The sequence below is a fragment of the Dietzia sp. IBK-p2-15D genome (assembly GCF_057773105.1).
This window is the reverse complement of record NZ_JBYMTK010000009.1, coordinates 1-114,559: the sequence shown is the minus strand read 5'-3', so window position 1 is coordinate 114,559 and position 114,559 is coordinate 1. Positions and strand designations below refer to the sequence as shown.

The 114,559-nt window shown below is 71.4% G+C and carries 105 protein-coding genes, 3 tRNA genes and 1 other RNA gene (1 of these 109 cut by a window edge); 35 read left to right on the top strand and 74 right to left on the bottom strand.

All coding sequences use genetic code 11. From position 1 onward, the window contains the following. Window positions 1–1,129, top strand: the 3' portion of a protein-coding gene (locus AC3DEV_RS12895; RefSeq protein WP_067719869.1) for a sodium-dependent transporter. The gene continues 506 nt to the left of window position 1, outside the view; only the last 1,129 of its 1,635 coding nucleotides appear in the window; its start codon lies beyond the left edge, outside the window; its stop codon occupies window positions 1,127–1,129. Between the two features lie 3 nt (window positions 1,130–1,132). Then, on the top strand, window positions 1,133–1,279 hold the full coding sequence (locus AC3DEV_RS12890; RefSeq protein ID WP_120286360.1) for a methionine/alanine import family NSS transporter small subunit: 147 nt from the start codon (window positions 1,133–1,135) through the stop codon (window positions 1,277–1,279). A 54-nt stretch (window positions 1,280–1,333) separates the two neighbouring features. On the opposite strand, the gene AC3DEV_RS12885 is transcribed toward AC3DEV_RS12890, so the two are convergent. Then, the gene (locus tag AC3DEV_RS12885; protein ID WP_488372370.1) at window positions 1,334–2,719 is read right to left on the bottom strand and encodes a glucose-6-phosphate dehydrogenase; all 1,386 of its coding nucleotides are present in this window, start codon (window positions 2,717–2,719) and stop codon (window positions 1,334–1,336) included. A 45-nt stretch (window positions 2,720–2,764) separates the two neighbouring features. On the opposite strand from AC3DEV_RS12885, the gene AC3DEV_RS12880 reads away from it, so the two are divergent. Both AC3DEV_RS12880 and AC3DEV_RS12875 read left to right on the top strand, forming a co-directional pair. Continuing rightward, a complete protein-coding gene (locus AC3DEV_RS12880) occupies window positions 2,765–3,640 on the top strand; it encodes a maleylpyruvate isomerase family mycothiol-dependent enzyme (RefSeq protein WP_488372369.1) in 876 nt (291 codons plus the stop codon). 14 nt (window positions 3,641–3,654) lie between these two features. Then, window positions 3,655–4,161, top strand: coding sequence for a gluconokinase (locus AC3DEV_RS12875; RefSeq protein WP_488372368.1), 507 nt, complete (start codon window positions 3,655–3,657; stop codon window positions 4,159–4,161). A gap of 39 nt (window positions 4,162–4,200) precedes the next feature. Here the strand turns inward: AC3DEV_RS12875 and AC3DEV_RS12870 are convergent, their stop codons facing one another. The 3 genes from AC3DEV_RS12870 to AC3DEV_RS12860 all read right to left on the bottom strand — a co-directional run bounded on the left by AC3DEV_RS12870 (window position 4,201) and on the right by AC3DEV_RS12860 (window position 5,427). Further along, window positions 4,201–4,725, bottom strand: coding sequence for a DUF421 domain-containing protein (locus tag AC3DEV_RS12870; protein WP_206474624.1), 525 nt, complete (start codon window positions 4,723–4,725; stop codon window positions 4,201–4,203). Between the two features lie 31 nt (window positions 4,726–4,756). Further along, window positions 4,757–5,302: a CAP domain-containing protein gene (locus tag AC3DEV_RS12865; protein ID WP_206474623.1), complete on the bottom strand. Its 546-nt coding sequence runs from the start codon at window positions 5,300–5,302 to the stop codon at window positions 4,757–4,759. Window positions 5,303–5,345: 43 nt separating this feature from the next. After that, window positions 5,346–5,427, bottom strand: a tRNA-Leu gene (locus tag AC3DEV_RS12860). A 59-nt stretch (window positions 5,428–5,486) separates the two neighbouring features. Between AC3DEV_RS12860 and AC3DEV_RS12855 the strand changes: the two genes are divergently transcribed. The 5 genes from AC3DEV_RS12855 to AC3DEV_RS12835 all read left to right on the top strand — a co-directional run bounded on the left by AC3DEV_RS12855 (window position 5,487) and on the right by AC3DEV_RS12835 (window position 10,492). Beyond that, window positions 5,487–6,068 carry a hypothetical protein gene (locus AC3DEV_RS12855; protein ID WP_488372367.1) on the top strand — a complete coding sequence of 194 codons (582 nt, stop codon included), beginning with the start codon at window positions 5,487–5,489 and terminating at the stop codon, window positions 6,066–6,068. Then, window positions 6,065–6,439 (top strand): DUF3817 domain-containing protein, encoded by a 375-nt coding sequence (locus tag AC3DEV_RS12850; RefSeq protein WP_206474619.1) that lies wholly within the window; start codon window positions 6,065–6,067, stop codon window positions 6,437–6,439. The genes AC3DEV_RS12855 and AC3DEV_RS12850 overlap by 4 nt, the downstream gene beginning before the upstream one ends. Before the next feature lie 68 nt (window positions 6,440–6,507). After that, window positions 6,508–7,920: an SLC13 family permease gene (locus AC3DEV_RS12845; protein WP_488372366.1), complete on the top strand. Its 1,413-nt coding sequence runs from the start codon at window positions 6,508–6,510 to the stop codon at window positions 7,918–7,920. Further along, entirely contained in the window at window positions 7,917–9,974 is a 2,058-nt protein-coding gene (locus AC3DEV_RS12840; RefSeq protein ID WP_488372365.1) for a sensor histidine kinase, read from the top strand. Before AC3DEV_RS12845 ends, AC3DEV_RS12840 begins: the two co-directional genes overlap by 4 nt. Then, window positions 9,971–10,492, top strand: coding sequence for a response regulator (locus tag AC3DEV_RS12835; RefSeq protein WP_067719896.1), 522 nt, complete (start codon window positions 9,971–9,973; stop codon window positions 10,490–10,492). The genes AC3DEV_RS12840 and AC3DEV_RS12835 overlap by 4 nt, the downstream gene beginning before the upstream one ends. A gap of 58 nt (window positions 10,493–10,550) precedes the next feature. Here AC3DEV_RS12835 and AC3DEV_RS12830 read toward each other — a convergent pair whose 3' ends face one another. The 7 genes from AC3DEV_RS12830 to clpS form a co-directional block, all read right to left on the bottom strand. After that, window positions 10,551–11,204 (bottom strand): non-canonical purine NTP pyrophosphatase, encoded by a 654-nt coding sequence (locus AC3DEV_RS12830; RefSeq protein ID WP_488372364.1) that lies wholly within the window; start codon window positions 11,202–11,204, stop codon window positions 10,551–10,553. A 2-nt stretch (window positions 11,205–11,206) separates the two neighbouring features. Beyond that, entirely contained in the window at window positions 11,207–11,992 is a 786-nt protein-coding gene (gene rph, locus AC3DEV_RS12825; protein ID WP_096905846.1) for a ribonuclease PH, read from the bottom strand. A gap of 293 nt (window positions 11,993–12,285) precedes the next feature. Then, on the bottom strand, window positions 12,286–13,065 hold the full coding sequence (locus AC3DEV_RS12820) for an MBL fold metallo-hydrolase (protein WP_067719963.1): 780 nt from the start codon (window positions 13,063–13,065) through the stop codon (window positions 12,286–12,288). A 73-nt stretch (window positions 13,066–13,138) separates the two neighbouring features. After that, complete coding sequence (murI, locus tag AC3DEV_RS12815; protein ID WP_472981181.1) at window positions 13,139–13,954, bottom strand: glutamate racemase; 816 nt, start codon at window positions 13,952–13,954, stop codon at window positions 13,139–13,141. Beyond that, on the bottom strand, window positions 13,951–14,640 hold the full coding sequence (locus tag AC3DEV_RS12810; protein WP_120286377.1) for a rhomboid family intramembrane serine protease: 690 nt from the start codon (window positions 14,638–14,640) through the stop codon (window positions 13,951–13,953). The genes murI and AC3DEV_RS12810 overlap by 4 nt, the downstream gene beginning before the upstream one ends. Window positions 14,641–14,650: 10 nt before the next feature. Then, window positions 14,651–15,271 (bottom strand): DUF2017 domain-containing protein, encoded by a 621-nt coding sequence (locus AC3DEV_RS12805; RefSeq protein ID WP_120286378.1) that lies wholly within the window; start codon window positions 15,269–15,271, stop codon window positions 14,651–14,653. 4 nt (window positions 15,272–15,275) lie between these two features. Next, complete coding sequence (gene clpS, locus AC3DEV_RS12800; RefSeq protein ID WP_096907308.1) at window positions 15,276–15,620, bottom strand: ATP-dependent Clp protease adapter ClpS; 345 nt, start codon at window positions 15,618–15,620, stop codon at window positions 15,276–15,278. Window positions 15,621–15,673: 53 nt separating this feature from the next. Between clpS and AC3DEV_RS12795 the strand changes: the two genes are divergently transcribed. Then, window positions 15,674–17,023 carry a nicotinate phosphoribosyltransferase gene (locus AC3DEV_RS12795; protein ID WP_488372363.1) on the top strand — a complete coding sequence of 450 codons (1,350 nt, stop codon included), beginning with the start codon at window positions 15,674–15,676 and terminating at the stop codon, window positions 17,021–17,023. Window positions 17,024–17,160: 137 nt separating this feature from the next. Beyond that, on the top strand, window positions 17,161–19,269 hold the full coding sequence (locus AC3DEV_RS12790) for an ATP-dependent DNA helicase (RefSeq protein ID WP_488372362.1): 2,109 nt from the start codon (window positions 17,161–17,163) through the stop codon (window positions 19,267–19,269). Window positions 19,270–19,287: 18 nt separating this feature from the next. Here the strand turns inward: AC3DEV_RS12790 and AC3DEV_RS12785 are convergent, their stop codons facing one another. The 3 genes from AC3DEV_RS12785 to ctaD all read right to left on the bottom strand — a co-directional run bounded on the left by AC3DEV_RS12785 (window position 19,288) and on the right by ctaD (window position 23,208). Next, complete coding sequence (locus tag AC3DEV_RS12785) at window positions 19,288–20,088, bottom strand: peptidyl-tRNA hydrolase (RefSeq protein ID WP_488372361.1); 801 nt, start codon at window positions 20,086–20,088, stop codon at window positions 19,288–19,290. Further along, window positions 20,085–21,314, bottom strand: a complete 1,230-nt coding sequence (gene serB / locus AC3DEV_RS12780; RefSeq protein WP_488372359.1) for a phosphoserine phosphatase SerB — start codon at window positions 21,312–21,314, stop codon at window positions 20,085–20,087. The genes AC3DEV_RS12785 and serB overlap by 4 nt, the downstream gene beginning before the upstream one ends. A gap of 133 nt (window positions 21,315–21,447) precedes the next feature. Continuing rightward, window positions 21,448–23,208 carry an aa3-type cytochrome oxidase subunit I gene (ctaD, locus tag AC3DEV_RS12775; protein ID WP_488372358.1) on the bottom strand — a complete coding sequence of 587 codons (1,761 nt, stop codon included), beginning with the start codon at window positions 23,206–23,208 and terminating at the stop codon, window positions 21,448–21,450. Window positions 23,209–23,462: 254 nt separating this feature from the next. Between ctaD and AC3DEV_RS12770 the strand changes: the two genes are divergently transcribed. Continuing rightward, on the top strand, window positions 23,463–24,599 hold the full coding sequence (locus tag AC3DEV_RS12770) for an ABC transporter substrate-binding protein (RefSeq protein ID WP_488372357.1): 1,137 nt from the start codon (window positions 23,463–23,465) through the stop codon (window positions 24,597–24,599). A gap of 85 nt (window positions 24,600–24,684) precedes the next feature. Here the strand turns inward: AC3DEV_RS12770 and nrdF are convergent, their stop codons facing one another. The 5 genes from nrdF to ykgO form a co-directional block, all read right to left on the bottom strand. Continuing rightward, window positions 24,685–25,701, bottom strand: a complete 1,017-nt coding sequence (gene nrdF, locus AC3DEV_RS12765; RefSeq protein ID WP_488372356.1) for a class 1b ribonucleoside-diphosphate reductase subunit beta — start codon at window positions 25,699–25,701, stop codon at window positions 24,685–24,687. Between the two features lie 55 nt (window positions 25,702–25,756). Next, complete coding sequence (gene nrdE, locus AC3DEV_RS12760) at window positions 25,757–27,838, bottom strand: class 1b ribonucleoside-diphosphate reductase subunit alpha (protein ID WP_488372390.1); 2,082 nt, start codon at window positions 27,836–27,838, stop codon at window positions 25,757–25,759. A 68-nt stretch (window positions 27,839–27,906) separates the two neighbouring features. Beyond that, window positions 27,907–28,353, bottom strand: a complete 447-nt coding sequence (nrdI, locus tag AC3DEV_RS12755; RefSeq protein WP_067712422.1) for a class Ib ribonucleoside-diphosphate reductase assembly flavoprotein NrdI — start codon at window positions 28,351–28,353, stop codon at window positions 27,907–27,909. Window positions 28,354–28,413: 60 nt separating this feature from the next. Then, complete coding sequence (locus AC3DEV_RS12750; protein WP_067712419.1) at window positions 28,414–28,644, bottom strand: redoxin NrdH; 231 nt, start codon at window positions 28,642–28,644, stop codon at window positions 28,414–28,416. Between the two features lie 598 nt (window positions 28,645–29,242). Continuing rightward, window positions 29,243–29,365 carry a type B 50S ribosomal protein L36 gene (ykgO, locus tag AC3DEV_RS12745; protein WP_003852698.1) on the bottom strand — a complete coding sequence of 41 codons (123 nt, stop codon included), beginning with the start codon at window positions 29,363–29,365 and terminating at the stop codon, window positions 29,243–29,245. A 258-nt stretch (window positions 29,366–29,623) separates the two neighbouring features. On the opposite strand from ykgO, the gene nadE reads away from it, so the two are divergent. After that, a complete protein-coding gene (nadE, locus tag AC3DEV_RS12740; RefSeq protein ID WP_488372354.1) occupies window positions 29,624–30,493 on the top strand; it encodes an NAD(+) synthase in 870 nt (289 codons plus the stop codon). A 21-nt stretch (window positions 30,494–30,514) separates the two neighbouring features. Here the strand turns inward: nadE and AC3DEV_RS12735 are convergent, their stop codons facing one another. The 11 genes from AC3DEV_RS12735 to prfB all read right to left on the bottom strand — a co-directional run bounded on the left by AC3DEV_RS12735 (window position 30,515) and on the right by prfB (window position 39,070). Then, window positions 30,515–31,618, bottom strand: coding sequence for a serine hydrolase domain-containing protein (locus tag AC3DEV_RS12735; RefSeq protein ID WP_488372353.1), 1,104 nt, complete (start codon window positions 31,616–31,618; stop codon window positions 30,515–30,517). 94 nt (window positions 31,619–31,712) lie between these two features. Further along, window positions 31,713–31,785, bottom strand: a tRNA-Ala gene (locus AC3DEV_RS12730). Between the two features lie 158 nt (window positions 31,786–31,943). Then, a complete protein-coding gene (locus AC3DEV_RS12725; RefSeq protein ID WP_067712411.1) occupies window positions 31,944–32,681 on the bottom strand; it encodes a DsbA family protein in 738 nt (245 codons plus the stop codon). 159 nt (window positions 32,682–32,840) lie between these two features. Next, window positions 32,841–33,214, bottom strand: a transfer-messenger RNA (tmRNA) gene (gene ssrA / locus AC3DEV_RS12720). Window positions 33,215–33,332: 118 nt separating this feature from the next. Continuing rightward, window positions 33,333–34,181 carry an EamA family transporter gene (locus AC3DEV_RS12715; RefSeq protein ID WP_472981192.1) on the bottom strand — a complete coding sequence of 283 codons (849 nt, stop codon included), beginning with the start codon at window positions 34,179–34,181 and terminating at the stop codon, window positions 33,333–33,335. After that, entirely contained in the window at window positions 34,178–34,687 is a 510-nt protein-coding gene (gene smpB / locus AC3DEV_RS12710; RefSeq protein ID WP_472981193.1) for an SsrA-binding protein SmpB, read from the bottom strand. The genes AC3DEV_RS12715 and smpB overlap by 4 nt, the downstream gene beginning before the upstream one ends. A 72-nt stretch (window positions 34,688–34,759) precedes the next feature. Further along, on the bottom strand, window positions 34,760–35,662 hold the full coding sequence (gene ftsX / locus AC3DEV_RS12705) for a permease-like cell division protein FtsX (protein ID WP_488372352.1): 903 nt from the start codon (window positions 35,660–35,662) through the stop codon (window positions 34,760–34,762). Continuing rightward, window positions 35,662–36,351 (bottom strand): cell division ATP-binding protein FtsE, encoded by a 690-nt coding sequence (ftsE, locus tag AC3DEV_RS12700; protein ID WP_488372351.1) that lies wholly within the window; start codon window positions 36,349–36,351, stop codon window positions 35,662–35,664. The genes ftsX and ftsE overlap by 1 nt, the downstream gene beginning before the upstream one ends. Before the next feature lie 87 nt (window positions 36,352–36,438). Further along, window positions 36,439–37,068, bottom strand: coding sequence for a hypothetical protein (locus AC3DEV_RS12695; RefSeq protein ID WP_488372350.1), 630 nt, complete (start codon window positions 37,066–37,068; stop codon window positions 36,439–36,441). Then, entirely contained in the window at window positions 37,068–37,964 is an 897-nt protein-coding gene (locus AC3DEV_RS12690; protein ID WP_182634069.1) for a mechanosensitive ion channel family protein, read from the bottom strand. Before AC3DEV_RS12690 ends, AC3DEV_RS12695 begins: the two co-directional genes overlap by 1 nt. After that, window positions 37,964–39,070 (bottom strand): peptide chain release factor 2, encoded by a 1,107-nt coding sequence (gene prfB, locus AC3DEV_RS12685; RefSeq protein WP_154830266.1) that lies wholly within the window; start codon window positions 39,068–39,070, stop codon window positions 37,964–37,966. The genes AC3DEV_RS12690 and prfB overlap by 1 nt, the downstream gene beginning before the upstream one ends. Window positions 39,071–39,242: 172 nt before the next feature. Here prfB and AC3DEV_RS12680 point away from each other — a divergent pair, with 172 nt between their 5' ends. The 3 genes from AC3DEV_RS12680 (at window position 39,243) to AC3DEV_RS12670 (ending at window position 42,827) form a co-directional block, all read left to right on the top strand. Next, window positions 39,243–40,046, top strand: a complete 804-nt coding sequence (locus AC3DEV_RS12680) for an inositol monophosphatase family protein (protein ID WP_488372349.1) — start codon at window positions 39,243–39,245, stop codon at window positions 40,044–40,046. 119 nt (window positions 40,047–40,165) lie between these two features. Next, on the top strand, window positions 40,166–41,572 hold the full coding sequence (locus AC3DEV_RS12675) for an acyl-CoA dehydrogenase family protein (RefSeq protein ID WP_488372348.1): 1,407 nt from the start codon (window positions 40,166–40,168) through the stop codon (window positions 41,570–41,572). A 49-nt stretch (window positions 41,573–41,621) separates the two neighbouring features. Beyond that, window positions 41,622–42,827: an acyl-CoA dehydrogenase family protein gene (locus AC3DEV_RS12670; protein WP_488372347.1), complete on the top strand. Its 1,206-nt coding sequence runs from the start codon at window positions 41,622–41,624 to the stop codon at window positions 42,825–42,827. 81 nt (window positions 42,828–42,908) lie between these two features. On the opposite strand, the gene AC3DEV_RS12665 is transcribed toward AC3DEV_RS12670, so the two are convergent. From AC3DEV_RS12665 to AC3DEV_RS12655, 3 genes are all read right to left on the bottom strand, one after another. Then, window positions 42,909–43,088, bottom strand: coding sequence for a hypothetical protein (locus AC3DEV_RS12665; protein ID WP_146776238.1), 180 nt, complete (start codon window positions 43,086–43,088; stop codon window positions 42,909–42,911). Between the two features lie 106 nt (window positions 43,089–43,194). Further along, a complete protein-coding gene (locus AC3DEV_RS12660) occupies window positions 43,195–43,905 on the bottom strand; it encodes a chymotrypsin family serine protease (RefSeq protein ID WP_488372346.1) in 711 nt (236 codons plus the stop codon). A 155-nt stretch (window positions 43,906–44,060) separates the two neighbouring features. Then, a complete protein-coding gene (locus AC3DEV_RS12655) occupies window positions 44,061–44,675 on the bottom strand; it encodes a TetR/AcrR family transcriptional regulator (RefSeq protein WP_488372345.1) in 615 nt (204 codons plus the stop codon). Window positions 44,676–44,854: 179 nt separating this feature from the next. Here AC3DEV_RS12655 and AC3DEV_RS12650 point away from each other — a divergent pair, with 179 nt between their 5' ends. Continuing rightward, window positions 44,855–45,982, top strand: a complete 1,128-nt coding sequence (locus tag AC3DEV_RS12650) for an acyl-CoA dehydrogenase family protein (protein ID WP_488372344.1) — start codon at window positions 44,855–44,857, stop codon at window positions 45,980–45,982. A 16-nt stretch (window positions 45,983–45,998) separates the two neighbouring features. On the opposite strand, the gene AC3DEV_RS12645 is transcribed toward AC3DEV_RS12650, so the two are convergent. The 6 genes from AC3DEV_RS12645 to AC3DEV_RS12620 all read right to left on the bottom strand — a co-directional run bounded on the left by AC3DEV_RS12645 (window position 45,999) and on the right by AC3DEV_RS12620 (window position 54,072). Continuing rightward, the gene (locus AC3DEV_RS12645) at window positions 45,999–47,141 is read right to left on the bottom strand and encodes an FAD-dependent oxidoreductase (RefSeq protein ID WP_488372343.1); all 1,143 of its coding nucleotides are present in this window, start codon (window positions 47,139–47,141) and stop codon (window positions 45,999–46,001) included. A gap of 49 nt (window positions 47,142–47,190) precedes the next feature. Next, window positions 47,191–47,997, bottom strand: coding sequence for an enoyl-CoA hydratase/isomerase family protein (locus AC3DEV_RS12640; RefSeq protein ID WP_488372342.1), 807 nt, complete (start codon window positions 47,995–47,997; stop codon window positions 47,191–47,193). Between the two features lie 2 nt (window positions 47,998–47,999). Continuing rightward, window positions 48,000–49,454 carry an aldehyde dehydrogenase gene (locus AC3DEV_RS12635; RefSeq protein WP_488372341.1) on the bottom strand — a complete coding sequence of 485 codons (1,455 nt, stop codon included), beginning with the start codon at window positions 49,452–49,454 and terminating at the stop codon, window positions 48,000–48,002. A 237-nt stretch (window positions 49,455–49,691) separates the two neighbouring features. Continuing rightward, window positions 49,692–49,768: transfer RNA gene (locus tag AC3DEV_RS12630), tRNA-Met, on the bottom strand. A 113-nt stretch (window positions 49,769–49,881) separates the two neighbouring features. Then, window positions 49,882–52,944 carry a UPF0182 family protein gene (locus tag AC3DEV_RS12625; RefSeq protein ID WP_488372340.1) on the bottom strand — a complete coding sequence of 1,021 codons (3,063 nt, stop codon included), beginning with the start codon at window positions 52,942–52,944 and terminating at the stop codon, window positions 49,882–49,884. Window positions 52,945–53,010: 66 nt separating this feature from the next. Continuing rightward, window positions 53,011–54,072: a YlbL family protein gene (locus AC3DEV_RS12620; protein WP_488372339.1), complete on the bottom strand. Its 1,062-nt coding sequence runs from the start codon at window positions 54,070–54,072 to the stop codon at window positions 53,011–53,013. Window positions 54,073–54,150: 78 nt separating this feature from the next. On the opposite strand from AC3DEV_RS12620, the gene AC3DEV_RS12615 reads away from it, so the two are divergent. Then, a complete protein-coding gene (locus AC3DEV_RS12615; RefSeq protein WP_488372338.1) occupies window positions 54,151–55,563 on the top strand; it encodes a zinc-dependent metalloprotease in 1,413 nt (470 codons plus the stop codon). A gap of 95 nt (window positions 55,564–55,658) precedes the next feature. On the opposite strand, the gene AC3DEV_RS12610 is transcribed toward AC3DEV_RS12615, so the two are convergent. Then, on the bottom strand, window positions 55,659–56,207 hold the full coding sequence (locus tag AC3DEV_RS12610) for a M48 metallopeptidase family protein (RefSeq protein WP_413957859.1): 549 nt from the start codon (window positions 56,205–56,207) through the stop codon (window positions 55,659–55,661). A gap of 270 nt (window positions 56,208–56,477) precedes the next feature. Here AC3DEV_RS12610 and AC3DEV_RS12605 point away from each other — a divergent pair, with 270 nt between their 5' ends. Continuing rightward, on the top strand, window positions 56,478–57,536 hold the full coding sequence (locus AC3DEV_RS12605) for a hypothetical protein (protein WP_253003328.1): 1,059 nt from the start codon (window positions 56,478–56,480) through the stop codon (window positions 57,534–57,536). Between the two features lie 8 nt (window positions 57,537–57,544). Further along, the gene (locus tag AC3DEV_RS12600; protein WP_488372337.1) at window positions 57,545–58,861 is read left to right on the top strand and encodes an ABC1 kinase family protein; all 1,317 of its coding nucleotides are present in this window, start codon (window positions 57,545–57,547) and stop codon (window positions 58,859–58,861) included. A gap of 39 nt (window positions 58,862–58,900) precedes the next feature. Here AC3DEV_RS12600 and AC3DEV_RS12595 read toward each other — a convergent pair whose 3' ends face one another. Then, complete coding sequence (locus tag AC3DEV_RS12595; RefSeq protein ID WP_488372389.1) at window positions 58,901–61,042, bottom strand: ATP-dependent DNA helicase UvrD2; 2,142 nt, start codon at window positions 61,040–61,042, stop codon at window positions 58,901–58,903. A 96-nt stretch (window positions 61,043–61,138) separates the two neighbouring features. Between AC3DEV_RS12595 and AC3DEV_RS12590 the strand changes: the two genes are divergently transcribed. After that, window positions 61,139–61,417, top strand: coding sequence for a mycoredoxin (locus AC3DEV_RS12590; protein ID WP_067712346.1), 279 nt, complete (start codon window positions 61,139–61,141; stop codon window positions 61,415–61,417). Between the two features lie 44 nt (window positions 61,418–61,461). On the opposite strand, the gene nudC is transcribed toward AC3DEV_RS12590, so the two are convergent. The 8 genes from nudC to AC3DEV_RS12550 form a co-directional block, all read right to left on the bottom strand. Further along, entirely contained in the window at window positions 61,462–62,388 is a 927-nt protein-coding gene (gene nudC / locus AC3DEV_RS12585) for an NAD(+) diphosphatase (protein ID WP_268099431.1), read from the bottom strand. A gap of 81 nt (window positions 62,389–62,469) precedes the next feature. Beyond that, the gene (locus AC3DEV_RS12580) at window positions 62,470–63,549 is read right to left on the bottom strand and encodes a potassium channel family protein (protein WP_488372336.1); all 1,080 of its coding nucleotides are present in this window, start codon (window positions 63,547–63,549) and stop codon (window positions 62,470–62,472) included. Between the two features lie 63 nt (window positions 63,550–63,612). Next, entirely contained in the window at window positions 63,613–66,969 is a 3,357-nt protein-coding gene (locus AC3DEV_RS12575; protein ID WP_488372388.1) for an ATP-dependent DNA helicase, read from the bottom strand. A gap of 5 nt (window positions 66,970–66,974) precedes the next feature. Beyond that, a complete protein-coding gene (locus AC3DEV_RS12570) occupies window positions 66,975–70,244 on the bottom strand; it encodes a PD-(D/E)XK nuclease family protein (RefSeq protein ID WP_488372335.1) in 3,270 nt (1,089 codons plus the stop codon). Between the two features lie 124 nt (window positions 70,245–70,368). Continuing rightward, the gene (locus tag AC3DEV_RS12565) at window positions 70,369–71,649 is read right to left on the bottom strand and encodes an MFS transporter (RefSeq protein WP_488372334.1); all 1,281 of its coding nucleotides are present in this window, start codon (window positions 71,647–71,649) and stop codon (window positions 70,369–70,371) included. Beyond that, window positions 71,646–72,536: a TIGR02569 family protein gene (locus AC3DEV_RS12560; RefSeq protein ID WP_488372333.1), complete on the bottom strand. Its 891-nt coding sequence runs from the start codon at window positions 72,534–72,536 to the stop codon at window positions 71,646–71,648. Before AC3DEV_RS12560 ends, AC3DEV_RS12565 begins: the two co-directional genes overlap by 4 nt. Before the next feature lie 26 nt (window positions 72,537–72,562). Continuing rightward, complete coding sequence (locus tag AC3DEV_RS12555; protein WP_488372332.1) at window positions 72,563–73,792, bottom strand: ThiF family adenylyltransferase; 1,230 nt, start codon at window positions 73,790–73,792, stop codon at window positions 72,563–72,565. Further along, a complete protein-coding gene (locus tag AC3DEV_RS12550) occupies window positions 73,789–74,799 on the bottom strand; it encodes a DUF3152 domain-containing protein (protein ID WP_488372331.1) in 1,011 nt (336 codons plus the stop codon). The genes AC3DEV_RS12555 and AC3DEV_RS12550 overlap by 4 nt, the downstream gene beginning before the upstream one ends. 150 nt (window positions 74,800–74,949) lie before the next feature. On the opposite strand from AC3DEV_RS12550, the gene AC3DEV_RS12545 reads away from it, so the two are divergent. Next, window positions 74,950–75,615, top strand: a complete 666-nt coding sequence (locus AC3DEV_RS12545) for a TetR/AcrR family transcriptional regulator (protein ID WP_488372330.1) — start codon at window positions 74,950–74,952, stop codon at window positions 75,613–75,615. Between the two features lie 51 nt (window positions 75,616–75,666). Here AC3DEV_RS12545 and AC3DEV_RS12540 read toward each other — a convergent pair whose 3' ends face one another. Beyond that, window positions 75,667–75,894 (bottom strand): DUF3107 domain-containing protein, encoded by a 228-nt coding sequence (locus tag AC3DEV_RS12540; protein WP_067712332.1) that lies wholly within the window; start codon window positions 75,892–75,894, stop codon window positions 75,667–75,669. Window positions 75,895–76,112: 218 nt separating this feature from the next. On the opposite strand from AC3DEV_RS12540, the gene AC3DEV_RS12535 reads away from it, so the two are divergent. Both AC3DEV_RS12535 and AC3DEV_RS12530 read left to right on the top strand, forming a co-directional pair. Next, window positions 76,113–77,732 carry a DEAD/DEAH box helicase gene (locus tag AC3DEV_RS12535; RefSeq protein ID WP_386850695.1) on the top strand — a complete coding sequence of 540 codons (1,620 nt, stop codon included), beginning with the start codon at window positions 76,113–76,115 and terminating at the stop codon, window positions 77,730–77,732. A 29-nt stretch (window positions 77,733–77,761) separates the two neighbouring features. Further along, on the top strand, window positions 77,762–79,057 hold the full coding sequence (locus AC3DEV_RS12530; RefSeq protein WP_488372329.1) for an Rv3212 family protein: 1,296 nt from the start codon (window positions 77,762–77,764) through the stop codon (window positions 79,055–79,057). Window positions 79,058–79,116: 59 nt separating this feature from the next. Here AC3DEV_RS12530 and AC3DEV_RS12525 read toward each other — a convergent pair whose 3' ends face one another. After that, window positions 79,117–79,545 carry a hypothetical protein gene (locus AC3DEV_RS12525; RefSeq protein ID WP_488372328.1) on the bottom strand — a complete coding sequence of 143 codons (429 nt, stop codon included), beginning with the start codon at window positions 79,543–79,545 and terminating at the stop codon, window positions 79,117–79,119. 388 nt (window positions 79,546–79,933) lie between these two features. Here AC3DEV_RS12525 and AC3DEV_RS12520 point away from each other — a divergent pair, with 388 nt between their 5' ends. Further along, complete coding sequence (locus AC3DEV_RS12520) at window positions 79,934–80,182, top strand: WhiB family transcriptional regulator (RefSeq protein WP_067712327.1); 249 nt, start codon at window positions 79,934–79,936, stop codon at window positions 80,180–80,182. A 115-nt stretch (window positions 80,183–80,297) separates the two neighbouring features. On the opposite strand, the gene AC3DEV_RS12515 is transcribed toward AC3DEV_RS12520, so the two are convergent. Next, entirely contained in the window at window positions 80,298–80,513 is a 216-nt protein-coding gene (locus AC3DEV_RS12515; RefSeq protein ID WP_067712324.1) for a biotin/lipoyl-binding carrier protein, read from the bottom strand. A gap of 104 nt (window positions 80,514–80,617) precedes the next feature. Between AC3DEV_RS12515 and AC3DEV_RS12510 the strand changes: the two genes are divergently transcribed. After that, entirely contained in the window at window positions 80,618–80,692 is a 75-nt protein-coding gene (locus AC3DEV_RS12510; RefSeq protein WP_370452405.1) for a 50S ribosomal protein bL37, read from the top strand. A gap of 79 nt (window positions 80,693–80,771) precedes the next feature. Here AC3DEV_RS12510 and AC3DEV_RS12505 read toward each other — a convergent pair whose 3' ends face one another. Both AC3DEV_RS12505 and AC3DEV_RS12500 read right to left on the bottom strand, forming a co-directional pair. After that, window positions 80,772–81,098: a zf-HC2 domain-containing protein gene (locus AC3DEV_RS12505; RefSeq protein ID WP_067712322.1), complete on the bottom strand. Its 327-nt coding sequence runs from the start codon at window positions 81,096–81,098 to the stop codon at window positions 80,772–80,774. Next, a complete protein-coding gene (locus AC3DEV_RS12500; RefSeq protein WP_067712319.1) occupies window positions 81,098–81,775 on the bottom strand; it encodes a sigma-70 family RNA polymerase sigma factor in 678 nt (225 codons plus the stop codon). The genes AC3DEV_RS12505 and AC3DEV_RS12500 overlap by 1 nt, the downstream gene beginning before the upstream one ends. A 106-nt stretch (window positions 81,776–81,881) precedes the next feature. Here AC3DEV_RS12500 and AC3DEV_RS12495 point away from each other — a divergent pair, with 106 nt between their 5' ends. Next, window positions 81,882–82,412, top strand: coding sequence for an aminoacyl-tRNA deacylase (locus tag AC3DEV_RS12495; protein ID WP_488372327.1), 531 nt, complete (start codon window positions 81,882–81,884; stop codon window positions 82,410–82,412). Window positions 82,413–82,486: 74 nt separating this feature from the next. Here the strand turns inward: AC3DEV_RS12495 and AC3DEV_RS12490 are convergent, their stop codons facing one another. Further along, a complete protein-coding gene (locus AC3DEV_RS12490) occupies window positions 82,487–83,329 on the bottom strand; it encodes an SOS response-associated peptidase (protein ID WP_488372326.1) in 843 nt (280 codons plus the stop codon). Between AC3DEV_RS12490 and aroA the strand changes: the two genes are divergently transcribed. Together aroA and rsgA are read left to right on the top strand one after the other, a co-directional pair. Next, window positions 83,328–84,713 (top strand): 3-phosphoshikimate 1-carboxyvinyltransferase, encoded by a 1,386-nt coding sequence (gene aroA / locus AC3DEV_RS12485; RefSeq protein ID WP_488372325.1) that lies wholly within the window; start codon window positions 83,328–83,330, stop codon window positions 84,711–84,713. The genes AC3DEV_RS12490 and aroA overlap by 2 nt on opposite strands. Before the next feature lie 9 nt (window positions 84,714–84,722). Further along, the gene (rsgA, locus tag AC3DEV_RS12480; RefSeq protein ID WP_132063701.1) at window positions 84,723–85,772 is read left to right on the top strand and encodes a ribosome small subunit-dependent GTPase A; all 1,050 of its coding nucleotides are present in this window, start codon (window positions 84,723–84,725) and stop codon (window positions 85,770–85,772) included. A gap of 107 nt (window positions 85,773–85,879) precedes the next feature. Here the strand turns inward: rsgA and AC3DEV_RS12475 are convergent, their stop codons facing one another. The 4 genes from AC3DEV_RS12475 to AC3DEV_RS12460 form a co-directional block, all read right to left on the bottom strand. Next, window positions 85,880–86,998, bottom strand: a complete 1,119-nt coding sequence (locus tag AC3DEV_RS12475) for a ferredoxin reductase (RefSeq protein ID WP_067712304.1) — start codon at window positions 86,996–86,998, stop codon at window positions 85,880–85,882. 194 nt (window positions 86,999–87,192) lie between these two features. After that, a complete protein-coding gene (locus tag AC3DEV_RS12470) occupies window positions 87,193–87,714 on the bottom strand; it encodes a DUF6912 family protein (protein ID WP_067712302.1) in 522 nt (173 codons plus the stop codon). A 44-nt stretch (window positions 87,715–87,758) separates the two neighbouring features. Further along, window positions 87,759–89,156, bottom strand: a complete 1,398-nt coding sequence (locus AC3DEV_RS12465) for a wax ester/triacylglycerol synthase family O-acyltransferase (protein WP_488372324.1) — start codon at window positions 89,154–89,156, stop codon at window positions 87,759–87,761. Window positions 89,157–89,160: 4 nt separating this feature from the next. Further along, a complete protein-coding gene (locus tag AC3DEV_RS12460) occupies window positions 89,161–89,571 on the bottom strand; it encodes an HAD family hydrolase (protein ID WP_067712297.1) in 411 nt (136 codons plus the stop codon). Between the two features lie 368 nt (window positions 89,572–89,939). Here AC3DEV_RS12460 and AC3DEV_RS12455 point away from each other — a divergent pair, with 368 nt between their 5' ends. Further along, window positions 89,940–90,287, top strand: coding sequence for a hypothetical protein (locus AC3DEV_RS12455; RefSeq protein ID WP_488372323.1), 348 nt, complete (start codon window positions 89,940–89,942; stop codon window positions 90,285–90,287). 31 nt (window positions 90,288–90,318) lie between these two features. On the opposite strand, the gene secA is transcribed toward AC3DEV_RS12455, so the two are convergent. The 12 genes from secA to AC3DEV_RS12395 form a co-directional block, all read right to left on the bottom strand. Continuing rightward, a complete protein-coding gene (gene secA, locus AC3DEV_RS12450; RefSeq protein ID WP_067712293.1) occupies window positions 90,319–93,096 on the bottom strand; it encodes a preprotein translocase subunit SecA in 2,778 nt (925 codons plus the stop codon). Between the two features lie 165 nt (window positions 93,097–93,261). Next, a complete protein-coding gene (hpf, locus tag AC3DEV_RS12445) occupies window positions 93,262–93,960 on the bottom strand; it encodes a ribosome hibernation-promoting factor, HPF/YfiA family (protein WP_067712290.1) in 699 nt (232 codons plus the stop codon). Window positions 93,961–94,205: 245 nt separating this feature from the next. Next, window positions 94,206–94,976, bottom strand: coding sequence for a ComF family protein (locus AC3DEV_RS12440; protein WP_488372322.1), 771 nt, complete (start codon window positions 94,974–94,976; stop codon window positions 94,206–94,208). Between the two features lie 4 nt (window positions 94,977–94,980). Beyond that, window positions 94,981–96,726, bottom strand: a complete 1,746-nt coding sequence (locus tag AC3DEV_RS12435) for an LpqB family beta-propeller domain-containing protein (RefSeq protein WP_488372321.1) — start codon at window positions 96,724–96,726, stop codon at window positions 94,981–94,983. Beyond that, on the bottom strand, window positions 96,723–98,450 hold the full coding sequence (gene mtrB / locus AC3DEV_RS12430) for an MtrAB system histidine kinase MtrB (RefSeq protein WP_154830294.1): 1,728 nt from the start codon (window positions 98,448–98,450) through the stop codon (window positions 96,723–96,725). The genes AC3DEV_RS12435 and mtrB overlap by 4 nt, the downstream gene beginning before the upstream one ends. Continuing rightward, a complete protein-coding gene (mtrA, locus tag AC3DEV_RS12425) occupies window positions 98,447–99,127 on the bottom strand; it encodes an MtrAB system response regulator MtrA (RefSeq protein ID WP_069388702.1) in 681 nt (226 codons plus the stop codon). The genes mtrB and mtrA overlap by 4 nt, the downstream gene beginning before the upstream one ends. An 85-nt stretch (window positions 99,128–99,212) precedes the next feature. Beyond that, window positions 99,213–99,902: a dTMP kinase gene (locus AC3DEV_RS12420; protein WP_488372320.1), complete on the bottom strand. Its 690-nt coding sequence runs from the start codon at window positions 99,900–99,902 to the stop codon at window positions 99,213–99,215. 12 nt (window positions 99,903–99,914) lie between these two features. Then, window positions 99,915–101,381 carry an adenosylhomocysteinase gene (ahcY, locus tag AC3DEV_RS12415; RefSeq protein ID WP_069388700.1) on the bottom strand — a complete coding sequence of 489 codons (1,467 nt, stop codon included), beginning with the start codon at window positions 101,379–101,381 and terminating at the stop codon, window positions 99,915–99,917. An 81-nt stretch (window positions 101,382–101,462) separates the two neighbouring features. Further along, on the bottom strand, window positions 101,463–102,683 hold the full coding sequence (gene manA / locus AC3DEV_RS12410) for a mannose-6-phosphate isomerase, class I (protein ID WP_488372319.1): 1,221 nt from the start codon (window positions 102,681–102,683) through the stop codon (window positions 101,463–101,465). Window positions 102,684–102,687: 4 nt separating this feature from the next. Then, a complete protein-coding gene (locus tag AC3DEV_RS12405; protein ID WP_120286166.1) occupies window positions 102,688–103,782 on the bottom strand; it encodes a hypothetical protein in 1,095 nt (364 codons plus the stop codon). Next, window positions 103,775–105,151 (bottom strand): phosphomannomutase/phosphoglucomutase, encoded by a 1,377-nt coding sequence (locus tag AC3DEV_RS12400; protein WP_313313969.1) that lies wholly within the window; start codon window positions 105,149–105,151, stop codon window positions 103,775–103,777. The genes AC3DEV_RS12405 and AC3DEV_RS12400 overlap by 8 nt, the downstream gene beginning before the upstream one ends. Before the next feature lie 93 nt (window positions 105,152–105,244). Further along, window positions 105,245–105,757 (bottom strand): DUF3499 domain-containing protein, encoded by a 513-nt coding sequence (locus AC3DEV_RS12395; protein ID WP_069389313.1) that lies wholly within the window; start codon window positions 105,755–105,757, stop codon window positions 105,245–105,247. A 167-nt stretch (window positions 105,758–105,924) separates the two neighbouring features. Between AC3DEV_RS12395 and AC3DEV_RS12390 the strand changes: the two genes are divergently transcribed. After that, the gene (locus tag AC3DEV_RS12390; protein WP_307872458.1) at window positions 105,925–106,446 is read left to right on the top strand and encodes a metallopeptidase family protein; all 522 of its coding nucleotides are present in this window, start codon (window positions 105,925–105,927) and stop codon (window positions 106,444–106,446) included. Between the two features lie 83 nt (window positions 106,447–106,529). On the opposite strand, the gene AC3DEV_RS12385 is transcribed toward AC3DEV_RS12390, so the two are convergent. Next, window positions 106,530–106,841: a WhiB family transcriptional regulator gene (locus AC3DEV_RS12385; RefSeq protein WP_067712264.1), complete on the bottom strand. Its 312-nt coding sequence runs from the start codon at window positions 106,839–106,841 to the stop codon at window positions 106,530–106,532. Window positions 106,842–107,177: 336 nt separating this feature from the next. Here AC3DEV_RS12385 and AC3DEV_RS12380 point away from each other — a divergent pair, with 336 nt between their 5' ends. After that, window positions 107,178–108,257 carry a 2-phospho-L-lactate transferase CofD family protein gene (locus AC3DEV_RS12380; protein WP_488372318.1) on the top strand — a complete coding sequence of 360 codons (1,080 nt, stop codon included), beginning with the start codon at window positions 107,178–107,180 and terminating at the stop codon, window positions 108,255–108,257. Further along, complete coding sequence (locus AC3DEV_RS12375; protein ID WP_488372317.1) at window positions 108,254–109,711, top strand: coenzyme F420-0:L-glutamate ligase; 1,458 nt, start codon at window positions 108,254–108,256, stop codon at window positions 109,709–109,711. The genes AC3DEV_RS12380 and AC3DEV_RS12375 overlap by 4 nt, the downstream gene beginning before the upstream one ends. 98 nt (window positions 109,712–109,809) lie before the next feature. On the opposite strand, the gene manB is transcribed toward AC3DEV_RS12375, so the two are convergent. Both manB and AC3DEV_RS12365 read right to left on the bottom strand, forming a co-directional pair. Further along, on the bottom strand, window positions 109,810–110,925 hold the full coding sequence (gene manB, locus AC3DEV_RS12370; protein WP_488372316.1) for a mannose-1-phosphate guanylyltransferase: 1,116 nt from the start codon (window positions 110,923–110,925) through the stop codon (window positions 109,810–109,812). 95 nt (window positions 110,926–111,020) lie between these two features. Further along, on the bottom strand, window positions 111,021–111,899 hold the full coding sequence (locus AC3DEV_RS12365; RefSeq protein ID WP_488372315.1) for a glycosyltransferase family 2 protein: 879 nt from the start codon (window positions 111,897–111,899) through the stop codon (window positions 111,021–111,023). Between the two features lie 111 nt (window positions 111,900–112,010). Between AC3DEV_RS12365 and AC3DEV_RS12360 the strand changes: the two genes are divergently transcribed. Beyond that, window positions 112,011–113,585: an LCP family protein gene (locus AC3DEV_RS12360; RefSeq protein ID WP_488372314.1), complete on the top strand. Its 1,575-nt coding sequence runs from the start codon at window positions 112,011–112,013 to the stop codon at window positions 113,583–113,585. 59 nt (window positions 113,586–113,644) lie between these two features. Beyond that, complete coding sequence (locus AC3DEV_RS12355; protein WP_301162705.1) at window positions 113,645–114,331, top strand: TIGR03089 family protein; 687 nt, start codon at window positions 113,645–113,647, stop codon at window positions 114,329–114,331. Window positions 114,332–114,559: the final 228 nt, after the last annotated feature.

The following is a 114,559-nucleotide window of genomic DNA, read 5'->3' as shown; positions in this document are numbered from 1 at the left end:
CACCCTCGGCGTCCTCCTCGCCGGCGTGCAGAAGGGCATCGGACGAACCGCGATGTTCTTCGTCCCGCTCCTGGTCGCTCTGTTCGCGGCCCTGGTGGTCCGCTCCCTCTTCCTCGACGGCGCGCTCGAGGGTCTCAACAACTTCTTCACGCCCGACTGGGGCGTCCTCACGGAGCCGTCCGTGTGGATCGCCGCCTACGGTCAGATCTTCTTCTCCCTGTCGGTCGGCTTCGGCATCATGCTGACCTACTCGTCCTACCTCAAGCGCAAGACCAACCTCACCAGCTCCGGTCTGGTCGTGGGCTTCTCCAACTCGGCGTTCGAGGTCCTCGCGGGCATCGGCGTCTTCGCCACCCTCGGCTTCCTGGTGACCACGTCGGCGGGAGCCGGCTGGGACGATGTCGGGGGCGGCCCGGGCCTGGCGTTCATCGCCTTCCCCGCCCTCATCTCGCAGATGCCGGGCGGGCCGATCTGGGGCGTCGTGTTCTTCGTCTGCCTCATCCTGGCGGGCCTCACGTCCCTGATCTCCATCACCGAGGTGGTCATCTCGTCCTTCCAGGACAAGATCGGGTCCTCGCGCACCGCGGCCACGCTGGCGGTGGGTGTCCCGATGGCCGCCATCTCCCTGCTTCTCATGCCCACAGAGACCGGCCTGCAGAATCTCGACATCCTCGACAAGTTCGTCAACAGTCTGGGCATCGTCGGCATCTCGCTCATCGCGTTGGTCGTGGTGATCTTCGGCATGCGCCTCGCCCCGCAGTTGCGCGATCACCTCAACTCGGTGTCCTCGTGGAGGGTGGGCACGTTCTGGATCGTGTGCCTGGCCGTCATCACGCCGCTCGTGCTCGGCTACTCCCTCATCCGCGAGATCATGACCCTGATCTCCGAACCGTACGAGGGGTACGAGGCATCCGTCCTCGGCGTCTGGGGTTGGGGCATGATCGCCACGATCCTCGTGCTGTCGGTGGTCCTGTCCCTCCTGCCGTGGCGCGGGTCCCGTCAGCTCGACGGCCCCCCGACGGTCGACGACGATCCGAGCGACTTCGCCTACGAGGAGGGCCTCACCCCTCCCGCCGCCGACCGCCCGTCCGGTGCGACGGCGTCCCCCCGCAAGACCAAGGAGGCCTGAGCAATGGATGCTCCCGCGATCATCATGATGGTCCTGTTCCTGCTCGTGATCTGGGGCGGACTCGTCGCCAGCATCGTCCACTACGCGAGCCACCCCGACGGGGTCGACGAGGGTGCCGTCCGAGAAGCGGCGGAACGCGGCAGGGGCTGACCCCGCCCAACCGCAGCTCCCGGCCCCGGTTCCGCCCACGGACCCGGGGCCGGGTCATTCCCGGCGGTCGCCCACCGCCGGGCCGTCGGAACCCGCCTCGTACTCCTCGAGCGGGACCCCGCCGGCCTCCCACGCCTCGATCACCGGAGTGAGGATCCGCCAGCACTCCTCGGCCACGTCACCGCGGACCGTCAGCAGTCGGTCGCCGTCGAGGATGCGTCCGAGGACCTCCCCGTACGGCAGCAGCTCGCTGTCCCCCAGGTCAGCGGACAGGCGGGTGCTCTCGAGCGTGAACCGGTCGTCGGCCGCGTTCGTCGCCAGCTCGAGGGACACCCGGTCGCGCGCGATCCCGATCGTCAGCCGGGTCGGCGGAACACCCCCCGAGAACGCCCCGGGCACGTGGCGCGGCGGCCGGAACGCCACCGTCACCCGCATCGAATCCTCGCCCAGCGCCTTGCCCGACCGCAGGAACACCGGCACCCCGGCCCACCGCTGGTTCCGTATCTCCAGGACGACCTCGGCGAACGTCTCGGTCCCCCGAGCCGGGTCGACGCCGTCCTCATCCGCGTAGGACACCACGTCCCTGCCACCCGCCCGCCCGGCGGTGTAGCGGCCCCGGCGCGAGGAGACGAGCGGATCGCCATCCCACACGCGCGTCGCACGCAGCGTGGTGACGATGAGGTCGTGGAGTTCGGTGGCGTCGAGGCGCGCGGGTGCATCCATCGTCGCCAGCGCCATCACCAGCAGCAGGTGGGACTGGAGCATGTCGACGAGCGCGCCCGCGGAGTCGTAGTACCCGGCGCGGCCCTCGAGGGCGAGCGTCTCGTCCGCGACCACGTCGATGCGCTCCACGTGTTCCGCGGTCCACACCGGCTCCATGATGCGATTGGCGAACCGCATGCCGAGGATGTTGAGCACGGTCGCCTCCCCGAGGAAGTGGTCGACCCGGTACACGCGGTCCTCGGGCACGAGGTCGGTGAGCAGTGCGTTCACCCTGCGCGCCGAGGCGAGGTCGTCGCCGAACGGCTTCTCCAGCGCGAACCGCACGTCGTCGCGCAGTGGGCGCCCGCGCAGGCCCTCACACGCTGCGGCCGTGACGGCCGGTGGGAGGGCGAAGTACAGCACCACCGGTCCGTCCAGCCCGTCGATGAAGTCGGAGAAGGCCTCGGCGTCCGTCACGTCCAGTTCGACGAACCGGGTCGAGTCCACGATCCCGTCGACCTGCTCCGGGGAGCGGTCTCCGGCGCGCAACGCACCGCGGACGAGGTCGCGCCAGTCACCGTCGTCCATCCCGGAACGCCCGGAGCCGATGACGGTGACGTCACGGTCGGGATCCGTGGCGAGCAGGGTCCCCAACCCGGGGAGCAGGAATCGCTCGGTGAGGTCGCCACCGGCTCCCAGGATCGCGAGGGTGGGACGGTCGGTCGTGGTCGGCGACATGCCGCAGACGCTACCCGCGGGGCGGCGCCGCAGTAGCGTGTGACCATGGACACCAACAGCCCCGATGTCACGACCGACGCCCCCGCCGCCGAGCCTGCCGGGCAGGCCCCCGAGGAGATCCGTCACCTCATCCAGCAGTGGAAGCGCCTCGACGAACTGCTCGCCGGGCTCAAGAGAGACGACTGGATCGCACCGACCCCTCTGCCGGGGTGGACCGTCCGAGATGTCGTGGCACACGTGGCGGGCACCGAGCACATGCTCGCCGGTGAGACGGTCCCGGACATCGAGGTGCCCGCCTCCGCCCGCGAGTACGTGCTCAACCCGATCGCGGAGCTCAACGAGAAGTTCGTACAGGAGGCGCGCCCGCTGGCTGTCGAGGACGCGTTCGAGGACTTCCGCGACGTCGTCGCCGAGCGCACGGAGCAGCTCTCCGAGATGAGCGCTGCAGACCTCGAGGCCGAGACCGACTCCCCCGTCGGCCGCGTTCCGTTCCGCCGCTTCATGGGCGTGCGGGTCTTCGACTGCTGGATCCACGAGGACGACATCCGGCAGGCCATCGGGATGCAGCATCACCTCGGCGGCGACATCGGCCGGTTCGCGGTCGGGGAGATCGTGACTGCCCTGCCCCGCATCGTCGGCAAGAAGGCCGCCGCGCCGGACGGCTCCCGGGTCCGGTTCCGCGTCACGGGTGAGGCGGGCACCGATCTGCCGCTGGCCACCGATGTCGTCGTGGACGGACGCGCAGCCCTCGCCGACGTCGACGACACCGCGCAGCCCACCGTGGAACTGGTCTTCGACACCCCGACCTTCGTCCGCGCGGCGACCGGCCGGATCGTCGCCGAGCCGGGCAGCGGCGTGGAGATCAGTGGCGACGAGGACCTGGGCCGGACGATCCTCGGGTCGCTGGCCTTCACCATCTGACGCCGTCGTCGCCCGTGTCCGGACCTCACATCGTCGTCATGGGCGTCTCGGGCGCCGGGAAGTCGACGGTCGCCCGTGTGATCGCCGAACGCCTCGGTGCGCCGTTCCTCGACGCCGATGACGTGCATCCGACCGCCAACCGCCGGAAGCTGAGCGCCGGTGAGCCCCTGACCGACGATGATCGCCGGCCGTGGTTGGCCGCGGTCCGGGGCGGCATGCGGGAACGCGATCGGACGATGGGCAGCGGCACGGGGCTCGTCGTCGCGTGTTCGGCGCTGCGACGTGCCTATCGCGACATCCTGCGGCAGGTGGAGCGCCCGGTGTTCTTCGTCGAACTCGGCACCGACCCCGAGCTCATCGCGGCCCGACTCGCCGCCCGCCGGGGGCACTTCGCGTCCCAGCGAATCCTCGAGTCCCAGCTGAGCACCGTGGAGCCGCTCGAGGCCGACGAGACCGGGATCGTCTGCCCGATCACGCTGCCGGTGTCCGAGATCGCGGACGAGGTCCTCGCCGCTCTCTGACCCTGTTCTCGCCGCCCTCTGACGCACCCCGCCAACGGGTCAGTCCGCGTCGCGTCGCGGCCACCCCGGGACGTCGTCGAGAACGGAGCCGTTGCCCAGCTGCGAACCGGTGATGACGCTCCTGCTCCCGTCGCTCTCCAGGATGACGGCGACGGCCTCGCCGAGGTCCCCGATTCCCGAGGAGCGGAGGGTCTGGCGGATGTCGGCGTGCGTGAGCCGGTGCCGCGCCAGCTGGTCGTCGAGGATGACCCCGTCGCGGACGAGCAGAGTCGGCTGTGCGGTCAGGGCCTTACGCCCGCCCGGCAGTCGCCTCAGCTGGGAGACGACGTACTGCAGCAGGACGAGCAGCGCCAGTGCGACCGCGCCCTCGGCCCACGACACGTCGGAGCTGAGGATGATGGTCGCCAGCGTCGAACCCAGCGCGACGGTGACGATGAAGTCGAAGGCGTTGAGTTGCGCGAGGGTGCGCTTGCCGAACGCCCGGATCGCCACCACGAGGAAGATGTACGCCGCGGTGCCCACGAGGAGTATCCGGAGGATGTCGGACCAGTTGTCGAACCACATGCCCGAACCGTACCGACCACGACGGTTCCTTCTACCTCTCCGACATCGGGGTGGCGAAGTGCTGGACGTAGAGATGAGCCTCCGGGAGACCCTGGTACGCGGCCGTCCGCAGGCAGACACCCACGCGGGTGAGGTCCGGGTCGAGGATGTTCTCCCTGTGGCCCGGGCTCTGCATCCAGTTGGCGACCGGATCCGGACCGCCCGTGGACGAATAGAACAGATTCTCGGCAGCTCTGGAGTAGTCGACACCGGCCTCCCGGAAGAACGTGGACGGGCCGCCGCTGCCGTCAGGCGCGGTGTGCCCCCAGTAGTCCCTCGCGATCATGTCGTCCGCTTTCGCACAGGCGCTGTCGCGGAGCCTCTCGCTGGCGTCCAGGGGCGGAAGGCCGTTCTCGCTCCGCTGTACGTTCGTCTCCGCTTCCACCGGGGACGGCTCCGCCGGGGGCTCGACCGCAGCCTGATCCCCGGGGGCCTTCGACGAGAGGCCCCGGTCCACCGCGACATCCACCTGCGCGCAGCCGGCCACCGCCATCGAGACCGCCAGGATCAGCGACGCGGCCGCTGCTCTCGCGGCCATCCGGTTCCTCATCCTGATCACCCGATCCGAGTGGAAAGACCAGTGCGCCCGGGGAGACTTGAACTCCCACGTCCGTAGACACTGGAACCTAAATCCAGCGCGTCTGCCAATTCCGCCACGGGCGCGTCACCCGGGGGTACCGGGCGAGATGAGTTTACCGTGTGGTCAGCGGTACCGTGGAGGCGTGTCCGACACCCTTGGCTCCCACGCGACCGGAAGTGCCACGGCTTCCGGCGACCCGGCGCGGACCAGGGTCAAGCACCGCCCGGCGTGGATCGCGTTCGTCGTCCTGGGGGCGATCTTCTGCATGGGCATGGGGCTGTGGCAGCTCGCCCGCTACCAGGAGGCCACCGGGACCGCGCAGAACCTCGGGTACACGTTCATGTGGCCGTTCCTCGCCGGGTTCCTCGTCTACGCGTACCTGAAGTACGTGCGCATGGAGGCCGACGAGGGTGACCGGATCGCCGCCGCGGACGGCGTCGACGGGGGTCACCGCGCGGGGGACGACGCGGAAGACGACGAAGACGGCGACGACGACGAGGTCGGCCGGCCCTCAGGGGTCACTGCGACCACCGGGAAGAACCGAACCGGCCGGCGCCGCGGCCCCGTCATGACGGAGATCCCCTCGGACCTGCTGCCGACGCGTCGACCCGCCCGGGACGAGGCGGTCCGGGACGAGGGCCTGGACGCCTACAACTCTTATCTCGCCGAACTCGCCCGGAAAGACCGGGTCGACGGCACTCACCAGGAGAAGCCTGCTTCATGACCGCCGCAGCCACCCAGCAGACCGACAACCGCAAGCCGGATCCCGGCGGCAAGATCGCCGGGGCGCTCAAGCGCTACCGCGTGCTGGCCTGGATCACCGGTGTCTGGCTCCTGGTGCTCACGGTGGAGATGATCTACAAGTACCTGATCCTGGAGAACTCGTCGGACGCCCCGGACTGGTTCACCTACATCGGGCAGGCGCACGGCGTGTTCTACATCCTGTACCTGTTCATGACGCTCGACCTGGCGATCAAGGCCCGTTGGCCCGCGTCGCGCACCCTGCTCACCGCGCTGGCGGGGACGATCCCGTTCCTGTCGTTCTGGTTCGAGAACAAGCGGACCCGCGACGTCCACGCCGAGTACGCGGTCTGATCCGCCCGTGATCTGACGCGATGCCGACCAGCCGTGACCGTGACCTCAGATGACGGTGCTGGTCTGACATGCCTGTGATCGCCGCGGCCAGGCGCGTGCCCGGGACTACGGTGCAGCGCGTCGGCCTGGCGCTCGCCGTCCTGGTCCCGGTCGCGGTGTTGTTCGCCGATCTCCCGGGCCTCGACCCGCCCGCCCAGCGCATGCTGGCGGTGTTCTCCGTGGCGGTCATCCTGTGGGTCACCGAGGCGATCCCCCTGGTCGCCACGGCGGTCCTGGTGATCTTCCTGCAGGTCCTGCTCATCTCCGACGAGGCTCTGGTCGGCTTCGGTGACACCGCGTTCGAGGCACCCACGGCGGAGTCGATCTACGCCACCCTGGCCCACCCCGTCATCATCCTGTTCCTGGGCGGCTTCCTCCTGGCTGACGGCGCCGCCAAATACCGACTGGACCGCAACCTCACCGCGGTGATGCTGCGGCCGTTCCGCGGCAACCTCCGGCTCACCGTGTTCGGACTGATGTTCATCACCGCCGTGCTCTCGGCGTTCATGTCCAACACCGCCACCACCGCCACCATGCTCGCGGTCCTCATCCCCGTCCTGGCGGTGTCCCCGTCCCCCGCCGCCCGTGCGGGGCTGGCGTTGAGCATCCCCGTCGCCGCCACGGTGGGTGGCCTGCTCACCCCGGTCAGTTCGCCGCCCAACGCGATCGCGGTGGGCACCCTCGCGGACCAGGGCATCCGCATCACCTTCGTCGACTGGCTGCTGGCGACCGGACCGTTGGTCATGGTCCTGCTGGTCGTGGCATGGGCCGTGTTGTCGGTCCGCTACCTCGACCGTGGCGTGGCCGTGGACATCGACGTGCGAGTGGACCTCGACACGCGTCCCCGGGCGGTCCTGTTCTACGTGGTCGCCGGACTCACCGTGGTGCTGTGGCTCACCGAGGCCGCGCACGGTATCCCGGCGGCGACGGTGGCGTTCCTGCCCGTCACCGTGCTGCTGGCCACCTCTGTGATGACCGGCGAGGACCTGCGGCGCCTGCAGTGGCCGGTGCTGTGGTTGGTCGCCGGCGGGATCGCGTTGGGCAGCGGGGTCGCCGCCACGGGGCTCGACGAGTGGATGATCGGGCTGGTCGACTGGGCGACCCTGCCGGGGCTGGCAGTCACACTGGGATTGCTCACCCTGGCTCTGCTCCTGGGCACGCTCATCTCGAACTCCGCCACGGCCAATCTGCTCATCCCGCTGGTGCCGGGCCTGGCGGTGACCGTCGGCTCGGATTCGGTGATCCTGGCCGTGGCCCTGGCCGTCGTCTGCGGCCTCGGTATGGCTCTGCCGGTGTCCACCCCGCCCAACGCGATCGCCTACGCCACCGGCGAGATCCGTACCAAGGACATGGCCGCGATCGGCATCGTCGTCGGCGTGGTCGGGTTGGTGCTGGTGGCGTTCGTCATGCCCGCCTGGTGGTCCCTGACAGGCCTGACATGACCGCCCGCGACACGACCCCGCCGCGCCCGATCACCCGTGACGAGGGCCGGCCCCTCCGGCCGATTCTGGTGGTGGGCCACGGCCCGGTCGCCGCCGCCGTCGCCCGCGAGATCGACAGCGCGGCCAGCGCGGCCAGCGCGGCCAGCGCGGGTACGGCCAGCCCGGCCGGCGCGGATGCGGCCGAGGTGATCGTCCACCGCGCCGACGATCCCGCGGCCGCGTCCCGGCTCGTCGCCGCGCTCGGCGGCACCGCCGCCGGTCCGGAGGTGGTGGTCGCGGTCGGCGACGAGCACCATCCCGACGCGATCCTCAGCGCGGTCGTCTCCGCCTCCGGGCCGGAGGATCCGCCGCCGCGACTGCGCGTGGTCACCTCCGGCGCCACGGTCACCGGGATCGAGCGGGCGGTCGACGCGGGCCTGCTCGACGGCGTCGTGGCGGTGCCGTGGGCGCCCGGCGAACTGGGCCCGCGGATCCTCACCTGGTGGGCCAGGCTGGACGCCGGGCGCCGCCGGGACGCCGAGGGCGGGCCCGAGCACGCCGCCCTGCGCCACCGCGCCCCCACCGGGATACCCGGAGTGCACCCGCGGGCCGCCGAACTGCTGCCGTCGCTGCGGGGCTCGCGGCGGACCGCCGTCGCCGAACTCGTGGACGCGCTCGAGGAGTCCCTCGGCCCCCGCCCGCGGATCGAGCTTCCGCCCGGCGTCGTCCTGTCCCGCCGCGACGCCCGGCTCGGTGGGCTCTACATCCTGCTGCGCGGCGAGGTCGAGGTCCTCATCCCGGGCCGCCCCTTCCCCGAGGGCCAGAACCCCTACCGTGGCGGCCCGTTGATCGGGCTGCCGGGCCTCGTCGGCGACCGCACCGCCCTGCACACCACCCGGACCCTCACCGACTGCGCGCTCGTGCACCTGTCCGAGGAACAACTCGTCACCGCCCTGACCCGCAGCCCCCGCGTCGGGACCGCACTGGGCGTGGCCGCCGTCCACGGACTCGACGACCGGCTCCGCCACGCCGAGTCACAGCGCCTCACCGAGACCGAACTCGCGGTGCGCCTGCACGAGGAGCGCGAGCGGCTCGCCGACGCCCTCGACGCCCTGTCCGAGGCCCGCGTCGAGCTCATGAGCCAGGCCTCCGCCGCCGCGATCGGACAGATGGCGGCCGGGCTGTTCCACGAGCTCAACAACCCGCTGGCCGCCCTCGAGGGCGCCCGCGACCACCTGCTGGCCGACCTCGAGACCCTCGTCGCCCGCGGCGGGGACGCCGAGCTGGTGACCAGGGCGCTCCGCCGCGCGCGGACCGCGAAGGCGCGCCCCACGGCCGAACTGCGCAGCGCGCGCCGGCGGGTCCGTGCCGTGCTGCCGGACGCCGAGACCACCCGCAGGGTGGTGGCCGCCGGATTGGACGACGACGAGACGCTCCGGGCCCTCTCGTCGTCGTCACCCGGTACGCGCGAGGCCGTCGTCACGGCGGCGGCGATCGGCTCGGCGGCCCGCAACCTCGACCTCGCGGTGGATCACATCGCCGACCTCGTGTCCTCGCTGCGCTCGTCCATGCGCCCGCTCGACGCCGCCTACGTCCCCACCGACGTCGCCACGACCATCGACGACGCGCTGCGCATCACCGCCCACCGTCTGCCCGGGGTCCAGGTGGTCCGCGACATCGCCGAGGGCCTGCCGGACGTCACCGCCCACCCAGGCCAGCTGACCCAGGTGTGGATCAACCTGCTCACCAACGCCGCCGACGTCCTCACCGGCCCGCAGGCCCCGCCCGACCCCCGGGTCCGGATCGGTGCCGGGGCCTCGAACGGCGGCGAGGTGATCGTCACCGTCACGGACAACGGCCCCGGCGTGCCGGACGAGATCAGCGACAAGATCTTCGAGCCCCGCTTCACGACCAAATCCGGACGCATACGCTTCGGGCTGGGCCTGGGGCTGGGGATCAGCCACCGGATCGTGCTCGACCACGACGGCGTGATCGACCTCGACTCCCGGCCGGGGCACACCGCATTCCGGGTGACCCTGCCCGCCGCCGACCACAGCGAGGAGCCCCTGACGTGACGCACGCCCGATCCGCCCGAGCCGTCCCCGACCCGCGACTCACGATCCTGGTCCTCGAGGACGAACCCGAGGTCCGCGAGGCACTCGAGGCCGATCTCGCGCCGTTCGCCGACATCGCCCGCGTAGAACCCGCCGAGGACGTGCCCGACGCCCACGCCGTGCTGGACGAGGTCGCGGCTGACGGCGACGTGCTCGCGTTGGTCCTGGCCGACCACCGGCTGCCCGGACGCTCCGGGACCGACTTCCTCGTGGAGCTCATGGCCTCGGGCCGGCACCCACACGTGCGGACCGTGCTGGTGACCGGCCAGGCCGACCACGCCGACACCATCCGCGCGGTCAACGAAGGCGGGCTGGACTATTACGTCGCCAAGCCGTGGAACCCCGACGACCTACGAGCACTCGTACGTCGGCAGCTCACCGAGTACGTCCTGTGGTCGGGCGCCGACCCGGTCCCCCACCTGCGCGTGCTCGAGACCGAGCGGGCACTGGAGGCCGTGCGCGGACGCAGCGAGCTCTAGTCGGCACCGGCATCCGACCGGCGCGCGTCGGCCAGCGTGCGCCGGTCGGATGCCGCCGTCAGGCCCGCTCGGCGAGTACCCGCAGCGCCGGCACCAGGGCGCGCAGGGCCCGGCCACGGTGCGAGGCCGCGTCCTTCTCCTCCGGGCTGAGCTCGGCGGCGGCGCGGTCGGACCCCTCGGGCATGAACAGCGGATCGTACCCGAACCCGCCTGCACCACGCGACTGCCGCAACACGCGGCCCGGCCAGCGGCCCTCCTGCACGATCTCGCCCACCCCGTCCTGAGCAGCAGGCGAGCCCGCAGCGTGCGGGACGCCCTGACCGACCAGCGCGCACGCCGAGACGAACGCCGCTCCCCGGCGCTCCTCCGGCACATCCGCCAGCTGCGCGAGCAGGAGCGCGTTGTTCGCGGCGTCGTCGCCGTGCCGCCCGGCCCAGCGCGCCGACAGGACCCCGGGCATGCCGTTGAGGGCGTCCACCGCCAGTCCCGAGTCGTCCGCCAGGCACGGCAGGCCGGTCGCCTGCGCACCGGATCGGGCCTTGATCAGCGCGTTGTCCGCGAAGGTGGCGCCGTCCTCGGGCTCCTCCGGGTACTCCGGCACCTCGTCCAGTCCCACCGGCTCGATGCCGACGATCCCCGCCGACTCCAGCACCCGGCGCAGCTCGGCCAGCTTCTTGGCATTGCGGCTCGCGACCACCAGGCGAACGGTCACGACTACCGCCCTCGGTTCCGTGCAGCCGGCGGCGACGGCAACTCGCCCGGGTAGGGCGCCGCGAGGGCCTCGCGCTGCATCTCGAACAGTCGCTCGCAGCCGGCCTGCGCCGAGTCGAGCATCGCGTCCAGCAGGTCGCGGCCGAACGCCGCGCCCTCGGCGGTCCCCTGGACCTCGATGAGCTTGCCGCCGTCGGTGCACACCACGTTCATGTCCACCTCGGCCCGCGAATCCTCCTCATAGGGCAGGTCGCACAGGACGCGGCCGTCGACGACGCCGACGCTCACCGCGGCGACCGCCCCGGTGAGCGGGTTGCCGGTGACCGCGCCCTTGGCCTGCAGCCACGTGATCGCGTCCGCCAGGGCCACGTACGCGCCGGTGATCGCCGCGGTCCGTGTCCCGCCGTCGGCCTGCAGGACATCGCAATCCAGGGCGATCGTGTTCTCCCCCAGCGCGGACAGGTCGATGCAGGCCCGCAGGGAGCGGCCCACCAGACGGCTGATCTCGTGGGTGCGACCGCCCACCTTGCCGCGGACCGACTCCCGGCCCGAGCGCTCGTGGGTCGCGGCCGGCAGCATCGCATACTCCGCCGTGAGCCACCCCAGGCCCGAACCCTTGCGCCACCGCGGCACGCCCTCGGTGACGCTTGCCGTACACATGACGCGGGTCTGCCCGAAGGTGACGAGGACCGACCCCGCCGGGTGCGAGGTGAACCCCCGCGTGATGGTCACGTCCCGCAGGTCGGCGTCGCCGCGTCCGTCTGCTCTGCTGCTGTTCGATGAGGTCACGACCGCCGATCCTAGCCGCCGGACGCCGGCCCCGGAGGGGCAGGCGGTGTGGGTGGGGCCGGCGGACGCCTCCTGGTGAGGTGCCGCCGGCGAGACGCCGACGCTGTCGCCGCCGCTGACGCCGCCGGACTGGCTTATGCGCTCTCTTTGGTCCATTCGCGCAGCTCAACCCCGGCGGATGCGTACATTCCCCCAGCACAAGCCAGGAGTGGCTCACAAGTCAGGAGCGGCCGGGAGGGGCCGTAGCGGGAAGGGCCGGGGCCGGGAGGGGTCGGGTGGTGCCGACCCGCCACCTAGACGGTGATCCGCAGATCCGGCTCCGCCAGCAGGATCTCCCCGCCGAACTCGACGGCCGCCTCCGCGCGCACCGCCTCGCGGTCCACCCACGGCGGGATGTGGGTCAGCACGAGACGACCCACGCCGGCGCGGTGAGCGGTCAGGCCCGCCTCCGCCCCCGACATGTGGATGCCCGGCGGGCGTCCCTCCTCGTGCGTCCAGGACGCCTCACAGAGCAGGACGTCCGCGCCGACCGCCAGCTCGACCAGGGCGTCGCAATAGGCGGTGTCCCCGCTGTACGCCAGGACCCGGCCGCTACGGGAGGTCAGGCGCATTCCGTACGACTCCGGAGGATGCTCCACCCGGTCGGCCCGCACGCGCAGGGCCACCTCGTCGTCGTCGCCCCTCATCTCCACCTCGGGCGCGACGTCCCACGTGGCCACGTCGAACGTGTCCGACAGGTCGTCGACCGTCCCCGGCTCCTCCGCCGACGCCACCCCGATCCGGTAGGCCGTCCCGGACGGCCCGACCAGCGGCACGCGGCCCGCGCCCTTCGCACCGGGGCCGAAGCGCCGCAGGACCAACAGACTCGGGACATCCAGGCAGTGGTCGGCGTGGAGGTGGGACAGCAGGACGGTCGCGTCCTCGGGGGCCACGTGTCGTTGCAGCGCGCCGAGGACACCGGGCCCCATGTCGATCACCACGGGGGCGAGACCGTCGACCTCCACCAGATACCCGGACGCCGGCGAGGTGGGTCCACCGATACTTCCCGAGCACCCGAGGACAGTCAGAAACATGGGCACCATCGTGCCACGCCGCACCGCGTGTCGTGGTGTTCGCGGCTGTGCCCGCGATGCGTGTCACCGTCCATCAGTCCGACACCGCCCGCCCGACGGTCACCAGACCGGGGCCGAGGAACCGTGACGCCACCCGGCGGAAGGCGTCGGGATCACCGGTGACGAGGTACTCGTGAGTCGCCGGCTCGGCCGCGTCGTGTGGCCGCAACAGGTCCTGCGCGGTGAGTACCCGCAGCACGTCCTTGGCGGTCTCCTCCGCGCTCGAGACCAGCGTGACGTGGTCCCCCGCCGCCAACTGCACCACACCGGACAGCAACGGGTAATGGGTGCACCCCAGCACCAGGGTGTCGACGTCGGCGTCGCGGATCGGGGCGAGATACCCCTCCGCCAACCCGAGCACCTGACGGCCACTGGTGATGCCGCGCTCGACGAACTCGACGAACTTCGGACACGCCACCGACGTCAGCTCGATCCCGGCGGCCGCGGCCACCGCGTCGTCGTACGCCCGCGACGCCACTGTCGCGCGGGTGGCGATGACCCCGATCCGGCCCGAGCGGGTGGTGGCCACCGCGCGCCGGGCCGCCGGCTGGATGACCTCCACGACCGGTACCGGGTAGCGCTCGCGGGCGTCGCGGAGCATCGCCGCCGACGCCGTGTTGCACGCGATCACCAACACCTTGACCCCGCGGTCGACGAGTTGGTCCGCCACCGCGAGGGCGTGCGCCCGGACCTCGGCCAGCGGCAACGGACCGTACGGCCCGTTGGCGGTGTCACCGACGTAGACCACCGACTCGTCGGGTAGCTGGTCCACGATCGCCCGGGCCACCGTCAGACCGCCGGCGCCGGAGTCGAACACCCCGATGGGAGCCTGCGGGTCGGGGCGCGTCACCTCCGCGGTCCGGCGGACCACCGCGGCTGGGTGGCGAGCTGCTGCTGCGGTTTCCGGTCGCGCTTGAGGCCGTACGCCGACGCCACGCCGCCGATCGCGCCCCCGAGATGGCCCTGCCAGGACACCCCGTCCAGCATCGGCGACAGGCCCGCCAGCGCCTCGAGCCCGTAGTAGAAGCCGATGACCAGTCCGATCACCAGGTGCAGGATGCGCCGGGAGAAAAAGCCCCGGACGATGACGTAGAAGATGTAGCCGAACACGATCCCGGAGGCCCCGATGTGGACGGTCCCGGTGCCGCCGAGCAACCAGGACACCACTCCCGAGATCAGCCACGACACGAGGGTGACGGTGACCAGCGGCCGGATCCCGGACAGGGCGATGATCGACCCCAGCACGAGCAGGGCGATCGAGTTGCCGATCAGGTGCGCCCAGTCCCCGTGCAGCAACGGCTGGAACACGATGCCGAGCAGCCCGTCCGTCGCCAGCGGCTGGACCCCGTAGCCGTCGAGGGTCTGCTGGGGTCCGATCGCCGCGATGATCACCTGGTCCGCCGCCTCGACCACCCACATCAGGGCGACGAACGACCACAGCAGGACCAGGGCCGGCCAGCGCCGCGGCCCCGGGTCTACCGGGCGGGTCGGGCCGGCGCCGGTACCCGGCCACGGCGAACGGGGGTCTCGGTTCACGATGTTCTCCTCATTGCCCGTCGAGGGCTGTGCACAGGGAGTCCTGCATGAAGGTCAGCCAGTGGTACACGTCCAACTGGGCGGACCGGGGGTCATCGTCGGGCACGTACTCGGGGATGTCGGTGGCGGCGACCCCGTCGGACGAGCCCGCCTCCAGCAGGACCGCGCCCAGCCCCAGTCGCACATCATTGAGACACCGCATCCACGAGTTCGCCTGCTCGAGGGTCAGCGAGACCGTCCCGCCTCGCGACGGCAACGAACGCAACACCACGCCCGCGCAGCCGAGTTTCGCGTCGATGATCGCCGGCTCGTGGATCATCCGCATGCCCGAGTTGTGGGCCCGCGCGACGGCCGCCCCGTCCGTGTCGGACCCGTCCGCACGGTCGGCCGCCTCGGGGCGGTGGAAGTCCGGCAACAACCGCGCCAGGGGCGCCTCGGCGGGCACCTGCGAGTGGCCGCTGCGCATACCGGTGATCTCGGCCAGCTCATCGCGCGGGGCGGAGTCCCGGCGCTGTTCGAGCATGTCCACCACGTTGGAGACCAGGGCGTGCAGGATCTGCACCTCGTGGTTCTCCATGACCGACTTGATGCGCGCCCCACCGAGGGACGCCTTGCGCTGCCACGCCTTCACCGCCTCACGCCTCCCGCTGCATCGTGGCCCACAGTCCGGCCTCCTGCAGCTTGCGGACGTCGTTCTCGACCTTGTCGCGGCTGCCGGACGACACCACCGCCCGACCGTCGTTGTGGACCTTGAGCATCAGGTCATGCGCCTTCTCCCTGCTGTAGCCGAACACCCGCTGGAACACGTACGTCACGTAACTCATCAGGTTCACCGGGTCGTCCCAGACCACGGTGAGCCAGGGGCTGTCCACCCCACCGTCGAGGTCCGCGTCCGTGGACTCCACGGGCGCGGCCGACGGCATCGCCATCACCGGGGCGGTGCTCCGGACGGCCGCAAGCGGTGTCGTCACAGGGTGCATGGAACCCAGGATACGGATTCCCGCCGGGTAGGCCACGCCGTAGAGTCGCCCCCGTGACCCCGCCGACTCCCTCCCATGTCACGCCCCCCACCGGGCGACCGTCCACCGCCCTGCTCACGGACAAGTACGAGCTCACCATGATCCGGGCGGCCCTGGCGGACGGCACCGCCGACCGGCCGTGTGTGTTCGAGGTCTTCGCCCGACGCCTGCCCTCCGGCCGTCGGTACGGGGTGGTCGGCGGCACCGGTCGGCTCCTCGAACGCGTGGCGGACTTCCGATTCGACGACGAGGAGATCGAGGCGCTGTCGGGTTCGCTCGACGAGCGGACCACCGACTGGCTCCGCGACTTCCGTTTCACGGGTGACATCGACGGCTACGCGGAGGGCGAATTGTTCTTCCCCGGCTCGCCCGTGCTGAGCATCCGGGGCGGGTTCGCGGAGTGCGTCGTACTCGAGACCCTGGTCCTGTCCGTGCTCAACCACGACAGCGCGATCGCCTCCGCCGCCGCGCGGATGACCTCCGCGGCGTACGGCCGCCCCATCATCGAGATGGGGTCCCGCCGCACACACGAGGAGGCAGCGGTCGCCGCGGCCCGGGCCGCCTACCTCACCGGGTTCGCCTCCACCTCCAACGTGGAGGCGACGCGTCGGCACGGGGTGCCGTCCGCCGGGACGTCCGCCCACTCGTTCACCCTGCTGCACACCGGCCCGGAGGGTCCGGACGAGGCGGCCGCCTTCCGCTCGCAGGTGAAGACCCTCGGTGTGGACACCACCCTCCTGGTGGACACCTACGACATCGCGAAGGGCGTGGCGACGGCGATCGAGGTCGCCGGGCCCGGACTCGGCGGCGTCCGCATCGACTCCGGGGACCTGGGGGTGCTCGCCCGCCAGGTCCGCGGTCAGCTGGACGCCCTCGGCGCCCGCAACACCCGGATCGTGGTCTCCGGCGACCTCGACGAGTACGCGATCGCCGCTCTGCGCGCGGAGCCGGTCGACGTATACGGCGTCGGCACCCGGCTCGTGACCGGCTCGGGCGCCCCGACCGCCGGCATGGTCTACAAACTCGTCGAGGTCGACGGGATCCCCGTGGCCAAGCGCTCCGCCCAGAAGGAGTCCCTGCCCGGCGCCAAGCGGGCGGTCCGCCACCACCGCCGCTCGGGCACCGCCGTCGAGGAGGTGCTGCTGCCGTGGTCCGGGGACGCCCCCGGGGAGCCCGGTCTCGAGACGCGCGATCTCATGGTCCCGCTGATCCGGGGCGGCGAGACCGTACCCGGGCTCCCGACCCTCGAACAGTCACGCGCCCACCACGCCGCCGTGATGGTGTCCCTGCCGTGGGAGGGGCTCGCGCTGAGTCAGGGCGACCCCGCCATCCCCGTGAGGGTCATCCCCCCGGCCACCCGCTGAGCGGAGCAGTCGGTCGATCGCCGACGCACCCGGGTGGGCCCCGAGCCGGCCGGGTCTGCCCCCGAGCCGCCCGGGTCTGCCCCCCGAGCCGCCCGGCGGCCCGGGCCACTGTCCGGTGCGGCCGCTAGGGTATCCGCGTGACCGACTCGCTCCCCCCCGTCTCCGACCTGCTCGCCACCGCGGTCGCGGGTCTGGGCGGCAGCGAACGCACGGGCCAGGTGACGATGGCCGAGGCCGTGGGCAACGCCCTGGCGACGGGGGAACACCTCGCCGTCCAGGCCGGCACGGGCACCGGTAAGTCCCTGGCCTACCTGGTGCCGGCGCTGCGCCACGCCGTGGCCACCGGGAACACCGTGGTGGTCTCCACCGCGACCATCGCGCTACAGAACCAGTTGGTCGACCGCGACCTTCCGCGCCTGTCCAAGGCGCTCCGCCCGGAACTCGGCGTGAGTCCCTCCCACGCGATCCTCAAGGGCCGGGGCAACTACCTGTGCCTGCACCGGGTGAGCTCGGGGCCGGTCGACGAGGCCGACCCGGAGGAGGTGGAGACCGAGGAGCTGTTCGACCTGCCCCTCGGCGGCGAGTCCACGGCCGCGCGCACCCCACGTGAGGCCGCCCCCAGGGACACCGGCCCGAGCTCGTGGCTGGGCCGCGAGATCGCCCGCCTGCACGACTGGGCGCAGGACACCGACACCGGCGACCGCGACGACCTGCCCCGCGGCGTCTCCGACGCGGCGTGGCGACAGGTGTCGGTGACCAGTCGCGAGTGTCTGGGGCAGGTCTGCCCCGAGTTCTCCGAGTGCTTCGCCGAACTGGCGCGCCAGGAGGCCGGCCGCGCCGACGTGGTGGTGACCAACCACGCGCTGCTCGCGATCGACGCCATGACCGATGTCTCCGTGCTGCCCGAACACGACGCGGTGGTGATCGACGAGGCCCACGAGCTGTCCGACCGGGTGACCGGCGTGACGACCGCCGAACTCACCGGCGCGGCCGTGATCCAGGCCGCGCGCCGGGCGGCGAAGCTCGTCGACCAGCAGACCGCGGACCGCATGGTCGCCGCCGGGGAGGGTCTCGCGACGCTGCTGGAGATCTGTCCCGAGGCGCGATGGGACCTCATGCCCGAGGGCGCGGACCTCGCGCTGGCCGCTGTCCGCCACACCGCCGAGAACTGCCGGAGCGCGGTCCCGGGTCCCAAGCCCGGAGAGGCCGCCGGTGACCCACAGGGTGCCTCCGACCGTCAGAAGACCCTCGCCGCGCTGGATGAGATCGCCGACGCCGCGGACCGCATCCTCTCGTCGTTCGAGCGGCCGGTCACCGATCGCCTCGAGATCGTGTGGATGAGCGTGGAGGACCGGCGTGGACGGATCCTGCGCGTCGCTCCTCTGTCCGTCGCCGGGCTCCTGCGTGCCCGCCTGTTCGCCGAGTCCACGGTGATCCTCACCTCCGCGACCCTCACCACGGGCGGGAAGTTCGACGGGCTCGCCGCCACCTGGGGACTGCCGCCCGCCTCGTCGGCACGCCCGGACACGGCGAGCGCGGTGTCGCTCGAACCGCCCTCCGACGACGACGCGAGCGCACTGCGGTGGACGGGCCTCGACGCGGGATCCCCGTTCGACTACCGCCGCAACGGCATCCTCTACGTGGCAGCTCACCTCCCCGCGCCCGGCCGGGAGGGCCCGTCGCCCGCGGCCGAGGAGGAACTGGTCGATCTCATCACCGCCGCCGGGGGCCGCACGCTCGGACTGTTCTCGTCGATGCGCGCGGCGAAGGCGGCCGCCGAACTGCTCCGCGAACGACTCGACACGCCCGTCCTCTGCCAGGGCGAGGACTCGACGGCCAACCTCGTCGCCACGTTCGCCGCCGACGAGGAGACGACCCTCGTGGGCACCCTCTCACTGTGGCAGGGCGTCGACGTCCCGGGACGGACCCTGTCGCTGGTCGTGATCGACCGCATCCCGTTCCCCCGTCCCGACGATCCGCTGCTCTCGGCGCGTCAGCGTGCGGTGGCGGCCCGCGGGGGGAACGGGTTCCTCGCCGTCGCCGGTAACCACGCCGCCCTCCTGCTCGCACAGGGTGTGGGCCGGCTGCTCCGCCGCACCGAGGACCGCGGCGTGGTGGCGGTGCTCGATTCCCGCCTGGTCACCGCACGGTACGGCGGTTACCTGCGCGCCTCCCTGCCGCCGTTCTGGCAGACCACCGACAAGGACGTCGTGACCGGGGCCCTGGAGCGCCTGCGCGACGCCTGAACGCTCCCCGGGCGCCGTTCAGGCGTCGACGGCGATGACCGTGAGCGACCCAGGCGCCACCTCGGTGTAGCCGGCGTCCACCACCGCAGCGACTCCCGGTGCCCCGGCGGCCACCGCCTCCGCCAGGTCCCGCCACCGGGAGGGATCGGCTTCGCGGACCGCGACCGGGAGTCCGTCGGCCAGCCAGCGATCGAGACGATCGCGTTCCATCGCGGCGATGAGCAGCATTACCGCGTGGCCGACCTGCGCCGCCGCCTTTCCCGTCGACATCTCGAGCGCACCGTCGATCCACACCACCGGCGTCTCCTCGGGCGGCGCGCCGGGCTCGTCACGCTCGAGGTCGGTACCGCCGATCTGCAGTCTGGCCAGCCGCGGGTCCACCTCGTCCACCGGGCCGGGGACGAACGCCCGAGCGGCGGCGCCGTCGATCTCCCGGGTCACCCCGGGGACCTCGAGCGAGGCCCGCCACTGGGCGCCGCGGGCCCGTCGGGCGATCTTGCGCATCCGGGCGTCCAACCACGCGGAGTAGGCCTCGTGCCACGGCCCTCCCGGGGCGACCCGTTCGTCGAGGCACAGCGCCGCGACCGCGCCGGCCACCGACTCGAGCAGCGGGGTCCGGGCCGGCGGGTCCGCCTTGGGCAGGTGCAGCACGATCGGCATCGACCGAACGGTCGCACGATCCTCGGGGTCCTCCGCGCCGGCCGAGCCCGCCCGGAGTCGGGCGTGGCACCAGTCGAGCGCGGCGCCGGTCGCCGGGCCGCCGTTCACGGGCGCATCGGGCTCGGGAGCGCCCTCCCCCGCCCCGGGCGCGCCGGTCACGTCAGGGGGACGCGGCGGTACGTCCCGGCGGCGGTGTCCGCGGCCTCGATCTCGTCGCGGGTGATCCCCAGCACGAACAGCACGGTGTCGAGGAACGGTTTGGACAGAGACGCGTCCGCCACCTCGCGGAGGGCGGGCTTCGCGCAGAACGCGATCCCCAACCCGGCGGTGGTGAGCATGTCGATGTCGTTGGCGCCGTCACCGACCGCGACGGTCTGACTCAGGGAGATGCCGAGCTCGTCGGCGAACTCGCGGAGGTAGGCGGCCTTCGCCTCGCGGTCCACCACCTCGCCGACCACCCGGCCGGTGAGCGTGCCGTCCACGATCTCGAGGGTGTTGGCGCGGGCGAAGTCGAGTCCCAGCTCCTCGGCGAGGCCGGAGATCACCTGGATGAAGCCGCCGGAGACCACCCCGCAACGGATCCCCAGCCGCTTGAGCGTGCGGATGGTGGTGCGGGCACCGGGCGTGAGCACGATGCTCGAGGCGACCTCGTCCAGCACGGTGGCGGGCAGACCCGCCAGAGTCGCGACACGCTCGTGCAGGGACTGGGCGAAGTCGAGCTCTCCGCGCATGGCCCGCTCCGTGACGGCCCGGACCTCGTCCTCCTTACCCGCGTGCGCGGCGAGCATCTCGATCACCTCGCCCTGGACGAGGGTGGAGTCCACGTCGAACACCACCAGTCGCTTGGACCGACGGCCGAGCCCGGCCCGGTCCACCGAGATGTCGACGCCGTGGGCGTCCGAGAGGGGGGCGAGGGTCTCGCGCAGGCGGGCATCGTCGGCCGAGTCCCGGCCGACGGTGGACACGTGCAACTCGATACCGGTGACCGGGTAGTCGGCGATCCCGCGGATCGTGTCGATGTTCGCGCCGATGGAGGCCAGCGAGCCGGCGACGGCCGAGAACGCGGAGGCCGGGACGGGGCTGCCGAGGATCACGACCGCGTGAGTGGAGGGCGGGGCCGCGGGGGCGATGTCGTCGAACTGGACCTCGAGATGCATCCCGAGGTCGTGGACCTGCTCGGTGAGCTCCCGGACGACGGTCACCACATCGGCGCCGTCGTCCACCCGGACCATGAGACCCAGGGACAGATGGCCGTTGACGACGACCTGCTCCACGTCGACCAGATCGGCGTGGTGGGACGCGAGAACGGACATCACCCGCGCGGTCACGCCCGGGCGGTCGGGCCCGGTGACGGTGAGGAGAGCCGGGGTGCCGGTGGTGCTCACATGTACTCCTGACAGGTGATCGGGGAAGGCGGTGCTGGTGTTGCGGGGCCTGACAAGCGGAAACCCCGCCGGTGGACGAGCCTGCCGACGGGGTTCCCGGGACCTACGCCCGTGGGTGAGTACGGGCGGGCGGTCAGCCCTTCTGCGGGGATGGTCCCCGGTCGGCCACATCCTTGGCCGAGTCCGGGTCCTGTGCCTTGACCCGTCCACCGACGTGGGCTTCCGCACGCATCCGCTCGCTCATGTGCGGGTAGTGCAGCTCGAACGCGGGGCGCTCGGAGCGGATCCGGGGCAGCGTCACGAAGTTGTGGCGCGGCGGCGGGCAGGAGGTCGCCCACTCGAGGGAGTTGCCCGCGCCCCACGGGTCGTCGACCGTGACGATCTCCCCGTAGCGCCAGCTCTTGATGATGTTCCAGATGAACGGCAGCATTGCGATGCCGAGGATGAACGAACCGACGGTGGAGATCTGGTTGAGGACCGTGAAATTGTCCGAGTCCAGGTAGTCGGCGTACCGGCGCGGCATGCCCTGGTTGCCCAGCCAGTGCTGCACCAGGAACGTCGTGTGGAAACCGATGAAGATCAGCCAGAAGTGGATCTTGCCGAGCCGCTCGTCGTACATCCGGCCCGTCATCTTGGGGAACCAGAAGTACACGCCGGCGAACGTGGCGAACACGATGGTGCCGAAGAGCGTGTAGTGGAAGTGCGCCACGATGAAGTACGTGTCCGAGATGTGGAAGTCGATCGGCGCCGAGGCCATCATCACGCCGGTCAGACCGCCGAAGAGGAAGGTGATGATGAAGCCGAGGGCGAACAGCATCGGCGTCTCGAAGGTCATCTTGCCGCGCCACATCGTGCCGATCCAGTTGAAGAACTTCACGCCGGTCGGGACCGCGATGAGGAACGTCATGAAGGAGAAGAACGGCAGCAGCACCGCGCCGGTGACGTACATGTGGTGCGCCCACACGGCCATCGACAGTGCGGCGATCGCGAGGGTCGCGAAGACCAGGCCGGCGTAGCCGAACAGCGGCTTGCGGGAGAAGACCGGGAAGACCTCGGAGACGATGCCGAAGAACGGCAGCGCGAGGACGTACACCTCGGGGTGACCGAAGAACCAGAACAGGTGCTGCCACAGGATGGCGCCACCGTTGCCCGGATCGTAGATGCGACCACCGAAGGTGCGGTCGTAGAATACGCCGAGCGCGGCCGCGGTGAGCAGCGGGAAGATCAGCAGGATGAGGACCGACGCCACGAGGATGTTCCACGTGAAGATCGGCATCCGGAACATCGTCATACCCGGTGCGCGCAGGCAGATGATGGTGGTGACGAAGTTGACGGCGCCGAGGATGGTGCCGATACCGCCGATGCCGACGCCGAGGATCCAGAGGTCCGCACCGACGTTCGGCGAGTGGATCTTGTCCGCCAGCGGCATGTACATGGTCCAGCCGAAGGACGCCGCGCCACCGGGGGTCAGGAAGCCGGAGAGCATGATCGTGCCGCCCGCGGAGAACAGCCAGAAGCCGAACGCGTTGAGGCGCGGGAACGCCACGTCGGGGGCGCCGATCTGCAGCGGCATGATGTAGTTCGCGAATCCGACGACGATCGGGGTTCCGTAGAGCAGCAGCATCACCGTGCCGTGCATGGTGAACAGCTGGTTGAACTGCTCATTCGACAGGAACTGCATACCCGGGAAGAAGAGCTCCGCCCGGATGAGCAGCGCCATGAGGCCGCCGACGAAGAAGAAGATGAAGCAGGTGACGATGTACATGATGCCGAGCAACTTGTGGTCGGTCGTCGTCAGCATCTTCCACACGAACGAGCCCGGCCGGGCATCACCCGTGGGTTCACCCGGCGGGTGGTCGAGTTCGTGGACCGGCTTGGGGGCCACTGCGGTCATAAGGGTCCTCCTGAACGCCTCACCCGACGTCGCGGGTCGAACCACCGACCCCACGTCGAACGCATAGGAATAGTGCGTGACCGCAATCCTAACCCCCGCCTGAGAGAGACGCCCACCCGCCCCGTCGAACTCGTCACCGGTGGTCACCCCCGCTAATCGCGCCGTGGTCCGGCACGCCGGGGCGGGCACCCGCCGCCCGCCCGCGACCTCCGCGTGAGCGACCCCACCCGGCCGATCTCCTAGGCTGTTGTCCCATGACCGATTCCGTGACCGCCCCCCGCCGACACCCCGCGCGGGGGTATGCGCGGCGCGCCGTCAGGGCGGCGGTCCCCCTGGCGGCCGGGCTGACGCTCGTGGCGTGTGGCCCCTCCCCCGTCGACATGGTCGAGCACCCGATGACGACGACCCCGTCGCGGATGGCCGGTGAGGAGCTGCAGCGCTCGGCGGAGCCCGAGGAGTCGTGCGCCCCGGCACCGGTCCCCGGGGAGTTCCCCGGGTCGGGTGACCGCCGGGTCCCCACGGAGGGGCCGGGTCCGGACCGGGTGGAGGTTCCGCGGTCGCCGGAGAGGATTTTGGCGCTCGGCACAGGTGCGGTGGACACGGCCTGTGCCCTCGGGCTGCAGGACCTCGTCGTCGGCACGTCCGGCCTACCCGACGGTGCGGACGTCTACCTGCCCGACTCACTGACCGGACTCCCGACGGTCGGCCCCCTCGTCGGCGCGGACCCCGACGAGGTCGCGCGGGCCGCGCGGGAACTGCGTCCGGACCTCATCGTGCTGGCCGGGTCGGACGAGGTGGACCCGGCCGTCGTCGCCGCCATGACTGATGTCGCCCCCACCGTGGTCTACGACGCCGACGTCCTCGCCTGGACAGAGGCCACCGAGGCGATCGCCGACGCCTACGGTCGGCCCCGCGCCGGCGGCGATCTGCTGCTGGATGTGATCGAGCGGGCGCAGCGCACCGCCGACGCGACCACCCCGTCGGACACCCGGGTCTCCCTGGTGTCGGTGACCGGAGGGGACGGTGACGGCGTGGAGGTGCAGCGGCCGGACACGCTGGGCTCCCTGATGCTCGAGGCCGTGGGTGCCGAGCGCCACCCTGCGCAACGCACGCGCGACGGCGAGCGCCTCCCGCCCCTGCCGCAGTCCCCGGCCGTGGGTGACGAACTGGACGGGGATGTGATCTTCGCGGTGGTGGGAGGCGGGCCCGGCTCCGAGGACGAGGCGCGGGAGGTCTTCGCCTCGGACAGGTGGACGGACCTCGACGCCGTGGGATCGCAGCGCGTGTTCGTGGTGGACCGTGCCGTGTGGGAGGGCGCGGGCCCGGTGGCGGCGCGGGCGGTCCTCGACGACATCCGGGGATCGATCAACGGGGTCGCACCGGACGGGTAGCCAGCAGTCCCTCCACGACAGTGGATCGACGACGCCCCTGCGACCACGTTCGGTCGCAGGGGCGTCGTGAGGCGGTTCCGGTGTGTCAGAAGTCCCAGTCCTCGTCCTCCGTGGCCTCGGCCTTGCCCATGACGTAGGAGCTGCCGGAGCCGGAGAAGAAGTCGTGGTTCTCGTCGGCGTTGGGGCTCAGTGCCGACAGGATGGCCGGGTCGACGTCGGTCTCGTCCTTGGGGAACATGCCCTCGTAGCCCATGTTCATCAACGCCTTGTTGGCGTTGTACCGCAGGAACTTCTTGACGTCCTCGGTCCAGCCCACCGGATCGTAGAGATCCTCGGTGTAGTCCGCCTCGTTGTCGTATAGCTCGAACAGCAGCTCGAAGGTGTAGTCCTTGAGCTCGTCCCGCTCTGCCTGGGTGACCTGCTCGAGGCCGCGCTGGTACTTGTACCCGATGTAGTAGCCGTGCACGGCCTCGTCGCGGATGATGAGCCGGATGACGTCGGCGGTGTTGGTGAGCTTGGCACGCGAGGACCACCGCATGGGCAGGTAGAAACCCGAGTAGAACATGAACGACTCGAGCATCACCGAGGCGATCTTGCGCTTGAGCGGATCGTCCCCCGCGTAGTACCCGAGCACGATCTTGGCCTTCTTCTGGAGGAAGGGGTTCTCCTCCGCCCAGCGGAACGCGTCGTCCACCTGCGGCGTCGAGCACAGCGTGGAGAAGATCGTCGAGTAGCTCTTGGCGTGCACCGACTCCATGAACGCGATGTTGGTGAGCACCGCCTCCTCGTGCGGGGTCGACGCGTCGGGGATCATGCTGACCGCGCCGACCGTGCCCTGCAGGGTGTCCAGCAGGGTCAGGCCGGTGAAGACGCGGGTGGTGAGCTGCTGCTCGTACTCGGTCAGGGTCTGCCACGACGGGATGTCGTTGGAGACCGGCACCTTCTCCGGCAACCAGAAGTTGGTGGTGAGCCGGCCCCAGACCTGATCGTCGACCTCGTCGGGGACGCGGTTCCAGTTGATGGCCGACACCCGGTCGACGAGCTTGGGCTGGATGCCTGCGGCGGGACTGTGGGATCCCGGAGCGTGCAGCTCGGCGGTCATCGGATCTCCTCCTGGTGGCGTGTGGGGTTGGGGACGCAGGCGTGCGGCCGGGCGGTCAGAGCATGCACGAGACGCAGCCCTCGACCTCGGTGCCCTCGAGCGCGAGCTGACGCACGCGGATGTAGTACAGGGTCTTGATGCCCTTGCGCCACGCGTAGATCTGGGCTCGGTTGACCTCACGGGTGGTGGCCGTGTCCTTGAAGAACAGGGTCAGTGACAGACCCTGGTCGACGTGCTGGGTGGCCGCCGCGTACGTGTCGATGATCTTCTCGTAGCCGATCTCGTACGCGTCCTGGTAGTAGTCCAGGTTGTCGTTCGTCAGGTAGGGCGCCGGGTAGTAGACGCGCCCGATCTTGCCCTCCTTGCGGATCTCGATCTTCGACGCCACGGGGTGGATCGACGAGGTCGAGTTGTTGATGTAGCTGATCGACCCCGTCGGCGGCACGGCCTGCAGGTTCTGGTTGTAGATGCCGTACTTCTGCACGTCGGCCTTCAGTGCGCGCCAGTCCTCCTGCGTCGGGATGGTCACCTCGGCCTCGGAGAACAGGGTGCGGACCCGGTCGGTGGCCGGCTCCCACACCTGGTCGGTGTACTTGTCGAAGAACTCACCCGAGGCGTACTTCGACTCGGGGAACCCGGCGAACCAGGTCCCGCGCTCGCGCGCGATCGCATTGGACGACCGGAGTGCGTGGAAGAGCACCGTGTAGAAGTAGATGTTGGTGAAGTCGACGCCCTCCTCGGATCCGTAGTGGATCCGCTCACGCGCGAGGTAGCCGTGGAGGTTCATCTGCCCCAGACCGATCGCGTGCGACTCCGAGTTGCCCCGCTCGATCGAGGGCACGGAGTCGATGTGGGTCTGGTCGGAGACCGCGGTCAGTCCCCGGATCGCCGTCTCGATGGTCCGCCCGAAGTCCGGCGAGTCCATGGCCTTGGCGATGTTGAGCGATCCCAGGTTGCAGGAGATGTCCTTACCCACCTCGGAGTAGCTCAGGTCCTCGTTGAACTCCGATGCCGTGGAGACCTGGAGGATCTCCGAGCACAGGTTGGAGTGCGTGATCTTGCCGGCGATCGGGTTTGCCCGGTTCACGGTGTCCTCGTACATGATGTACGGGTATCCGGACTCGAACTGCAGCTCGGCGACGGTCTGGAAGAAGTGCCGGGCGTTGATCTTGGTCTTCTTGATCCGGCTGTCCTCGACCATCTCGTGGTAGTGCTCCGAGATGTCCACGTCCGCGAACGGCTTGCCGTAGATCCGCTCGACGTCGTACGGCGAGAACAGGTACATGTCGTCGTTGCGCTTGGCGAGCTCGAAGGTGATGTCCGGGATCACCACGCCCAGGGAGAGCGTCTTGATGCGGATCTTCTCGTCCGCGTTCTCCCGCTTGGTGTCGAGGAACTTGAAGATGTCCGGGTGGTGCGCGTGCAGGTACACGGCGCCGGCACCCTGGCGGGCCCCGAGCTGGTTGGCGTAGGAGAACGAGTCCTCCAGCAGCTTCATCACGGGGATGACGCCCGACGACTGGTTCTCGATGTGCTTGATGGGCGCGCCGTGCTCACGGAGGTTGGACAGCAGCAGTGCCACGCCGCCGCCGCGCTTGGACAGCTGCAGCGCGGAGTTGATGCTGCGGCCGATGGACTCCATGTTGTCCTCGATGCGCAGCAGGAAGCACGAGACGGGCTCCCCGCGCTGCTTCTTGCCCGAGTTGAGGAACGTGGGCGTGGCCGGCTGGAAGCGACCGTCGATGATCTCGTCCACCAGCTGCCGGGCCAGCACCTGGTCGCCGGCGGCGAGGGTCAGCGCCACCATGCACACGCGGTCCTCGTAGCGCTCGAGGTAGCGCTTCCCGTCGAAGGTCTTGAGCGTGTACGAGGTGTAGTACTTGAACGCGCCGAGGAAGGTCGGGAAGCGGAACTTCTTGGCGTACGCGTGGTCGAACAGCTCGCGGACGAAGTTGCGCGCGTACTGGTCCAGCACCTCGCGCTCGTAGTAGTCCTTCTCGACCAGGTAGTCGAGCTTCTCGTCCAGGTTGTGGAAGAAGACCGTGTTCTGGTTGACGTGCTGCAGGAAGTACTCCCGCGCCGCCCGACGGTCCGCGTCGAACTGGATCTTCCCGTCCGCGTCGTAGAGGTTGAGCATCGCGTTGAGGGCGTGGTAGTCGAGACGCTGACCCTCGCCCGCCTCTCCCGCGGTGATGCTCTCGGGGTTCACGGTTGGTGCTGCCAAAACTCTTCCAATCCCTCTCGGACGCGGATGACGTCCTCGTGTGTGCCCATCAACTCGAAGCGGTAGAGGTACGGGACCCCCACCTTCTCGGCGATCACGTCGCCGGAGCGACCGAAATCCCGTCCGAAGTTGGTGTTGCCGCCGGCGATGACTCCCCGGCAGAGACTTCTGTTGTGCGCGTTGTTGAGGAACGCGACCACCTGCCGCGGGACCGCGGCGCCGTTCTTGCCTGTGATCTCGAGGCTTCCCCCGTAGGTCGGAACGATCAGAACATACGGGTCCGACACCGTCGGGACGGGCTCGGTCCTCCGCACCGGGATACGCAGTGCGGGGAGACCGAGCCGGTCGACGAATCGTTTGGTGTTCTCGGAGATGTTGGAGAAGTAGACGATCCTCACCGGCTTCTCGGCCGGTATCGGAGCCGCCATCGCCGCCCCCTTGTCGAAGGAATCCTGGTGTTACCGCGCCGTCGGACTACGACCGCGCAGTCAGGCCGCCACGGTGGCGAGTGCCTTGATGCGGTCCGGGCGGAAGCCGGACCAGTGGTCGGAGCCCGCGACCACGACGGGCGCCTGGAGGTACCCGAGCGCCATGACGTACTCCCGAGCCTCGTCGTCCATCGAGATGTCGATGATCTCGTACTCGATGCCCTGCTTGTCGAGCGCCTTGTAGGTGGCGTTGCACTGGACGCAGGCGGGCTTGGTGTAGACGGTGACCATGTGTCTCAGGACCTCTTTCGGCACGGCGCCCGGACGGCGCGAGGGACTCTTCTCGTAGCGGCTTCCCGGGCCCGGGCTCTCGCCCGGCCTGTGGATAACCGCGGTGTCTGTCGGGGGTCACGGTCCGAATCCCACGAGTGACATTCATTGGAGCCGCAACGCTTCTAGACACTACCCCTAGTGGCCAGCGAGTCAATCGACCACAACATTTTGGTCTTACATCGCTGGTATTCCCAGGTCGCGATCCCGCCTTGTGGACACCGTGGGCCCCCGGTGGGAACCCCGCCCCCGGACCGTCGATCCAGCGCCGCGCACCCCTACGGTCGCACGCCGATCACCGTCCCGGAGCGGCGGGTCTGCATCCCACAGGAGCTCCCCAGAGACCCCACAGATTGTCCCCACGCCCTCCACAAGCACGTGGCTGATCGTGCGTCCGGGGCGTGGACGGATGTGGCGGGCCGGGGACGGTTCACCGCCGGGTGCGAGTCGTCCCACGAGGCAGTGGTGGGCGCCGGGAAGAGTACGACGACGACGAGGGCCCGCCGCCGGCGAACCGGTGGCGGGCCCTCGAGGGTGCGTGAGAACTCACGCGGACATGTCAGCCCTGGCGGGCCTTGAAACGGGGGTCCTTCTTGTTGATCACGTAGACCTTGCCGCGACGACGGACAACCTGGGCGCCCGGCTTGTTCTTCAGCGACCGAAGGGACTTGCGGACCTTCATCTGGCGCTCCTTAGGCTCTCGGGGCGGCCGCTATGGCCGCCGACACGACTGGGGATCACTGTGCGACACGCCCGTCCCGAAAGGTCGGATGTACGACACACAACTGGTCCATCGTAACGGACTGCCCGGCCAGAACTCCAACCGGCGACGAACGGCACCCCGCCCGCACCCCGGCCGCACCCCGACCGCGCTCCGGGCACTCGCGGCCACCGGCGGAGATGTCACGCGGTCGTCACACGTGGTTCCTATGCTGACGCCATGACCGAGACCACGACAGACCGCGCCGCTGCCCTGCGCGCCACCATCATCGCCGAACTCGGCGTCCGTCCCGACATCGATCCCGCGGAGGAGGTCGAGTCGCGGGTCACGTTCCTGGCCGACTACCTCCGTTCGACCCCCGCCACGGGCTTCGTCCTGGGGATCAGCGGCGGGCAGGACTCCACCCTTGCCGGCCGGCTCTGCCAGCTCGCCGCGGAGCGACTCAGGGACGAGGGGATGTCGCGCGCCCGGTTCGTGGCGATGCGCCTGCCCTACGGCGAACAGGCCGACGAGGCCGACGCGCAGGCGGCCCTGGAGTTCATCCATCCGGACGAGAGCCTCACGGTGGATGTCCGCCCCGCCTCCGACGCCGCCTCCGAGGCCGCCTCCGCCGCACTCACGGCTCTGCCCGACGAGGCGGGGCCGCTCCGTGACTTCGTCCGTGGCAACGTCAAGGCGCGTGAGCGGATGATCGCCCAGTACGCCGTGGCCGGGCAACTGAACCTCCTCGTCGTCGGCACCGACCACGCCGCCGAGGCGGTCACCGGCTTCTTCACCAAGTACGGCGACGGCGGGGTCGACCTGACCCCCCTGACCGGTCTCACCAAACGACAGGGCGCGGCACTGCTGCGCCACCTCGGCGCGCCGGACTCCACCTGGCGCAAGGTCCCCACCGCCGACCTCGAGGACGACCGGCCGGGCCTGCCCGACGAGGTCGCGCTCGGGGTGACGTACACCCAGATCGACGATTACCTCGAGGGGCGCGACGGGGTCCCGCCCGAGGCCTCCGCGCGCATCGAGCAGCTGTTCCTGGGCTCGCGCCACAAGCGCACGGTGCCCGCCACCCCGCTCGACACGTGGTGGCGCTGAGCGGTCTGAGGAAACGAGTCGTCAGCGCAGCAGCGACCACACGGTCTCGAGCGCCTCGGGTGTGGCGGGGACGTCATAGGACTGGGTGGTGAAGACCGCCGCGGCCCGCCCGGTGCCGCGGTCGACGTACCCGATCGTTCCCAGTCCCCCGGCCCAGCCGACCACGCCACCCGGGCGGACCTCCACCTGGAACCCGTAGCCGCAGCCGGGCCCGAGGAAACCCTCCGCACTCGCCCGCTGCGGCGCGGTCAGATGGTCGGTGGTCATCAGCAGTGCGCTCTCCGCATCGAGCACCGGGCCACCGTCGACGAGCACACCCAAGAGCTCCAGATAATCGCCCACCGTCGCGGCGAGGCCGCAGGCGAGGGACTCGAAGACCGGCGGCACCGCGAACCTGCTCGCGGTGTCCAGTGGCGAAACCCTGCCGTCGGGCCCGAGGCCGTACGAGGTGGGGAGACGGGAGAGGTCGGCCGTGAACCCCGTGTCCGCCAGCCCCAGTGGCCCGGTGAGGTGCTCGGCCAGCAACTCGGTCACGGACGAGCCGGTGGCGCGGGCGAGGAGCACCCCGAGGACGTCGCTACTGGTGTGGTACCACCATTGCTGGCCCGGCTGGCCCGCTAAGGGCAGCTCCGCCAGGCGCCGGAGATACTCGTCCGGCGCGACGGCCGGTGCGTACGGTCCCGGGGCGACCCCGCGCTCGGACATCGCCTCCGACAGCGCCGGGTTCTCCCCCGCCCAGCCGACACCCGCGGTCATGGTGAGCAGGTGCCGCAGCGTGACGGGCCGCTCGGCCGGGACCGTGTGGTCCGGCGGGCCGCCCGGCGTCGCCAGCACGCGCGGGTCTGCCAGTTCGGGCAAGAACGTGTCCACCGGGTCGTCGAGGGTCAGTACGCCTCGTTCCACGAGACGCATCGCCACGATCCCGCCGACCGGCTTGGTGTTGGACGACAGTGGGAACACCGCGTCCTCCCCCAGCGCGGGTCCGCCCACGGTGCGGGCACCGCCGGAGACGATCCTGGAGCGCCCGCTCTGGCGGATGCCACAGACGTATCCGACCAGCCGACCGTGGTCGACGAGCGCGTCGAGCACGTCGACGACGTCCGTGATCTCCCCTGGGCCCGCCACACCCCGACACTACGACGGCGGACCGGATGGCGGAAGACGCCAAATGGCGAGATCCCGGGACATCGTTTCCGTTGTCCCGGGATCTCGTCCTCGGTGGAGCTAAGGGGACTCGAACCCCTGACCCCCACACTGCCAGTGTGGTGCGCTACCAGCTGCGCCATAGCCCCGTATCCATTTGTCCGCCGCTCACCTCTCGGTGACCGGCCCGACCTAAGTTACACCACCACGGTTCGGGCCTCCAAATCGGGCCCGGCCCCGCCGGGAAGGGCGGGGCCGGGCCACACGTACGTACCCGGAACGAGCACCGGGCGGTTCTCCGGACGAGTTACGCGATGATGTCCTGGAGCCAGGCGGCGTTGCCGATGTCGACGACCTCGCCCTCGTGGGCGACCGTCGGGGTGGACACGCGATCGGTGATCTCGCGGATGCTCTGCTGGGCGTTGTCCGCACTGTCGGAGGCCTTGTCCATGCCGCCGTTGGACTCGACGTTGCCGATGCACTCGACCGAGTCCGCGTTCGCGCCGGCCGATTCCGCGATGTCCGCCAGCTCGCGGGCCGAGAGGTCGCCGCCGCCCTCCCCCGGCTGCTCGGCGAAGAACGCATTCTTGACGTCGAAGAACACGGGCAGGGAGTCCTTGGCCGCGACACACTGGATGGCCGCGAGCGCGCGGGTGGAGTACTCACCGGAACCGGACTGTCCGTTGAGGAAGTTCAGGGTGTGGAACTCGACCTGCAGATCCCCGGCCTCGACGGCCTCGGAGATGGACTCACCGTACTGCGCCTCGAAGGAGCCACATGCGGGGCACATGTAGTCCTCCCAGATCTGGACGGTCGGCGCCTCGTCCGGGCCGACGACGACGACGCCGGCCTCGGTGATGTCGATCAGCTCGTCGTTGGTCTCGCCGAACGTGATGGGGTTGGCCTCTCCGCCCCGCTGGGCCATCCAGACGACGCCTCCGAGGACCACGACGGCGACCGCGATGAGCGCGACCACGGTGATGATCATCCCGTTGTTGGACTTGGTCTGGAGGACCTTGGTGTTCTTGTTGGGCTTGGCGTTCACGTGTACGCAGGCCTTTCTCTACTGGGAGACCGTCGACCTCTTCCGGGTGACCGGCACTACGCCAGAGGGTACCGAAGCGGCGGGAGCGACCCCGCGCGCGCACCATCGATGCAAATGCACCACACCCCCGGTCGGTGTCGACCGGGGGTGTGGCCCGAATGGTGGAGCTGCCGGGAATTGAACCCGGGTCCTCCGCAGCATCGGCAGGGCTTCTCCGTGCGCAGTCCGCGTTGGCCTCTACTCGGATCTCACCCTCATGCGGACATGTCGGTGATGACGATCCCAGTCACTGTGTGATGTCCCGACCCACCCCGTGACCGGGTGAGCCGGTGATCTCTCTAGATGATGCCGGTGACCGGGGCGAGAGCGACCCCGGGCCGACAGACTACGGGCTCGCTATCAGGCAGCGAGGGCGTAGTCGCGCTGATTGGTATCGGCGCGTAATTGGTTGCCACGACGCTTACGGTGGTCTCTGGCCTGCACCGGCACGCTTCCCCTGCGTCAACTCACGTAGTCGAAACCAAGTCAGCCCCGTCAGGACCGCCGACTTCCGCCGACGGACTCCCCACCCTACCCCGGTGACACGCCGCCCGCCAGGGTGATCCCGCTCTCCCCGGTCAGGCGAGCACCCGGTTCAGCCGAGCGCCCCGTTCAGCCGAGCGCGAGCAGGGAGATCGCCACCCCCGCCAGGACGAGTCCGACCATCTGGACCGCGCGCATCCGCTCCCCGCCGTGGGCGATCGCCAGCGCCACGGTGAAGGCGGGGTACAGAGCCGCGATCACACTGACCAGGGAGAGCATCCCCGCCTGCGAGGCGAAGTAGAAGGCACCGTTGGCGACGGCGTCGAACACGGCGATCACCACGCCGATCGCGATGAGACGCCGGGAGAAACGGAATGACTCGCGGGCTGCGACCGCGGCGACCAGCAGCATCACCGTCGCCCCGATCCGCGAGGCCGCGACCGGCCACAGGCCCTGGCCGGGCGGCACCTGCGCCAACAACACGAAGAACGCGGCGAACGCCAGCCCGGAGAAGACCGTGAGCACCAGCAGTCGACGGGTGAGGCGCCCGTGCCGGACCGATGAGCCGTCCCGGCTCTCCATGGAGACCAACACCGTCGCCACCAGCGCGAGCGCCATGCCCGCCCCCGCCGCGGGCGCGGGCCGCTCCCCCGCCGCCAGACCGAACGCCAGCGGAACCGCCGCCGCCAGGACCGCCGTGATCGGCGAGATCACACTCATCGGCCCGCGGGAGAGTGCCAGGTAGAACGACCACACCGCGACACCCGAGGCCAACCCGGAGGCCAGGCCCCACCCCAGACCGACCCCGGTCGGCGACCCACCGGCGACCAGGGCAGCGACGCCCACCAGCACGATCGACAGCGGATAGGAGACGCTGACCACGCGCAGCACGCGGGCGCGGCGGGAGGCCACGCCGCCGAGGTAGTCGCTGATGCCGTACGCCACCGCCGAAGTCGACGCCAGCGCCACCGGCATCATGCCCGCATGCCCTTGATCTTCCTGCCGAGTTCACGCACGGCCTCACGTTCGGCGGTCCGGCGGGCGATGTCGTGGCGCTTGTCGTGCGCCTGCTTGCCCCGTGCGACGGCCAGCTCGACCTTCACCCGGCCACCCACGAAGTAGAGCGACAACGGGACGAGGGTGGCGTTGCCGTCGCGCACCTTGCCCACGAGCGAGTCGATCTCGCGGCGGTGCATCAGGAGCTTGCGGGCACGCTTCGGGGCGTGGTTGGTCCAGCTCCCGTGCGAGTACTCGGGGATGTGTAACCCGCGGAGCCAGACCTCGCCGTCGTCGACCGTCGCGAACGCGTCGACCAGCGAGGTCTTGCCCTCACGCATGCTCTTGATCTCGGTCCCGACCAGCGCGATGCCGGCTTCGTGCGTCTCCAGGATCTGGAAGTCGTGCCGGGCCTTGCGATTGCTCGCGACGATGCTGCCGTCGGAGCCGAGGGACGACGCGCCCTTCTTCTTGTTCTTCTTGGCCACGTCGCCTCACCTCCTGATCGCCGTGCCGTCGCCGCCGTTCCGCAGCCCCCAGAGTCTAGATGGAGGGCGCGTTCAGTGCCGAACCGTGAGCCTCAGGGTGATCCAGGCGGTGAGCGCGGAGACCACAGCGCCCGCCACGACCAGCCCCGGTGCGAGTAGGAGGATGTCGGGGGTGGTGATCCGCTCGACCAGGTTCGCGCGGTAGGCCTCCGCCAGCACCCTGTCGAGGAAGACGTTCTTCGCCACCAGCAGGCCGCCCACCGCGAGGAGGGCACCCGTCACCGCCGCGATCACCGCCTCGAGGACGAACGGCAATTCCGTGTACCAGCGGCTCGCGCCCACCAGTCGCATGATCCCCAGGGCGGTCCGCCGGGTGAACGCCGCGATCTGGGTCATGTTGGCGATGAGCAGGACGGTGGCCAGCAGCTGGACGACAGCGATCGCGAAGGCCGCGTTGCGGACCCCGTCGAGGACGGAGAAGACCCGTTCGACGAGTTCGCCCTGCCCCTGGACGATCTCGATGCCGTCCACCTCCGCCAGGTCACGCGCCACCGCCTCGGCCCGCGTGGGGTCGGTCAGCGTGAGGGTGAACCGCGAGCCGAGGGCGTCCGGCGAGGTCGACTCCACCAGCACCGGGTCCGTCGAGGAGAACAGGTCGACGAACTCGGCGTAGGTCTCCTCGGGGTTCTTGTACTCCACCGACGCCACGCCCGGCGTCGTCTCGAGCTGCTCGCGGATCCGGCCGCAGTCCGCCGCGCAGTCCGGATCCTCCACCGAGATCGACCGGTCCACGTAGACGCGGAACTCGTTGAGGTAGTCGTACTTGTCCTGACTCGCGGACGCGGTCATGGCCACGAGCAGGCCCGCCCCCAGCATGCCCAGGGCCACCGCCGTCGTGATGATCATGGCCGCCGTCATGGACAGGTTGCGGCGCAGTCCCTGCCCGACCTCGGAGGCGACGAACCCGGCGGCCATCAGCGGTCCACCCCGTAGGTCCCGCGGGCGTCGTCGCGGACGACCGAGCCGTCGACCAGTTCCACCACGCGGCGCCGCGAGCGGTCCACGATGTTCCTGTCGTGGGTCGCCATGAGCACGGTGGTCCCCGTCCTGTTGATCCGGTCGAGCAGGAGCATGATGTCCTCGCTGGTCTCGGGGTCGAGGTTGCCCGTCGGTTCGTCCGCCAGCAGCAGCACCGGGCGGTTGACGAACGCCCGCGCGATCGCGACCCGCTGCTGTTCCCCACCGGAGAGTTCGTGAGGTCGGCGATCGGCCTTCCCGCCCAGCCCGACCATGTCCAGGGTCTCCGGCACCACCTTGTCGATGGTCCGGCGGGACTTGCCGATCACCTGCAGTGCGAACGCGACGTTCTCCGCGACCGTCTTGTTCTCCAGCAGACGGAAGTCCTGGAACACGCAGCCGAGAGAACGTCGCAGCGCGGGGACGTCGGAGCCCTTCATGCGCGTGAGGTCGTGACCGGCGACGGTGAGGGTGCCCGAATCCGGGCGGTCCTCGCGGAGCACGAGCCGCAGGAAGGTGGACTTGCCCGATCCCGACGCACCGATGAGGAACGCGAACTCGCCGTCACCGATCTCCACGCTCACGTCGGACAGCGCCGGACGCGTCGAGGACGGGTACGACTTCGTCACACGGGAAGCAGTGATCACACCAATAGCCTAACGCCACACAGGCCACAGGCATGCGGGAGCGGTCGAACAACGCGGCGGCGGCCGCGGCGCGGCCACCCGGCGGCGCTACCCTTCGAGGGCGCCGCCGGGCCCCGAGGTCTCCCCGGCGCCCGGGGCCTCCTGCTGCAGCTGCGGTTGCGACTGCTGGTCGGGCTGCTGCTGCGGGGACTGTTGTTGCTGTTGTTGCTGCGGGGACTGTTGATCGGCGCCTCCGGGGAGCCCGTCGGTACCGGGACCCGTCGTCGCGGTCCCTCCCGTCGCGGTGGTGCCGGTCGTGCGGGAGCCCGTTCCCGTGGGAGTCGGAGGCGAACTCGAGGTCGGGGCAGTGGTGTCGGTGGTCTGATCCGTCGGCGTGGACGACGGGTCGACCGGTTCGGCCGGTTCCGAGGTCCCGGTGGTGTCCCGCGCGGGCTGCGGTCCGAAAGCGACCACCGGCTCGTCGCGGACGAGCAGATACAGCACGCCTGCCAGGACGAACGCGCCGAGGAGGATCGCGGTCGTCCGGGACATCCTGAAGAACTCGCCGAGCAGTGCGACGATCCGGGGCTTCGGACTCCGCGAGGGAGCGTCCGGTGGTGGCGTCCCGCCCAACCCGAGCGGGTCGGGCCGGTCGAGGATCGGGTCGTCGTCGATCGCGGCGCCCTGCGGGGCGGTCTCGTCGGGTGGGGTCGTGCCATCGTCCCTGTGACGGGCCATCAGACGCTCCCCTCTCCGGTCTGCGGTCGCAGCATCCCGGCGCGGATGGCGGCCAGCGCCTCCGGCTCCAGGACGATCCCCTCCTGGCGGAAGCGGCGGAGGATGACGGCACGCATCCGACGGCCCACCTCCCACTGCATTCCCGGCTTGGTCCGGGCGAGCAGGCGGATGACGGTCTGCTCGAGCTTGATCGACTGCACACCCATGACCGACGGCTCGTCGAGCACGTACTCACCCACACGGTCGTCGTGGACGATGTCGCGACAGACCTCGGCGAGCACCTCGTGCGCCTTGTCCATGTCGGCGTTGTTGGGCACGGGGACGTCGATGATCGCACGAGCCCAGTCCTGGGATTGATTGATCGCGGTGACGATCTGACCGTTGGGGACGATGACCGCCTCGCCGTCCAGGGTGCGCAGCCGGGTGATGCGGAGCGTGACGTCCTCGATCGTCCCGGCGGCGACGCCGGTCGCGGTGGTGAGTTCGACGATGTCACCGTAGCCGTACTGACGCTCGGCCAGCACGAAGAAGCCCGCGAGGAAGTCCTGGACGATCTTCTGCGCGCCGAAACCCAGCGCGGCGCCCAGGACGGTGGCCGGCGCCACCAGCGTGACGAGGTTGACGCCGAACCGGAGCAGGATCTGGATGCCGAACAGGATGTACAGCATTCCCACCGCGACGTAGGAGACGACCTGGACGAGAGAGTGGAGGTGCTTGGACTCCTCCGACCACAACTCCTTGTCGGCGTTCCTCGCGTCGATCCGGCCGGTCCACATCCGGGCGACCTTGCCGATCGCCCGGGTCATCAGGGCGGCACCCAGGACGAGGAGGACGACCTCCAGTCCGTCGTTGCTCAGCCAGGCCAGGACTCCGCTGAAGTCTGTCCGGAAGGCCACTAGGCGTCCGCCCCCTCCCGCATGCGCCATCGGATGCCGGCCTCGATGAACCCGTCGATGTCACCGTCGAGGACCGCGGACGGGTTGTTGACCTCGTACTCGGTGCGCAGGTCCTTGACCATCTGGTACGGGTGCAGGACGTAGGACCGCATCTGGTTACCCCAGGAGGCGTTGCCACCCGCACCGAGCGCGTCCATGGCGGCCCGCTCCTCCTGACGCTTGCGCTCGAGCAGCTTGGCCTGCAGCACCTTCATGGCGGCGACCTTGTTCTGCAGCTGGGACTTCTCGTTCTGACAGGTCACGACGATCCCGGTCGGGACGTGGGTGAGGCGGACGGCCGAGTCGGTGGTGTTGACGGACTGGCCACCGGGACCGGAGGAGCGGTAGACGTCCACCCGGACCTCGTTCTCCGGGACCTCGATGGAGTCGACCGTCTCCACGACCGGCAGCACCTCGACCTCGGCGAAGGAGGTCTGGCGGCGGCCCTGGTTGTCGAACGGGGAGATCCGCACCAGCCGGTGCGCTCCCTGCTCCACGGACAGGGTCCCGTACATGTACGGGTCCTTGACCACGAAGGTGGCGGACTTGATCCCCGCCTCCTCCGCGTACGAGGTGTCGTACACCTCGACCTTGTGGCCGGCCTTCTCCGCCCACCGGATGTACATACGCATGAGCATCTCGGCGAAGTCCGCGGCGTCCACGCCGCCGGCGCCGGCACGGATGTTGACCACGGCGTCACGCTGGTCGTACTCGCCGCTGAGCATCGTCTTGACCTCCATGGCCTCGACGTCCTCGCGCAGGCTGGAGCGCTCGGCGTCCGCCTCCTCGACGGCGCCGCCGCCCTCCTCCTCCGCCAGCTCGTACATCAGTGGCAGGTCCTCGATCCGCTGCCGCAGATCACGGCAGCGGCGCAGGTCGGCCTGGATGTAGGACAGCTCGCTGGTGACCTTCTGCGCCCGGTCCTGGTCGTTCCACAGGTCCGGGTCGGCGGCCATCTGCTCGAGCTCGTCGACGCGGCGGGCGAGCTCCTCGATGTCGAGGACCTTCTCGACCGTGGTCAGGGTCGCGTCGAGGGCAGCGATGTCGGCAGAAACTTCAGGGTGCACGAGTCCCAACTCTACGCGGCCCGGGCGCCTTCCAGCGTTTGCCCACCCGCCCCCTCCCCGTGGCCTGCCACGCCTCCGATCGTCACCCCCCGGCGGTAGCGTCGGATGCCTCGGACCCGCTACCACTCGTGGTCAGCGAGCCGCGACGACCAAGCGGAGGAAGTGAACGTCCATGGACACCCGCCACCCGGGCCCCCTGCACGACGAGTCCACCGGGGAGATGACCGACGTCGATCTGGCCGCCCGCCTCGTCGTCGACGCCGGAAACCTCGCGCGGCGACTGCGCGAGGACGGGCTCGACGTCCGCCGCAAGACCTCCGTCTCCGACGTGGTCACCGAGGCCGACGACGCGGCCGAGCGGCACATCACCGCACTCCTCGCCGCCCACCGCCCGTCCGACGGCGTGCGCGGCGAGGAGGGCTCACTCGTCACCGGCGACGGCGAACGGCGATGGGTCGTGGACCCGGTGGACGGCACCTACAACTTCGTCTCCGGCTCCGACTACTGGTGCTCGGCCGTCGCGGTCACCGGTGGTGACGACTACCTGCTCGGGGCGGTCCACCGACCCGTCACCGGGGACACGTTCGTCGGCGGCTCGGACGTGCCGACGCGCCGCAACGGGGTGCCCGTCGCGCGCCTGGCCCCCGGGGACCTGGCCGCCGGCAGCCTCGCCACCTACCTGCACCCGCCGTTCTTCGACGATCCCCATCTCGCCGAGCCCTTCCACCGCGTGAGCCGCGGCGCGGCGACCATCCGGATGCTCGGGTCCGGGTCCGTGGACCTGGCCTCCGTCGCGTGTGGGATCCACACGGTGTGGTGCCAGCACTCCTGCCCCGAGTGGGACTGGCTACCCGGCCGCGCACTCGTCGAGGGGGCGGGCGGGGTGTGCGCGACCGTCGAGGTGAACGGCTACGACTGGTTCGTGGCCGGTCGCCCGGGCGCGGTCGAGCAGGCGGTCGACCTCCTGCGCGGCTGACACCGCCCGTCCCACCGGCGGCGGGGACGTGTTCGAGGAAAGTGTGGCGCTCGGAACTTACTCCGAAGTAAGGTGTCGGGGACAGCACAGTCCACCGTCCGTCACGAGAACAGCTGGTGATGATGAGCAAGAACCCCACAGCCCCGTCCACGACCGGACGCGCGGAGACCTCGACACCGGGCAAGAACCCCGCACGAATCGACGCCATCGGCGCGGCCATGCGCGCGTTGACCACCATTACCGGGTCGGAGTTCGCCGAGCGTTTCGGCCTACGCCACAAGGTCGACCGGGTCACCTACGAGGCCACCAAGACCGGTTTCAAGACCCTCGGTGCCGCGACCAAGTCGTTCAAGAAGGTCACCGGCGGCGGCGCACCCAAGCGCCTTCCCGACGCCGACTCCGAGGCCCGGCCCGACCTGTTCGACCTCACGCTGGACGAGGACCAGCAGATGATCTCGCAGACCGTGCGAGAGTTCGCCGCCGAGGTCATCCGGCCGGCCGCGCACGACGCCGACGCCGCCGCCGAGGCACCCGCGTCGCTGCTCGAGCGCTCGGCCGAGATCGGCGCCACCATGCTCAACGTCCCCGAGGAGTTCGAGGGCATCGCCTCCGAGCGCGGCGTGGTGACCAACTCACTGGTCGCCGAGGCGCTGGCCTACGGCGACATGGGTCTGGCCCTGCCGATCCTGGCCCCGTCCGGCGTGGCCACGACCCTGACGCAGTTCGGCTCGGACACCCAGCAGAAGTCGTACCTCCCTGCGTTCGCCTCCGAGCAGGTCCCCGCAGCCGCCGTCGTGGTGGCCGAGCCGCGGCCGCTCTTCGACCCGTTCCGGCTCGAGACCACCGCCACCCGGACCGCCGGCGGGTTCACGCTCAGCGGCGTCAAGTCGATGGTGCCCACGGCCGGCAGCGCGGAACTCTTCGTCGTCGCCGCCTCGCTCGACGGCGCGCCGACCTTCTTCGTCGTGGAATCCGACACCGACGGACTCGTGGTGGAGGCCGACCCGTCCATGGGCCTGCGCGCCGCCGGCCTCGGCCGACTCGTCCTCACCGACGTCTCCCTGCCCGCCGACGCCATCCTTGGCGGCCCCGACGTCTCGCCGGAGGACCGGTCCTCGGCCTACGCCGACGTCATCCGCCTGTCGCGACTGGGCTGGGCCTCCCTCGCCGTGGGCACCTCCCACGCCGTCCTTGACTACGTGACCCCGTACGTCAAGGAGCGCCAGGCGTTCGGCGAGCCCATCGCGCACCGCCAGGCGGTCGCGTTCGCCGTGGCCGACATGGCCACCGAGCTCGACGGCATGCGCCTGGTCACCTGGCGCGGCGCCGCCCGCGCCGAGCAGGGACTGTCCTTCGCCCGCGAGGCCGCGCTGGCCCGCAAGATCGCCGCGGACAAGGGCATGAAGATCGGCCTCGACGGTGTCCAGCTGCTCGGTGGCCACGGGTTCACCAAGGAACACCCCGTCGAGCGGTGGTACCGCGACCTGCGTGCCGTGGGAGTGGCCGAGGGCGTGGTGGTCCTGTGACCTCCGCCCATTCCGCCACCCTCCCGAACCGGACCAAGGACCTGAAGCGATGATCAACCTCGAACTCCCCAAGAAGCTGCAGGCAGGTGCGAACCAGGCCCGCCAGGTGGCCACGCAGATCTTCCGACCCGTCTCCCGCAAGTACGACCTCGCCGAGCACGAGTACCCCGTCGAGCTGGACACCCTCAAGGCCATGATGGAGGCCATGGAGGACGCCGGTCAGGCCGCCTCCGGCGCCACCATGGGATCCGGCGGCGCCCCGAAGCGGGAGGGAGTGTCCAACGGCGGCAACATGAAGTCGCTGCTCAACATCATCGAGACCTGCTGGGGCGACGTCGGCCTCACGCTGTCGATCCCCCGTCAGGGCCTGGGCAATTCCGCGATCGCCGCCGTGGCGAACGACGAGCAGATGGAGAAGTTCGGCCGGGTGTGGGCCTCGATGGCCATCACCGAGCCCGACTTCGGGTCCGACTCGGCCGCCGTCTCGGCCACCGCGCGACTGGACGGTGACGAGTACGTCATTAACGGCACCAAAATCTTCGTGACGTCGGGCGCCCGCGCGGACCACATCGTGGTGTGGGCGACCCTCGACAAGAGCAAGGGCCGCGCCGCGATCAAGTCCTTCGTCGTGCCCCGCGACCACCCCGGCGTCTCCGTGGATCGGTTGGAGCACAAGCTCGGCATCCGGGCCTCGGACACCGCGCAGATCACGTTCGACGAGTGCCGCGTGCCGAAGGAGAACCTCCTGGGCGACCCGGAAGTCCGCGTGGACAAGGGCTTCGCCGGCGCCATGCAGACCTTCGACAACACCCGTCCGCTGGTCGCCGGCATGGCCGTGGGCGTCGCCCGGGCCGCGCTCGAGGAGATCCGGACCCTCCTCGAGGAGGCCGGTATGGAGATCGACTACGACCGTCCGGCCACCAGCCAGCCGGCCGCTGTCGCCAAGTACCTCGAGCTCGAGGCCGACTGGGAGGCGTCCTACCTGCTCACGCTGCGCGCGGCGTGGATGGCCGACAACAAGATGCCCAACACCAAGGAGGCATCGATGTGCAAGGCCAAGGCCGGGCGCACCGGTTCCGCCGTGACCCTGGGCGCGGTCGAGCTGGCCGGCAGCTACGGCTACTCCGAGCGCAGCTTCCTGGAGAAGTGGTCGCGCGACTCCAAGATCCTCGACATCTTCGAGGGCACGCAGCAGATCCAGCAGCTGGTGATCGCGCGCCGCATCCTGGATCTGTCCAGCGCCGAGCTCAAGTGAGCTGACCCCGGCACGATCACTGCACTGAGCGGCGCCCCCGCGGACATCCGGTCCGCGGGGGCGCCGCCCGTTTCTGCCGGCTCACTCCAGTCGACTGCGCGGCGTCCACGACATGATGGTTCCGCACTGCCGGCAGATGTGGACACGGTGGCCGTGGTCGAGACTGCCGCTGCGACCGGCATCCCAGCCGACGAGGACCCGGTCGGGCCCCAGCTCGTGCCCGTATGGGCAGTGGGTGGGCGCGTCCTCGGTCCAGAACATGGAGCGGACGGTAGCGACGGGGTCGGACACAGACGAGGGCCCGGTACCGACCGCGTCGGCACCGGGCCCTCGTCCGCCCCTCTCCCACGGGCGGGGTGCCGGGCGATCAGGCCATCCGGAAGCCACTCCCCGGCCAGTCGCGCGCGGTGGCGTCGGCGACGATCGCGTCGAACGAGTACGCCACCGCCGGCAGGAAGAACGGGGTCTGCGCCGGGTGGATGCACGAGGGCAGGAGGGGGCCGATGCTGCCGGCCGATCCCGCGTCCGGCGGCATGTGTCCGCCGGAGAGGAGCCCGACTAGACGCCCCTCGCGGGTGACGGGGCCACCGGAGTCGCCGTAACCGGCACAGGTGTGGGTCCAGAACCGGTCGCCCTCGCGCTGCCAGGTGATGCCACAGGTGTGCCCGGTGGTCAGCCCGTCCTTGCAGACGACGTCACCGAACTGCGGCGCGGGTCCGCGGCCCACGATGCCCGCCTGCCGGACGGGGACGGCGACGCCCGGGTCCAGGCGGATCACGGAGTAGTCGAGGATCTCGTTGCGGGTGGCGATGGTGCCGATCACGCCGGCGCCCGGGTCGTCGCGGAGGATCACCGGGGCGTCGATCCGCTCACTGCAGTGGGCGGCGGTGAACGCGACCGGCGCTCCGGAGTCGTCGTACCCGGCGGCGGTGATGGTGCATCCGGCCACTCCCCCGACCAGGACAGGGGTCGCACCCCCGACGGGCACGGCGGCCTGGGCAGCTGCGGGCGCCATCAGCGTGGCGGCACCGGCCATCACGGCCGTCGCGGCGAGCTTCGCCAGTCGGGTGAGCTTCATGAACGTGTCCTTCCCGCCCCGGGCGGACTGCCCGGGTATACGCCCTCGACAGCGTAGCGGCGTTCAGCCGCCGGTGCACCACGGGCGGACCCGCCGCACCCTCACCACCCGTGCGGCGCTGGCCCCGTCACGTCGGATCCGGTCCGATCCCCCGGTCAGCGCCCTTCGACGATGATCCGGATGGAGGGCCGCGCGTCGGGGTCTCCGCCGATCTGTGCCCAGATCCCCGCGACGACGGGCTCGAGGAACAGCTCGCCCACCTGGCCCATGAGCGTGCGGACCACCTGGACCTTGTCCGACGCCCGCGTCGAGGCGTGGCCTCCGCGCCGCAGGCTGTCGACCTCCCTGGTGGTGAGTTCGACGATCGACTCGAGCAGCGGGGCACCCCGGCCGTCGGGTTCGAGGAGGGCCCGGTTGATGTACTTCACCAGCATCGGGTTGCGCTCGAGCATCTCCCTCACCGCGGCGTCGCGGGCCGCCACGACCTCGGCTGCCGATCCGGTGTGCTCCACCGTCGCCAGTGCGGCGACCACCTGCTCCACCACGAGCTCGTCGACGGCGCGACGCAACCCCTCTTTGGTGCCGAAGTGGTGCTGGATCAACCCGATGGTGACCCCCACCCGGGCGGCGACCCGCCGCATCGAGACACGGTCCTCGCCGTGATCGGAGTAGAGCTCCAGCGCCGCATAGCGGATTCGCGCGCGAGCGGTGAGGTCACCGTCGGCAGAGCGCGGGACACCGTCCCCCGACCCGGGTTCAGTTGCGCTCACTCGCCCCACCTCGTCTCGCCGCGACGTGCGACGCCCGAGGGCGCCGCCGGAAGGTCGACCATACACATGCATGTCCGGCAATGCAGTTGTATGGTGGGGATCGTCATGGCCGTCAACCGGCCCCCACCCCATCGCTGGAGTCCCCCGTGCTAGAGACCGCCCCCTTCCGATCCCCGTGGATGACCGACGATCTGGATGCGCTGCGCGCCCATACGCGTGCGTTCCTGGAGAAGGAGACCGCCCCGCACCTCGAGCGCTGGGCCGAGCAGGGCGCCGTCGACCGCGAGTTCTGGAACAAGGCCGGCGACGCTGGCCTGCTGTGCATCTCCATCCCGGAGGAGTACGGCGGTGGCGGCGGCACGTTCGCCCACGAGGCCGTGATCGCCGAGGAGCAGACCCGAGCCCTCGACGACGGCTGGGGCAATTCGGTGCACAGCACGATCGTGGCGCACTACATCCTCCAGTACGGCACGGAGGAGCAGAAGCAGCGCTGGCTGCCGAAGCTGGCGACCGGAGAGATGGTCGGCGCCATCGCGATGACCGAGCCGGGCGCCGGATCAGATCTGCAGGCGCTGCGCACCTCGGCGGTGCGCGACGGTGACGACTTCGTGGTCAACGGCGCCAAGACCTTCATCTCCAACGGCATGCACTGCGACCTGCTCGTCATCGTCGCCCGCACGGGCGGCGAGGGCGCGCAGGGCCTGTCCCTGCTGGTCGCGGAGACCACCGACTTGCCCGGCTTCGACCGCGGCCGCAAGCTCGACAAGATCGGCCTGAAGTACCAGGACACGATGGAGCTGTTCTTCGACGACATGCGCGTGCCCGCCGGGAACGCCCTGGGTGGCGAGGAGGGCGTGGGCCAGGGATTCATCCAGCTCATGCAGCAGCTCCCGCAGGAGCGCCTCATCATCGCTGTGACAGCCGTCGCGGCGGCCGAGACCGCCGTGAAGCTGGCGACGGACTACGCCAAGGAGCGCGAGGCGTTCGGCAAGCCCATCCTCAAGTTCCAGAACCTGCGTTTCGAGCTGGCCGAGTGCAAGACCGAGGCGCTCGCCTCGCGCACCCTGCTGGACCACTGCATCACCCTGCATCTCAAGGGTGAACTGGACCCGTCGACGGCGTCGATGGCCAAGTACTACTGCACCGACAAGCAGTGCGAGATCATCGACCGCTGCCTGCAGGTCTTCGGTGGCTACGGCTTCATGACGGAGTATCCGATCGCCCGCATGTACGCCTCGGCCCGCGTGCAGAAGATCTACGGCGGCACCAACGAGATCATGAAGGAGCTCATCTCGCGGACCCTCTAGAGGTCGTCCGCGACAACTAGAGCTCGGCGACGATCGCCCGGACGGCGTCGCGGCCCGCCCGGTTGGCCCCCACGGTCGACTGGGACGGGCCGTAGCCGATGAGGAACAGCCTCGGCTCGTCGAGGGCCCGGCCGTCCGCCACCCGGATGCCCCCCTCGGGGGTGCGCAGGCCCAGGGGCGCGAGGTGGGCGACCGCGGGTCGGAACCCGGTCGCCCAGAGGATGACGTCCGCGCGTTCGAGTCGCCCGTCGGGCATCCGCACCCCGTCGGGTTCGATGCGGGTGAACATGGGGTGGCGGACCAGGACACCGCGCTCGTCGGCGCGCTCGATCCACGGGGCGCGGTACATGCCGGTGACGCGGATGATGCTCTGCGGGGGAAGTCCCTGCGCGGTGCGCTCCGCGACCCGGTCGATCGCGGCGGAGAAGTTCTCCGGGGCGGGGTCCGTCTCCCACTCGATCTCCCGCCTGGTCACCCAGAGGGTGTCGGCGACGCGCGAGATCTCCTCGAGCAGCTGGGTGGCGGAGATGCCGGCGCCGACGATCACGACGCGTTGCCCCGCGAACTCCTCGGCGGCGACGTAGTCGTGGACGTGGAGCTGTCGGCCGCGGAACGTCTCCTGGCCGGGGTAGTACGGCCAGAACGGTCGGGTCCAGGTGCCGGTGGCGTTGATGACGTAGCGCGCCGCCCAGGCCTCAGGGCGGGTGTCACCGCTCGGATCGGTGACGACGACGAGGCGGTCGGACTCCGGCCCGTCCCGCCCGGGCGTGGGTCTGCGGACCGAGCGCACGCGGACCGGCCGCCGGACGTCGAGTCCGAATCGGTTCTCGTAGTCGGCGAAGTAGGGCGGCAGGACGTCCCGACTCGGGGCGGTGCGGTCGACATCGGGGACGGGTCGGCCCGGCAGTTCGAAGATGCCGTTGACCGTGCTCATGGTGAGGGATCCCCAGCGGTGCCGCCAGGCCCCGCCGGGGGCGTCCTCGGCGTCGAGCATGACGAAGGTCCGGTCCCCCGCCTCGGCACGGCCGACCGGCGCGAACCCCCGCCGCCTGAGGTGGTAGCCGGCCGACAGCCCGGCCTGGCCGGCGCCGATCACCACCACGTCGACCGTACGGGTGGGGCTCTCCTGATCGGGCGTCACGCCACCATGGTGGGCCATCCGGCTCCGGCGAGGACGGGCGGGCGCGGGATCGTGGCAGACGCCGGTGTCAGGACCCGTCGGGCAACGAGGCGAAGTCCGGCGTGCGCCCTTCGGCGAATGCCGCCAGCGCCTCCGCGTTCGCCGGCCCACCCATGAGGTCGGCGAAGGCCCGGTTCTCCCGTTCGCGGGCGTCTGCGATCTGGCGCGTCAGTGGTTCGGTCATCGTCCGCTTGACCGCCCGCAGACTCGAGATCGGGAGCCGCGCCAACCGTGCGGCGTGCTCGCCGGCGACCTGCTGGAGTTCAGCGGGGGCGCACAGCCGCCAGACCAGTCCCATCTCGTGGGCCTCGCGGGCCGTGATCCACTCCGAGGACAGCAGGGCCCACGCGGCGTTCTGCCGACCCACCAGCCTGGGCAGCAGGTAGCTCGACGCCGCCTCGGGCGCCACCCCCAGGCTCGTGAACGGGCACTTGAGCCGGGCGTTGTCGGCCATGAACACCAGGTCGGCGAACCCGATGATCGTCATGCCGATACCCAGTCCGAGCCCGTTGATCGCGAGGACCAGCGGCTTGTCGAACCCGGCGAGCGCGTCGACGAGTCCCAGGAATCCGTGCTCGCCGGGGACGAAGTCGGGGTTGGTGATCCGCTCACCCATCTCCAGCAGGTCGGTGCCCGCGCTGAACGCCCGGCCCTCACCGGTGAGCAGGACCACCGCGACCGCGGGGTCGGCGGCGGCGTCGTGCAATGCCTCGGTGACCGCGTCGTACAGCGCCTCGTTGAAGGCGTTGAGGGCATCGGGGCGCGCCAGGGTCAGGGTGCGGACCCGATCTGTGTCCCGTACCGACAGGCCCGTCGTCCTCTCGTCCCCCGCCACGGTCAGCTCTGCTCCAGATAGACGGACTTGAGCTCGGTGTACTGGGCCAGCCCCTCGGGGCCGAACTCGCGCCCCACCCCGGATGCCTTGAAGCCGCCGAACGGGGCGGAGAAATCCATCGTGTAGGTGTTCACGCCGTAGGTACCGGTCCGTACCCGTCGCGCGACGCCCAGCCCCGCATCCCGGTCGGCGGTCCACACCGTGCCCGCCAGTCCGTACTCGGAGTCGTTGGCGATGCGGACGGCGTCGTCGACGTCGTCGTAGGCGATCACGGAGATGACGGGGCCGAAGATCTCCTCCTGCGCGATGCGCATCGAGTTGTCGACGCCACCGAAGACCGTGGGTCGTACGTACCAGCCGGTGTCCAGGCCGTCGGGGCGGTCGGAGCCCCCGGTGAGCAGCGTCGCACCCTCCTGCTGCCCGATCTCGATGTAGGAGTTCACCCGCTCCTGCTGGCGACGGGCGACCATCGGCCCGATCTCCGTGGCCGGGTCGAGCGGGTCCCCCACCACCATCGACCCGATGCCGTCGGCCAGCGCCTGTGCCACCTCGTCGTGGCGGTCGCGACTCACCAGCACCCTGGTCTGTGCCACGCAGGCCTGGCCGGAGTTCATCACGCCGACGAACTTGAGCCCCTCGACCACGGTCGTCAGGTCCGCGTCGTCGAGCACGATCGCCGCGGACTTGCCGCCCAGTTCGAGGGAGCAGCGCTTGAGTTGTTCGCCGCAGATCGCGCCGATCTTCCGGCCCGCCGCGGTGGATCCGGTGAAGGCCACCTTGTCGATCGCGGGGTGCCGCACCAGGTGCTCGCCGACCTCGCGGCCGCCGGCGACGATGCTCACCACGCCCTCGGGCACGCCCGCCTCGATGAGAAGCTCGCCCAGGAGGTAGGTGTCCAGCGGCGTCTCCGGCGCGGGCTTGATCACGATCGTGCACCCCGTCAGCAGCGCCGGGATCAGCTTGGACAGGACCGTGAACTGGGGAACGTTCCACGGCGGGATCGCCGCTACCACCCCCACGGGCTCGTGTCGCACCACCACCTCCCCGCCGAGGACGCCGGGGCGGGTCTCCTCCCACGGGAATTCACGCGCGATGGTGAGGAAGGCCTCGATCTGCATCCACGGGGCGGGCGCCTGGGCGAGCTTGCTGAACGAGATCGGGGAGCCCATCTCCGTGGAGATGACGGTCGCCATGTCGTCGAGCCGCGCCGCGTACAGAGCGGACAGCCTGGCCACGACCTCGATCCGCTCGTCGGGGCTCATGCGGGGCCACGGGCCGTGGTCGAAGGCCTCGCGCGCGGCGGCCACCGCGGCGTCCATGTCCGCCACCGAGCCCTCGGGCACGCGGGCGACGACCTCCTCGGTGTGCGGGCTGATCACCTCGATCACGTCATCGGTGGCGGGGGAACGCCACTGGGTGCCGATCAACAGGGCATCGCGGTCGAGTGAAGTGGTCATGGGGCTCTCCTGCCGTCACGGGCGTCGTCGTGGCCGCATCGGACATGCGAACAGACACCTGTCCACCATACGAGGACCGAACCGCTGCGTGGGCCGGAACACGAGGACAGGCGCGACGAGCGCTCCGAAGGCAACTACTACGTCCGCACTCTCGACCACGGCGCCGGCAAACTCGAACGAGACAACTCCAGAAATGACCTCAGGCCCGGCTCCCTCTCGGGAACCGGGCCTGGTGCGTGGTAGCGGGGACAGGATTTGAACCTGCGACCTCTGGGTTATGAGCCCAGCGAGCTACCGAGCTGCTCCACCCCGCGTCGTTTGCGTCTATGACACTACGTGCCACTCACCGGGCATTGCAAATCGGTGGACGCCGAACGACGAGAAGATGACGCAACTCACACCCTCGCACTCAAAGCCGCAGGTCGACTCAGTTCCCGAGGCCCTGATAGGCGTCGACAGCGGCCTGCAGGTCCTCGAGCGCCTGCCCCAGATCGGAGAGGTCTCCCCCGCTCTGAGCGGAGCGGACCGCGTTCAGCGCCGAGTTGAGCTCACGCACGGCGGACGCCCGCTCGGCGTCGTCAGCGCCTCCCCCGGTGGCCGGCGACGACGGCCGCGGAGCGGTGCCCTGCGCAGGCCGCGCGGCGCCCTCCTCGGCCTCGGCCTCCGCCTCACCGCTCTCGTCGATCCGCACGACGTCCGGGTCGGCCTCTATCCCGACCTGTCGCAGCGCCTCGTACAGCGTGGGCGCGTAGCCCACCGCGCGGTCGTACGAGACCATCACGCGCAGCAGCCTCGGGAAGGCGGAGTCCTGGTCCTTGCGCTGGGTGTAGATCGGCTCCACGTAGAGCACCGAGTCGTCCGCCAACGGCAGCGCCAGGAGGTTGCCCTCCGTGATCTCGGCGGTCTCACCCCACAGTCGCCGGTCCTCGGCGATCGCCGGCGAGGCGATCATGATGTCCTGCGCCTGGTTGGGACCCTGCGACAGCGGCTCGGTCGGCCGCTGGACCCGCACCGTGATCTGCCCATAGGTCTCGGGGTCCGAGCTCGCCGTCATGTGCGCGGCGAGGAACTCACGCTCATAGCCGCGGAACGCCGAGATGAGCTGAAACGACGGCTCGTCGGACTCCGGGTCGGTCGGATCGGAGGCCACCACGTAGTACGGCGGCTGGGCCGGCCCGTCACGGTCGACGGTCTGGGCACCGGCGGGACCACCGGCGGGGCTGCCGGCCGGACCACCGGCGGGCCCGCCCACGGGCGGACCCTGCGGGTTCTGGATCGACGAGGTCACCGTGGGATCGGACGGCACCGACCAGAAGGCGTCGTTGGTGAAGAACTGGCCCGGATCATCGACCTGGTACTTGGCCAGCAGCTCACGCTGCACCTTGAACAGGTCCTCCGGGTAGCGCAGGTGCTCCTCCAACTCCTCGGAGATCGCCTCACGTGGCTGCACGATGTCCGGCAGCGCCTTCATCCACGTCTGCAGCACCGGGTCCGACTCGTCGAACGCGTACAGGTCGACGGTGCCGTCGTACGCGTCGACGGTCGCCTTGACCGAGTTGCGGATGTAGGAGACCTCCTCGTCCGGCAGGACCCGACCGCTCGCGTCGTTGAGGGAGTCCGAGGTCATGGCCTCCAGCGAGCTGAGCTCGGCGTACGGGTAGGTCTTGAGCGTCGTGTACCCGTCGACGATCCACTTGATACGGCCGTCGATCACCGCCGGATAGGTGTTGGTGTCCGTGGTCAGCCACGGGGCCACCTTCTGCACACGGTCCCGCGGGTCGCGGTCGTAGATGATCTTCGAATCGTCCCCGAGGATGCTGGACAACAGGATGTTGCGCTCGGCGAACTTGAGCGAGTAGGCGATACGGTTGACCCAGCCGCCGACCGGGACGCCGCCCTCGCCGGTGTAGGTGTACTGCTCGGTGTCGGTGTCGTACTCACGGGGCCCGTCGCCGTTGTCCCCCACGATGGCGTAGTCGGGGTCCGCCTGCGCGATGAGCGGACCGAAGTAGGTCCGCGGCTGGGTCACCGGGATCATCATCTCCTGGCCACTGGAGATGGCCTCCAGGTCCGAGACCTGGAAGTTCGGCAGGCCGCCGCGGTCCGAACCCGCGTCGTCGGCGATCTCGTTGACCCGGTTGGCCGGTGCGGCCACGAACCCGTTGCCGTGCGTGTACACCGTGTGACGGTTGATCCAGTCCCGCTGGTTGGCCTGCAGGGACTCGGGGTTGAGCTCACGCGCGGCCACGAGGAAGTCCCGCATCTCGCCGTCGATCGTGTAACGGTCGATGCCCAGCGTCTCGGGGAAACCGTAGAAGTTGCGCAACTGGTGCAGCTGGGTGAACGTCGGCGCCAGGACGTTCGGGTCGAGCACGCGGACGTTGGACAGTGTCGTGAGATCCGAGGCCGCCTCGCGGGGGTTGGGATCGGCCGCCCCCCAGTTGTCGATGTAGGTGACCCGCTCCTCACCGATGTCGTACGCGGCGCGCGTCGCGTCGATGTTCCGCGCGATGTACTCCCGTTCCTTGTCTGCACGGTTGGGCTTCACCGAGAACTGCTCGACGGCCAGCGGCCACGCCGAACCGACCACGAGCGCGGAGAACAGCAACAGGACGGTGGCCAGGGCGGGGATCCGCAGATCCCGGATCACGATGGCGGAGAAGAACGCGACCGCGCACACCAGCGCCACCGAGAACATGAAGATCTTCGCCGGCATCAAGGCGTTGACGTCGGTGTAGCCGGCACCGGTGAACGTGCTGTTCTCACTGAACAGCAGCTCGTAACGGTCCAGCCAGTACGCGGCGGCTTTGGCCAGCACGAACAGCCCGGCGAGGGTCACCAACTGGATCCGCGCGGCGCGGGTGAGGGCGCCCTCGCGCGCGCCGGGGCGCAGCCCGCCGAAGAGATAGTGGGTGAACAGGTTGGCCAGGAAGGCCAGCACGACGGTCACCATCAGCCAGGTGACGATCGCGCGCCACATCGGGAGCTCGAAGGCGTAGAAGGAGATGTCCAGACCGAACTGGGGATCGGTCTGACCGAACGGCGTCGAGTTGAAGAACGCCAGCACGGTCTGCCACCCGGTCTGCGCGATCGACCCGGCCAGGATCGCCAGGACGACCGGGATCCAGAGCACGGTCCTGCCGGGCGAGGCCCCCATGGCCGCGCGGTAGCGGGCCAACGCATCCGGTATGCCCGCCTGCGCAAGGAACACCGGGCGGTACCGGTAGGCCCACAGGATCCCGGCGCCCACCGCCAGTCCGACCAGGAGCCCGACAGCCACGAAAAGACCGAGCCGCGTCAGCAGCTCGGTCCGGAACACGCTGGTGGCGTCGACACTGCCGAACCACAGCCAATCCGTGTAGGCGGTGTTCAGTCTGGGCAGGACCTGAATGAGGAGGATGAGGACGACGACGGCCACGGCAACGGCTCGACCGCGACGAGAGATCGCGATCGGCCGGCCGGGGGAATTGCCGGGTGGGCGGACGGACACCTGGAAAGCTCCTGCACTGCTGGGGCGGACATGCTCGTGACCCCTACCTTACGGAAAAGCCGCGCCTCAGCCGCAGGTCGGTGGCTGCCCCCCGGAAGCCGCGGTCTCCAGCGCCTCCAGTGCGCCCTCCAGTGTCTCTACCTCGATCAGCCGGATGCCCTCCGGCGGGCTCTGCACAGCCTCCGCACAGTTGGCCGCGGGGACCAGGAATTCGCTCACCCCCGTGTCGTGGGCCGCCCGAATTTTGTGCCGGATACCACCGATAGGACCCACCGTCCCGTCGGGACGGATGGTGCCCGACCCGGCCACCCGCGCGCCCCCGGTGGCCTCACCCGGCGACAGCTTGTCGACGATCGCGACGGCCAGCACCAGGCCCGCCGAGGGGCCGCCCACCGCGGGGTCCACCGAGATGTCGACGTCGGTACCGTCCGCCGGGGTGTCACCCACCAGGATGCCCAGTCGGCCCTGTTCGGGATCGCCGTCCGGTCCCGCGGACTGCAACGTCGCCGTCGTCGTCTCCTCACGGCCCTCACGGGTGAACCCGATGCGGACCTCGTCACCCGCGCGGCGCTCACCCACCCGGTCCACCACGGCCGTGGCGTCGTCGACGGATTCCCCGTCCACGGAGGTCAGCACGTCGCCCGGGCGCAGCCGCCCGGCGGCGGCGCCGTCCGGCTCCACCCCCTCGACGCGCGGCTGCATGGGGATCCCCAGGAACCGGTAGGCGGCGGCCTCGGCGGAGTTCTCCGAACCGACCATCTCCGCGGCGTTGGACTCGCGCACCTCGTCGCGTGACCGGTCCGGCGGGAACACCTGGTCGCGCGGTACCACCACCTGCACCGGATCCACCCAGAACCGCATCGCGTCGAGCAGCGTCAGCCGGTCGCGGACCGCCACCGTCGTCATGAACAGGGACCCAGCGGTCTCGTCCGCCTCCCTGCCCGCCACGTCGACCACCGGAACCCGCTCCGTGTCGCCGTCCTCCGTCTCCACCTCGGCCGTGCCGAAGGTGTCGTAGGTGGGTCCGGGCCCCATCGACACCAGGGGGACGGTGGCCGACGTCGCCAGGACGAGCAGCAGCACCGCCGGTACCAGCGCGGCGAGAACGGTGAACAGGCGACGACTCACGGGGCAAGGGTAGACCGCACCCGCTGCCGGCCGCGTCGCGGCCGGACCCCCCACCCCTGCACGCTGTACCGTTGTGGCATGAACCAGCCCTTCGGTTTCTCCGCTTCCGACGACGACGGGCGCGACGACGACCGCGACCGCGGCCAGGGCGGTCCCGGCGGTCCCGGCGGCTTCGACCCCTCGCAGTTCGGCAACTTCGGCCAGATGCTCTCCCAGTTCGGACAGATGCTCGGCTCCATGGGATCGGCCATGTCCGGCCCGGGGAGCTCGGGGCCCGTCAACTACCAACTGGCGCGGACGGTCGCCCTCCAGTCCCTCGGTCGCACGCCCGTGATCACCGACGCCTCGCGCACCGCCGCGGAGGAATCGGTCCGCCTGGCGGAACTGTGGCTCGACGAGACCACCCAGTTCCCCTCCGGAGTGCACCGCACCGAGGTGTGGACGCCCCAGCAGTGGGTCGAGCACTCCCTGCCCACCTGGGAGAAGATCTGCACGCCCGTCGCCGAGCAGATGAACTCGGCCACCAAGGGCGCCATGCCCGAGGAGGCCCGTCAGCTCGCCGGCCCGCTGCTCGGCATGCTCGACCAGATGGGCGGCATGGGCTTCGGCATGCAGCTCGGACAGGGGCTCGGCAAGCTCGCGCCGGCCGTGCTGTTCTCCTCCGAGGTCGGTATCCCGTTCGGCGACGACGGGGTGGCCGCGCTCAGCCCGGCCGCGATCGACGAGTTCGCCGACGAGCTGGAGCTGCCCCGGCAGGAGGTCGTGGTCTTCCTCGCCGCACGCGAGGCCGCACACCTGCGACTGTTCGCCGGCGCCCCCTGGCTGCGCGCCCGGTTCCTGGCCACCGTGGAGGAGTACGCGCGCGGCATCCGCGTGGACACCTCCGGGCTCGACGACCTCGCCTCCGGACTCGACCCGTCCATCCTGCAGGACCCCACCAAGCTCCAGGAGTTGCTCTCCGGCGGCGCCGGGGCGATCGGCCCCAAGGTGACCAACGTCAACGAGGCCGCGCTCGGCCGGCTCGAGACGCTGCTCGCGCTGGTCGAGGGCTGGGTCGACGCCGTCGTCGCCGCGGCGGTCGGCGACCGGCTGCCCAGCGCCGACAAGCTCCGCGAGATGTGGCTGCGACGCCGAGCCACCGGCGGCGCCGCCGAACAGGCCTTCGCCTCGCTCGTCGGACTCGAACTGCGTCCGCGCAAGGCGCGTGAGGCCTCCGAGTTGTGGCGCCGGGTCGGCGAGGCCGTCGGCACCGAACGTCGCGACGGACTGTGGAGCCACCCCGACCTGCTGCCCGTCGGCGAGGACCTCGAGAACCCCGCCGCCGTCATCGACCGGCTCCTCGACGAGTCGACCGGGGACTCCAGTGGCGTCGACGAGATCGAGCGCTTCCTCCGCGAATCGGGTGGCGGGACCGGAGAGGCCGGCGACGGCGGACCCGAGGCGTCCGGCCCGGATGGCCCGGGTTCCGGCTCTGACGGCTCCGGCTCCTAAGGTTCCGGCTCCGAGGGGTCAGGCTCCGAGGGTTCAGGCTCCGAGGGGCCGCACGACGGGGCCTGATCGGCGGGCGTCGTGACGGGCGGGCCGACCTAGTACTGGCCGGTCTCGTCGTCGTCGCCCTCGACCAGGTCGCCCACGCCCTCGCCGACGGTCCCCGGCCCTCCCCCGCCACCGGGGGCGTCCGACCCGGCCCCCGGCCTGAGCACCCGCGAGTAGGCCTCCAGGTACCCCATCGCCCGTTCGGTACGCGGATACCTGCGCACCACCTCCCAGAACTCGGGCGGGTGACCCCCGGGGACGACGAGGTGGACCAGCTCGTGCATCACGACGTAGTCCAGCACGTAGGCAGGCACGTCCCGCAACGTCTCGCTGATCCGGAGCTCCCCGGAATCCGGTGAACAGGACGCCCAGCGGGTGGTCATCGCCGGCACCCACCGCACCGATGCCGGCCGCGCCCGACCCTCCAGCCACTTCGTCGACAGCTCCGTGGCGCGCCGCATCAGGTCCGCATCGGACGCCCGGTGACCCTTGCGGCGACCGGACCGGGCGAGCCGGCCGAGCATGTCGGTGATGAGACGTCGTTCCTCCGCGCGCGGCAGCCCCGCCGGCATGAGGACCACCACGGTCTCGCCCTCCACCCGAGCTGAGACCGTCCTCCTGCGGCGTGTGGAGCGGCGGACCTCGATCCGAGGATCATCAGGCTCGGTGGGTAGCGCCGGTGCCGGGCCCGGGCCGGGTGACGGTGGGCTCGCGGACGCGGCGGCGGGGCGTGGGGCTGGCGACACGCGGACCACGGTAGACCACCCGACACGGTGCGGTTATCCACAGGCGCCGACGAGACCGGGGCCTGTGGACAACGAGGCACGAGCAGCGTCCGGACACGGTCGTCGCGTGCCACGATGTGCCCCGTGACCCCAGTGACCGCTCCCGCCGACGACCCTCCACGCGCCGCCACCGAGGCCGGCACCGGAACCGCGGCGGTGGCGCCCGTCTCCCCGCGCACCGCCGCCCCCGTCATCGCCGCTCAGGCCGAGGCCCCGGTCTCCCGGGTCCGGGCCACCCTGCGTCCCGGCACCGTGGTCGTCGCGCGGGATGACCACACCGTCCAGGTGGGACTGGCACCTGACCGCGCGGTGGTGGTCGACGCCCCCGCCGTTGTGGGCGCCCGCCGCCTCACTGCACTACTCCGCGGCCTCGACGGCGGGGCCCATCTCGACGACGTGGCCGCCCGCGCGGGGATCGACGCGTCGGGGATGTCCACCGTGGCCCGGATCCTCGTCCACCTGGCCGACCTCGGTCATCTACGACTCGACCCGACGGAACCGGGAGCAGACACGGACGCAGACGCGCACGCGACGGGCCCCACTCCTAGGCCCGCGCCGGTGCGTCGGGTCCACATCCTGGGGGTCGGCCAGATCTCGGAGGTGCTTCGGGGGCCGCTGTCGGTCAACGGCTGTCGTGTGACCACCGGCCCCAGCCCGGGCTTGACGCTCGACGCCGAGCGGCCGCCCTGGTTCCGCCGGGGCAGGGCCCCCGACCTGGTCATCCTCACCGGCACCGTCTCGGTGGATCCGGTGGTCACCACCGCACTCGCCCGGTCCGGGCAGGCGCACATGCACGTGTACTGCCGGGACGGCCGTGTGGTGGTGGGCCCGACCGTGGTGCCGGGTGTCACCCCGTGTCTGCGCTGCACCGACCTGTACCGCGCCCGCCGGGACCCGCGGTGGCCGTTCGTCGCCGCGCAACTCATCGGACACAGCCCTGACGCGGCCGTCCCCGCCCTCACCGCCGCCGCAGCCCTGGTGCTGGCGGAGGTCGCCGCCAGCCGCGAACCCCGCACCAGGCTCCAGACAATCGGTGCCACCGTGGAGATCAATCCGTCCGAGGGACTGTGGCGCCGGCTCGAATGGCAGGCCGACGCAGGCTGCGACTGTGGCGCCGCCCCGCATGTCCGTCCTCTGTCATGATTGAAGGCGTGTCCGACCTACCCCGCACCTCGTCCCGCCGCGCAGCACGCCTCGCGGGACTCCCACTGGGCATCGCCGGTCGCGCCGCCGGTTCACTCGGTCGACGCGCCCTCGGGCGGGGTGACGGGGATCTGAGCGAGGAACTGGCCGATCAGGCCGCCGAGCAGGTCTTCGCCGTCCTCGGGGAACTCAAGGGCGGCGCCATGAAGGTCGGCCAGGCCCTGAGCGTGTTCGAGGCCGGGATGCCCGACAAGTACGCCGAGCCGTTCCGGGAGGCCCTCACCAAGCTGCAGGCCGAGGCTCCACCCATGCCCGCCGCCGAGGTGGAGCGGGTCCTCGACGCCCAGCTCGGGCTGCGCTGGCGCGAGCGGTTCGCAGAATTCAACGGTGACGCCGCCGCGGCCGCCTCCATCGGGCAGGTCCACCGCGCCGTCTGGTCCGACGGTCGGGAGGTGGCCGTCAAGATCCAGTATCCCGGCGCGGACGAGGCCCTCCGCTCGGACCTACGGCAACTCCGGCGACTGGCTCCCCTGTTCCGGCCGCTCAACCCTGGCACCGACATCAGGGGCATCATCGATGAGCTCTACGACAGCACCGTGAGCGAACTCGACTACCGCGCGGAGGCCGACACCCAGCGGGTGTTCTCGGCCGCCTATCGCGACGATCGCCTCTTCCGGGTGCCCTCTGTGCTGGCCTCGTCGCCGAAGGTGCTCGTTACCGAGTGGGTGGACGGGCGGGCCCTGAGCCGTATCTCCAGCGACGGCACCCCCGAGGAACGCAACCGGGCCGGCGAGCTCCTCACCGAATTCCAGTTCAGTTCCCCCACCCGTGCCCGGATGATGCACGGTGATCCCCACCCCGGTAATTTCCTGCTCGCCGATGACGGTCGGCTGGTGGTCCTGGACTTCGGCGCGTCGATCCCGCTGCCCGAGGGCGTGCCCGAGGTCCTCACCTCCATGATGCGGCTCGCCCAGGCCGGCGATTCCGCGGAACTGGTCCGGTTGATGACCCGGGCCGGATACGTCGGCCGGAACGGCCTCGACCCCGCCGACGCGATGGCGTTCCTGAACCCGTTCATCGAGCCGATGCGCGAGCCCGTCTTCCACTTCAGCCGCGCGTGGATGCAGAGCATCATGTCCGTCTACGGGGACGTGTCGGGGCGGGAATTCCGCACCTCCCGCTCGTTCACCCTGCCGCGCGAGTACGTCCTGATCCACCGGGTGCTGTCCGCGTCGGTGGGCATGCTGTGCCAACTCGAGGCGTCCGCCCCGTACCGCGAGATCGTGCAGCGCTGGATGCCGGAGATCTTCGCCGACGAGGACTGACCAGCCCCGGGCTCGGGGATCCTCCCGCGCAGGGCGGGTTCAGGTGGCGCGGATTAGCCTCAGCACGTCATCGCCGTACTCGCTCAGCTTGTGCGCCCCGATCCCACCGATCCGGCCCAGTGCGCGGGTGTCGGAGGGCCGCTCCCGGGCGATCTGGGCGAGCGTGTCGTTGGTGAACACCGTGTAGGCGGGTTTGCCGATCCGCTCGGAGGTCTCCTTGCGCCAGTCCCGCAGTCGTTCGAACAGGCCGGTATCGACCTCCACCGAGCATTCCGGACACAGCCCGAGCGCGCGGTGCATGGGCCCGGTGAGCTTCTCCCCGCACCCGCGGCACCGTCCCTTGTCCGAGGTGTCGGTTGACCCGCGCGGGCCGACCGGGGACTGGGCCGGGCGAACGGGGTCGAGGAAGCGGCTGGGACGTCGGCTGGCCCGGCCACCGGCGCGTCGACTCCGACTCCACGACACGGTCAGGTGCTCGCGGGCGCGGGTGACGCCCACGTAGAGCAGGCGCCGCTCCTCCTCGATCGCGTCCGGTCCGGCGTTGATCGCGTGGCTGATCGGCAGACTCCCCTCGTGGACCCCGATGAGGAACACCGCGTCCCATTCGAGGCCCTTGGCGGCGTGGAACGACGCCAGCGTCACACCCCGCTCGTCCGGGGCGTGACGTGCCGCCGCACGTTCTCGGAGCCCCGCGACCACCGGCAGCAGGCCCTCGCGAGCCTCGGCCGTGGCGATCTCCTCGGCGAGCCCCACCAGCGAGTTCAGTGAATTCCAGGTCTCCCGGGCCTGGGCACCGGACGGCTCGGCGGCGGTGAGCCCGAGGGGCTCGAGCGCCTGCCTGATGACTGCGACGATCTCCGTGGGGTCCGACAGCTGGGAGTACGCCTGCGCCCGCGCCTCGTCCGAGCCGTCGATCAGTCGGTCGATCGCCGACATGGCCCGACGGACCACCGGCCTCTCGAAGAAGCCCTCGCCCCCCTTGAGCCGGTATCCGATCCCGGCCTCGTCCAGGGCCGCCTCGACCCGCTCGGACTGGGCGTTGATGCGGTACAGCACCGCGATCTCCGAAGGGTCCATCCCGCCGTGGACGAGATCGGCGACGGCCCCCGCCACCGCCTCCGCCTCGGCGTCCTCGTCGGGATACTCGGCGAGAACCGGCTCCGGACCCGGCGGTCGCATGCCCCGCAGGGTGAGCCCGGCGCTGCGGAAACGGCCGCTGCCGGCGCTGATCACCGCATTGGCCAGGTCCACGACCTGAGGCGTGGAGCGGTAGTCGGACTCCAGGCGCACGACGGTGGCACCCGGGTAGCGGTCCGCGAAACCGAGCAGGAAGTCCGGTTCTGCGCCGGCGAACGAATAGATGGTCTGGTTGACGTCACCGACCACCGTCAGGTCGTCCCGCCTGCCCAGCCACGCGGTGAGCAGCCGTTGTTGAGCCGGCGTGACGTCCTGGAACTCGTCGACGACGAAGCAGCGGTAGCGGTCCCGGAACTCCTCGGCGATCGCCGGGACCTCTTCCACGAGTTCGGCCATGTGGCTCAGGAGGTCGTCGAAATCGAGCATCCGGACCGGTCCGGAGACCTTGAGGTCCTCGTACGCCCGGAACGCGCGCGCGACCTCGGGGGCCGGCACCGGCAGGTCGCGACCCAGCGCGACGGCCTGCTCCGCGTACGTGTCCGGGGTGAGCAGGCTGGACTTGGCCCAGCCGATCTCGGTCAGCACGTCGCGGATGGTCTCCGTGGCGGGGTCCAGGCCGACCCGGCGTACCGCCTGGGCGACGGCGCGGAACTGCCCGTCCAACAGCTGCCAGGGTTCCTCCCCGTACACCCGTGGCCAGAAGTACGACAGGTTCCGCAGGGCGGCCGAGTGGAAGGTCCGGGCCTGTACGGGTCCCGTCCCGGCGTCCGCGACTCCCAGCCCCGCCAACCGCATTCGCAGCTCCCCGGCGGCGCGGGCGGTGAACGTCACCGCCAGCACCTGGTCGCCGCGGACGTGCCCGGTGGTGACCAGGTGGGCGATGCGCCTGGTGATCGTGCGGGTCTTGCCGGTCCCGGCGCCGGCGAGGATGCACACGGGACCCCGCGGCGCCAGCACGGCACGACGTTGCTGCGGGTCGAGACCCTCGAGGGCCGACTCCGCACCATCTTTCCGTCCGCGACCATCTCCCCGTCCGCGCCGCATGTCACTCACGCCCCCATCGTGGCATCCGCCTCCGACATCGCGTCCGAGGCCTCCCCCCGGGGATGATTCCCGCGGTCGTGCGCGTTACACCCCATCATGAGCGATCTGACGACGAACGACGATGCCGGCGCCCTGACCCTGTACACCACCACGTGGTGCCCCTTCTGCACGCGACTCAAGAAGCTGCTGGACGAGAAGGAGATCGGCTACACCGAGGTCGACGTGGAGGCGGACGCCGATGCTGCCGCTTTCGTCGAGAGCGTGAACGGCGGCAACAGGGTCGTCCCGACGGCGCTGTACTCGGACGGCACCACCGCCACCAATCCCCCGGCCTCGCAGGTGCGCGCCAAGCTCGCCGAACTCGCCGGGGTCTGACGCGCTCGGCCGGGCCTGACGGCGACGCCGGGGGACCGGCGTCCTCAGGCGTCGGCGTCCCCGTCGACCGCTGCGACCCAGGACTGCAGCATCACGTGCGCGATGGAGACGGCCGGCGCCACGATGAGGTCGCCACGGCCGGCCAGCGCGTCACGGACCCGGTCGACGTCGAACCACGCGGCCTCACTGATCTCCTCGTCCTCGAGCACGATCGGGGCCTCGGGGTCGCCGATGGCGTGAAAGCCGACCATGAGGGACCGGGGAAACGGCCAGGGCTGACTGCCCAGGTAGCGCACGCGGTCGACGACCACGCCCACCTCCTCGGCGACCTCCCGTCGAACGCAGCCCTCCAGGGACTCCCCCGCCTCGACGAAACCGGCGACGTGCGAGTACATGCCCTCGGGCCAGATCGGCTGGCGGGCGAGGAGCACGCGGCGTCCCCCGTCGTGGACCAGACAGATCACGGCGGGGTCGGTCCGTGGATACTCGAGGCCCCCGTGGAACGGGTCCTCGATCGCCCATCCCGCGTCGACCCGGCGCGGATGGTGGGTACGTTCGCGGCCGCGGACGTTGTCGCGATGCCACCCGAGTAGGGCCATGGCCTGGGAGGCCAGCGACCCGTCACCCTCGACGAGGTCGGCCCCACACGAGCGGAGCGACGTCACCGCGGGGTCGGCGGGGAGCTCGTCGACCGGGACCGCCCAGATGTGCCGGGCGTCCTCGGTCCTCCCGAGGAACACCGCCTCCTCGGGGAGGGTGTCCGCGAGGTCCAGGGCGGGTTCCAGGCGGATCCGCTGCCGATCACCGGATGTCGGCTCGATCGCGAACCTGTTGCGACGGTCCACCTTCATGACGCACGCCGCGGCCCATCCCCTGTTCAACTCGTCGGAGTCCTGCCGTAGCGGTGCCGCCCTGTCGGGCGCCGCCACCGAGAGCACCGGATCGGAGTGGAGGGTGAAGTCCATCGGCATCGTGTGGGGTCCTTTTCGCGGTCGTGAGGGGCGTCGATCAGCGTAGCCCGGTCACCTCGGCGTTCCCGCCCTGCCCGTCGCTCAGTCGGGGATCATCCGGATGTAGAGCAGCCGGTCGCCACTCTCGAGCGCGTCTGCCTCGGACTCGTTGACCTTGATGAGCTGTCCCTTGCGCACCACGCCCAGGACGAGTTCGGCCAGGTGTCGGGGCGAGCCGCCCACCTCGGACTCCTCGACCCGTCGTTCGGCGATGGAGAAGCCCTCGTCCGGGGTGAGCAGATCCTCCATCATCCCCACGACGGTCGGCGAATTGGTGGCCAGACCGAGGAGACGTCCGGTGGTCTCGGCGGAGACCACCACGGAGTCTGCGCCGGACTGCTTGAGCAGGTGCTTGTTGTCGCTCTCGCGGACCGTCGCGACGATCTTCGCGTTGGGCGCCAGTTCCCGCGCGGTGAGGGTGACCAGCACGGCCGTGTCGTCCGAGTTGGTGGCCACCACGACAGCGGAGGCGCGGGTGAGGCCGGCCAGTTTGAGGACGTCGGACCGGGTGGCCGAGCCGTGGACGGTGACCAGACCGTGGGCGGCCGCGGCCTTGAGTGCCTGGGGGTCGGTGTCGACGACGACGATGTCGTCCGGGGCGGTGTCGTCGGCGAGCATCGCGGCGATGGCGGATTTGCCCTTGGTGCCGTAGCCGACGACGACGGTGTGATTGCGCACGTAGGTTCTCCATCGCTGGATCTTGAAGGCTTGACGGGACTGCTCGGTCAGCACGGCCAGAGTGGTGCCGACGAGCAGGATCAGGAATACGAGGCGAAGCGGGGTGACGACGATGGTGTTGATCAGCCGCGCCTGCTGGGTGATCGGGGTGATGTCTCCGTAACCGGTGGTCGAGAGGGAGACCGTGGCGTAGTAGAAGCAATCGATGAGCGTCAGCTCACCTTTCGCTCCGCCGCCACCGGTATAGCCCCCGCGGTCGAACCACACCACCAGCACAGCGATGCACAGGGCGACGACGGCCATCACCACGCGCTTGCCGATCAGCCGCCACGGCGTCTCACTGTTCTCCGGGATGCTCACCACGCCCACGAGCGCATGGTCGGGACTCTCGTCCAGCGGGTCGTGGCCACGGAACCGCGATGCCAGTGCGCGCTTCTTCACCATGGGACTCCGTTTCCGCGACGCGTCCCCCGCGGGGACCGTGCCGTCATCGACATGAATCGTCGCCTATCGCCCGCCACGGGACAACAACCGGCCCCGCCCCGGCCCGTCGGTGAGGAGCCGCGACAGTTCGTCGGCGTCCGGCAGAGGGGCCGGTTCGATCGTGCGCCCGGAACGCACGTAGTGGAAGGCGGCGCGCACGCGGTCGAGCCCCACGGGTCGTCCCAGGCGTGCGGTGGCGATCTGGGCCCACGCGTACCGGTAGACGGCCAGCTGGAGGGCGACGGCGGGCATGTCCCGCTCGGCGGGCACCCGTCCGGTCTTCCAGTCCACGACGATCCACCCGCCGTCGCCGTCGCCGTCGCGGTCGCCGTCGCGGTCGCGGTCGGCGACGGCGAACACCGCGTCCATCCGTCCGCGCAACAGGTGCTCGCCGAGCCCCACCTCGAAGGGCACCTCGACCGCTTCGGGTGTCATCCGTGCCCACCGGGATGCCTCGAACGCCTCCTGCAGTGCGGTCAGGTCCGCCTCGGACAATCCGTCGGCCGCGCCCTGGTCGCCGGCGCCGGGCAGGTCGTCGATGTCCAGGAGGTGGGTGGCGCCGAAGCGGTGCTCCAGCCAGAGGTGGAAGCGGGTCCCGCGGCGGGCGAAGCGGTCGGGGCGGAAGGGGACCGGCCTGCGGAGTCGGTCCGCGAACTCCCGGGGGTCGGACGCCAGAGCGACGATCTGGCCCGCGGTGAGCCGGCGGGGCAGGATCACCTCGTCCCGCTGTTCGGCCGCCCGCCGCGCGTCGGCCAGCAGCGGTGCCGCGGCCAGGTGCCAGCGGCGTGCCGGTCCCGATTCGGGCGCGTCCTCGTTCTCCGGGTCCACCGGCACGGCCGCGTCGACCGCCCGTGCGACGGCGACGCGGTCGGGTGCGGCCGGTCGTGGCCACGTGGCCTCCACGACGGTCGTCGTGGCGGGGTTGGCCGGGGAGGGTGTGACGACGAGGTGATCGATCTCGCCCAGTGGCTCGTCTCCCCCGCACGCCTCCACGACCTCGTCGAGGAATTCCGAGGGGCCCTTGGGTGTGGCGGCCCCTCCGATCCAGTGTGACCCGGAGAGCAGAAGCGTCTGCTCGGCTCGTGTCACCGCCACGTAGAACAGTCGCCGATCCTCGTCCAGGGAGCGCCGCCTGACCCGCTTGATATGAGTCTCGAGCGCGTCCTGCAGGAGTTTCCGGTCGGTCACGTCGTCGAGTCGGGGCACCGGGACGCCGCCGGGGTTGTCCTCCGATTCGCGGTCCCCCCGCAGTCGCTCGGGTACCTGGGTCGCCGTCCGCACCGAAGTCTGGGGCGCCTGGTCGGACGGGAAGACCCCCTGCGCCAGGTGCGGGACGGCCACGATCTCCCACTCGAGCCCCTTGGCGGAGTGGACGGTGAGGATCTGGACCCGCCCCGGTGTCGCGGCGACTTCACCGCGCGCGAGCCCGCCGTCGACCGTGCGCGCGAGGTCGAGGTAGGCCAGGAAGGCGTCCAGTCCTGTTCCCCGGTCCGGCCGGAACCCCGCCGCCACCTCCTGCAGCGCATCGAGTTGCTCGCGGGCCTCGCCGGCTCCCGCGCGTTGGCGTAGGCGGACCTCCGCGTCGACCCCGAGCGCCTGCTCGGCGGCGGCGACCAGGCGGGCGGGGGGTGCCGAGGAGCGGGCACGCAGGCCCGAGATGATCCCGGCGAGTTCGCTGATGCGCGCGGCGCCGTCCGCGCTGTAACCGGCTGCGGGGCCGGGGTCGGCGAGGGCGTCGGCGAGCCCGGCCGAGTCGGTCTCCTCCCCCCTGGCGATGCCGTCGAGGATGTCCTCCAGCTGATCGAGAGCGGCCACCGCCCCGCCGGGGGCCGCGGACCGGCGTAGCGACAGGTGGGAGGCACGCCGGGCGAGCGCGGCGAGGTCCGCGGCTCCGAGGGAAAACCGGGAACCGCTGAGCAGGCGCAGCAGTGCGGGTCCCGCACCCGGGCGGGAGACCACGGTGAGCAGCGCGACGACGTCGGCGACCTCGGGGACGTCGAGCAGTCCGCCCACCCCCACCACCTCGACGGCCAGGCCGCGCGACTCGAGGGCGGCGGCGATCGCCGCGGAATCCCCGTTGCGTCTGACCAACACCGCAGCGGTCGGCGTGCGACCGTCCCGGGCGGCCGCGCTGTATCTCGCGGCGATCGCGTCTGCGAGCCATTCCCGTTCGTCCGACGCGGTGTCCAGGACGGCCACCCGGAGGTCGGCGGCCTCGGCGCCGGGTCGGGCTCGCAGTTCGGGGACGGGGATCGACCCCGGCCGGTCGCGCAGGGGCGCGGTGATCCGGTTGGCCAGCGTCAGGACCTCGGGTGGGTTCCGCCACGAGGTGGTGAGCTCGCGCAGGTGCGACCGCCGACCGTCGGCCAGGGGGAAGTCCTCGCGGAACCTGTCGAGGTTCGAGGCCGAGGCCCCGCGCCAGCCGTAGATGGACTGCATGGGATCGCCGACGGCGGTGACGGCCGGGACGGGTCCCGCCCCGCCCCCGAACAGGGAGGAGAGCAGGACTCGCTGCGAGTGCCCGGTGTCCTGGTACTCGTCCAACAGCACGACCCGGAACGCCCGGCGCTCGGCCTGGCCGACCTGGGGGTGGTCGCGCGCGACGGTGGCGGACAGCGCCATCTGCGAACCGTGATCGAGCGCCGATTCCGTGCGCATGCGGGCCGCGACCGCGTCCACCAGGTCCGCCAGTTCGTCGCGATGCCCCTGCACGTCCGCCGTCTCCTGGAGCCACCGGGTGGGGGCCTGGCGTTGCCGCGGCCCGGGGGGCAGGGTCGCGACGAGGGTGGTCATCAGGTCGGGGTCGGTGCGCAGGTCGTCGGTGGTGACGAGGTGGTCGGACAGCTGTCCTGCCAGCGTGAGCACGTCGCGCGTCACCCGGCCGGGGGTCGATCCGGTCGTCAGGGGACTCTCCCACCTCGACACCACGTCGTGGGCGAGTTGGAAGGCGGCGGTGGGGGTGAGCAGCCGCGCGTCCGGTTCGACGGGGACAAGCAGTCCGTATGTCCCGAGCAGGGTCCCGGCGAACGCGTGGTAGGTCGAGATCTGTGGATCCTCGGTGCGGATGGCCTCCGCAATGCCAAGAGCGGCTCCCGGGCCCGTGCACAGGGGACTGCGCGCCAGCGCGTCGAGCCGCCGGCGGATGCGACGGGACAGCTGTTGCGCGGCCTTGCGGGTGAAGGTCAGCCCGAGGATCTCCCCCGGGCGGGCGTAGCCGTTCGCCACCAGCCACACCACGCGGGCGGCCATCGTCTCGGTCTTGCCGGCACCGGCTCCCGCCAGGACCAGCGTCGGTTCCGCCGGACCAGAGATCACCTCGGCCTGCTCGGCGGTCGGCCGGTGGATCCCGAGCGCGTCGGCGATGACGTCGGGCTCGATCATCGTGGTCACCCGATCACCTGCTCTCCCTCGGGCTGCGCCGGGCAGCTGGATCTCACGTCGCAGTGCTCACACCAGCGACCTACCCTCGCGGTGTAGGACGGCCCGATGGTCGCGCGGCCCGCTTCCGTCACCCGCCGGGTGAGTTCCTCCCCGGCCCCCGTCCCGAGCGGGTCCTGCATCCGTTCGGCCGGCATGCGTCCCTCCCTGCCCGCCAGGTAGAGCAGGAGCCCTCCGCCGGGGGCCCGACCCGCCGCGGAGTCGACGGCCCCGGCGGCGACGGCGAGTTGGTAGAGGGCGAGCTGCGGGTGCACGGCGGCCTCGGCGTGGCTCGCCGCGGCCCGGGAGGTCTTCACGTCGACCGGGATCACCTGTCCCGCCGTGGTCGCCTCGAGCCGGTCGATCCGTCCGCGGACCCGCACCGGGCCGTCGACGTCGAACTCGAACGCCTCCTCGACCCCGGCGGTGGTGTACTGGTCGCGCGTCGAGGCGCGCCACAGTCGGAAGGTCTCGGCCATCTCGACCATCGACTCCGCGCCCCGCTCGGCGAACCACCCTCGGGCCATCGTGAGGGCTTCCGCCCGTCGCCGCACGGCCCCCCGCAGTGCGTCCTCCGGGATCCCTCCCTCCACCGCCTGTGTCAGCGCGTGGACCGCCGAGCCCCGTACGAGAGGGGCCGCGGATCCGGCGTCCGCGGAGTCGCCCCGTACCTTCTGGAGGAACCACCGGAGGGGGCACTCCTCCAGTGCGCCGAAACCGGAGGGTGAGAGGACCGCGAGGGGCTCGCCCGGAGTCGGGGTGACCACCGGGGTGCCCGAGGACGGCTCGGCGGCGCCGAACCAGGTCCGCGGGTCGGCGACCTCCACCCCGGCGTCACGGAGTCCGGCGAGAAGTCCGGCCGCGTGCCGGGCATCCTCGGGGTCGGTGGCCGGGTCGTGGAGCGCCGCCCGCAGGTCCACGGCCAGGTGCGGCAGCGTGAAGACGGTGGGTGCGTGCCGGGGCGGGCCTCCCACCGCCCCGGCGGGCGCCGCGGTGGGGGTGGTGGTGGCCAGGTCGGAGATCTCGTCGACGAACCGGGAGGGCGCGACGTCGCCCTCCTCCGGGGATTCGACCGCGGTCACGAGGAGGTGATCCCTCGCGCGGGAGCAGGCCACGTAGAACAGCCGTCGTTCCTCGGCCGACCGGGCGGCGGCGGAGGACACGGCCCGCTCGGCCTCGGACGGCACCGGACCGTCACCGGCGATCTCGGTCAGGTCGACCAGCTCGTCGACGCCCAGGAGACCGGACCGCCGGCGCGGTGCGGGCCACACCCCGTCCTGCACGCCGCACACGGCCACGGCCCGCCACTGCCTGCCCACCGCCGCATGCGCGGACAGGACGCTGACCGCCCCTCCGCGGGCTCTGGTGTCCGCGCGTCCGGGGGCGGGCAGGTCCTCGCCGGAGACGACGTCACAGAAGAGGGCGACGGACCCGCCGGGGACCCTGTCGACGAAGTCGGCGGCGTGGTCGAACAGCGACACGACCGCGTCGAGCGAGCGGTCCACGGGCCGGGACCACGGGTCGGCGGCGACCGCCTGACGGACGAGGCGCCTCTCCAGTCTCGACGCCGACCACGCGGCCCAGAGGGCCTCCTCCGCGGTGCCGCCCGCCCCGAGTTCCTCCAGGACCGCCGCGCGGGCCCGCCGGACCCTGGTCACCGGCGCGAGCTCCACCGCCGTCAGGCCCGGCGGGATTTGGTCCTCCTCCGCGAGCACGAGCCGGCGCAGTGTGTCCGCACTCGGCTCGGTCCCGCCGATCCCGGAGCGACGCAGGCCGCGCCGGAGGCGCCGCATGGCCACCGCGTCGGCGCGTCCGATCGGGCCGGAGAGCATCGCCAGCGTCTGTTCCGCATCGGTTCCGGTCTCGCCGTCCACGGCGGAACGCACCAGCAGCAGGAGCGCCGACGCCACGGGGTCGTGGGCGGGCGGGATCTCCGCGCCCGCGTCCACGACCGGGACCCCCGCGGCGTCGAGGGCGGCGAAGAGCGCGTCCGCCACCCGGGGCAGCGAGCGGGTCACCACCGCCATCTCCGCGTAGTCGACGCCGTCCAGGACGTGTCGACGGCGTAGGAAATCCGCGATGACCGCGGCCTCCGCGGCGGACGAGCCCGCGACGGTCACCCCCACCGACCCCTCGGCCGGGCCCGGCGTCTCGCGGGGCCGGTGGCGGGCGGCCCCGGGGAGTCTCGACGCGACGCGCGCGGCGACGGCCGTGATCGCCGGTGACATGCGGTGCCCGGTGTTCAGGTCGATCGCGCGGCCACCCTGGTCCACCACGGCCCGGGCGAGACCCCCGTCGGCGCCACGGAACCGGAACACCGACTGGTCGCCGTCCTCGGCCACGAGCAGGACGTCCGCCCCGCCTCCGACCGCCGCGACGAACTCGGCGGCCAGCGGATCGAGGTGCTGCGCGTCATCCACCGCGACGAGACGGCGGGACCGGAAGATCTCGCGCAGATCGGGATCGGCGGTGAGGGCGTCCAGTGCGGCCCCGACGAGTTCAGCTGCGTTGAGCGCCTCCGGTATGTCCGACTGTCCGGAACGCACCCCGGACCGCAGCGCCATCTGCTCCTCGTGGCGGCGGAAGAACCCGGCGGCGGCGACCCAGGCCGGACGCCCCGCGGTGCGGCCCAGCCGGGCGAGTTCACGGGGTCCGATGCCCCTCTCCAGCGAACGCAGGAGCAGGTCGCGCAGTTCGCGGGCGAATCCGACGGTGGAGAGAGCCGGCCGCATCTGTTCGGGCCAGTGCGGGGCCCCGTCCGCCAGTTCGCCCATCAGGGTCTCCCGCACCACCGCGTCGTGCTCGGCTCCGGTGCGCAGGCGCGGGGGCGGTGCGTCGGCCCGCGCGGCCGCCAACCGGACGACCGCGTGGGCGAGGGAGTGCACGGTGCGGACGGGCGCGTCGGTGCCGACCACGAGGTGCGGGGGCATCCCGTGGGTGGCCTGTTCGAACAGGGTGGCCGCGGCCGCCGCCGAGCCGGTGAGCACCAGGACCCCGTCCATCCCCACCCCGCCGGCCACCGCGGATCGCACCACATCGACGATCAGCGACGTCTTCCCGCTGCCCGGGCCCCCGCGCACGACCCACCGGTCCTGCCTGCGCGTCCGGGCACCCGACCAGTCACGCCCGAGGAGGTCGTCGAGTTCCGCCGACCAGGACGTTCCATGCTCGTCGACCGCGCGTGCGTCGCGGGGGGCGGTCGGGGCAGGGGCGGTCGGGGCAGGGGCGGGCTGTGTCACGGCTCGATGAGACCACACGACCACGACATCCCCCCTGCCCGCCCGGACGAGCCGCTCGCCGGAGGGCATGTCGACCCCGCACCGCGCAGACCGGCCGCGCGACCGGCGCGGGGGACGGTACGCCTCAGCGCAGGGTGTCCTCGAGCATGTTCGGGCGGCACGCCGTCCGCGAGACGACCGTCATGATCGCCAACACCACCGTGAGGAACGCCAGGCCCGCCCCGAGCCCGGGGCCGTCGAACAGCATGCCGAACACGAGCGGCCCGAAGGACGCGGCCGTGTACCCCACGCCCTGGGAGAACCCGGAGAGCGCGGCGGAGCCGGCCTGGGTGCGCGTGCGGAGGTTGATCAGCGTGAGGCAGAGCGGGAACGTGCTGGGTCCCACGCCGAGCAGGCAGATCCACAACCACGCCGCGCCGGGAGCCCAGAGCAGGCCGGCGAACCCGGCCAGGTAGGACACGACGGAGACGACGACGACGGCGTACGGGTCCTCGAAGCGGCCCGCCGCCCACGGCACCACCAACGCCGCGATGAGGCCGATCGCCGAGTACACCGCCAACGCCAACCCGCCCTCCGCGCGCGTCATCCCGATCGATTCGGCCACGGCCGGGAGCCAGGTGAAGAACGCGTACGTGCACAAGGAGTTGGTTCCGAAGAACAGGGCCAGCGCCACGCCGACGGGCGAGCGCCACGGGCGGATGCGCCGGGTGGGGGTCGCGGCGGAGCCGTCGGGGGCGCTGGCGGCGGCGCTGTCGGTAGGGCCGCCGGCGGGGCGGGGGGACCCGGTGGCACGAGGGGAGTCGGTGTGGACGCCCGGCCGCACGATCTCGACGATCCAGGGGATCGCGGCGACGACGGCGAGGACCGCCCACCACCCGATGGAGACCCGCCACCCGGCGGCCTCCTCGACCGGCACCGCCACCAGCGCCGGGACGACGGTGCCCAGCTGCAGACCGGTGATGTAGGCCATGCTGACCGCGGCCACGTGCCGGGGGAAGTACTTCTTGACCAGGGGCGGGGCGACGACGTTGCCGATCCCCATCCCCGCCAGCGCGATGAGTGATCCCGCGCCCATCACCCAGGGGTCGTGGGCGGCGGCCCGGATGAGCTGCCCGACGGCCGCCGCGACCATCGCCAGGACCGTGAGCATCTCCAGACCCACCCGGCGTAGGACGATCGGGGTGAGCACACCCCAGACGGCGAACATCGCGGTCGGGACCATCCCGAGCAGCCCCATCCCGGCGGCGCCGAGGCCGATCTCGGCGTCGATCACCCCGAGCAGCGGGCTGAGGGAGGTGACGGCGGTCCGGAGGTTCAGCGAGACGAGGACGACGCCGACGAGGGCCACGAGCGGAAACGCGAGGGCACCCTGGCGGGACGATGCCCGCGGGGAACGGGGGGTCATGCCGACGTGTCCCCCACGAACTCGCCGACCTCGCGGGCCATGGACTGCAACCCGTCCATCGCGTGCGGCCGCGAACCGGGGTGCAGCGCGTGCACCGCCAACCGGAACACGGCAGCGCGCAACACCATCTGGGGCCACTGCTCGAGATGGCGCCATCTGCCGAGGACCCCGGTGTCGGCCGTCCCCCACGACAGGTGGTCGACGGCGACGACCGCGGCCGACCACGAGGCCGGCCGGGCATAGGGCACGACGTCGGTCAGTGCGGGTTCGGCGGACGAGTCGAAGAGCAGACCCCGGGCGAGATCCCCGTGGACCACGCCGGCCACGGGCATCCCGACCGGCCTGCGGTGCCGGATGAGGCCCGTCGCACCGAGCAGAGCGGCCGCACGGTGGGTCGCGAAGGGCGTGCCGCGGTCCTCCATCCCGGGCGCCAGGTCGTGCTCGGGGTCACCGTCCCAGGCGGCCGCCTCGGCGAACGCGAACAGGTCGGTCTCCGCCCACGGCCGCCTCGCCGGGCGGGTGGCGGGCCGCGGGGGCTCCACGTCGGCGAGCGCCGCGTTGATCCGAGCGGACCACGCGATGGTCTCGTCGGCGCGCGCCTCGGGGCGACCGGACACCACCCGGTCGGCGCGCCAGCCGGACACGACGTGGCGTCCATCGGTCGAGCGGACGGGGAGGGCAACCCGGAGCCCCGTCACGTCCAGTTCCTCCCGGACCCGGGCGGACCAGTTCGCCAGCGCCGTGTCCGCGACGGGGCGGAGCACCACGGCGGCGCCGGAGGTGGACACCAGCCAGCCGGTCCCGGAGCCGGCGACCACGGGGACGGCCGGGCCGTCCGCCACGCCGAACGCGCCACGGACGTGCTCGGGGACCCTCGCATCGTTCACACCGCCCACGCTACCCACCTCCTCGGTCAATACCCGGGCAGGGACGGGTCGACGTCGCGTGTCCACGCGTCGATACCGCCCGCCAACGACCGGACGCCGGTGAATCCGACCCCGGACAGGGTCGTGGCGGCGCGCGCGGAGCGCACACCGGACTTGCAGTAGAGGACCAGGCGCCCCCGGGCGGCGGCGCGACCGAGGACACCGGTGGGGTCCGCGGCGTCCTCGGCGACCGAGTCCAGGGGCACCCACACCGACGGCTCGATCCGGGCGATGGACCGCTCACCCGCCCCGCGGACGTCCACGAGGACCGGGGCGGCAGCGCCGGGGGACCCCGCCTGCGTCAACTCCTCCGCGAGCTCGACAGCGGTGACGACCGGCACGGCAGCCGGCCCGGCCGCCGGCACCTCGCAGGAGACGTCGTCGGCCCCGTCGGGCAGTCGGGTGACCGGCTCCCTCGACGGGTCCGGTCGGATCGTCACCGCCCGGTGGGTCGACTCGAGCAGATCCATCAGGACCAGGCGTCCGAGCAGGGGCCGGCCCGCTCCCGTGACGAGCTTGACCGCCTCCATGGCCATCATCGACCCGACCGTGCCACACAGCGCGCCCACGACCCCGGCCTCGGCACAGCTGGGCACCGACCCGGGAGGCGGTGGGGACGGGTAGAGATCCCGCAGGGTCACCGGGTCGGCGGGCGCCGGTGGGCGCGACCAGAACACGGCGAGTTGCGCCCGGAAGCGGTCGATGGTCCCCCAGATGAGCGGGATCCCGGCGATCTCGCAGGCGTCGGAGACCAGGTACCTGGTCGCGAAGTTGTCGCTGCCGTCGATCACCAGATCATGGCCCTCGAGAAGCGACTCGATGTTCAGGGCGTCGAGTCGGGCGTGGATCGCGTCGACCCGGACCCCGGGCGCCAACTCGGCCAGACGGTCCCTCGCCGAGTCCACCTTGGGTCGGCCCACGGCCCCGACGGAGTGGATCACCTGCCGGTGCAGGTTGCCGAGGTCCACCTCGTCGTCGTCGACGACCGTGATCCTCCCGACGCCCGCCGCGGCGAGGTACATGAGCACCGGGGCACCCAGGCCGCCGGCACCCACGACGAACACCGACGCGGCGCGCAGGCGACGCTGCCCCTCGTCGCCGATCGCGCCGAGCAACAGGTGCCGCGAGTACCGTTCCCGCTCGTCCCTCGTCAGGTCCGGTACCGGGTCCACCAGCGGGGGAAGGCCGCGGTCCCCCGGTCCGCCCGCGGCGGTCATCCCGCCACCGGGGGTCCGTCGGGGAACGGCCACGCGTTGTATCGACACGTGTCGTCGTTGTCCGGGACCACGCCCTCGGGATCCAACTGGTGGATGTCGCCGTTATTCACGCCGAACGTCTGCTGCATCATGATCGGCGCCAGTGCGCCGTCCGCGGGGCACGGCTCGTGGGCCGGGTAGCCGATCGCGTGGCCGACCTCGTGGTTGACCAGATACTGCCGGTAGGACCCGATGTCGCCCTGGAACGACCTCGCTCCCCGCACCCAGCGCGCGAGGTTGAGGTACACGCGCCCGGTGGCCGAGTTGTAGCAACTCGCCTCGAGTTCGATGTCGTACCCGCAGTTCTCGCGGACCGTCATGGGGCTCGCCAGCGAGACCCGGAACGCGGGCTCGTCCCCGGCGATCCGCCGGAACGCGACGGCGCCGTCGGCCGTCCAGCTCTTGGGGTTGGCCAGGGTCGCGTCGACCATCCTGGCGACCGAGTCGTCCCCGCCGAAGTCGACGGTGTCGATCCCGTCCTCGACCTCGACCGTGTAGCTGAACTGCTCGGCCGTCGGGCGTCCCACCGGATCGGTGCCGCCGGGCACGATCCTGAACTCCCCGCTCGCGGCCCCGATGAAGGAGCCGCCCTCCGGCAACTCACCACTGGGCGGGACCTCACCGGCCGCGGGCACCCCGACCACGGCCGGGGCCTCCTCCGCCCGGACCACCCGGTCCTCGTCCGACACGCCCGGCGAGACGATGGCGTCCCCGATCACCAGGGCGGTGAGCACCACGAGCACCGGGATCGCGTACGCGCGCCAGCCCCAGGTGGAGAGAAACCTGCCGACCGGGGTCTGTCGGCGCAGGTGGTCCCGCGATCCGGGCACCGACCGGCGGCGCCCCGGGGTCGACTCCTGCGGGTCCCACGGCGCGCGCAACGGCTCCCCGTGCGGAGGGTAGTACGGGGGTCGCTGACGGCCCTCGGCGTCCGCACCGCCCGACGTCCGGCGACGGCCGTCGCTCATCAGTACACCTCCACGTCCACTCCTCGATCAAGGCCTACACGATCCCACATGCCGGGTGAGGCGCCTCCTCCCGCACTCCGCCGCTACGGGTATTGTCCGTCTGGCCCGGACGCCTGTCGACTCCCGTCCGGGCGGAGAAGGAGCCAGCAGATGACGAGCCCGGACGGACCCTTCCCGGCCGCCCCGGGCCGCACCAGGGCGGCCCGCCTCCCCCGCGGGGCCCGGCGCAGCCAGCTGATCGACGCCGCCGGGACCGTGTTCGTCGACCAGGGGTTCCACGCCTCCGGGATGGATGACATCGCCGTCCTGGCCGGCGTCTCCAAGCCGGTGCTCTACCAGCATTTCGACTCCAAGCGCGATCTGTACATCGAGGTGCTGCGCCACCATGTCGACGAACTGCTCGGACGCATCCGTGCCGCGCTGGCCTCGACCTCCGACAACCGGCGCAGGGTCGAGGCGGCCGTCGACACGTTCTTCGCCTACGCCGACGCCGACACCCGCGGGTTCCGCCTGGTCTTCTACTCCGAGTCGGGTGACGAGGACGTCCGGCGGGAACTCGACCGGGCCACCGACGGCTGCATCGACGCGGTCCACGACCTCGTCCGCGGCGACTCCGGGCTCGACGCCCACCGCTCGCGACTACTGGCCGTCGGACTGGTCGGGGCCAGTCGTGTCAGCGCCGGGCACTGGCTCGACGCCGGCCGGCCGATCCCCCGCGCGGACGCCGTCTCGACGACGGTCACGCTGTGCTGGGGCGGTCTGTCGAAGATCCCGCGTCACGGAGGGGACCGGACCGAGCCGGACGACCAGGCCTGACCCCAGGGGGTCGGGGCCGCGAGGGCGGACCCCGGCCCGGGGTTCACTCCCTCAGGAGAGGAACCCGACCGCGCGGCGAGCGGTCTCGCCGATCTCGACGTACGCCACCCGATCGGTGGACACGAGGTAACGGCGCCCCTTCTCGTCCTCGAGCTCGAGTACCGCCTTGGCCTCCGCGGTCAGGGCCGCCTCGACGCGCTTGTACACGTCCTCCGGCGTCATCCCGGTCTTGAACACGAGCTCACGGTTGCTGTCGGCGATGCCGATCTTGACCTCCACGGTGCCTGCCCTTCTCGTCGTAGGCGCATGTCACGCCGTCATCGGCGGTGCGTGCGGTCCAGGCTAGCCCGACGCGCTCGAAAGGCGGCGGCACGGGATAGGATGTGTGCACGTGGATCACTCCCCGGGTCCGGATCGCTCCGGCGCCGGGCGTGACAGGTCCCGTGGAAATGTGCGCGCGCCCCGCTCGCGAGGCCGGACCTTGTGCGGCCCGAACCATCCGCGCGCGAGACGAGAAAGGCACCGCCCTGTCCACCACAGATGTCACCACCGAAGAAGTCGACGGCATGGCCACGACGACCGCCGTCGTCGACGCCCCGTCCTCCGACTCCTCCCCCAGCTTCGCCGAGCTCGGCGTCCGCCCGGAGATCGTCACCGCGCTCGCCGAGCGCGGGATCACCCACACGTTCGCCATCCAGGAACTCACCCTCCCGCTGGCACTGGCCGGATCCGACCTCATCGGTCAGGCCCGGACCGGCATGGGCAAGACCTACGGGTTCGGTGTCCCGCTCCTCCACCGCATCGCCACCGGCGAGGCGACGAGGACGCTCGACGGCACCCCGCGGGCGCTCATCATCGTCCCCACCCGCGAGCTGTGCGTCCAGGTCACCCAGGACCTCAAGATCGCCGCGACCGGCCTCACCGCGCCGGCGGCCTCCGGGTCCGGCACCCGCCCGCTCAAGGTCCTCGCGATCTACGGCGGAACGCCGTACGAGCAGCAGACCGAGGCCCTGGAGAAGGGCGTCGACGTGGTCGTCGGCACCCCCGGCCGCCTGCTCGACCTCGCGAACCAGTCGAAGCTCGTGCTGGGCAAGGTCGAGGCCCTCGTCCTCGACGAGGCCGACGAGATGCTCGACCTGGGCTTCCTGCCCGACATCGAGAAGCTGCTGCGCATGGTCCCGGAGAAGCGCCAGACCATGCTGTTCTCGGCCACCATGCCCGGCCCGATCATCACCCTGGCCCGCACCTTCCTCACCAAACCCACCCACATCCGCGCCGAGGCCGCCGACTCCGGCGCCACGCACGAGAACACCACCCAGTACGTCTACCGGGCCCATTCGCTCGACAAGCCCGAGGTGGTCTCCCGGATCCTCCAGGCCGAGGGCCGTGGCGCCACCATGATCTTCTGCCGCACCAAGCGCACCGCCCAGAAGTTGGCCGACGATCTCGCGGAGCGTGGCTTCCGGGTGGGCGCCATCCACGGCGACCTCGGCCAGGGGGCGCGTGAGAAGTCCCTCAAGGCGTTCCGCTCCGGTGACGTCGACGTCCTCGTCGCCACCGATGTCGCGGCCCGCGGGATCGACGTCGACGATGTCACCCACGTCATCAACTACCAGTGCCCGGAGGACGAGAAGACCTACGTGCACCGGATCGGCCGCACGGGCCGCGCCGGACGCACGGGTGTCGCCGTCACCCTCGTGGACTGGGACGACCTGCCCCGGTGGGGCCTGATCGACAAGGCCCTCGGACTCGGGTCCGGCGAGCCCGCCGAGACCTACTCGACGTCCCCGCACCTACGGTCCGATCTCGGGATCCCGGAGAGCGCCGGCGGACGCGTCGGCGCCCCCACCGGGACCGGCTCCGGCCGACGCCCGGCCGACCGCGACTCCCGCGGGCCCGCCCGGGAATCCGGGACCGGATCGGGACCCCGTCGGCGGCGTACCCGGACCGGGGCCTCCGGCGCTGACGGGGCCTCGACGCCCGCCACGTCCGGTGACCCCGCTCCCGGGACCGACAGCGGAGACGGTTCGGCGACCGCCGGGGACGCACCCCCGCGGCGCCGCCGTCGCCGTCGGCGCCCCTCGTCGTCGTCGCCCGACCAGGCCGGTCAGGACTGACCGGGCCACCACCTCCCCACACACGGCACGTGCGCGCAGACAGACACGCCACCGGCGGCCCGGGCCGACGGTTCCCCGGTGTGCCCTCCGAACGGGGGACACGCCGCGATCTGGCGACCGCGGCCGTCATCGTCGTCGTCATGGCGGTGGTGGCCGCCGCCGTCCTGCTGTCGGGGAGCGCGAACCGCTCGCACTTCGGCGCCGCCGACGACGAGCAGCCCGTCTACGGCCCCGCGGTCGAACGCCCCACCTCCCTCCAGCCCCTGTGGTCCCACGCGTCGGGGGGCGCGGGCGCCCCACTGACCACGAAGGGCAACCTCGTCACCATCGACGACGACGGGACCCTCGTGGGCCGCGACGCGGGCTCGGGCGAGCCGCGGTGGACCTACTCGCACGCCGGACGTCCCTGCGCGGCCACGTTCTATGCCGACATCCTCGCCGCGGCGTTCGACGGGGCCGCCGGGTGCAGTGACGTCACCGCCCTCGATCCGACGACGCAGCAGTACACGAGCACCCGGCAGAGCGCCTTCACCGACGCGATGGAACTGACCTCGACCTGGCGGCACGCGCTCGCCTCCAGCCCGGAGCGGCTCGAGATCTGGCGCGACGACCTCGTCCGCACCGTCGAGTACGGCGCCGTCGAGGCGCCCCAGGAAGCCGACATGCAACCACGCGCCGACTGCACCCTCGGAACGGCCGACCTCACCGACGACCGGTTCGCCGTCGCCGAACGCTGCCCCGGCGACGACTCCACACGGCTCACGCTCGCCGAGACCGTCCCCGAGGACAGCCGCAAGCCCGAGGAGATCGCCTCGGAGACCACCGGCGCCCGTGGCCTGTGGATCATCGACGTCACCGACGAGGGCGTCCTCGCACTGACCGACCGTGACGGTGCCTGGGCCGTCGAGTGGTTCACCTCCCCGCGCCAGTACTCCCCCGTCCTGCGGCTGGACTCCGAACCCGCGGCGAAACCGGGCGCCACCACACTCTCCGGCGACGACACCCAGGCACGGTGGTTCGACGGCGGCGCCACCCACGCCTTCCGGACCGATACCGGCCAGCACACCTGGACGGCCGGCGGGGCGACCGGCCCGGGCCTGACCGGCGGGTGGTCACCCGACCCTGACGTCACCACCGCGCGGGATTGGGTACTGCTCCCCGTCGCCGGCGGTTTCGGTCTCCTGGACCACGACTCGGGCGTCGAGACACTCCGGCTGGGTGCCACCTCCGCGGAGGGCGACGGCGTCACCGGGCTGGCGCAGATCGGCGACATCCTCTACGAACGCCGCGGCGGCTCGATCCACGCCTACAAACTGCTGGCCTGACCGGGCCGCGGACGGCCGGTCAGGCGGCGTATCAGACGGTCAGGCGACGTACCAGTCGGTCAGGCGGCGTACCACTCGACGGCGTCGCGCCGGAACAACGCCACCAGGGCGGACGCACACACCACCGCCAGAGCGATCCCGGCCAGGTACTGGTGCGACCCCACCCCCACGTACCACGCGACGAAGAGCAGCAGCAGCTCTGCGATCACCACCAGACCGCGGCCCCACCGCCGACCGCGCAGCAGTCCCAGCCCGGCGGCCAACAACCCGCCCCCGAGGATCGCGAACCACACGGCGGTCCCGTACCCGCTGATGACCACGGTCTCCTCGCGGTGGCCGCCGATCGCACGGACCAACAGGACCACCGCGATGCCGACGCCGATGAGCCCCTGAGCAGAGGCGATCCAGCCGGCGAGGCGGACCGGGCCGGGGATCGCGATCCGCGGGTCTGGCGGAACACGGGGCTCGTCCTGTCGTCTCACGTTCACCTCTCAAGACTATGTGGCACCGGATCCACCGGGCCCCACACCCCTGGTGGGGCGCGCTCCGCCTAGGCGATAACAGCCTCTGGTGTGCGCTTTCGCGCCGATTTGACAAAGCGCGTGACGTTTACCACATCGAGGTTCAAGAGGGTTGACTTGTCAGGGAATCGTGGGACGATCAGTTGTAACAGCGCAGACACACCGTGTTTGCCTTGCCTTAACCGGGAGCCACTCCAGCAGGAGCGAGCCCGCGGAGCGGGTACAACCCCCACCACCCCGTCGGGTGTCACCGAACACGCACGTTCTCACGTCGATCGTACAGGTCCACGCCTGAACGGCGCGTTTTCGTGCTGCCCGGCGCACCCGACCTCGGTCTCACGACGAAGGAGTTCCCATGGACTGGCGCCACAAGGCCATCTGCCGCGACGAGGATCCCGAGCTGTTCTTCCCCGTCGGCAATTCCGGCCCCGCCCTCGCGCAGATCGCCGAGGCGAAGATCGTCTGCAACCGCTGCCCCGTCACCGCCGAGTGCCTGACCTGGGCCCTCGAGTCCGGCCAGGACGCCGGCGTGTGGGGCGGCATGAGCGAGGACGAGCGTCGCGCCCTCAAGCGTCGCCGCGCCCGCACCCGGACCACGGTCTGACCCCGACCGTCTGACGCGGCCGTCGTCCGACCCCAGGACGGCCAGCGTACGAGAGGCCGGTTCCCAACCCGATCAGGGTGGGAACCGGCCTCTCGCCCTTGTGACGGCCGATCGGTCAGTCGATGACGGCGATGAGATCGCCCGCCTGGATGACGTCCCCGGGCTTCACCGCGACCTCGGTCACGGTTCCCGAGCCCTCACACAGCACCGGGATCTCCATCTTCATCGACTCCAGGAGAACGATCGTGTCGCCCTCGGCGACCTCGGTGCCGACCGCCGCGACGACCTCCAAGACGTTCGCGACCATCTCGGCACGGACCTGTTCAGTCATATGGATAATTCCTCTGCTTCCTCGACAACGGCCCCCGGACACCTCCAATGCAACCACACGGGCCCGCGCATGGAAGACTTGTACACCGACGAAAGGAGGCGACCATGAGCAAGCGTGGCCGCAAGAGGCGGGATCGCCGTAAGAAGAACGCCAACCACGGTAAGCGTCCGAACAGCTGAGTCCGGACGCCGTGGACGACGAGGGGGCGGGCACCTGACCGGTGCCCGCCCCCTCGTCGTCCGTCACCGCGTCCGCGGATCAGCCGAAGTCGCGTCTCTCGACGGTCGTGTGTCTGTGAACCACGGTGGTGCCGTCCGCATCCGTCGTGGTCACCGTCGTGCGTCGGATCTCCACCATCAGGCGTTCACGCAGCCCGGTAGGAGCCTTCTCGCAGCACGAACTGGAGAGCTTCGCCTTGAGGCGGCGCTCCGAGAGGAACAACTCCCGGCAGTCCGGACACCCCGCGAGATGATGTTCGAGTCGAGAGCGGCAGGCGTCGTCACACTCGAGGTCCACCAGCAGGGACAGGTCGCGCTTCGCCGACCGGCAGTCGATCTCGTCGAGTCGTGGGTCGTGCTCCCTCATCACTTCGCCCCCTCCTCGCGGTCGCGGCCGAAACCCCGCTCGGTGGCCACGTCGCGCAGCAGCTCGCGCAGCTGCTTGCGACCGCGGTGTAGACGCGACATCACGGTCCCCAGCGGGGTGTCCATGATCTCCGCGATCTCCTTGTACGGCAGGTCCTGGACGTCGGCGTAGTACACCGCCATCCGGAACTCCTCCGGCAGCTCGGCGAGGGCCGCCCGGATCTCGTCGTCCGGCAGCAGTTCCATCGCCTCGACCTCCGCCGAGCGGAGGCCCGTCGAGGTGTGCTCGGCCGCGGCGGCCAACTGCCAGTCCGTGATCTCATCGGTCGGGTACTGCGCGGGCTGGCGCTGACGCTTGCGGTAGTGGTTGATGTAGGCGTTGGTGAGGATGCGATGCATCCACGCACGGAAGTTGGTCCCCGGCTTGAACGAGTGGAACCCCGCGAAGGCCTTGGCGTAGGCCTCCTGCACCAGGTCCTCCGCATCGGCGGGATTCCGGGTCATCCGCAAGGCCGCGCCGTAGAGCTGGTCGAGGAGTGGCATCGCCAGCTCCTCGAACTTCTCTGCGCGCTGGTCAGCCTCGTCGGGCTGCAACTCGGTCGGCAACCGGAACTCCTCACCTGTCGGTGTCCCGGAGTCTAACCGCACGCCCGGGGCGTCGAGGACCGCGGTCCGCATCGCACCCTCCCTTCCGACCCGGGACCTACCCCGGGTACCTGCTGGGAATCAACGCGGTGGACCGCCGCGGTATTCCGGACCCCGTCACCCGCTAGGCTCCCGTCCCGTGGGCAGCAGGAAGGGACGAGGCGGCGCCGCGGCGACCCCGGCGATCGTCGCGCTGCGCGACGCCGACATCGACCACACCGTGCACACCTACGAGGTGACCGGTGACGCCGCCTACGGCGACGAGGCGGCCCGCGTGATGGGCGACCGACTGGGGGTGGCCGCGGACAGGGTGTTCAAGACACTGGTCCTGGCCACCGGCAGACCTCCCGAGGGGTCACGGGTCCCGCACGCGGTGGCGGTCCTGCCCGTGACCTCCTCGCTGGACCTCAAGGCCGCGGCCGCCGCCCTGGGGTGCGGCAAGGCCGCCCTGGCGCCGATCGACGTTGCGGAGAAGATCACCGGGTACGTCGTCGGGGGCGTGTCGCCCGTCGGCCAGCGGCGCCCCCTGGCGACGGTGGTGGACGCCTCGACCCTGGGCCATCCCACGATCCTGTGCAGCGCCGGCAGACGCGGGTGGGAGATCGAGCTCGCCCCCGTGGATCTGGTGGCGATCACCCGGGCGGTGACCGCCCCGATCACGGCCGGCTGACCGCCCGGTCACGACCGCGGGGAGACGACCGCATGGACACGACCGAGTGGACACGGCTGTCCGGATTCGACCGCCTAGAAGAGCATCCCCTCGGCGGGGTCGACCGGCCGCACCAGCTCCGGGCCGTCGTTGCGGACGTTGGACACCGCCCGCGACACCGGCCTGATCTCCACCGACTCGGCCCACTCGCCCAGGTCACCGCCCGCGCCCTCCACCAGGTCGCGCGGGTCACGCATGACGGCGGGATCGAGCCAGTCCCCGAGCATCTCGGGGCGGACCACCAGCGGCATCCGGTCGTGCACCCGGCGCAGCGACCCGAGCGCCTCCGTGGTGAGGATCGTGCACGACAGCTGGGTGACCGTCTCGTCCACCGGGTCCCGTCGGGCCTCCCACAACCCGGCCATGAGCAGGCCGCGGTCCCCCGGCAGGCTCATGAAGTACGGCTGCTTGGGACCGGCCTTCCCGCCGGGGGTCGCGGGCTCGCCCGGCACCCACTCGTACCAGCCGTCCATCGGGATCACGCAGTGCCGGCGGGCGACCGCGGATCGGAACGACGGCTTGGAGTACGCGGTCTCCACCCGGGCGTTGAACAGGTTCGGCAGCCGCTGCGAGTCCCCGGCCCACGACGGGACCAGACCCCACCGCATCGCCCGGAGCACCCGCCGGGGCGTTCCCGGGCCCGGGGTCACGCCCCGACCCGCCGTCGCCGCCGTTCCGGCCGGCTCGACGAGCCTCTCTGAACGCGGGACGTCCAGAGTCAGGACCGGGATCGTGGTGGTGGGCGCGATGTTGAACCGCGGGGCCCGGGGCGCGATGGCGGGGAACAGACCGGGAGGCGGGGAGCTCGCCTCGTCGACCGCGTCCAGCTCCACCGCGAGCAGCGCCGGGTCCGAGGAGAGTGAGAACCGTCCACACATGCCGACATCCTCGCACCCGGGTCCGGCGGATGCCGCCGCGATGGGCGACAATGACCAGGTGAGTCATTGGAACGCGCCCGTCGCCGCCGGCCCCGTCGACGCGGACGTCACCATCCCCGGGTCCAAGTCACTGACCAACCGTGCCCTGGTGCTCGCGGCGCTGGCCGACGGCCCCTCCCGCCTGGTCGGCACCCTGCGCAGTCGGGACACCGATCTCATGATCGGCGCGCTGCAGGCGCTGGGGACACGCATCGAGGGACCGTCCGGACCGCTCGGCCCGGGTGACACCGACCTCGTCATCACCCCCGGTGAGCTGCGGGGCGCCGACGTCGAGTGCGGACTGGCCGGCACGGTGATGCGCTTCGTCCCGTCGGTCGCCGCCCTGGCGACCGGCCGGTCCACCTTCGACGGTGACCCCGCGGCCCGTGTCCGCCCGCAGGCCACCGTGCTCGACGCCCTGCGCTCACTGGGTGCCCGGATCGCCGGGGGCAGCCTGCCGTTCACCGTCGACGGCACCGGCTCGCTGCGGGGCGGCCGCGTCGAGATGGACGCCTCCGCCTCCTCGCAGTTCGTCTCCGGCCTGCTGCTCTCCGCCGCGCGGTTCGACGAGGGCGCCGAGCTGGTCCACACCGGTTCCTCCCCCGTCCCCTCCGGGCCGCACATCGAGATGACGCTGGAAATGCTCCGCGAGTCCGGCGTCACCGTCGACCAGCCGACCCCGTCCTCGTGGCGGGTCGCGCCGGGTCCGATCGTCGCCGTTGACAGGGTCGTCGAACCGGACCTGTCCAACGCCACCCCGTTCCTCGCCGCCGCCGCGGTCACCGGCGGGACCGTCCGCGTCCCGCACTGGCCCGCCGCCACCACCCAGCCCGGGGACGCCATCCGCGGCATCCTGCAGGCCATGGGCGCCACCGTCACCCTCGAGGCCGCCGGGGACGGGGACGGGCAGACCGCGGGCGGGCAAGGGCATGGCACCCTCGTCGTCGTCGGACCCGAGCGCCTGTCCCCCGTCGACCTGGACCTGTCCGCCATCGGCGAGCTCACGCCCACCGTCGCCGCGCTGTGCGCGCTCGCCGACGGCCCCTCCCGGCTCACCGGCATCGCGCACCTGCGCGGACACGAGACCGACCGCCTCGCCGCGCTCGCCGCGGAACTCGGCGCCGTGGGCTGCGGCGTCACCGAACTCGCCGACGGCCTCGAGATCACCCCGGCCCCGCTGCACGGCGCGCCGTGGCGCGCCTACGCCGACCACCGCATGGCCACCGCCGGCGCCATCATCGGCCTCGTGGCCCCGGGCGTCGGGGTCGACGATGTCGAGTCCACCTCCAAGACCATGCCCGGCTTCACCGCGATGTGGGCCGACATGCTCGCCGGACAGGGCTGACGGGCGGCCATGCCGAGCGGACGGGGTGCGGGCAGCGCACGAGGATGGGACGAGTCCGACGTCCGGATACGGCCCGGGAAGGGCTCACGCCCCAGGACCAAACGTCGGCCCAGCCATGACGACGCCGCCGCCGCGATGATCGTCGCCGTGGACCGCGGGCGCTGGGGCTGCGTGCTGCTCGACGACGGCCCCGACCACACCGCCGGGACCCGCGTCGTCGCCATGCGGGCCCGCGAGCTCGGCCGGACCCCCGTGGTGGTGGGTGACCACGTGGGCGTCGTCGGCGACCTCACCGGCGCGCGCGACACCCTCGCCCGGATCGTCCGCGTCGAGGAACGCTCGACGGTGCTGCGCCGGACCGCCGACGACTCCGACCCCTACGAGCGGGTCGTGGTGGCCAACGCCGAGCTCCTGCTCATCGTCGTGGCCGTCGCCGACCCCCCGCCGCGCGCCGGGTTCGTCGCCCGCGCCCTCGTCGCCGCCTACACCGGGGGGCTCGACCCCGTCCTGTGCCTGACCAAGGGCGACCTGGACGACCCGTCGGTGTTCGCCGCCGAGTTCGCCGAACTCGACGTGCCGGTCCTGCGGGTGGGGGTCGACGACGAGCTGGACGATCTCCACGACCTGATCGACGGCCGAATCTCCGCGATGATCGGGCACTCGGGCGTCGGCAAATCGACGTTGGTCAACCGCCTGGTCCCCGATGCCTACCGGGCGACGGGCGTGGTCTCCGGCGTCGGAAAGGGCCGACACACCTCCACGCAATCGGTCGCCCTCGAACTGGCGACGGGCGGCTGGGTGGTCGACACCCCCGGCATCCGCAGTTTCGGGCTGGCCCACGTCTCCCCCGACGACGTGGTGGCCGCGTTCTCCGACCTCGACGAGATCGCCGGCGCGTGCCCGCGCGGATGCACCCACCAGGGCCCGCCCGCGGACCCCGAGTGTGCCTTCGACGCCGTCACCGACCCCGCCGTGCACCGGCGGGCGCTCGCGGTGCGGGAACTCCTCGGGGCGCTGCAGTCCAACGACCCGTGGGCGCTGGGATTCGACCAGGACTGATCCGGGGACCTGCGGCGGGGCGTGGCCCGGCGGCCGGGCGTGGCCCCGACAACGGCCGTGGCCCGGCCGGCACCCGGGCCTCACGGGGGCGCCGGCCGGGCGGCCGATCAGATCTTGATCTCGACGTCCCCCAGCGCCACCGAGACGCAGGTCTGGATCCGCTCCCCCGGACCGTGGTCGGTGCCGTTGCGCAGGTCGCGGACGTGGCCCTCCTCCAGGCCCACGACGCACGTCTGGCAGATACCCATCCGGCAGCCGAACGGCATCTGCACGCCCACGCTCTCCCCGCCCTCGAGGATCGTGGTGGCCCCGTCGAGCTCCACCGTCTTGTCGGTCGAGCCGTACTTGACGGTCCCGCCCGACGCGCCCGCGTTGCGGTCCACGGTGAAACGCTCCATGTGGAGGTCGTCCCGTCCCGTTGCCTCGAAGTGCTCGGTCAGCTCGTCGAGCATCGCCGAGGGCCCGCACGCCCAGGTGGGACGCTCCGACCAGTCCGGCACGAGCGCCGACATCTGCTCGGAGTCGATGCGGCCGTCCTCGCTGGTCACCCGCAGGTGCAGCGTGTAACCCGGCTGGGTGCGCTCCAGCGCGAGGAGCTCGTCGTGGAACAGTGCGTCATCACGGTCGCGGATCGAGTGGACGTGCACCACGTCGGGGAACCCCTCGTCGGCCGAGCGGCGGTCCAGCGACCGCAGCATGCCCATCACCGGGGTGATGCCCGAGCCGGCGGTGACGAACATCAGCTTCTCGGGCGTGGGCGAGGGCAGGTGGAAATCACCGGCCGGCGCCTGCAGCCGGACGATCATCCCCGGCTCGACCGTTCCGACGATATGGTTGCTCAGCAGCCCCTCCGGCAGGGCCTTGACCGTCACCGAGTACTCGCCACGCCCCGTCGTGGGCGCCGACGTCAACGAGTACGAGCGCCAGGTCCACCGGCCGTTGAGCAGGACGCCGATCCCCAGGTACTGACCGGGGCGGTACTCGGGCGTGGCGCCCCAGCCCGGCTTGATCACGAGGGTCACCGCGTCGTCGGCCTCACGGCGCACGGAGACGATCTCGCCGCGCAGCTCGCGGGACGACCACAGCGGGTAGATGAGCGACGAGTAGTCATCCATCCGCAGCGGGTGGGTGAGGCGGTTGAGGAACGTACGCGCCCCCCGCGGCTCCGGAACCCGCGCGGCCGCCGCACGCAGGACGCGATTGAGCCCACTTCTCGACTCGGACACTGGTGCCTCCTTGAAAACGGATCCCCGCGGCCCGGGGGTCGGACCGCCGCTTCCGGACTATGAACCTACGGTAGCGTAGGTTCCCGTCCGGCGGGATCCCCCGGGCCGATTCTCCACGCCGTCGACCCGGGTCCGCAGGCGATCGGGGCAGTCCCGGCATCCGGGCGGTGTCCGGCCCGGGTGCGCCCGCACCCCTAGAGCAGCGTGAGCAGGAACGGCAGTTCCACCGCGTCGTACCACGCCAGGTCGACGTCGAGGGCGTCACCGACGGTGAGCTCGGCGTCCTCGTCCCCCAGATCCGCACGGTCCACCACCTCGACCGCGTCCTTCACCAGGTCCACGGCCCCGGCCAGATCAACGTGGACGGCGGCGATCTCCGCGGTCCCCACCGTGGCACCGTCCAGCCGCACCACGGCGGTGTCCAGGTCCGGCCGCGGCTGCACCCGCCCGTCGGGGACGTCCGCGCTCACCACGACCCGCCGGTACGGGTGGGCCTCGTGCGCGGCGCCGGAGTCGAGTTCACCGCCGAGCAGCCGGAGCGACGCCCGCGCGGCCTCGAGGAACGCCACGTGTTCGATCTCCTCCATGTCGCCCTCGGCGTAGGACTCGATGAGCGCGGGGGTCGCCGCGAACGCGGTGCCGCTCCGCACGGGCATCTCCCCTGCCTCGAGCAGGGTCTCGAGCATCGCCATGGTGGCGGGGACGAACAAACGCATGATGGACTCTCCTCGGGCGGGTGATGGTCAGCAGGCGGTGCTGCTCAACCGGCGGTGCCGGTGAGCTCGTCCAACGCGGACGAGATGAGCTCTCCGATCTCCTCCACGTCCGGGACGGCCTGGCGATCCGAGGTGAACCCGCAGTACACGGCCCCGGCATAGCTGCTCATCGACACGGCCAACGCCTGCCCCTCGAGCAGGGCCGGGACGGGGTAGACCTCGACGAGTTCGCCATCGCCCCAGAACACCTTGCGCTGGGGACCGGGCGCGTTCGTGACGACCAGGTCGTAGCTCTCCGACGGCAACATGATCGCCGCCCGGGAGGCCAGCGCGTGCAGGGTGGGCGGAGCGAACCCGGACAGCCGCGCCAGGGACTTGGCCCCCACGGCCTCACGCGGATGACGCTGGGTGGCCGTCTCGCGGGCGATCTGCGCCAGACGCATACGGGGATTGGGCTCCCCGACCGGCATGCCGATGAGCGCCGAGGCGATCTCCGCCGAGGTGGCCTCGCTCTGGTTCTCCGACCCGTCGGCCTCCGAGGTCACCGCCATCGGCACGATCGCCCTGAGCGTGTCCGAGGTGGACAGGGGGTGGCCGCACGACAGGATCCAGGACCGCAGTGCCCCGCAGAGCACGGCGAGCACGACGTCATTCACCTTGCAGGAGTGCTCGCGCGCGATCTCCCGCGCCTGCGCGAGAGGGAAGGACGCCAACCCCACCCGGCTCCCGCGGGGACGGGTGGTGCGGAACATCTCCGCCAGACCGCCTGCGGGACGGAACACCGACAGATTCGCCGCGCCGACCAGTCCGCGGGTGGCCCGCTCCAGCGCGTGAGCCAGGCGGGCCGAGCGGCGCACCAGCTCCAGGGGGTCGGTCGCGATGGTCATGAGCGCGTCCAGGACGAGGACCCCGTCCCCGGGCGCCGGCACCGGGGTCCACGTGGCGACCTCGTCGACATCCGCGGAGGCCCGCTCGTCCGTCACGAGCACCTGGGCGAGATCCACGGCGTGGGGACCGCCCAGCAGCGCATGGTGCGTCTTGGTGAGGATCGCCAACCGTCCATCCGGAAGCCCCTCGATGAGGTACAGCTCCCACAGCGGGCGATCCGCCTCCAGTGGCCTGTCGACGAGCCGCGCCACGAGGTCGGCCAGCTGGCGCATCCCGCCGGGAGCGGGGAGCGCCGACCGCCGGACGTGGAAACTGAGGTCGAAGTCCGGGTCGTCCACCCACACGGCCCTGGCCAGGGAGAAGGGGATATGCCGGATCCGTTGACGGTACCGGGGCGCGTCGGCCAGGCGGGCGTCGACGAACTCCATGACGCGGTCGATGTCCCACGGTTCGTCCCTGGCGACCAGCGCCAACGAGCACGAGTGCCTGCTCCGGGAACGCGCGGCGTCACCGACGAGCAGATCCGCGTCCGCGGTGGCCAACCTGGTCGCCACGGTGTCAGACCACCTCGTCCAACCCGAGGAGTCCCCGGATCTCCACGGCCGCACGGTCGAACACCTGGTAGAACACGCCGATCATGCCGGTCCGCACGGCGCCGAGGACGTTCTCGATGGCGTCGTCGACCATCACGCACTCCCGCGGCTCGAGTTCGAGCCGGCGCGCCGCCTCCAGGAACGCCTCGGGCTCGGGCTTCTCCACCCCGGTCACACCGCTGAGCACCACGTGCTCGATCCCGAGATCGCGGGCGTCCTCCCGGACACGGTCCGCCCCCGGCCCCTCGGGTTCATTGCTCAGCACGGCGAGACGGACGTCATTCGCCCTCGCACCGGTCAGGATCGACCGCCAGTTCTCACGGTCCTCCTCCGTGCCGTCCAGCACCCCGAAGTAGTCGACTATCAGTCCACGCATGGGGACAGCCTAGGCAACACCCGGGCACGGTGCAGTAGGCGAGGTGGAACCGGGCGCCCGTTCCGGCGCGTCATGAGGGGTAGAGCACGCCAGACCACCCCGGGTCCGGCGCGGGAGGGAGCAGACCCCAGATGGCACCGACGCCCGTTTCGCCACCCACGACGGTGCGGCCTCACCGGTCGGCCGAAACCGATCGGGAGGCCGGCCGCGTCCGGCCCCTACCCTCCACCGAACCCGCGCCGGGAGTGCCGGGGGCCGCGGGGACGACGGATCGGGAGTGCGTCGTCACCCCGCCCGCCAGGCCGGTGCCGGCTCCGGAACGCGGCGTCCCGGTCCCCGCGCGGCGGGCCGCACACGCCCTGGTCGTCATGGCTCTGGAAGTCGTGGATCGCAGGCGGGCCCCGCACCACACCAGGGGCGCGTTCCCGCCCCATCTCGCAGAGATGCTGCGCACGCTCGCGCGTGACGGTGTGCCCGGACAGCACCTGGGACCAGCCAGGGTTCACCGGCTGCACATCCACGCCGCCGACCCCGGTCGGGCGGAGCCCGGCAGGTCGGAAGGCCGCACGGCCGACCCCGGACGAGCGCCGGACGCGGAGGCGGTCGACTACGAGGTCTGCGCCACGTACGCCCGCGGGCCGCGACTGTTCGCCGTCGCGGCCCGCATTCGGGTCACCCCCACCGGTGCCGGCTGCGTAGCCCTCAGGTTGGTCTGAACCATCCCGCGGGCCGCGCGGGGGTGCCGGGTCAGTCCCGGCGGCCCCTGGTGGCGGCCTTGGCCGCCCTCTCGCGGCGCTCTGCGCGCTGCTGCCGCTCCTGAGACCGCCGCTCCGCCCGGTTCGCGGAGGCACCCTCGTCGACCAGCTCCGGGTCGCCACTCTCCGACGGGCCGGAGAACTGCATCTGGTCCGCACTCACATCCCGGCCGGTACCGGCGGCCCGGAGGATCGGATTGGCGCCGGCGAGTGCCGCCGCCTGCGACGCGGAGGGACCGGCCATCGCCTTCTGCTGCTGGTTGGCCTCGACCTTGACGTTGAACAGGAACGCCACCGTCTCTTCACGGACGCCGTCCATCATCACCGAGAACATGTCGTAGCCCTCGCGCTGGTACTCGACGAGCGGGTCACGCTGGGCCATCGCGCGGAGGCCGATGCCCTCCTTGAGGTAGTCCATCTCGTAGAGGTGCTCGCGCCACTTCCGGTCGAGGACCTGCAGCATGACCGACCGCTCGAGCTGACGCATGGCACCCTCGCCACCGATGCCCTCGATCTCTGCCTCACGCTCGTCGTAGCGGGCGAAGACGTCGTCGAGGACGGCGTCCTTGAGGTTCTTGGCGGACAGGTCGCCGGACGACCCGTACTCGTCGCCGTCGATGATGTCCTGCGCCGCGATCGTCACCGGGTAGAGCTGGTGGAGCGCGTCCCACAGCTTGTCCAGGTCCCAGTCCTCGACGTACCCCTCGGCGGTGGCACCGTCGACGTAGGCGCTGACGACCTGGTAGATCATCGACTCGACCTGGTCGGTGATGTCCTCGCCCTCGAGGATCCGCTTGCGCTCACGGTAGATCACCGTGCGTTGCTGGTTCATCACCTCGTCGTACTTGAGGACGTCCTTGCGGATCTCGAAGTTCTGCGACTCGACCTGCGTCTGGGCGTTCTTCACGGCCCGCGAGACCATGCCGGCCTCGATCGGCACGTCGTCGGGCAGGCTCAGACGATTCATGATCGCCTCGACGGCAGCACCGTTGAAGCGCCTCATGAGCTCGTCACCCAGCGAGAGGTAGAAGCGTGACTCGCCCGGGTCGCCCTGACGTCCCGAGCGCCCGCGCAGCTGGTTGTCGATGCGCCGCGAGTCGTGCCGCTCGGTGCCGAGCACGTACAGGCCACCGGCTTGGCGGACCCGCTCCGCCTCCTCCTTGGTGAGCGTGCGCATCCGCTCGATCTCGGTGTCCCAGGCCTGCTCGTACTCCTCCGGGGTGGTGACCGGGTCGAGTCCGCGCTCGCGCAGGTTGAGGTCGGCGATGATGTCGGCGTTGCCGCCGAGGACGATGTCGGTGCCGCGGCCGGCCATGTTCGTGGCGACCGTGACCGCACCGGGCCGTCCGGCCTGCGCGATGATCTGCGCCTCCGAGGCGTGGAACTTGGCGTTGAGGACGTGGTGCTTGATGCCCTTGCGCGTGAGCAGCTTTGACAGGTGCTCACTGCGCTCGACCGAGGCGGTGCCCACGAGCACCGGCTGCTTCTTCTCGACCCGCTCGGCGATGTCCTCCACGACGGCGGCGAACTTCGCCTCCTCCGTCTTGTAGATGAGGTCCGCCTGGTCCTCGCGGGCCATCGGCCGGTTGGTCGGGATGGGCATGACCTCGAGCTTGTAGATCGAGTAGAGCTCGGCGGCCTCGGTCTCGGCCGTGCCCGTCATGCCCGCCAGCTTGTCGTACAGCCGGAAGTAGTTCTGCAGGGTGATGGTGGCCAGCGTCTGGTTCTCGGCCTTGATCTCCACGCGCTCCTTGGCCTCGATCGCCTGGTGCATGCCCTCGTTGTAGCGGCGACCGTCGAGGACGCGGCCGGTGAACTCGTCGACGATGATCACGTCGCCGTCGCGGACGATGTAGTCCTTGTCCTTGGTGAACAGCTCCTTGGCCTTGATGGAGTTATTCAGGTAGCTCACCAGTGGCGAGTTCGCGGCCTCGTAGAGGTTGTCGATCCCGAGCTGGTCCTCGACGAACTCCACGCCCTGCTCGGTCACGCCGATGGTCCGCTTCTTGCGGTCGACCTCGTAGTGGGTCCCCTCCTCCAGCAGCGGGGCGATGCGCGCGAACTCGCCGTACCACTTGCTGGAACCGTCGGCGGGGCCCGAGATGATGAGCGGGGTGCGTGCCTCGTCGATGAGGATCGAGTCGACCTCGTCCACGATCGCGTAGTTGTGGCCGCGCTGGACCAGATCGGCGGTGTCGTGCGCCATGTTGTCGCGCAGGTAGTCGAAGCCGAACTCGTTGTTGGTCCCGTAGGTGATGTCGGCGTGATAGGCCTCGCGGCGCTGCGCCGGGGTCATCCCGCCGAGGATCGCTCCCACCGACAGGCCCAGGAAGCGGTGGACGCGACCCATCCATTCCGCGTCGCGCTTGGCCAGGTAGTCGTTGACGGTGACCACGTGCACGCCGTTCCCGGCGAGGGCGTTGAGGTAGGCCGGCAACACACAGGTCAGGGTCTTGCCCTCACCGGTCTTCATCTCGGCGACCGAGCCGGTGTGCAGCACGATGGCGCCGATGATCTGCACCTTGTAGGGCTTCTGACCGAGGACCCGATGGGCCGCCTCGCGGGCCACCGCGAAGGCCTCCGGGAGGAGCTCGTCCAACGTCTCCCCGTCGGCGACGCGACGCCTGAACTCGTCGGTCTTTGCCCGCAGTTCGTCGTCGCTCAGCTTCTCCGTCTCGTCGGCGAGTGTGTCCACGTAGTCGGCGAGAGCGGTGTACTTCTTGAGCTTTCGCCCCTCGCCGGCACGGAGCAGCTTGGAAAGAATCGACACAGTCTCGAACGTCCTCGTGGTCGGGGAAGTGGTCGTGGATACGGCGACCTGCGTGGCGACACGCGGGCCCGTCCTCATCCTAGGCGCTGTGGGCCGTCGTGACACGCCGAGGGCGGTCCGGTCAGGGGGGACCGGACCGCCCTCGGGGGTTACGGGACGGGGCCGTCAGCCCTCGTCGCTCAGGGTGATGAGCCCGTAGTCGAACGCGTGCCGGCGGTAGACGACGGTGGCGCGTCCGGTCTCGGTATCCCGGAAGAGATAGAAGTCGTGGCCCACCAGCTCCATCTTCTCGAGTGCCTCGTCGACCGACATCGGGGCGCCGTCGTGCTCCTTCTTCCGCACGATCTGTCCCGGCATCTGCTCGTCGACCCCGTCGTTGTACTCGGCGCCGTCGACCCCGTCCAGCATCTCGGCCGGGGCGGCGTCGGCCGTCAGCTCGGCGGTCGCCTCGGCGACGGACTGGGGGCGCCGGTGGCCGGAGTGGCTGATCTTGCGCCGCGTGCGGGCCTTGCGCATCTGACGCTCGAGCTTGGCGACCGCCGACTCGAGGGCCGCGTAGAAGGTGTCCTCGGCCGCCTCCGCGCGAGCGACGCCGGGCTTGCCCTTGAGGGTGATCTCGATGCGCTGGCTCACCTTGGACAGCCGCGGGTTGTTCTCGTGCAGCAGGATCACGTCGAACCGTTGGATGGCCGGCGAGATCTTCTCGATCTTCGCGAGCTTGGCGTTGATGCGGCTCGCGAAGTGTTCGGGGACCTCGACATTGCGGCCACGGATGGTGACCGGGGCCTCCGGCGTACCGGGGTCGTCTGTCGACGGACCGTCGAAGGTGGCGGGATCAAGCAGGACTGCGGGGGTCTTCGCCATCGAAGCTCCTCCTCATCGGGCCTGCGGCGGACCGCTGCGGCCGATCCGGTAACCGCCCGGAATCCCGGCCGAAGGGGCCACCCACATGGCTGAGTGGATACTCTGCAGACGCTGTCCACCGGAGCCGCCAGGCGGCGAACGTGCTGGTGAACGCGTCCAAAACCCACCCTACCCCCTCGCGTGGGCGCGGACCCGCGGACCGCGAAGGTCGCGTCGACCCCTCCCCCGCGGGGAGTCGTCCGCCGTCAGGCGGCGGTCACGGCGAGCACACCCGTGACGCGCAACCCGCCCGCGTCCAGGACCGCGACGCATTGCGCGGCAGTGGCGCCCGTGGTGACCACGTCGTCGACGAGGAGCACGGTCGACGGTGTCCCCAACAGGGCGGGCACGGTCGCCGGCGCCCCCGGGGTCGCCCGCAACCCGGTGCCCACCGGGCGGCGGCGGATCCGCCCCGAGAGATTGTCCGCGCGGGCCTGCGCGCCGAGCCCGGCCGCATCCCGCACCCGTCCCCGGACCTCGAGGAGCGGGGCCACCACCACCGGCCCGCCCGGCACCGAGTCGGCGAGCTCGGCGGCGAGGACGTCCACGACGCCGCGGACGTGGTCGAACCCCCGTCGCCGCCGGGCCCGGGCCGACGCGGGGGCGGGCACCAGCACGGTGGGGCGGTCGCCCGCCTCCGCGATCTCCCCGGCTGCCCGGAGCGCGTCGATGGCCGCGGCCAGTGCCGCTCCGAGGGGCCGTGCCAGGTCGGCCCGCCCGCGGTCCTTGTAGGCGGACACCGCCCGGGCGGCCGGGCCGGCGTGCCGGGACAGCGCCCAGACCGGTACCCGTAGGTCGGCGCGGGTCCGCACTCCCAGCGGGGCGCCCGCGAGTGTGGCGGCGCAGTCCGGGCACCACCGGTGACGGGGGCGGCCGCACCCGGCGCATTCCAGGGGTACGACCAGGTCGGCGAGAGCTGCGGTCCAGGTCTCCCCGCCGCGCCACCGGGCCGGCGCTCCCTCGTCCCCGGCGGTCACCGGCTCAGCCCGCCACCACCGGGTCCGCGCGGATGGCGGCCAGTCCGGCGATCTCCCGCCAGTACCTGTCACCGGTGTCGGCACCGGTGTCGAGTCGCAGCAGGGACCGCCGGTCCACCACGTAGATCTCGCGCCCGGCCGCCGCGACCGCGGTCACCGGCCCGGAGATGTTGCGCTGGGACAACGGCTCGGCGATCGCCCCGTCCACGGAGACGGTCGCGACGGGGGCCTCGGTGGTGTCGCGACCCACGACGATCGTGGACCGGTCCCGCCACGCCACGGCGGTGACGGTCTCCCCGAGTGCGCGGCCGACCTGGCGGAACGTGCCCGGCAGCGGTTGTCCGGTCTCGGCGGACAACGCGCCGATGAACACCTTGCCGTCGACGACCACGGCCAGTTGGGTTCCGGACTGGTCGATACGCAGGCCGGTCACCCTCGCCCCGAGGGCGAGGAGCGGCCCGGCGTCCAGCTCCTGGACGGCGGGGGCGTTCTCGCCCATCCCGATGCGGAGCAGTCGCGCGTCGTCGACCAGCACCCAGGCCCGCCCTGTCACCGGGTGGAACGTCGGGCCGGCCACCGTCCCGGCGGTGAGGGCCTCGGCGGGCCCGCCGTCGATCGGCCCCACCAGGACACGGCGCGGTCCGATCTCACCCTCCCCGGTCACCACGGCGAGGTTGCGCCCGTCGTGGGAGATCACCGCGCTGGTGCCGCCGCGCACCTCCGACCAGGGCCCCGAGGCCGGTCGTGCGCCGCCGGCCTCGAGCCGCACCAGCCCGTCCGCGGCGGTGAGGGCGTATCGCATGGGCTCCGCCGGCGGGTAGGGGTCGAAGTCACGGACGTCCTCGGTGGTCCACCCGTTCGCGTATCGCTCGTCGAGGGGGGCGCCGTCCCGTTCGAGGCGGTAGGGGCCGGGGACGTCGGCGCGGGCGAGGGTCCACACGACCTGCGCGGCGAACTGGGTGGTGGCCTGGCTGCTGAGGACCGGCAATCCGGCGAAGTCGATGGTGGTGCCCGCGGCGTCGGCGCCGTCCTCGTCCTCGTCGGGGCGGACGGAGACGGAGGCGGGTACGCGGGACAGGACCGCGTCGGTGAGTCCGGGCCGGGGGCCGGTGGCGAGCAGATTGACGAGCGAGTACTCGAGATCGGTGCGGTCGGCGGCCGTCCAGCGCGGGTCCGGGACGAGCGCGTCACCGGATCCGGAGAGGAAGAACAGGTCCCGTTGCGCGTAGGTCGACAAGAACTCGGCCTTCTCGATCACCACCCCGGGCGGCAGTTCGTCGATGCGCCACTGGCCGTCGGTGCGGGTCAGGCCGATGGTGACCTCGAGTTGGCCGACGTCCTCGCGGAAGATGCCGCCGGGGTCGAGGGTGCCGACCTTCTCCGCACGCAGCGTGTACTCGGCGCGGTCGGCCGACCGGCCGCCCTCGGCGCTGAGGTCGGCGCGCAGCACGATGATGGTCTCCGCGAGGTCGTCCCAGTCCTCGGCGGCGTCCGGGGTGAGGAACTGGCGGGCGGCGGCGTGCCGCTGATCGGCGATCGCCGCGGCCTTGAGGAAGTCGCGGACCAGGAGGTCCGGTTCCTGGTCCGGTACCGGGGTGGGGACCGACAGTTCGCTGCCCTCCGGCGAGAAGGTGTCGATGACCTGGGGGGACGACGACGAGGGCAGCGTGGCGCACCCGGTCGCCGCCAGCCCGGTCGCGCAGACCAGCGCCACCGACACGAGCAGGGACCGGGGCCGGGGCCGGGTCATGGCCGGCTCTCCCCTGCCCCGGGGACCCGCTCGAGGGGGGTCGGCGAGCCGGTACGCACAAGCCTGGCCTCGTCCTCGGGGGTGAGGGGTAGCGGACTGGAGGTGAGCGTGCCGCCGCGGCGGCGCGGGATGGTCAGACGGAAGCAGGACCCCTCCCCCGGGCTGCCCCAGCAGTCCAGCCGGCCCCCGTGGAGCTTGGCGTCCTCGAGGGCGATCGCCAGGCCGAGCCCGGTGCCGCCGGAACGGCGCACCCGTGAGGGGTCCGCGCGCCAGAAGCGGTTGAACACCCGGGTCTCCTCCCCGGGTTTGAGCCCCACCCCGTGGTCGCGGACCGAGACGGCGAGGGCGGCGTCCGAACACCGCAGGGTGACCTTCACCGGCTTGGACTCACTGTGGTCGAGCGCGTTCGCCACGAGATTGCGCAAGATCCGCTCGACGCGCCGCGAGTCGACCTCGGCCATGACCGGCTCGTCGGGCATGTCGACCTCGACCTCCACCCCGGCGGCCTCGGCGATGTGGGCCACGGTGCCGACCGAGTCCGCGACGGAGGTGCGCACGTCCATCTCGGCCGTCGCGAGCTCGGCCATGCCGGCGTCGTGGCGGGAGACCTCGAGCAGGTCGGTGAGCAGGCTCTCGAACCGGTCGAGTTCGGATTCGAGCAGCTCCACCGCGCGTTTGGCGGGGGCGTCCAGGTCGGCGGCGGAGTCGGAGATGATGTCCGCCGCCATCCGGACGGTGGTCAGCGGGGTGCGTAGCTCGTGGGAGACGTCGGAGGTGAACCGCTTCTGCAGGTCACCGAACTCCTCGAGCTGGGTGATCTGGTCCGACAGGCTCTGCGCCATGTCGTTGAACGCCATGGCCAGGCGCGCGACGTCGTCCTCGCCGCGGATGACCATCCGTTCCTTGAGGTGGCCGTTGGCGAAGCGCTGGGCGATGGAGGCCGCCTGCCGCACGGGCAGGACGACCTGCCGGGCCACTATCCACGCGATCGCCGCGGACAGGACGATGATCGCCAGGCCCGCCGTGGCGACGATCCCCCGCATGATCCCGAGGGTCTGTTCCTCCGCGGTGAGCGGGTAGACGAGGTACAGCTCGAGTCCGGGGATGGAGGAGTCCGTCGGCGTGCCGAGCATGAGCGCCTTGGCCTGCTCGCCACGGAAGTCGACGGTGACGTACTGCGAGGCGATCCTGCCCCGCTGGACCAGGGACTGCAGCTCCGGTGGCACCTGCGCCCCGGAGGGGCTGACCACCTGGCCGCGGCCGGTCTGGTCCGGCACCACGAGGATCGGGTCGAAGGTGCCGGCGTGGACGGAGTCCCCGTCGGAGGCGAGCCCGCGGTCGCTGATGGCGCTCCGCGCCTGGTCGATCCGGGACTGCTCGCTCGTGCCCTCGTCGGTGGCGGCGATCTGCGCCTGCACCGTGAGGCGGAGCCTGCTGGCCTGCTCGATGGCCGCATCGAGTTTGGTCGACAGCAGCTGGGCGGCCATCTGGCTCTGCAACATGAACGCGATCGTGAGGATCACGCCCATCGACAGCGCCAGCGTGGAGGTGACGACCCGCAGCTGCAGCGACCGCCGCCACAGCCGCGCGATCCGTCCGCCGATGGCGGCCGGGTCGAGTTCGGACAGTCGCTCCCGGAAGGTCGGTGACGAGTCGGTCACGTCCCGGGTGTCGGGCTCGTCCCCGGTGGACGCCACCGCGTCGTCGGGACGAGCGGTGGTCACGAGACCGGACCGGCCTTGTAGCCGACGCCGCGCACGGTGAGGACGACCTCCGGGTTCTCGGGGTCCTTCTCGATCTTCGCCCGCAGGCGCTGGACGTGGACGTTGACCAGCCGGGTGTCGGCCGAGTGGCGGTAGCCCCACACGTGTTCGAGCAGGACCTCACGCGTGAACACCTGGCGGGGCTTGCGGGCCAGTTCCACCAGGAGGTCGAACTCGAGCGGGGTGAGCGGGATCGGCGTGCCCTCGCGGGTGACCGTGTGCGCGGGGACGTCGATCGTCACGTCGCCGATGTGCAGGACCTCGCTGGGCTCGTCCTCGCCGCGACGCAGGCGGGCCCGGATGCGGGCCACCAGCTCCTTCGGCTTGAAGGGCTTCATGATGTAGTCGTCCGCGCCGGACTCCAGGCCGAGCACCACGTCGACGGTGTCGGTCTTGGCCGTGAGCATGACGATCGGCACCCGGGACTCGGCGCGGATCTCGCGGCACACGTCGATCCCGCTCTTGCCCGGCAGCATGAGGTCCAGCAGAACCAGGTCGGGCTGCACCGCGCGGAACGTCTCGATGGCCCGGACTCCGTCGCCGACGATCTCGGTCTCGAACCCCTCGCCCCGCAGGACGATGGTGAGCATCTCTGCCAGTGCGGCGTCGTCGTCGACGACGAGGATCTTCGGGGTCATGGTCACCACTTGTGTCGGCGTATCGTGTAGGCGTCGTCAGGCTCACCACCCGTGGGCACGCACCGCGGGTCGTGTTCCTGCCCTCTCAGACCTTACCCGGCCGACCCGACGGACCGGGGTGCGGCGCGGCGGCCGGAGGGGGGACGACGACGAGGTCGGCCAACTCCCGCACGTGGGGGTCCGCCCCGATCACGCGCCAGGGCGAACGCCACCCTGCGGCGGCGAGCCGACGGTAGACCCGCCCGGTCGCCGCCTGCAGCTCCGCGTCGCGTTCGTAGCGGTCGCGGACGCGCGCCGGATCGGCGGCCTCCCGGGAGCCCGCGCGCCGTGCCGCCAGCTCCACCGGGGTGTCGAGCAGGATCTGCAGGTCGGGGAAGGGCAGCCCGAGCCGGTCGAACTCGAGGGTGCCGATCCACTCGACCACCTCGGACTCGCGGTCCGGACCGAGCCGGGCGGCGGTGTACGCGGCGTTGGAGGCCACGTACCGGTCGAGCAGCACCACGTCGTGGGTGGACCCCAGCTGCGCGAGCTCGCCCAGCGCGGCGTGCCGGTCCATCGCGAACAGCAGTGCCATCGCGTGGGGCGAGTCCGCGGTGCCGGCCTGGCCACCGTGCAGTGCGTCGGCGGCCAGGTCGGCGTGCAGGGTGCCGTACCGGGGGAAGGCCAGGCGGCCGACCGAGAGACCGCGGGAGGCGAGCTCGGCGACGAGCGCCGTCGTCAGCGTGTTCTTCCCCGCGCCGTCGAGACCCTCGACGACCACCAGCCGTGCGACCATCCCCGGCGTCGCTCAGTAGCGGTAGTGGTCGGGCTTGAAGGGGCCCTCGACGTCCACGCCGATGTACTCGGCCTGGTCCTTGGCCAGCGTGGTCAGGGAGCCTCCGAGCGCCTCCACGTGCAGGCGGGCGACCTTCTCGTCGAGGATCTTGGGCAGCAGGTGCACCCCGATCGGGTACTGGTCGGCCTTGGTGAACAGCTCGATCTGGGCGATGACCTGGTCGGAGAAGCTGTTGGACATCACGAACGACGGGTGCCCGGTGGCGTTGCCCAGGTTGAGCAGGCGCCCCTCGGACAGCACGATGATCGAGCGGCCGTCGTCGTCGAAGACGAACTCGTCGACCTGCGGCTTGATGTTGATGCGGGTGACGCCCTCGGCGGACTCGAGCCCGGCCATGTCGATCTCGTTGTCGAAGTGGCCGATGTTGCCCAGGATGGCCTTGTTCTTCATCCGCGTCATGTGCTCGAAGGTGATGATGTCCTTGTTGCCCGTGGCGGTGATGATGATGTCCGCATCGGCGATGGCCTCGTCCACGGTGACCACGTCGAAGCCGTCCATCAGCGCCTGCAGCGCGTTGATCGGGTCGATCTCGGTGACCTGCACGCGCGCGCCCTGCCCGGCCAGCGCCTCGGCGCAGCCCTTGCCCACGTCGCCGTAACCGCACACCAGGGCCTTCTTGCCGCCGATGAGGGCATCGGTGCCGCGGTTGATGCCGTCCAGCAGCGAGTGGCGGGTGCCGTACTTGTTGTCGAACTTGCTCTTGGTGACCGCGTCGTTGACGTTCATCGCCGGGAACGGCAGCACGCCCTCGTTGTGGAAGTGGTACAGGCGGTGCACGCCGGTGGTGGTCTCCTCGGTCACGCCCTGGACCGACTCGGCGATCGCCGTGTACTTGCCCGGGTTGGCCGGAACGGACTCACGCAGCAGCGCGTGGAAGACCTTCTCCTCCGCGGACCAGGCCGAGTCGTCCGAGGGCACGGCGCCGGCCTGCTCGAACTCCTTGCCCTTGATCACGAGCATCGTGGCGTCGCCACCGTCGTCGAGGATCATGTTCGGCTCGGTCTCCGGCCAGGTCATGATCTGCTCGGTGCACCACCAGTACTCGGTGAGGGTCTCGCCCTTCCACGCGAACACCGGCACGCCCCGCGGAGCCTCCGGGGTCCCCTCCGGGCCCACCACGACCGCCGCGGCCGCCTCGTCCTGCGTGGAGAAGATGTTGCACGAGGCCCACCGGACCTCCGCACCCAGCGCGGTCAGCGTCTCGATCAGCACCGCGGTCTGCACCGTCATGTGGATCGACCCCGCGATCCGGGCGCCGGCCAGCGGCTGCTCGGCCGCGTACTCCTCGCGCAGCGCCATCAGACCCGGCATCTCGTGCTCGGCCAGACGGATCTGCTTGCGGCCCGCCTCCGCCAGCGACAGATCCGCCACCTTGAACTCGACACCGTTGACGGACTGAACCTGCAGATCAGCGGACATGTTCCTCGACCAGCTCCTCGTTGACTCGCGAAAGACTTCCGCCCCACACTAGCGGGACGGCCCGCCGGGGTGTCGGCCCCGTCACCCGCCGGCGACGCGGGTCCGGAACACGGTGGCCCCGGCGGTACTGCGCAGACACACCCGGGAGGTCGAGGCCGGTACCCACACGGCCCGCCCGGGCGCGAGGGCCTCGCTCGCCCCGTCGGAGTCCACGACCGCCTCGCCGGAGGTGCACAGCAGCACCTCGGGGCCCTCCGGTCGCCAGGCGGCCGGGTCGCCGTCGGCCGGCACGTCGATGCGCGACAACGCGAAATCGGGTTCGGGCGTGGGGTAGTCGACCTCGCCGGGGATGTCGCGGTCGGCCTCGACCGCCCGGACGGTGGGGTCTGCGAGCGGGCTGAACTCGAGCACCCGCATCAGTTCGGGGACGTCGACGTGCTTGGGGGTCAGGCCGCCGCGCAGGACGTTGTCCGAGTTGGCCATGACCTCCACACCGACGCCCCGTAGGTAGGCGTGGAGTTGCCCGGGCCCCAGGTAGACGGCCTCGCCCGGCTGGAGGACGACCCGGTTGAGCAGCAGCGCACCCAGGACCCCCGGATCGGTCGGGTACCGCTCGGCGAGTTCGGTGATCGTCGCGGCCACCGGGGACCACGGCCCCTCGACCCCGTGGTCGGTGAGGTAGGACACCGCACAGGTCACCAGGTCGGGCACGACGCCGGCCAGTACGACGTGCGGCATCGTGACGAAGGTGGTGAAGACCGCGCGCAGACCCTCGGCGTCGGGCTGCCCGGCGAGCATGTCCCGGTAGGGCTTCAGGGACGCGACGCCCAGCGCGTCGAGCAGTGCCACCGTGCGCTCCACCGGGCGGAAGCCCACGAGGGCGTGGAACTCGGTGAGCGCGACGAGGATCTCGGGCTTGTGGTTGACGTCGCGGTAGTTGCGGTCCGGCGCGTCGACGGCGATCCCGCGCGCGTCCTCCGCCGCGAAACCCTCACGCGCCTTCTCCGGGGACGGATGGGCCTGGAGCGACAGTGCCTGTTCGGCGGAGAGCAGCTTGACCAGGAAGGGCAGTCCCCCGCCGTGCTCGGCCAGCACCCGCGGGCCCAGCTCGCGCTCGGGGTCGGCGGCGATCCGTGCGTCGAGGCCGCGACCGTCCGAGCACCGCGAGGAGCCGGAGTCGTGCGCGCCGAACCAGTGCTCGGCGACGGGGTGGGGCGCCGGCGAGGTGATCCCGCACAGCTCGGGAAGCGCGGTCCGGGAGCCCCAGGCGTAGGCCTGGACCACCGGTTCGAGTGCGACCACGGACCTACAGACCTCCGACGAGGAGGTAGGCGGCGGCCAGTTCCGTGCGGGCCATGAGCGCTGCCACCTTTCCGCTCAACGGGGCCGGGGCGTCGCCGGCCGTGTCCCGACCGCGATCGGTGATCCACTCGACATCCGCGAGCGGGCCCGCGGCCAGCCGGACGATCTCCTCGTCCGCGCCCAACACCATACCGACGTACCTGACGGGCAGATCGTCGCGTGGTCCGTCCAACTCCTCGTCGTGGAACAGGCTCGCCAGCGGATCCGTCGGCGGACGACCCTGGGCCCGTTCGGCGTGCGCACGCACCGCGTCGGGGACCGAGGACGCGGCCGTGACCCTGCCGGCGTCGCAGAACGCGGCGACCGCGCGGTCACAGTAGGCCGCGGACACCGGGTCCGAGTGGATCCACACGAGAGGATCACGGCCCGCCACCGATGTCGCGAGCAGCTTCGCCGGGTTGACCGGGGTGGCCAGTTCCGGGCCGAGCCCCTCGAGTTCGATGTCGACGGCGTCGGCCGCGGCGGCCACGTCCAGGCCCCGGGCGCCCAGCGCGGCGAGCACGGCCATCCCGGCCGCCAGGTGGCGCAGCACACCACGGTGGGGCGGCACGTACGGGAGCGGTTCGAGCCACGTGGCCCGGCCGCGGCCGGACTCGGCGACCGGGCCCTCCCGGGGTACGTCCACGATGACGGTCGCGCCGCGGCCGGCGGCGGAGTCGATCGCGGTCACCAGTCGAGGGTCGCCGGCGTCGTCCCCGGAGACGAGGACCACGTCGAGAGCGCCGACCCACGCGGGCAGGGTGCGCGCGAGCACCAGCGGGGGGACGGCGGGGCCGCCGCCGATCTCCGCCAGTGCGGCCACCACGCCGGCCGCGTGGCGCGCACGGTCCGACCGCCCGGACACCCAGACCACCGCCCTCGGACGGAATCGGTCGAGCGAGTCGAGCGCGCCACCGCCCGCGGCGGTGGCCACGGTGCGCAACTGGGCGCCCGCCATCGACGCGTGGAGCAGCGCACCCGTGGCGTCGGCGGCGCGCAGCGCCCCGGGGTCGTCGAGGTCGACCCGACCGGCCCCGGTGTCGCTGGTCAGGTCAGGCACGGACGATCGCGAGGACCTCGTCGACCACGGCGGCGACGTCCTCCCTGGTAGGCGCCTCGGCGTTGAGACGCAGCAGCGGCTCGGTGTTGGAGGCGCGCAGGTTGAACCACGATCCGTCGCCGAGGTCCACCGTCACGCCGTCGAGCCGGTCGATGGACTCGGCGCGCTTCGAGAACGCGGTGACGACCTCCTCCATCCGCTCGGTCTGGGCCTCGGCGGAGTCGAGAGTGGAGTTGATCTCCCCGGAGGCGGCGTACCGGGTGTACTCGGCCATGAGCGCCGACAGGGTCCCGTCCTGCCCGCCCAGCGCCGCCAGGACGTGCATCGCGGCGAGCATGCCCGAGTCGGCGCCCCAGAAATCGCGGAAGTAGTAGTGCGCCGAGTGCTCCCCTCCGAAGACGGCACCGGTGTCGGCCATCTGCGCCTTGATGAAGCTGTGCCCGACCCGGGTACGGACGGCGACGCCGCCCTTCTCCTCGACGAGCTCGGGGACGGCCCGGGAGGTGATGAGGTTGTAGATGATCGAGGCGCCCGGGTCCTTGGCCAGCTCACGCTCGGCGACGAGGGCGGTGATGGCCGACGGCGCGACCGGCTCGCCGCGCTCGTCCACCACGAAGCACCGGTCGGCGTCGCCGTCGAACGCCAGGCCGATGTCGGCCCCGCTCTCCCTGACGAGGGCCTGCAGGTCGACGATGTTGGCCGGCTCCAGCGGGTTCGCCTCGTGGTTGGGGAAGTTGCCGTCGAGCTCGAAGTACAGCGGCACGATCTCGAGCGGCAGTCCGCCCAGAACGGCCGGCACGGTGTGGCCGCCCATCCCGTTGCCGGCGTCCACCGCCACCGTGAGCGGGCGGATGCCCGACAGGTCGACCAGTCCGCGCAGATACTCGCCGTAGCCGTCCAGGACGTCCCGCTCGGTGGCGGTGCCGGCCTCGCCGTCGTGAGCGGGGACCCCCTCGATGACCTCGTCCGCGATGGTCCGCAGGCCGGACTCCTGCCCGACCGGCTTGGCGCCGGGGCGGCACAGTTTGATGCCGTTGTAGGCGGCGGGGTTGTGACTGGCGGTGAACATGGCACCGGGGCAGTCGAGTGAACCGGAGGCGAAGTAGAGCTGGTCGGTCGAGGCCAGGCCGATGGTCACCACGTCCAGTCCCTGGGCGGTCACCCCGTCGGCGAAGGCGGCGGACAGGCCCGGGGACGAGTCCCGCATGTCGTGGCCGATCACCACGGTGCGGGCACCCTCCGAACGCATGAGGCGGGCGAACGACGCCCCGACCTCGCGGACGAAGTCCTCATCGATCTGTTCGCCGACGACACCACGGACGTCGTACGCCTTGATGACTGCTCGGACGGACTCGGCGCTACGTGCCACGTGTTGCTCCAGGGGTGTGAGACGGGTCGGTCGGTGTTCTGCCTGACACTACCCGCGCCGTACTGGCGGCGGACCGACCTCGCGGGCCGCGGCTCAGCGGGGGGCGGGGCCCGGCTCCGGTCGGCCGTCGCCGGACCCGCCGGTACCGGTGTCGGGTGCGGTGGCCATGTCCGGCACGACCCGCAGGTGGGGACGTCCGGTCGCGCCGGAGGGGCCGGTGGCGGGGCCGGACCCTTCCTCCGTGCGGCTCCGTGCGTCGTCGAGGACCGGCCCGGGATCGGAGACACCCAGACGACGCAGGCGATCGGCGTCGACCAGTGCGGCGCCGGTCCTGCGCCCGCCGACCGGGCCGCCGGTGACCGCGTCGAGCAACGCCGTGAGGTCCGAGTCCTCGGCCGAGGTGTCGATGTCCGGGTGGCGCACCAGGTCCCAGCCCCGGGGGGCGGTGATGCGCAGTGCGTGGGCCGCGCAGAGATCCCAGGCGTGCGGCTCGCGGACCGCGGGCAGCGGGCCGATGACGGCCGTGGAGTCCGCATAGACGTAGGTGAGCGTGGCAACCGCGCGGTTGGGACATCCCGGACGGCAGCAACGACGGTTCTCACTCACGAGGCCCCAGGGTAGTCCCGCACCCGGGGCGGAGGGGCCGCGACCCGCCCACGCCGGTTCGACGCACCCGCCACGAGCGGGGTTATCCTCGCGCCATGACCCCCACCGCCCCGGTACCCGGCCGACCGCCCACCGGCACCGCGATCCCCGGTGCCGGCCAGAGCGACGTGTGCGCCGGCAGCCGGATCTCGGTCCGAGATTTCCCCGGGGACCCGGGGCGTCGCGGCCCGCGTGTGGTCACCTCCCGGCGGGCGGACCGACGCGGGCACGGCCCCCGCGGCCCGATCCTGCCCCCGGAGGTGCCGAGGTGGCGCAGCCGGTCGGCCGAGTTCGACGCCGCCGCGCTCGAGGCGTTCGCGGAGATCGACCAGCACTGGCACTCCCGACTGGTGCATCTGGACCTCGCGGTCGACATGGTGCCCCGCATGCGACTGCGTCCCGGCGAGACGTGGCCCGAGGAGGTCGTGGCCGACGGCGACGTCCCGCTCGCCCGCCTGGTGCCAGCGGGCGTCGACCGCTCGGGGCAGCCGACCCGGGCGCGGCTGGTGTTGTTCCGCAAGCCCCTGTCCCGGCGCGCGCCGGACAGCGATGACCTGCGGGACCTCATCTACTCCGTGCTGGTCGAACTGGTCTCCCAGCACTTGGAACTCTCCCCCGACGAGGTCGAGGCCGGCCCCGACGAGAACTGACCGCCCGGTACGGGGCGGTCAGGGGTGGGAGGTGGCGCCGGAAGACGGGGCCGGGTGACGGGCTGGGATGACCCGCACGCGGCTCACATGACGGCGTCGCGCTTGATGCGCCGCCGCTCACGCTCGGACAGCCCGCCCCAGATGCCGAAGCGCTCGTCATTGGCCAGCGCGTACTCGAGGCACTCGGCCTTGACCTCGCAGCCGGTGCAGATCTTCTTGGCCTCGCGGGTCGACCCGCCCTTCTCCGGGAAGAACGCCTCGGGATCGGTCTGCGCGCACAGAGCCCGTTCCTGCCAGCTCTCCTGCTCGTCCTCGACGAACAGGCCGGAGACACCGAGGTCGACCAGGGCCAGCTCGGGTCCCGCGACGGTGCGTGACTGTCGATCCACGGTCATCCCTTCGTGTTGCATGTTCGTGCGCGATGGTCCGCGTCTGAGTGCCCGTCGCCGACACGGCCGAGGGAGCCCTGTCGGATCGCGGACTGTCTGATGTCTGTGCGATGTTTACCGTCACCCACCAGGGAATGACACACCTGTGATTACACACATGCAAGCCGCGTAGGTCAAGCGAAATCGGGGATACCTACCATTTTCCCCACCCGCCTCAGCCGGTGACACGCCGCCCGAATTGTGGCGTGGGACACGTCCGCGGGCAGACTGCCCGCCCTTCCCGACCGGGTCTGTCCGGCCCACCGGGGCGGCGCCACACGCACCGTCACTACTCTCATGAGCGTGAAGATCTGTGTTCTGGCCGGCGGCGTCGGTGGCGCCCGTTTCCTGCTCGGCGCCCGCCGACTACTCGGACTGGACGCCGAGTCCGCCCGAGCGGGTTCGCCGCATCGTATCGACGCGGTGGTCAACGTCGGCGACGACGCCTGGATGCACGGGGTCCGCATCTGTCCCGACCTCGACACCTGCATGTACACCCTCGGCGGCGGCATCGACCCCGAGCGCGGCTGGGGCCACGCCGGGGAGACGTGGAACTGCCGGGACGAACTCGCGGCATACGGCGTGCAGCCCGACTGGTTCGGGCTGGGCGACAAGGATCTGGCCACCCACCTGGTGCGCACGCAGATGCTCGACGCCGGCTACCGGCTCACCCACGTCACCGAGGCGCTGTCGACCCGCTGGTCCCCCGGCGTACGCCTGCTGCCCGTGACCGACGACCGCTGCGAGACGCACGTGGTCGTGACCGGCGGCACGGCCGACGACGGGACCGGCGCGGGCGACGCGGCGACCCCCGGCGACGGCCCTGACGCGGACGCCCCCGGCCCGCGGGCGATCCACTTCCAGGAGTGGTGGGTCAAGCACCGGGCGCAACTGACGCCTTCCGGCTTCGTGCAGGTCGGCGCCGATGCCGCCACGCCGACCCCGGAGACGCTCGAGGCGATCGAGACGGCCGACCTCGTCGTCGTCGCCCCCTCCAACCCCGTGGTCTCCGTCGGCGCGATCCTCGCGGTGCCCGGGATCCGCGCCGCGCTGCGGTCCACCCCCGCCCCCGTAGTGGGCATCAGCCCCGTGATCGGCGGGGCGGTGCTGCGCGGCATGGCCGACACGTGCCTCACGGCGATCGGAGTAGAGACCTCCGCGACGGCCGTGGCGCGCCACTACGGCGCCCGCTCCGGCACCGGCCTGCTCGACGGCTGGCTCGTGGCCCCGGGCGACGCGCCCGCCGACGCCTCCGGCGCGGTCGACGGCGTCGCGATCCGGGAGGTCCCGCTGCTCATGACCGACCCCGACGCCACCGCGGACATGGTCGCCGCCGCGATCGACCTGGCCGGCCTTGAGGTCCCCGCCCGGACCGACCGATGACCGACGGCGCGCTCCCCGAGATCCGCCGCTGGACCGTCGAACACGCCGCGCCCGCGGACGTCGTCATGTGGGCACCCGACGGCCTGCCCGAGTTCCGGCCCGGCGACGACCTCGCGCACGCCCTCGCCGACGCGCTCACCGCCGACCGGCACGGCCTCGTCGACGGCGACGTGGTGGTGCTGACCTCCAAGGTGCTGTCCAAGACCGAGGGGCGGATCGTTCCCGCCCCCACCGACCCGGACCAGCGCGACGCCCTGCGCCGGCGGCTCGTGGACGCCGAGTCGGTCCGCGTGGTCGCGCGCGTCAACCGCACGCTCATCACGGAGAACCGGCTGGGGATCGTCCAGGCCGCCGCCGGGGTCGACGGCTCCAACGTCGAGGCCCGCGAGCTCGCGCTGCTCCCCGAGGATCCTGACGCCTCCGCCGCCGCGCTCGCCCGCGAACTCCGACGCCTCACGGGCGCGCGCGTCGCCGTCGTCGTCACCGACACCATGGGCCGGGCCTGGCGCACCGGCCAGATCGACATGGCCATCGGCGCCGCCGGACTGCGGGTGTCGGTGGGGTACGACGGCGCCGTGGACCGCCAGGGCAACGAACTGCTCGTGACCGACGTGGCCGTGGCCGACGAGATCGCGTCGGCGGCGGACCTGGTCAAGGGCAAGCTCGGGGCGCGACCGGTCGCCGTGGTGCGCGGGATCGGGCACCTGCTGCTGGACGACGGTCACGACAACGGCGACGACGACGACGACACCAACAACGACGACGACGAGGTGGACGTCCCCCGGCGGGCCCGTGACCTGGTCAGGGACGGGTCCTCGGACCTGTTCCGGTTGGGCACCGCCGAAGCGGTGGCGCTGGGGCGGCGGGAGGCCGTTCCCGCCCGTCGCTCGGTGCGACGGTTCTCCGACGAGTCCGTCGACGCGGACCTGTTGGCCGGCGCCGTGGCGGATGCGCTGACCGCCCCCGCACCGCACCACTCCACGCCCGTCCGGTTCGTGCGCGTCGCGGGCCACGCGCGCATGCGGCTGCTGGACGCCCTGCGCGCGGACTGGGAACGCGACCTGCGCGCCGACGGGCACACCGGCGAGATCCTGGCCCGTCGACTCGGGCGCGGTGACCTGCTGCGCACCTGCCCCGAGCTGATCCTGCCGTTCGTCGACGACGACGCCGGAGCACACGACTACCCGGACGCCCGCCGGGCCGCCTGCGAGGAGACCATGTTCACCGTCGCCGGAGGTGCCGCGGTGCAGTCGCTGCTGGTGGCGCTCGCCGCGCGCGGGCTGGGCTCCTGCTGGGTGGGGTCGACGATCTTCGCCGCCGACACCACCCGCCGCGAGCTCGGACTGCCGGGCTCGTGGCGGCCGCTCGGTGCGGTCGCGGTGGGCGTGCCCGCCGAGCCGGTCCCGCCACGCGATCCGCGGCCGGCCGGCGACGCCTACGTCACGGTGGAGTGAGTCGCCAGCCGCCATGAGCGCCACCTATCCGATGTCGCGCCACCTGCCGGATCCGATGGGTGGCGAGACATCGGATGGGTGGCGAAGGCCGGCCGGGCCTACATGTCGGTGGAGTAGCGGATCCCGCCGTCGGGGATCTGCACCCCCGGCCACACGCGGGCACCGCGCAGGAGCTCGCAGCGGGCACCGATGTCGGCGCCGTCACCGATCACGCCGTCCCGGATGAGCGCCCGGTGGCCGATTCTCGCGCCGAATCCGACGATCGAACGCTCGACCGTCGCCCCGGCCTCGATGCGGGCACCGTCGAAGACGACCGCGCCGTCCAGTCTGGCCCCGGCCCCGATCTCCGCGCCGCGCCCCACGACGGTCCCGCCGACCAGGACGGCGCCCGCCCCGATCCCGGCACCCTCGTGGACCAGGGACTCCCCCGCGTGGCCGTCGAGCGCCGGCGACGGGGCGATGCCGCGGACCAGGTCCGCCGAGCCGCGCACGAAGTCCTCCGGAGTGCCCATGTCCCGCCAGTAGGCGGAGTCGACGAACCCGTAGACGCGGCGGCCCTCGCTGAGCAACTGGGGGAAGGTCTCGCGCTCGACCGACACCGGCTGGCCCTCGGGGATCTGCTCGATGAGTTCGCGGCGGAACACGTAGCAGCCGGCGTTGATCTGGTCGGTCGGCGGATCCTGGGTCTTCTCCAGGAAGTCCTGGACGCGCCCGTCGTCGTCGGTGGTGACGCAGCCGAACGCGCGCGGATCGGAGACGCGGACCAGGTGCATCGTCAGGTCGGCGTTCTTCTCGCGGTGCAGGGCGAGGATCTCTCGCAGATCGGTCCCGCCGAGGACGTCGCCGTTGAACACCATGACCGTCGAGGCGGTGAGCTCGGACAGGACGTTGCGGATGCCGCCGCCGGTGCCCAGGGGTTCGGTCTCCACGACGTAGGAGATGTCCAGGTCCAGCGCCGAGCCGTCCCCGAAGTACTCCTCGAACACCTCGGCCTTGAACGAGGTCCCCAGCACGACCCGCCGGATGCCGGCCGCCCGGATCCGGGAGAGCAGGTGGGTCAGGAAGGGCAGGCCCGCGGTGGGCAGCATCGGCTTGGGCGCCGAGATCGTCAGGGGCCTGAGCCGGGTGCCCTTGCCGCCGACCAGCACCACCGCCTCGGTGTCCGCGATCAGGTCGTCGTCGGCGGTGGCACTCTCGGGGGTCGTCGAGGTCACGGTGAAGGCTCCTGCTGTCGAAAGGGCCGCGGGCGGGGGCGCGCTCGCCCCGCTCCGGTGGCCGGTGGATGGGTCTCGGTTCCGGGGTGTCGGGCTCAGCCCGCGGCGCGCCGGGCGGACCGGATCGCCAGGCGACACCGCAACTCCAGGCCCGCTCTGAGCGCCCAGCGTATCGGTGCCTGCCAGGCGTGTGGGTGCCTGTCCGCCTGGAACAGGTACGCGCTGCGGTGGTGCGCCCGGAGGGTGAACTCCGGCACCGCGTTCGCAGCGTGACCCTGGTCATGGTGGATGACGGCGGCGGGCACGTAGACGTTCTGCCACCCGGCCCTGCCGAGCCGGTCGCCCAGGTCGATGTCCTCGAGGTACATGAAGTACCGCTCGTCGAACCCGCCCAGTGCGTCGAACGCCTCGCGACGCAGGAGCAGGCAGGAACCCGACAGCCACCCGGCGGTCCGCTCGGTCTCCATGTCCGCGTCGTCGAGGTACCCCGCCGTCCACGGGTTCCGCGGCCACACCTGGCCGAGCAGGGCGTGGCCGATCCCCGCGCCCAGACGGGGCACCGCCCGGGCGGACGGGTACACGGACCCGTCGGTCTCGGAGATCCGCGGGCCGAACGCGGCGGCCCGCGGCCAGCGTGAGGCTGCGGCGAGGAGCTCGTCCACCGACCCGGGTTCGAAGGTCACGTCCGGGTTGACCACCAGGACGAACTCCTGGTCGAAATCCTCCGGCCGGCCGGCGATCAGCGTCACCGCCCGGTTGATGGCGGTGCCGTACCCCAGGTTGTCGCCCGTGGGGAAGAACTCGGCGAACCCGTACTCCGCCGCGACCTCCTCCGGCACCCCGTCCGTCGACCCGTTGTCCGCCATCACCAGGCCGACCTGCCGGGTCGTGGCCGCGGGGAGGGTCTCGACGAAGCTGCGGAGGTGGTCGCCCGGCGAGTACGTCACCGTCACGACGGGTAGTCGGGTCGTCACGCGAAACACCCTACGACGCACCCCACGGATTCCGACGCCCGGCGCGCGGCGCGGTACCGTTGATCATCATCGGCGGCCTCGAGCGGCCCTACTCGACGACAAGGACGGTGGATGAGCGCCGAGCTGCCAGCGACTCCCCGTCGTGCCCCCGGCCGGGCACGGAGACGGCGTCACGCCACCCCGGCCCGCCAGGTCGCGTACCGGGTCGGTCGCGTCGTGGCCGCCCTCGTCTCCGCCCTGTGTCTCCTGGTCACCGGCGTCGGGTGGACCCTGTTCAACGGACTCAGCTCGGACCTGACCTCCGCCGGCGGTCTCGACGTGGGTGACGGTGGCCTCGACGGCGCCGTCGACATCCTTCTGGTGGGCACGGACAACCGGACCGACGCGCAGGGCAACCCCCTCAGCCAGGAGGAACTGGCCACGATCCGGACCGGCGAGGAGGAGGGCGAGAACACCGACACGATCCTGCTCATCAGGATCCCCGAGGACGGCAGTTCCGCCACCGCGATCTCCATCCCCCGCGACGTCTACGTGGAGACCAGCTCGGTCGGCGGGAGCAAGATCAACGGCGTCTACGCCGCGAACAAGGAGGCCCATCTCGAGCGTGCCGTCGCGTCCGACCCGGACGGTGAACTGACCGAGGAGGACCAGCGCGCCGCGGTCAAGGCCGGGCGCAACGGCCTCATCGGCGCCGTCGAGGATCTCACCGGCGTCCAGGCCGACCACTACGCCGAGATCGGCCTCCTGGGGTTCGTGCTGCTCACCGACGCGGTCGGCGGCGTCCCCGTCTGCCTCAACGAGCCGGTCGACGAGCCGCTGTCGGGCGCGAACTTCCGTGCCGGCGTCCAGACGGTCTCCGGATCGGACGCCCTGAGCTTCGTGCGCCAACGCCATGACCTGCCCGCGGGCGACCTCGACCGGATCGTCCGTCAGCAGGTGTTCATGTCCCAGCTGGTCAAGAAGATCCTCTCCGCCGGCACCCTGGCCGACCCCTCGAAACTCGGTGCGCTGGTCGACGCCGCCAAGCGGTCCTTCGTCATCGACGAGAATTGGGACTTCGTCGACTTCGCCATGAAGCTCCAGGACATCAGCGGCGGCAACGTCCGATTCGAGACCATCCCGGTCACCAGCATCGACTCGTTCACCGAGTGGGGCGAGTCCATCGTCACCGCCGACCCCGCCGAGGTGTCGGAGTTCGTGGCCGGTTTCGCCAGCACCGAGGATCGGGAAGCGGACGCCGACGCCACCACCGATCCGGAGCAGACCCCCACCGACGCGCCGGGGCCGGACCCCGCCGAGGTGACGGTCTCCGTGGTCAACACCACCGCGATCGACGGTCTGGCCGCGCAGGTCTCCGGAGCCCTCACCGAACTCGGCTACACCGCAGGCGACCTGCTCACCGACCCGGCCGCCGCCTACACCTCGCACGTCGCCGCAGCCTCCGCCGACGACGACGCCGCCTTTGCCGTATCGGAGGCCCTCGGCGGCCTGCCCGTGCAGGTCGACCCAGCGCTGCCCGACGGCTCCGTCCGCGTCGTCCTGGCCGAGGACTACAGTGGCCCCACCGGCGACGCCGCCGGCACCGAGTCCTACTCCCCCACCACCTCCTCCTATGCGCCGCTGCCGCCGTCCATCGCGGATCGCCCGACCTTCGACGCCGGCTCGGACGTGCCCTGCGTCAACTGACCGACTGCGCCCACCGACCGACTGCGCCCACTGACCGACCACCACCCGGGAGGCCCAGAGTGACCACCGCCGCCGACACCGTCCTGCAGCCGCTCCTCGCACTCGACCCGGGAACCCCCATGGTCACCCACTACAACCAGGCCGCCCCGTCACGAGTGGAACTGTCTGTCACCTCCACCGCCAACTGGGCCGCGAAGATCGCCGGACTCCTGCGCGACGAACTCGGGGTGGTGCCGGGCGACGTGATCGTGTGCGACCTGCCCGCGCACTGGCTCACCGCGGGCGTCCTCCTCGGCGCCTGGTGGGCGGGCGCCGAGGTGAGCACAGGGGCCGCGGACGACGCCGTCGCCGTCGTCACCGTCCCCGACCGCCTCGATCGCCACCCCACCGACATCGAGACCCTCCTCATGACCACCGACCCGATGGGCCGCCCGCTGGCGGCCGCCGGCGTCGAGGTCCCCCCGGGCGTCACCGACCTCGCCGAGGCCTGCCGCATCCACCCGGACGCGTTCGTGCCCTCCGGCGGGGGCCCGCTCGCCCTCGACGGCGCTCCGCTGTCCGAACTGGCCGACCCCGCCCTTGCGGGCCGCGCCCTCGTGGCGGGCTCCGATCGCGACGACGTGGTGCAGGTCCTGGCCCGGGTGTTCGCCTCCGGAGGCACGGCGGTTCTCGTCACGGGAGCAGACGCGGACGATCCCGCGGTCGCCGACGTGGCGGCCACCGAACGCACCACGCTCACCCTCTGATCGCCCGGCGCCCGCGACACGCGCCCCGCCGACGCGCGAGGCAGCGCCCCAATGCCCCAGCGCCCCAGCGACGCGAAAATCCGCTACTCCGATTCCGGATCCGCGGTGATTGTCAACCTGTTGTGAGTCATTCAGGCGGCGATGAGGGTTGCCGCGATCGGTGGGATCGTCAGTCGTGAGCCGTCGTTTGCCAGGTTGATCGTGACGGTGGTGTTCGGGGTGGGGATC

Excerpts from the sequence above, each read along its gene's own strand:
- AC3DEV_RS12660 (WP_488372346.1), bottom strand. The coding sequence starts at position 43,905 with ATGAAGCTCACCCGACTGGCGAAGCTCGCCGCGACGGCCGTGATGGCC.
- AC3DEV_RS12870 (WP_206474624.1), bottom strand. The coding sequence starts at position 4,725 with ATGTGGTTCGACAACTGGTCCGACATCCTCCGGATACTCCTCGTGGGC.
- AC3DEV_RS12515 (WP_067712324.1), bottom strand. The coding sequence starts at position 80,513 with ATGACTGAACAGGTCCGTGCCGAGATGGTCGCGAACGTCTTGGAGGTC.
- AC3DEV_RS12500 (WP_067712319.1), bottom strand. The coding sequence starts at position 81,775 with ATGCGGACCGCGGTCCTCGACGCCCCGGGCGTGCGGTTAGACTCCGGG.
- AC3DEV_RS12505 (WP_067712322.1), bottom strand. The coding sequence starts at position 81,098 with ATGAGGGAGCACGACCCACGACTCGACGAGATCGACTGCCGGTCGGCG.
- AC3DEV_RS12715 (WP_472981192.1), bottom strand. The coding sequence starts at position 34,181 with ATGATGCCGGTGGCGCTGGCGTCGACTTCGGCGGTGGCGTACGGCATC.
- AC3DEV_RS12590 (WP_067712346.1), top strand. The coding sequence starts at position 61,139 with ATGAGCGATCTGACGACGAACGACGATGCCGGCGCCCTGACCCTGTAC.
- AC3DEV_RS12670 (WP_488372347.1), top strand. The coding sequence starts at position 41,622 with ATGATCAACCTCGAACTCCCCAAGAAGCTGCAGGCAGGTGCGAACCAG.
- AC3DEV_RS12845 (WP_488372366.1), top strand. The coding sequence starts at position 6,508 with ATGCCTGTGATCGCCGCGGCCAGGCGCGTGCCCGGGACTACGGTGCAG.
- nrdE (WP_488372390.1), bottom strand. The coding sequence starts at position 27,838 with ATGCTCAACCTCTACGACGCGGACGGGAAGATCCAGTTCGACGCGGAC.
- AC3DEV_RS12635 (WP_488372341.1), bottom strand. The coding sequence starts at position 49,454 with ATGACCACTTCACTCGACCGCGATGCCCTGTTGATCGGCACCCAGTGG.
- hpf (WP_067712290.1), bottom strand. The coding sequence starts at position 93,960 with ATGGCGAAGACCCCCGCAGTCCTGCTTGATCCCGCCACCTTCGACGGT.
- AC3DEV_RS12360 (WP_488372314.1), top strand. The coding sequence starts at position 112,011 with ATGAGCGCCGAGCTGCCAGCGACTCCCCGTCGTGCCCCCGGCCGGGCA.
- AC3DEV_RS12695 (WP_488372350.1), bottom strand. The coding sequence starts at position 37,068 with ATGGCCCGTCACAGGGACGATGGCACGACCCCACCCGACGAGACCGCC.
- nadE (WP_488372354.1), top strand. The coding sequence starts at position 29,624 with ATGACCGAGACCACGACAGACCGCGCCGCTGCCCTGCGCGCCACCATC.
- nrdI (WP_067712422.1), bottom strand. The coding sequence starts at position 28,353 with ATGGCGGCTCCGATACCGGCCGAGAAGCCGGTGAGGATCGTCTACTTC.
- nudC (WP_268099431.1), bottom strand. The coding sequence starts at position 62,388 with ATGCCGATGGACTTCACCCTCCACTCCGATCCGGTGCTCTCGGTGGCG.
- ahcY (WP_069388700.1), bottom strand. The coding sequence starts at position 101,381 with ATGTCCGCTGATCTGCAGGTTCAGTCCGTCAACGGTGTCGAGTTCAAG.
- AC3DEV_RS12880 (WP_488372369.1), top strand. The coding sequence starts at position 2,765 with ATGGACACCAACAGCCCCGATGTCACGACCGACGCCCCCGCCGCCGAG.
- AC3DEV_RS12820 (WP_067719963.1), bottom strand. The coding sequence starts at position 13,065 with ATGTTTCTGACTGTCCTCGGGTGCTCGGGAAGTATCGGTGGACCCACC.
- AC3DEV_RS12885 (WP_488372370.1), bottom strand. The coding sequence starts at position 2,719 with ATGTCGCCGACCACGACCGACCGTCCCACCCTCGCGATCCTGGGAGCC.
- AC3DEV_RS12375 (WP_488372317.1), top strand. The coding sequence starts at position 108,254 with ATGACCGACGGCGCGCTCCCCGAGATCCGCCGCTGGACCGTCGAACAC.
- AC3DEV_RS12420 (WP_488372320.1), bottom strand. The coding sequence starts at position 99,902 with ATGGTCGCACGGCTGGTGGTCGTCGAGGGTCTCGACGGCGCGGGGAAG.
- AC3DEV_RS12550 (WP_488372331.1), bottom strand. The coding sequence starts at position 74,799 with ATGAGCGACGGCCGTCGCCGGACGTCGGGCGGTGCGGACGCCGAGGGC.
- nrdF (WP_488372356.1), bottom strand. The coding sequence starts at position 25,701 with ATGACCGCCGAGCTGCACGCTCCGGGATCCCACAGTCCCGCCGCAGGC.
- AC3DEV_RS12890 (WP_120286360.1), top strand. The coding sequence starts at position 1,133 with ATGGATGCTCCCGCGATCATCATGATGGTCCTGTTCCTGCTCGTGATC.
- AC3DEV_RS12435 (WP_488372321.1), bottom strand. The coding sequence starts at position 96,726 with ATGACCCGGCCCCGGCCCCGGTCCCTGCTCGTGTCGGTGGCGCTGGTC.
- AC3DEV_RS12555 (WP_488372332.1), bottom strand. The coding sequence starts at position 73,792 with ATGACCGCCGCGGGCGGACCGGGGGACCGCGGCCTTCCCCCGCTGGTG.
- rsgA (WP_132063701.1), top strand. The coding sequence starts at position 84,723 with ATGCCGAGCGGACGGGGTGCGGGCAGCGCACGAGGATGGGACGAGTCC.
- AC3DEV_RS12575 (WP_488372388.1), bottom strand. The coding sequence starts at position 66,969 with ATGATCGAGCCCGACGTCATCGCCGACGCGCTCGGGATCCACCGGCCG.
- ykgO (WP_003852698.1), bottom strand. The coding sequence starts at position 29,365 with ATGAAGGTCCGCAAGTCCCTTCGGTCGCTGAAGAACAAGCCGGGCGCC.
- AC3DEV_RS12665 (WP_146776238.1), bottom strand. The coding sequence starts at position 43,088 with ATGTTCTGGACCGAGGACGCGCCCACCCACTGCCCATACGGGCACGAG.
- ftsX (WP_488372352.1), bottom strand. The coding sequence starts at position 35,662 with ATGGCCGCCGGGTTCGTCGCCTCCGAGGTCGGGCAGGGACTGCGCCGC.
- AC3DEV_RS12595 (WP_488372389.1), bottom strand. The coding sequence starts at position 61,042 with ATGCGGCGCGGACGGGGAGATGGTCGCGGACGGAAAGATGGTGCGGAG.
- AC3DEV_RS12545 (WP_488372330.1), top strand. The coding sequence starts at position 74,950 with ATGACGAGCCCGGACGGACCCTTCCCGGCCGCCCCGGGCCGCACCAGG.
- AC3DEV_RS12565 (WP_488372334.1), bottom strand. The coding sequence starts at position 71,649 with ATGACCCCCCGTTCCCCGCGGGCATCGTCCCGCCAGGGTGCCCTCGCG.
- AC3DEV_RS12680 (WP_488372349.1), top strand. The coding sequence starts at position 39,243 with ATGGACACCCGCCACCCGGGCCCCCTGCACGACGAGTCCACCGGGGAG.
- AC3DEV_RS12770 (WP_488372357.1), top strand. The coding sequence starts at position 23,463 with ATGACCGATTCCGTGACCGCCCCCCGCCGACACCCCGCGCGGGGGTAT.
- AC3DEV_RS12470 (WP_067712302.1), bottom strand. The coding sequence starts at position 87,714 with ATGCGTTTGTTCGTCCCCGCCACCATGGCGATGCTCGAGACCCTGCTC.
- AC3DEV_RS12750 (WP_067712419.1), bottom strand. The coding sequence starts at position 28,644 with ATGGTCACCGTCTACACCAAGCCCGCCTGCGTCCAGTGCAACGCCACC.
- clpS (WP_096907308.1), bottom strand. The coding sequence starts at position 15,620 with ATGCACCCTGTGACGACACCGCTTGCGGCCGTCCGGAGCACCGCCCCG.
- AC3DEV_RS12490 (WP_488372326.1), bottom strand. The coding sequence starts at position 83,329 with ATGTGTGGACGGTTCTCACTCTCCTCGGACCCGGCGCTGCTCGCGGTG.
- mtrA (WP_069388702.1), bottom strand. The coding sequence starts at position 99,127 with ATGACCCCGAAGATCCTCGTCGTCGACGACGACGCCGCACTGGCAGAG.
- aroA (WP_488372325.1), top strand. The coding sequence starts at position 83,328 with ATGCCGACATCCTCGCACCCGGGTCCGGCGGATGCCGCCGCGATGGGC.
- AC3DEV_RS12650 (WP_488372344.1), top strand. The coding sequence starts at position 44,855 with ATGACCGACGATCTGGATGCGCTGCGCGCCCATACGCGTGCGTTCCTG.
- AC3DEV_RS12850 (WP_206474619.1), top strand. The coding sequence starts at position 6,065 with ATGACCGCCGCAGCCACCCAGCAGACCGACAACCGCAAGCCGGATCCC.
- AC3DEV_RS12675 (WP_488372348.1), top strand. The coding sequence starts at position 40,166 with ATGATGAGCAAGAACCCCACAGCCCCGTCCACGACCGGACGCGCGGAG.
- AC3DEV_RS12520 (WP_067712327.1), top strand. The coding sequence starts at position 79,934 with ATGGACTGGCGCCACAAGGCCATCTGCCGCGACGAGGATCCCGAGCTG.
- ctaD (WP_488372358.1), bottom strand. The coding sequence starts at position 23,208 with ATGACCGCAGTGGCCCCCAAGCCGGTCCACGAACTCGACCACCCGCCG.
- AC3DEV_RS12460 (WP_067712297.1), bottom strand. The coding sequence starts at position 89,571 with ATGCGTGGACTGATAGTCGACTACTTCGGGGTGCTGGACGGCACGGAG.
- AC3DEV_RS12580 (WP_488372336.1), bottom strand. The coding sequence starts at position 63,549 with ATGGTGAAGAAGCGCGCACTGGCATCGCGGTTCCGTGGCCACGACCCG.
- AC3DEV_RS12385 (WP_067712264.1), bottom strand. The coding sequence starts at position 106,841 with ATGACCGTGGATCGACAGTCACGCACCGTCGCGGGACCCGAGCTGGCC.
- AC3DEV_RS12840 (WP_488372365.1), top strand. The coding sequence starts at position 7,917 with ATGACCGCCCGCGACACGACCCCGCCGCGCCCGATCACCCGTGACGAG.
- AC3DEV_RS12865 (WP_206474623.1), bottom strand. The coding sequence starts at position 5,302 with ATGGCCGCGAGAGCAGCGGCCGCGTCGCTGATCCTGGCGGTCTCGATG.
- AC3DEV_RS12455 (WP_488372323.1), top strand. The coding sequence starts at position 89,940 with ATGGCTCTGGAAGTCGTGGATCGCAGGCGGGCCCCGCACCACACCAGG.
- AC3DEV_RS12615 (WP_488372338.1), top strand. The coding sequence starts at position 54,151 with ATGAACCAGCCCTTCGGTTTCTCCGCTTCCGACGACGACGGGCGCGAC.
- AC3DEV_RS12645 (WP_488372343.1), bottom strand. The coding sequence starts at position 47,141 with ATGGCCCACCATGGTGGCGTGACGCCCGATCAGGAGAGCCCCACCCGT.